Raw genomic sequence first — 115,343 nt, 5'->3', positions numbered from 1 at the left:
TGAGCGCACCAATATCTCCTCCGGCGGCGCCTACGAGGCTATCTTCGGATATTCCCGCGCCGTCCGTGCCGGCGACGACGTACATGTTTCCGGCACGTGTGCACCGGTGGCGCACGAAAAGAGCAACGCCTACGCGCAGGCGCGCGCAGCACTGGAGATCATTGAAAAGGCTTTGGGCGAGGCCGGTGCCGGCCTGCAGGACGTCGTTCGTACCGTCGTCTACCTCCGCGACATCAACGATGCCGAAGATGTCGCCCGCGCCCACCTCGAATCTTTTGACAAGGTTCGCCCCGCGAGCACCCTTGTGCAGGTGACCTCCATGCTGCGCCCGTGGCAGAAGGTCGAGATCGAGGCCTATGCGAAGCTTGCCTCCGAGGCGTGAGCGGCAACCCAGTTCAATCAAGCACTGACGCCGGGCCATGGCAGTTTGGCGAGCGCATCCTCGCCGGCGACGTCCCCGGTTGCAGAGCGCGCCGGCACGTCCACGAAGACGAAAGCAACGCACGCAGCCCAAGTTGGCCGCATGGGAATTCGGTTGTGGATACGAGGGGCAGGCGCCGGGACAGCGTCGTCCGCGTCGTTACTATCGCATAGCTGAAGAATCGTGGCGACGCACCGTGCTGCGCGCTCGCTCGTGCGGAATGGGGGCGCCGTCGTGTCTGAGACACTCGATCTTGTGGACGCATCGGACGATGTCCCCGACGCTCACTCTCCGCGGGACGCGGCAACAGGGGGCGACGACATCGATTGGTGGGGAATGCTCACCGATCCGGGTTTTCTCAGCAATCCCTATCCCGACCTCGCGCGGATCCGCGAGATGGGAGCCGTTCATCTCGATCCTGTCTCCGGCATCTACTTCGTCACCCGCTCGCGCGAATTCAGCGCGATGGCCAAAACGCCGGACATGGGCCGCGATACGCGATTCTGGGCCGACGGCTGGAACAGCCCGCGAAACCGGCAACGCGATCCCGACACTTATGAGCTGTTCAAGGAATTCCAGCCGCAGATGATCAACGCCAATGCGCCGGACCACCGGCGCACGCGGTCGGTCTACGATAAGGCGTTCCGTCCCGGCGACATGACACGATATCTGCCGATGATGGAGGACGAATGCCGGAAATTGCTGGATGCGCTGCCTGAGGGCGAACCGTTCGACTTCATGACCGCGCTTGCCAATCCGCTGCCGCATCGCATTTCGCTCAGGCTTTTCGACATTCCGGCGGAGATGGACGAGACGATCGCCAAGTGGATCGCCGCATTGAGCTGGGTCGGCAATATCGTCATGACGCCGGAGCAGAAGCGGGAAGCGGCAAGCGCGCAGCGTGACTTCAAGGCCTGGGTGCGGGGCCATCTCGCGGAGCGCAGTGCGGACCCGGGCAACGGACTTATCGCCATCTCACTCGCGGCGGCCGCGACCGGCGCGATGAACGAGGACGAGACCCTCAACAACGTGGCGATGCTTATCTCGGGAAGCCGGACGACCTTGACGCTGCTGGGTAACGGGATGCTGACGCTGCTCAGGAACCCGGCTCAATTCGAGAAGCTGCGGGCGAATCGGGGGCTCATGCGAACCGCGATCGAGGAGATGCTGCGCTATGAACCGGGCAGCAGCATCATTCCCCGCGCGGCGGTCAACGATTTCCAGTGTGGCGCGACCCGGATTCCGGCCGGCGCACTGGCCATCGGCCTGGTCGGTGCGATCAATCGGGACCCCGAACGCTTCGACAATCCTGATGTGTTCGACATCACGCGGAACCCGAACCATCATTCCGCGTTCGGCGGCGGCCCGCATATCTGCATCGGCAAAGCGCTCGCTCGCATGGCCACGCAGATCGCGTTCAACATGCTGATGGACCGACCGAAGCGATCAACGCGGGCTCGAGCGGCTGCCGTTGCGGCTGGGACGCGCGTGATGGCGCAAGTCGCGCTCGCCGCAGCGCCCGAGATCAACTGGTGGGGGATGCTCACCGATCCCGCGTATCTCGCGAACCCGCATGCGGAGCTGAGGCGCATCCGCGAGCTCGGACCCGTTCATCGCGACGAATTTACGGGCATCTATTTCGTGCTCGGTCACAGCGAGTTCCGTCAGATGGCCATGGCGCCGGAAATGGGGCGCGATACGCGACTTTGGACCAATGGCTGGAGCAGGCCAGGAAGCCAGGAGAGCGATCCGGTCAGCTACTGCCTGTTCAGCGAATTCCATCGCCAGATGGTCAACGCCGATCCGCCGGATCACCGCCGGATGCGGGACGTGTACGAAAAGGCGTTTCGTCCGGGCCAGATGGCGCAACTGGTCCCCATGATCCAGGCTGAGTGCCAGCAACTGGTGGACGCCCTGCCCGTCGATGCTCCGGTCGACTTCATGACCGCGTTTGCCAATCATCTGCCGCTGCGCGTGTCGCGGAACCTGTTCGGGATTCCCGCGGACATGGACGAGCAACTTGCGATCTGGAATGCCGCGCTCATCAAAATCGGCGACATCATGATGCCGTCCGAGCAGAAGCGCGACGCGCTGGACGCTCTGCGCGCCTACAAGGCGTATCTCAAGGGGCACCTCGAGTCGTGCCGCGACCGGGCGGGCGACAGCTTCATCGGTTTGGCGGCCGCTGCGCTGGCGGACGGCACCATGGACGAAGAGGAGACCCTCAACAATCTCCTCGGCCTCGTGTCGGGGAATGAAACGACCGTCACGCTGCTCGGCAACGGACTGCTGGCCCTGCTACGAAATCCTGCAGAACTCCACAAGTTGCGGTCCAACCCCGATCTGATGCGCCCGGCCATCGAGGAGATGTTGCGTTACGAGCCGAGCATCAACTTCATCCTTCGGGTGGCAATTCAGGACTACCGGTGTGGCGACGTCGTCATTCCGGCTGGATCGCTGGCCATCGGGCTGGTCGGCGCGATTAACCGGGATCCGGCGCGTTTCCAGGGTCCCGACGTGTTCGACATCGCACGCCAGCCCAATGCCCAGTCGATCTTCGGCGGCGGACCGCACGTTTGCATCGGTGCGGCGCTCGCGCGCCTCGAGGCCCAGACCGCCTTTGCCGCTCTCTTGGAGCGCTTTCCCCGCATTGAACTGGCCGGCGAGCCTGTCTGGTGGGCGGATCGGACCAACCAACGGGGACTTGAGACGTTGCCGCTCAAGTTCGGCTGAGGCAGCGTGCATCCGACTGAGCCCGCTATGCGTAGACAGAAAATTTTCAGTATGAGATGTTTTTTCTAGCGATTCGGGAGGCGGGGCTCCCGATGGCGTCGCCGCTGGCGTTCCCTTGTGCAATCTCAACGCTACTTGGAGGTCCGCATGTCGGAGCGCATTGAAAAGGCGAACGCCTTGATCCGCCGCTATTCCTATTGGTCGGCTGGCTTCGGGCTCATTCCGGTGCCCGTGGTCGATCTCGCGGCCATCACCGGAACGCAGATCAAGATGGTGCACGCGCTGTCGGGTCTCTACGGCCGCGAATTTTCCGAGGATCGTGTCCGCGCCGCGATCGGCGCGCTGGCCGGCGCCGCGGTGCCGATCGCTGTCGGGGCCGGAACGGTGTCGGCGCTCAAGACGGTCCCCGTGCTCGGCCAGATCGCCGGGACGCTGGCCCTGCCGGCGTTGGCCATGGCGGCCACGGTCGCCGTCGGCCGGGTGTTCGTGCATCATTTCGAGGCCGGCGGCACGCTTCTGGATTTCGATCCCGAGAAGATGAAGGCTTACTTCGAAGCCGAATTCAACAGGGCGAAAGACGGCTCGGGCGCCGATGCGCCGACGTCCGCCGCGGCCAGCGAAACCCAATCGGCGGCCTAATCCGGCGGGTAAAATTTCACCTACGTGAGAGGCTGGCCGGCTAACGCGGCGGTGTTTGGTGCTGACGCGCGCATCCTTGCCCTCGGCTCAATAAATTACGGCTTTGCGCCAGCGGCTTATCCTCTCCTTTGTGGGTGGCTCCGCTGGCGGCTGCCCACCGAATCAGAGACGGTTGGCGCTGCGGGGCGCAGATCGACGCGCCAGCCGCGGGGGGTGGCATGGTCATCGGTTTATACATCCTGTTTGCGGTGCTGGTGGGCTTCTTTGCGATCGGTCGCAGCGGAGGCTTCTTTCTCTATTTCCTGCTGTCCATCATTCTCACCCCGATCGTGGCGCTCATCATCCTGATCATGGCGACGCCGGTGGTGGTGGATACGCGGGGCGTGGTCGTGAAGAAGCCGTGGCGGAAGCGCCCGCTCGCCAATGTCTGAAGTTCTCGTCTCTCAGCCGCTGCATGTGGCGGCCCTGTCGTCCGGGCGCAACTGGTTCTTGCGCCAACGCCGCACGCTGATGCTGGCGCTGCTGGTCGCGATGTTCATCATCACCGCTCTTGCGCCGCGGATCTTCATCACCATTCCATCCGGCCATGGCGGCATCCTCTGGCTGCGCTTCTTCGGAGGCACGCAGGCGAGCCAGCAGGCGCTCGGCGAGGGACTGCATGTCATCCCGCCTTGGGATCACATCTTCATCTACGACATGCGCGTGCAGGAGCATGATCAGGCCTACGAGGTCATCGCCCGAGAGGGTCTGCAAGTGACCGTGCGCAGCTCTTTCCGCTGGCACCTCAATCCGGCAACGCTGCCACGCCTGCACAAGACGATCGGCCCGAACTATCTCAACGTGCTTCTGGTGCCGGAAGTCGGGTCCGTCTTGCGCGAGCGGATCTCGCAGTACGAAATCGAGGAGCTGTTCTCGTCGCGCCGGACGCAGATCCAGGGCGAAATCCTGCAGGCGGTCGCGAGGGAAATGCCCGGCGAGTCCGTGAACAGGATCGGCATCAATGTCGACGACCACGACGGAGAAGACTTCGTGATCATGACCGACATCCTGCTGAAGGATGTCACGCTGCCGTTCCGGCTACGGTCCGCCATAGAGCGTAAGCTCGAGCAGGCGCAGATCTCACAGGAGTACGGCTTCAGAATTCAGCGCGAGCGACTGGAGAGCGAGCGCAAGCAGATCGAGGCGCAGGGCATCCAGGCATTCCAGCAGACGGTTCAAGCTGGGATCTCGGAAGCGTATTTGAAATGGCGCGGGATCGAGGCCACGCTGCAGCTTGCGGCCTCTCCGAACGCCAAGGTGGTCATTGTGGGCGGTGGGTCCCAGGGGCTGCCGCTGATCCTCAACACCGGCGACACGCCATCGCTACCGGCGGCGCCGCCGGCGGCTCCGGCGACGCCACATCCCGCGAAGCATAAGGCCGACGTCGACGCCGAAAGCGCAGGGCGTATCTCGGGCTCGATCGACATGTCGCCGCCGCAGTCCAATTCACCCTTCGAAACGCTCGCAAACCCACACAGCACGGCCGAAGAAGACGAGATCGAAGCGGAAGCTGTGGCCGTTGAAAAAGCGACTGACGCGTGGTCGAAATCCGGAGTGGCAGCGGCGCCAGCCGCCCCTGCTGCGCGTGCGCTGGATGACGAACCCGGCGCCGATGCGCCGCCCTACATCCTGCGCTCCTTCGCCGACGCCTTCGGCTATCGCCTGAAGCCGATCACGCCGCCGGCATCCGCATCCGCCGATATCGGACCCAAGCCGAGCCCGCGTTGATCCGCGGCGCTCGCGTCGTGAGGCGATGCGGCGATGGCGGACAAGTCCGCTGCGAGCGCCCCGATCAGGGCGTCGCGTTCGTCCTGCAGATAGAAGTGGCCGCCTGAAAACAGCTTCGGTGCGTGGGGCTGCTCGGTGAGCGGTAGCCAGCCGGCGATGTTGTCCGGCGTCATCTGAGGATCGTCGCGGCCTCCATAGATGAAGAACGGCGCGGCCAGCGGCGGCTCATGCCGGTACGTATAGGTTTCGATGGCTTCGATGTCGGCGCGCATAATCGGCAGCAGCATGCGCATCATGTCCGGCTGTTCGAGGATGATCTGCGGGATGCCGTTGTAGCGGGCGCACATCGCGTCCACGAAATCCGCGTCGGACAGCGTATGGATGGGCGTATCCTGTTCGGGAACGGCCGGCGCACGGCGGCCGGACAACAGCAAAGCCCGGGGCGCGGGAGCGCCGAGCCGGCGCAGGTTGCGGGCGGTTTCGAAGGCGATGAGCGCGCCCATGCTGTGTCCGAAAAATGCATAGGGGCGGTCCGTCAGCCGCAGAATTTCGCGGGCGAGGCAGTCGGCGATGGTCGCGATCCGGGGTATCGGCTGCTCCGTTCGCCGTCCTTCGCGGCCGGGGAGCTGGACGGCGCGGAGTTCGATCCAGCCCGGCATGACGGCGCGCCACGGAAAGAAGAGGGATGCGCCGCGCCCTGCGTGCGGTATGCAGTACAAGGTCAGGCGTGCGGATGGCCGCTGATGGGCGATAAGCCAGGGAGAGGTCATCTGCTTCTCGGGATGCTGACGAAAAAGGTTACGTGCAACGCGGCCGCTCCATTTTCGGCTTGGGATTGGAATAGTAGAGTCGGGCTGTGACCGTACCAGACCTTCCCGGCCTCCATTTGCCCATTTCCACAACGGCCGTCCGCGTCCGCTGGCTGGCGCTCGACGCCGTGGCGCCGGAGATGTGGGCGGAGCTCGCGGCGCTGCTCGACGACGCGGAGCGCGTTCGGGCGGCTCGCTTCCACTTCGACCGGGACCGCCAGGCCTACATCGCGGCGCATGCGCTCGCGCGGACTCTGCTCTCCGCTGAAGCGCCGCGAGCGCCCGCGACGTGGCGCTTCACCGAGGGCGTCCATGGCAAGCCGGAGGTCGTGCGTGAGCCGGGCGTTCCGCCGCTGCGTTTCAACTTGTCCCACACGCACGGCCTGGTCGCCGTGGCAGTGACGCTTGCGCACGATATTGGCATCGACGTGGAAGCCATCGATCCCAAGCGTGCCGGTATCGAGTTCGCGGAGCGGGTGTTTGCGCCGGCCGAGGTCGCGGTGCTGCACGCGGCGCCGCGCGAGGTGCTGCCCGAGACGCTGTTTGCGATCTGGACGCTCAAGGAGGCCTGCATCAAAGCGCTGGGTGGCGGGCTCTCCGTGCCGCTCGACGCCTTTTCGGTGTCGTTGGACCCGCTCGCGGTTCACTTCTCCGATGCGCTGGGCGAGGATCCGGAGCACTGGCGTCTGTGGCGGATGGGGCCAACGCCCGCGCATGCCCTCGCGCTGGCCTTGCGCCATCCTGAACCCGCAGCCGTGCGCGTCGATGCGATTGGAGTTCGTGCGCAAGACATTTTGACCTCGGCGGCTCATGCGGCGTCGGACGCGGGCCAGATGGGCCGAAGATAGGCGGCCATACCGAGGCGCGGGTCCCACTGTGGCGGATATCCGAACGACACTTCCTCGAAGCGCGTGGCGTCCCGCCAATCCGTGCGGCGCACATGCAGATGTCCGCTGACCGCGACGCGCACGTTGAAGCGGACGTGCCAATCCTCCGTCAGCACGGTGCCGCACCACGGCGCAAAGCGCGGTATGCGCGGGATGTAAACGAGATCTCGCCGAAGCGGGTAGTGGTTGATGATGATCTTGGGGACATCGGCCCCGAGCGCTGCGAGCCGCAGCTCTGTTTCGCGGCACCGATGGTGACACCACTCGGATATCGACGCGAACGGCGAGGGATCGAGCAGCATCTCGTCGCCAGCAACCGAGCGCTCTTCGCGTGCCCAGGTGATGACGGACGCGAGCGGGACGTCCGGTGGGCGGAAGCTGTAGTCATAGAGAAGCATCGCCGGCACGATTGCGCAGGGCTCGCCGCCGCCCGGCCAGATCAGGTAGGGGTCCTCAGGCGTGACGACGCCGAGTTTGCGGGCGATTTCGACAAGAGCCTCATATTTGCGCACGCCCCTGCCGGATGGGCCGGGAACCGTCCACAGATCGTGGTTGCCCGGCACCCAGATCACCTTGGCAAAGCGTTCGCGAAGCAGGACCAATCCCTCCTCGAATCGCTCGAAGCCCTCGGCGACATCGCCGGCTACGATCAGCCAGTCGTCTGGGAATGCAGGCATTTCCAGGAGCGCCTGCATATTCGCGGTGCTGCTGAGATGCAGGTCGCTGATGGCCAGCAGCTTCAAGTGGGTCTACCCCATTGCAATGAGATGGTCATACGCCGGGACATGAAGGCCTCGCCGTCTTCCGTACGCGACGGAATCGACGTACCCAAGAAAGTACGTTCCGTCAAAGCGCTATCGCGCTCTGCATCCAAGTCCGCCGTGATTGGCCGTCTGCACAAACAAGGGGTGATCCCATATGGTCCTCTCCACAGCGACCCTGCCGGATGGGCGCAGCGTCCAATGCGTCAATGCCTACGAGGTCGACTTTTCGTGGCATGAGATTTTCGCGGACGATCTCACAGCGCACGGACTTTCTCTCCCGCGGGACGGCGTCTACGTCGACGTCGGCGCTAATATTGGGCTCTTCGCCCTGCATCTCAATGACCTCGCTCCCGATGCGCGCCTCATTGCCTATGAGCCGATGCCCGCGTCATTTGCGGCCCTCGAGCGGAACATCGACGTGATGGGCGGGCGGGCCCAGGCGTTCCAGATGGCGCTCGGAGCGGCGCAAGGCGAACTGGAGTTCGACTATTATCCGGGAATCAGCGCGCTTTCGACCGCGAACCCGGCAGCCGGCGAAGTGCTTTCAGGAGGGCTCAAGAACCTGCTGTTCAGCAACGGCGCGAGCGCCGACGTGCGTGCGATCCTCGACCGCAGTGGGGCCAGCGAGCGGATGGACGACGAGGAATTCATCGCCGAGCTTTTCCGGGTGGAACGCGTCCGCGCCGCGGTGGACACGCTGTCGAACCAGGCCAGCCTGCACGGCCTCGACCGGATCGACCTCGTGAAGATCGACACGGAAGGCGCGGAGAAGGATGTGCTGGCCGGCATTTCGGAAACGCTCTGGCCGCGCATCCGCCAGATGCTGGTCGAGGTGCATCTCGGCCGCGGCGAGACCGATGCCATTGCCGCCGATCTCGAGGCGCGCGGCTACAAGACGGTGATTGGAAACCATCCCCTCGCCGAGGGCGGCGCGCCGGTGTTTCACGTCTATGCCGCGCGGAGCGCGTAACGATGGTTTCACCAAGCCGTTCGGCGATTGCGCGCGAAGAGCCGGTGGCGGTCGACTGGTGGCGGATGCTGGCCGATCCGGCGTTTCTCGAAGATCCCTACCCGGAGCTTGCGCGGCTGCGCAACCTTGCGCCGGTCCATCATGATCCGGTGTCCGGGGTGTACTTCATTCTCGGGCATCGCGAGTTCGCGCGCGTCTCGAAGTCGTCCGCGATGGGCCGCGATACGCGCCTCTGGATGGGGGGCTGGTCGTCGCCCGAGTATGCCGCGGAGGATCCGGTCGGCTACCGGCTTTACAGTGCGTTTCAACCGCAGATGATCAACAGCGATCCGCCGGATCACGGCCGGATGCGTGGCGTCTACGAGCCTGCGTTCCATCCGCAGGCCGTCGCGGCGCTGGAACCGATGGTCCGGGCCGAGGCGGAGCGGTTGATGTCCGCCATGCCCGAAAGCGGCGTGGTTGAGATGATCGACGCTTTCGCCGGTCCGCTTCCTCTCAGGGTGTTGCGCAACCTGTTCGACATGCCGGAAGCGATGGACGAAGACATCGCCCGCTGGAGCGCGGCGCTCATCAAGATCGGCGACATCATGATGACGCCGGAGCAGAAGCAGGATGCGCTGGAGGCGCTCGATACCTTCAAGTCGGTCTTGCGCCGCCATCTTGCCGAGCGGCGCGGGTGCCCGCATGCGGGTCTCATTGGAAGCGTGCTCGCCGCGGAAGAGACCGGCGTGCTCGACGAGGAGGAGACGTTGACCAACCTCGTCTCCATGCTGGTCGCCGGCCACGAGACGACGGTCACGCTGATCGGCAATGGACTGCTGCTGCTGTTGCAGAACCCCGGCGAGATGGCGCGGCTGCGCGCCGATCGCGGGCTGATGCGAACGGCGGTGGAGGAGTTCCTGCGGGTCGAGCCGGGCGGCAACATGATCCTGCGCATCGCGCGGGAGGAGATGGACGTTGGCGGCTGGCGCATTCCCGCGGGCGCGCCGGTGGTCGGTCTGATCGGCGCGGTGAACCGCGATCCGTTGCGCTTCGCGCGGCCGGACGTGCTCGACATCGGGCGCACGGCGAACGCGCATGCCACCTTCGGCGGCGGCATCCATTTCTGCGTCGGCGCCCCCCTGGCGAGGCTCGAAGCGCAGATCGCCTTCGATGCGCTGCTCGACCGCTTTCCGCAGATGTCGCTCGCCGGCCGTCCCGAGTGGCGGCTCGACCGCATCAACGCGCGCGGCCTCGGGCGCCTGCCGGTGCAAGTCGGGGCGGCCTGATGTCATCCGTTGGACTTGAGGCGCTGGGCGTCTACGGCGGCGCGGCTTATGTCGACGTGCAGGAGCTGTGCGCGCATCGCGGGCTCGATATCCAGCGCTTCGAAAACCTGATGATGCGTGAAAAATCCGTGGCGCTTCCCTGCGAGGATCCGGTCAGCTTCGCGGTCAATGCCGCGCGCCCGCTCGTGGATCGGCTGACCGAGAGCGAGCGCGATCGCATCGAGATGATCGTGACATGCACGGAATCGGGCATCGACTTCGGTAAGTCGCTCAGCACGTACGTGCACGCGCATTTGGGTCTTCAGAAGGCGTGCCGATTGTTCGAGGTGAAGCAGGCTTGCTATTCGGGCACCGCGGGCCTGCAGATGGCGGTCAATTTCATTCTGTCGGGAACGTCGCCGGGCGCGAAGGCGCTCGTGATCGCGACGGACATTTCGCGATTTGCGTTGGCGGACAAGGGCGCCATCGAGGAGTGGGCCTATTCGGAGCCGAGTTCGGGCGCGGGCGCGGTGGCGATGTTCGTCAGCGACACGCCGCATCTGTTCCGCATCGACGCGGGCGCGCATGGCAATCACGCGTTCGAGGTCATGGACACCTGCAGGCCGGGACCGGATACGGAAGCGGGCGACGCCGACCTCTCGCTGATGGCGTACCTCGAATGCTGCGAGCACGCGTTCCGCGACTATGCCCGCCGGGTCGATGGCGCGGATTTTCGCGAAACGTTCCAGCACCTGGCGTTTCATACCCCGTTCGGCGGCATGGTGAAGGGGGCGCACCGCCACCTCATGCGCCGCCTTTGCAGAGCGCCCGTGAGCGAGGTCGAGGCCGACTTCACGCGCCGTATGGCGGCCAGCCTCGCGTACGGACAGCGCGTTGGAAATACGGCCGGGGCGTCGGTGTTTCTCGCGCTGGCCGGGATTATCGACACGGCAGGGATCAACACGCCGCAACGGGTCGGGCTCTTCTCGTACGGATCCGGCTGCTGCTCGGAATTCTTTTCCGGCGTGGTCCCGGCGGATGCGTCGACGCGGCTGAAGGACGCCGGGATCGCGGCGGGGCTCGATGCGCGCTACAAGCTGTCCATGGCGGAGTACGACGCCATCCTCGGCAGCACGGATACGGTGCGCTTCGGCACGCGCGACACGACGCTTGCACCGGATACGATGCCGGGCATCGGCAACAGCGAGGCGAGAACGCCGCGGTTGGTTCTCGAAGCCATCGCGGGCTATCATCGCAAGTACCGCTGGATCTAGCGGGCGTTTCACGTTTGGGGGAAGTCGTCATGGGGCCGGAGGCCGTTTTCGCCACGTTGCTGGTTCAGATCCGGGATGTGGTGCCGGAACTCGGCGGTCACGCGTTCGCGCGCACGGAGTCGATGGCCGATCTCGGCGTGAACTCGATCGAACGCAGCGAAGTGCTGCTGCTGACGCTCGATGCGCTCGGCCTCAAGATGTCGCCGGTGGCGTTCCATGGCGCGCGCAACATCGGAGAACTCTCCGATCTGATCCATGCCAAGCTCGCCGCTTGATCGCGCGGCTCCGGCCGTCACCGGCATCGGCGTTGCGACCGGGTTCGGTTACGGCAAGGATAGCCTGTTCGACGGGCTGTTCAGCGGGCGAAATCTGTTCGGGCCTCTCCTGCGGGCCGGCCGGCAGCTAACGCAAGGTGACGCGCGTTTTGTCGGCATCGAAGTTCCCGATCCGCCTGAGATTTTAACGCGACGCGTGGCGCGCACTGCGGGGTTTTCGGCGCGCGTGGCGGTGGCCGTGGTCGCGGAAGCCTGGGCCGAAGCGGGCCTCGATGCGCTCGATCCATCCCGGATCGGGCTCGTGCTCGGCGGATCGAACCTGCAGAGCCGCGAGCTGATGCTGGCACAGCGGGATGCCGCCGAGCGGCAACGACGTGTGTCGCCGCATCTCGGATACGCGTTTTTCGATGCCGACCTCGCTGCGCTCTGCGCGGAACGGTTCGGTATAAAAGGCCAGACGTATTCGGTTGGTGGTGCGTCGGCGAGCGGTGCGGTGGCCGTGATCCAAGCGGCCGAGCTGGTTGCGTCGGGCCGCCTCGAAGCCTGCATCGCGGTTGGCGCATTGCAGGATCTCAGCGCCTTCGAACTCGAGGCATTGTCGCTGATGGGCGCGCTCAGTGCAGGCGACCGCTGCCGTCCGTTCGACCGCGCGCGCGATGGCTTCGCGTTCGGGGAAAGCGCGGCGGCGCTCGTCATCCGGCGCGGCGATGCTGTTCCTCCGGGTGACGGCTACGGGCGTCTGTCCGGCTGGTCACACATCACCGACGGGAGGCGTGGTCCCGATCCCTCGCTGGACGGCGAGGTGCGCGCCATTCAATTGGCGCTCGAGGCGGCAGGGCTGGCGCCGGATCAGATCGACTACATCAATGCGCACGGCACCGGGACGCCGCTGGGTGACGATACGGAAGCCGCCGCTTATCGCGCCGCAGGACTGACGCACGCGCCGATCAACGCGACCAAGTCGATCATCGGCCATGGCATCGCGTCCGCGGGCGCGGTCGAGGTGGCGTCGGCGCTGCTCCAGATGCGCAAAGGTCTGCTTCATTCGACGCACGGTCTCGACGATCCGATCGATGCCGGGCTTCACTGGGTGCAACGGGAGCCTTTGCCCGCGACCGTGCGCAATGCGCTTAGTTTGTCGTTCGGGTTCGGAGGCGTGAATACGGCCATCGTGCTTTCGGCGCCTGAGGCAGGATAGGATCGGCCATGGGCTACGACACACTCGACGTTCGCTTCAAGGATGGGCTCTGCCGCGTGCGGCTCGATCGGGCGGACGCGGGCAATGCGCTCAACGCGCGCATGGTGGAGGAGCTATCCTCTGTGCTTGCCCTTTGTGCGACCGAGGATCGCGATCAGCCGGTCACGATCCTGGTTCTGGAGGGCGCGGCGAGCGTGTTCTGCAGCGGCGGCGACTTCGAAGCAACTGCCGGCGGCGCGGCGCTCGATCCCGCACCGCTCTACGATCTCTGGACGCACCTCGCGACGGGGCCGTTCATTTCGATTGCGCTGGTGCGAGGGCGCGCAAACGCCGGCGGCGTGGGGCTCGCGTGCTCGTGCGATCTCGTGCTGTGCGATCGCTCCGCCACGTTCTCGCTGTCGGAGCTGCTGTTCGGACTTTTTCCGGCGTGCGTGATGCCGTTTCTGGTCCGGCGGACCGGCCTGCAGAAGGCGCATCATATGGCGCTGATGACGCGTCCCATTCCGGCCGCGGAAGCCTTGGCGTCCGGCCTCGCCGATGCGGTGGGAGACGATGCCGAGGCGCTCCTCGCCAGCCACCTCCCGCGCCTGACGCGGCTCACCCGGCCGGCGATCGCACGCTACAAGTCGTTCATGGGCGACCTGACGGAGATTATCGATCGCGCCAAGCCGATGGCTTTGGCCGCCAATCGCGAGATGTTCGAGGATGCCACCGTTCGGCGCAATATCAGCCGCTACGTGACGGAGATGAAGCTGCCCTGGGAGGACTGATTGCGCGGTTGCGCGCGGCTCCTGTAGTCGGAGAAGGTCATGCGCGCGGGTACTATCGCAGGCAGCCGTTCGCGCGAGACGAACTGGCGATGCAGCAGCGCCAGCGACATCAGGAACATGAACGTCTGATTTTCCTTGGTGCTGATTTCAGACGCCGGGCGCGACAGGATCTTGTTCACCAACGCGGTTGCAAAACGCACGTCGAGATAGGGGAGCTTCGCCAGCTCCTGCTCGGAGCAGACGGCATCGAGCATGTCGGGCCGCATGCTCGCGAACGCCGCGCTGTCAGGCGCGCGATAGGGGAACTTCCGCTTGGTCGTAATGGCGGGCGGTAGCTGCTCGGCGAAGGCGTGGCGCAACAGGCGCTTTTCTTCGAAGCCGTCGTCGAAGCGAAGATTGACGGAGCTGGCGAGATCGACCACCGCCTTGTCGAGGAAGGGGCAGCGGTTCTCCACGCCATGCGCAAGGGCCATGCGATCTCCCTGCGTCGAGAGAAGGTAGCCGGGGAGCAGGGTCTGGAATTCGAGCCATTGGGCCTTCTGCACGGCCGTCAAAGCGCCGAAGCCGGGCGCCTCGGCGGCCAAGCCGGAAATGGCGGCAAAGGCGTCGCCCGGCGCACGCAACAGGCGTGTCGAGAAGCGGCCGTTCTGGAAGCGCAGCTCGTGTGAGAAGAGCCCCGCCATGTGCTCGCGTGAGAACTGGTGATAGAGGCCCGTTACGGCTGCGAGATCGCGCGGGCCGTAGTGATCGAGATGCGGGTAGAGCGAGGCGATCCGGTCGAGGCGTGTGGCGTCGTCGAGGCCGTCCCAGGCTGCGCGGAGCTGTGTTTCCTTGAACAGATCGTAGCCGAGGAACGCTTCGTCCGCGCCTTCGCCGGAGAGCACGACCTTGATGCCGGCTTCGCGCGTACGCTTCGACAGCAGATACATCGGCACGAAGGCGCTGCGGAACACCGGCACTTCGGCGTGGTAGAGCGCGGCTTCGAAGTTGGTGACGATGTCTGCGTGGCCGATGGTTAGCGTCGTGTGATCGGTGTGCAGGAAATCCGAGATCTCGCGCTGGGCGTCCGATTCATCCAAGGCGGCGTCTTCGAACGCGATTGAGAACGTGGCGACGGAGCGGTCGACTTCCTTGCTCGTCAGGAGGGCGATGATGGAGGAGTCGAGGCCGCCGCTCAGGTAGACGCCGACTTCGACGTCGCTGCGCAGGCGGAGGCGCACGCTGTCGGTCAAAGCGGCGCGGATTTGGGCGATGGCGTCGGCCTCGCTCGTGACGGCCGGGCCGCGATCGAAGGTGAGGTGCTCGTAGCACCGGCGCGTGAGCGTCCCGTCGCGGACCTCCAGCCATTCGGCAAGGCCGAGGCTGTCAATGCCGGTGAAACCGGTTTGATGCGGAAGCGGCGTCCATTGGCCCAGGATCGACGCGATCTGATCGGCGTTCTGCTCGAAGCGGAATCCCGGGTAGGCCAGGAATGCCTTCATCTCGGACGCGAACAACAGGCCGCCGTCGTGCCGCGCGAAATAAAGGGGGCGCTTGCCGAACCGGTCACGCGCCAGCGCCAGCGTGCGTGTGTCCCTGTCGTACACCGCAAACGCGAAGCCGCCATTCAGCTTGGGCAGGCACTTCGCGCCCCAGACAATCCAGGCTTCGAGGAGCACTTCGGTGTCGGAGCGCGTGCGGAAGATGCTGCCGCGGGCTTCGAGCTCGGCGCGCAGTTCGCGGTAGTTGTAGATTTCGCCGTTGTAGCAGATCCAGTAGCGGCCGCTCGCGTCCGACATGGGTTGCGCGCCTGCCGCCGGATCGATGATGGCGAGCCGGGCTGTGCCCATGGCGCATCGGTCGTCGGCAAATCCGCCGGCGGCGTCCGGGCCGCGATGGCCGATGCGGCCGAGCATGGCCGACAGGATGCCGTCGAAGGCGGCGCTATCCGCGTCTGGAAGCAGGAAGCCGACGATGCCGCACATGCAGGATTAGGCCCTTCGTGGCCACAGGCTTTGGCCATTCTGGCCAGCCGGGTTTCGACGCGAACGCGTGAGCAGGCCCCGCGATCAGGCCGAGAGCGCGTGCGGTTGAACGTTGTCCATTGATGCGCCGCGCTGGGCCATCTTGCGCAGGACGTGGACGCAAATCTGCGTGCAACTCACAAGCAACGCGTCCGTCAGCTCGGCTTCGGTGAACTTGATGCCGAATTCCCGCTCCAGAAAGCGGTGAAGCTGCACGTAACCGAAGGAGTCCATCACGCCTTCGCGAAACAGATCCGTGTCTTCGGGAAAGGTGGCGTCGAATTCGACAAGAAACTGCTGTTCGATGAACGCGCGAATTCTGTCTTCGACTTGCATCAGGCAGCCCCCCACCGTCTGAAGGAGATACTCCGTGGCAGGAGCCAAAGAGCGCGAATCCCCTCCAGGAATCTAGGGGATGGTCGGCATGCGTAGCAACGGAAATGTCACGCCAATTTGGCGTTTACGGATCTCATGGGGATAAGCGTGCACATCCCGGGCGGTCGCCTTGCGGTTCCGGTCCCCTTTCACTTAGCTGCCATCTGCAACGAAACGGCCGTCTGAGCGTCACCGGCGCCGAATGACGCTGACCACCGTCGGGGGGCGTGGAGCGTAAGATATGCATGTGCTGCGGCTACTCTCCATCGGATCGTTCGATACGTTCCGCAGCGGCCTGCTGGTGACCTGCATCGCCGGTCTCGGCAACGTCCTGCTGATCGGGCTGATCAATGCCGCCGCGGAGACGGCCGTGATCGGCGAGCCCGTCGGCATTCAACTGCTGGTCCTGTACATCATCGCGTTCGCGATCTTCTATGTGGCCGACCGCATTTCGCTCAGGGAAGCCAACCGCCTGCTGCAACGGCGCCTGGCCGACCTGCGGACGCGGGTGCTCGAGAAAATCCGCAATGCGGAGCTGAGGCCGCTCGAACACATCAGCCGCGGCGAGATCTACGCGACCGTCGTTCAGGAGACCAACCACCTCTCGCAGAGCTTTCCGCTGCTTGTCAGCGCGGCGCAGAGCGTGTGCCTGCTGGCGTTCTGCCTGCTCTACATCGCGTATCTTTCGGTTGCTTCGTTCGTCGTCGTTTCCGGCGTGACGCTGGTCGGCCTGCTCCAGTTCTGGCTGCGGCGGCGGCGGCTTTCCAAGGCCATGGCGACTGTGCATGCGCAGGAAGCCGCCATGCTCAACACGCTCGGTCATTTCACCGACGGCTTCCAGGAAATCCGCCTCAACGCCGACAAGAGCGACGCGCTGCAGCGGAATTTCGCGTCCATCGTGGAGGATCTCGAAACCAAGGTCGTCGGCATCGGCGGAACGTGGGTCGGGCTGTTGCTGTTCTCGAACGCGTTCCTCTACTTCCTCGTCGGCGTCGTAATCTTCGTGCTGCCGATGTTTTTCAGCGGCTACACCGACATCATCTACAAAATCGTGGCGGTCGCGATCTTCTGCGTCGGGCCGGTGATGGCCGTGACGTCGACCGCTCCGCTGTACGACAAGGCGAACGTCGGGCTCGCGCATGTGTTTGCGCTCGAACAGCGCCTCGATGCGGGTGCGGTTTCGCGCCCTGCGGCCACCGCCGATGCGCTCGCGCCGGATTTCAGGGCGTTCCGGGAGATCTCGGTCGATCGTCTGCTGTTCAACTACCGCAGCGAAACGGGGGCGAGCCTTTTCAAGGCGGGGCCCTGGGATTTTCGAATTGCCCGTGGAGAGATCATCTTCCTCATCGGCGGCAATGGCAGCGGCAAATCGACGGCGCTCAAGCTCATCTCCGGACTGTACCAGCCCGACAGCGGCGCGATCCGCGTCGACGGCGTCCCGGTGACGGATGCGACGCTGCAAAGCTATCGCGAGATGTTCTCGGCCATCTTCACGGACTTCCACCTCTTCGATCGCCTCTACGGCTTGGATACGGTCGACCGGGAGCAGGTCGACATGCTGCTTCAGTACATGGGGCTCGAAGACAAGGTCACCTTTGCCGACGGGCGGTTCTCGACGCAGGCCCTTTCGACGGGGCAACGCAAGCGGCTGGCGATGGTCGTGGCGCTGCTGGAGCAGCGCGAGGTCTACCTGTTCGACGAATGGGCGGCGGATCAGGACGCCTGGTTCCGCGATGTCTTCTACCGGGGCCTGCTGCCGGCATTGAAGCGCACCGGAAAGACGGTGATCGCGGTCACGCATGACGACCGGTACTGGGACTGCGCGGACCGGTGCATCGCGCTCGACGTCGGGGAGATCGTTCCTGAGCAGCGGCTGATCGCGGCGGGGGCAGACTGACGTGGTCATTCTGAACTTCATCCGAGGCGCCAGCGCCAATGACCTGAGGCGAATGCTGCTGTTGACGCTCGTGGCGGGCGTCGCCAATGCGCTGCTGGTGGTCGTCGTCAACGAGGTGGCGAACAAGGTGGCGCTCGGCGCGAGCCCGGCGTTCTGGCTCTGGCTGCTCTTCGCCGTGTCGTTCATGGTCTACTACCAGTGCAACAAAATCGCGCTCCTGCGCGCGAATATCGTGATCGAGCGGCTGCTCAGGGACCTGCGCGTGCGCGTCACGGACAAGCTGCGCATGTCGGAGCTGCCGGTGGTGGATGGCATCGGACGCAGCCAGCTTTACGGTCTGATCTCGCGTGAGACCACGCATCTCTCGGTGACGTTTCCCCTCATCGTCGACAGCTTCCAGCAAAGCGTGCTGCTCGTCGTCTCGCTGCTGTACCTCGCCTACCTGTCGCCGATGGCGCTGATCATCTTCATCGCGGCGGTCGCGATCGGCATCCTTGGCTACCGGCGGATCAACGACGACTTCCGCGATACGCTCGAGCGCGGGTTCGGCCACCAGTCCCGGATGCTCGATGCGACCGGCGACATCATCAACGGCTTCAAGGAACTGCGGCTGAATACGCTCCGGAGCGATGCGGCCATGGCCGCCTACGGCACCGCGTCGGCCGCTGCCGAGACGGCCGCTGTCGAGGCCGGCGAACACTGGGCGTCGCTCATTCTCCTGAGCAGCTTCGTGACCTACCTGATGCTCGGCGTCGTGGGGTTCATCCTGCCGCAGTATCTTACCGCGCACGGCGTCCTGGTGTTCCAGCTCATCCCGACGCTGCTGTTCTGCATGGGGCCGCTGGCCAAGATCGTGGCGCAGTCGCCGCTGTTCATTCAGGCGGACGTGGGCCTGAGGGCGATTGCCGACATCGAGCGGCAGCTGGATGCCGGTGGGGCGGTGTCGCCCGCCGAAGCGCGTGCGATGGGCGGGGCTTATCGCGGGTTCCGCGAGATCGCCTATCGCGGGCTCACGTTCACGCACGGGCGCGGCCACGACAGTGCGGGGTTCCATGTCGGTCCGCTGAACCTCGTCGTTCATGCCGGCGAAACGCTGTTCCTGGTCGGCGGCAACGGCAGCGGCAAGTCGACGACGTTGCGCTTGTTGACGGGGCTCTATCCGCCGGACGGGGGCGTCATCGAGATCGACGGGCGGCCGCTCGAAGAGCGCGCTGTCGCGGGGTTGCGGGAGCAGTTCAGCGCGGTGTTTGCTGATTTTCACCTGTTCGACCGGCTGTACGGGATCGAGGATGCGGATCCGGCCGAAGTGCAGCGGCTCATCGTCGAAATGGGCCTTGCGCACAAGGTTCGTTTTGAGAACGGCCGCTTCAGCCAGATCAGCCTGTCGACGGGACAGCGCAAGCGCCTGGCGCTGATCGCGGCGCTTCTAGAGGATCGCCCGATCTATGTCTTCGACGAGTGGTCCGCCGAGCAGGACATCCATTTCCGCAAATATTTCTACACCAAGATCCTCGCCGACCTGAAGGCCAAGGGCAAAACCGTCATCGCCGTCACGCATGACGAACGCTACTGGCATGTCGCCGACCGGGTCGTGCGGCTGGACCTCGGCACGGTGCTTTGGGAGCGTCCCGGCGCGGCATGGAGGGACGCATGAGGGCCTTCCTCTTTCCCGGCCAAGGCGCGCAGCGCGTCGGTATGGGCGCGGAGCTGTTCGGCGCCTTCCCGGATCTCGTTCGCCGCGCCGACGAGATTCTCGGACTTTCGCTTGCGGAGCTTTGCCTCGAAGGTCCCGCCGACCGTCTCATGCAGACGCGCTACACGCAGCCCGCGCTCTTTGCTGTCGGGGCGCTATCCTATCTCAGCCGGCGTGAAGCCCTGCCGCGGCCGGATTATCTGATGGGCCATTCGGTGGCCGAGTACGTCGCGCTGTTCGCCGCCGAGGCGCTGGACTTCGCGACCGGCCTTCGTCTCGTGAAGGCGCGCGGCGAACTGATGGGCGCGGTCGAGGGCGGCGGCATGGCGGCGGTGCTCGGCCTCGACGCGGATCACGTCGCGGATGTGCTTGCGCGCCATGGGGCAGGTGAGGTGTTTGCCGCCAACTACAACACGCCGCGCCAGATCGTGATCTCAGGGACGCGCGACGCCGTCGTCGCCCTGGAGGCTGCGTTCCATGACGCGGGGGCAACCTTCTTCAAGGTGCTGGACGTCAGCGGCGCGTTTCATACGCCTTTCATGGCGCCTGCGCGGGATGCGTTTCGTGAGGTCGTCGCCAAGGCGGCGTTCGCAGCGCCGCGCATTCCCGTCATCTCCAATGTGACCGCACGGCCGCATGACATGGCGAGCCTGCCCGAACGGATGGTGGAGCAGATCACGGCGCCGGTGCGCTGGGCGGACAGCATCCGCTACCTTTTCGCGCGCGGCTTGGCGCCCTCGGATTTCGACGAGATCGCGCCCAAGGGCGTGAGCGTCGTCAAGGCGATGGTGATGCGGACGTTGAGTGAGGGCGGGCCGGTCGATGCCGTGGCGCCCGAACCGGCGCCACAGGAGCCCATCCAACGCAGCAAGCCGAATGGCAAACTCAACGGCCACGCGCCTTTCAATGGCATCACCGTCGCGGTTCCTCCGCCCGCAGTGGCGATTGCGCCGCCGCCTGCCGCGTCGCGGAACGGCGGCTCGGGCTTCAGCATGGAGCGGCTCGGTTCGCGCGCGTTCTGCGCTGACTTCGGTGTTCGCTATCCGTATCTCGCCGGCGGCATGTATCAGGGCATCGCCTCCGTGGACGTTGTCGTCCGGATGGCGCAGGCCGGTCTCCTGGGCTTTCTGGGCGCGGGCGGACTGCGCCTTCCCGCCATCGAAGCGGCGATCCTCGAAATCCAGAGCCGGATCCCAGCCGGCGCGCCGTACGGGATCAACTTCATCGCCCACACGCACGCGCCGGAGCGCGAGGACGAGCTCGCCGATCTCCTCATGACGCATGGCGTGACGAGGATCGAAGCGTCCGCCTTCATGCAGGTGACGCCCGCGCTCGTGCGCTACCGGGCGAAGGGGCTGGTCAAGGACGGCAACCGCATTTGCGGGCGGCATAGGATCATCGCCAAGGTGTCCCGTCCGGACGTGGCCGAGCAGTTTCTGCTGCCGCCGCCGGAAGCAATGCTGACGAAGCTGCTCGCGAGCGGGGCGCTGACGCCGGACGAGGCCGCACTTGCGCGGGACGCGCCGGTGGCGGACGCGATCTGCGTTGAGGCCGACAGCGGCGGGCATACCGATCAGCGCATGCCGCTGACGCTGCTGCCCGCCATTCTCATGCTGCGGGACGACTGCGCGGCGCGAACGCCGCGGTTCGGGCGTGTGCATGTGGGCGCTGCGGGCGGCATCGGGACGCCGGAGGCGGCGGCCGCCATGTGGGTGATGGGCGCGGATTTCATCCTCACCGGGTCGATCAATCAATGCACCGTCGAGGCCGCAACGAGCGACGCGGTCAAGGACCTGCTCCAGGGCATGAACGTGCACGACACGGACTACGCGCCCTCCGGTGAACTGTTCGAGTTGGGCTCGCGCGTGCAGGTTCTGAAGAAGGGCATCTTCTTTCCGGCGCGGGCCACGAAGCTCGTGCAGCTCTACCGCCAGCACGAGTCGATCGATGAGATCGACGCGAAAACGCGCGGACTGATCGAGGAGCGCTATTTCAAACGCAGCTTCGAGACGGTGTTCGAGGAGATCAGCGCGCGATATCCAGGCCCCGAGGTTGACCGGGCGCGCCGTTCGCCGAAGCACCGCATGGCGCTGGTTTTCAAGGGCTACTTCCGGGACGCGACGCGCTGGGCGCTGGCTGGCGACCTTGCGCACAAAGTCGATTTCCAGGTGCAGTGCGGGCCGGCACAGGGCGCGTTCAATCAATGGGCAAAAGGGGCGGGACTTGCCACGTGGCGAGATCGGCATGTGGATGACATCGGGCTTCGGCTGATGGACGAAACGGCGAGCCTGCTCGGCCGCCGTTTTGCGGCGATGCAGTCAGGGGCGAAGCTGCCATGACAGGTCCCGTCGCCATCATCGGCGTTGGGCTGCGGCTGCCGGGCGCGGACAGCCTCGATGCGTTCTGGGCGCATCTGGCGGCGGGCCGCTCGCTCATCACCGAAGTGCCGCCGCGCCGTTGGAGCGCGCGCGAGTTCCGTGGCAACCCCGCGACCGGCAACAAGACGAACAGCATTTGGGGCGGGTTCGTCGCCGATGCGGATGCGTTCGATGCCGGCTTCTTCAATATTTCTCCGCGCGAGGCCGCGTGGATGGATCCGCAGCAGCGGTTCGCGCTCGAAATGGCGTGGCATGCAATCGAGGACGCGGGCATCAGAGCGAGCGCGCTCGCGGGGAGCCGCACCGGCGTCTATATGGGCGTCTGCCATTGGGACTACGCGGAGCTGATCCAGAAACATCTCGCGAGGGTCGACGCGCACACTCCGACCGGGATCGCGTTTTCGGTGATCGCGAACCGCGTCTCGCATGCGTTCGATTTCCGCGGGCCGAGCGTCACCAACGACACGGCGTGCGCCGCGTCGCTCGTCGCGATCAACGATGCCGTGTGGGATCTTGAGAACGGCGCATGCGATCTCGCGCTCGCGGGCGGGGTCAATCTGGCGTGGTCGCCGGACCATTTCATCGCCTTTGCCAAGAGCGGCATGCTATCGCGCGACGGGCTGGCGAAAGCCTTCGATGCGCGTGCCGACGGCTATGTGCGCGGCGAGGGCGGCGCGGTGCTGCTGTTGAAGCCGCTCGCACGCGCCGAGCAGGACGGAGATCCGATCCACGCGATCATCGCGGGCGTCGGCACAAACCACGGCGGACGCACCAGCTCGCTCACCGTCACCAATCCTAATGCGCAGGCCGATCTGATTGCGGACGTGCATCGCCGGGCAGGGGTTGGGCCGGAGAGCGTGAGCTATATCGAGGCGCATGGGCCTGGCACGCCGCTCGGCGATCCGATCGAGATCGCTGGCCTCAAGGCGGCGTTCCGCACGCGGGCTGCCGAAACGGGCGTGGAGCTCGAGGCGGATCGTTGCGGCATCGGGTCGGTCAAGACCAACATTGGCCATCTCGAGGGCGCGGCTGGCGTTGCGGGTGTCGTCAAGGTGCTCGCGGCCCTGCGTTATGAGGCTCTGCCGCCGAACGTCGGGTTCGAGACGCTCAACCCGCTGATCGATCTTGCGGGTACGCCGTTCCGCATCCAAAGCGAGATGACCGCGTGGCCGCGCGTTGATGGAAGCCCGAGGCGAGCCGGCGTCAGCTCGTTCGGGTTCGGCGGCACCAATGCGCATGCCGTGATCGTGGAGGCCGATGTTGGGCGGGAGGAAGCAACCAGCAACCATGGTTCGCTCGTGCTGCCCCTTTCGGCGCGGACCGACGACGCGCTCCGGCGCTATGCTGCGGACTTGCGAGATTTCATCGAGCGGAAGCCGCCTGCGGACCTTGCCGATCTCGTCATGACGTTCCAGAGCGGGCGCGAGGCAATGGCGCGGCGCGTGGCGTTCGTCGTCGAGGATGTGACTGCGCTCTCTGCGGCCTTGAACTCTTTCCTCGCGGGCGCGAGCGACGGGCGTGTTCGGACGCCCGACGGCGAAATCTCGGCAGAGGAGCCGTTGCGGACTGCCGACCTATGGGCCGCGGGCGGCGACGCCGTCGTCAATGTTCCGGAAGGCGCGCGAAGACTGCATGCGCCGCTCTATCCCTTCATGCGGGAGCGCCATTGGTTCGATACGGCATTCGGGGCCAAGGACTCGGCCGGCGTGCCGCATCCGTTTTTGCATCGCAACGTGTCGACGTTCGACGCGATCGCCTACCGGTCGCGCTTTATGGGATCGGAATTCTTCTTCGCCGAGCATTGCGTACAGGGCCGGAACATATTGCCCGGCGTCGTCGCGCTCGAAATGGCGCGGGCTGCATTTGCAAATGCTGAAGCTGGCGAACGGCCGCTGCGCTTAACCGATGTCGTCTGGCGGCGGGCCATCGTGGCTGGCGAGGACACGCCGGTCGACATCGACGTGCGGCTGGTCCGATCGGGCGACGGGGCGGCGGACTTCACCGTGGCTGCTCGCGACGGCGAGACTGAAGGCGCGACGTCGGTTCAAGGGCGCATCGCGGCGACAGATACTGTTTCCGCGACGCACGATCTCGTGGTGCTATCGCACGACCTCGCGGTGCTGAAATCGCGCGCTGTGGAGCGGATTGAGCCTGGGGTCTGCTACCAGCGGCTTGCCGCGCGTGGTGTCGTGCACGGCCCTGCCTTCCAAGCGCTCGCGGAGGTCCATCGTGGGGATGGCTTCGTGCTGGCCGAACTGCGTCTGCCGCGCCGGCTTGTCGGATCGCTGGGGGAGCTTCCTCTGCATCCTGTGCTACTGGACGCGGCGATCCAGGCGTGGGTCGCGCTCGATCCCGATGCGCCGAAGGGCGCTGGCGTTCCGTTCGCCTGTCGGGACGTGGTCGTCGCGGGCGCGTGTGAGGCGCGCATGTGGGCCTACGTGAGGCCGAGGCGTGGCGCCGGGGCGTCCGGCGCCGTGCTGCATCTCGACATCGATCTCACCGATCGGGACGGCAACGTTCGCGTCGCCTTCAACGATCTTGCGCTGCGCCTCGTGGCGGATGGGCCGGAACAGGTGACCTCCATCGAGGCGCCGACCCCGCATGAACGAGACGGCGCCGCGCTCGTGCTCGCGCGTGGAGTTTGGCAGGAACAGCCGTCCGCACGCGCTCGAACGTCCAGTGAGAGGACTTGCGATCTCTTTCTCGCAGGCGACATCGCGGGTCTCGGGACTGCGCTCGCCGCGCGAACGGGTTTGACCGTTCACCCGTTGCCGCGCGATGAAAGTGACGAGGCTGCCACCGCCGGGCTCTGGTGGCGTTCCATCCACGCCCATCTCGCGGACGTGATGGCCTCGCGGCCGAAGTCGCCGCGGAAGGTCATCGTTCTCGTTCCGGATGCGATGCCGGCGTATCTCTCGGCGCCGCTCGTTGGGCTGCTCAGAACCGCGACGCTTGAAAATCCGAAATTGTCCGGCGTTGTCATGCGCGTCGGCGGAGCGTTGGATGCGGATCGTTTTGCCGCGATCGTCGCGGCTGAGGGGTCGTGCGCCGATACGTTCGTTGAGGTTCGCTACGATCAGAACACTCAAAGACGCGTCTGGCGGGCGGTGCCGTGGGGCGCTGGGGTGGGTGAAGGACCGCCGCCGCACCTCGACCGCGATGGCGCCTATTGGATCACTGGCGGTCTCGGCGGCCTCGGCCTTCTATTCGCGGAGGCGCTCGTTGCGGGAGGCGCGCGCCGCATCGTGCTCAGTGGGCGCAATGGCGCGGCGACGGCCGAACAAGCGGCCCGCCTTAACACGCTGAGACAGGGCGGAGCCGACATCCGGGTCATGCCGTGCGACGTGCGCAGCCGCGCAGACGTTGTGGAGCTCGTTGCAAGGGTCGAAGATGCATTCGCGCCGCTGCGCGGCATCATCCATGCCGCGGGCGTGCTGGACGATGCATTCATCTTCGGCGGCGACGCGGCCCGTGGAGATCCTGTGCTGCGGCCGAAGATTGACGGCACACTCAACATCGATGCGGCGACGGCGCATCTCGATCTTCAATTCCTGGTTCTCTGCTCGTCGGTCGCGTCGGTGTTCGGCAATGCCGGGCAGGGGGCCTATGCGGCTGCCAACGCGTTCCTGGATGCTTTCGCCGAGCATCGCGCCGAGGCCGTTGCGCGCGGCGAACGGCGTGGCGTGACGCGGGCCGTGGCCTGGCCGTTGTGGGCCGAGGGCGGCATGTCGGTCGCGCCTCCGTTTGCCGAGGCCTTGCGCCGCCGCTTCGGCACGGAGCCGCTGCCCACCGGTCTCGGGATTGCCGCGCTGTGGCGTCTGCTGGCCGCTCCCGATGCCGCGCGCTCGCTTGTTCTTTATGGTGATCGCACGCGCATCGATGTGCTGCTGGGGGAGACCGGCGCATCTGGGCCGGCTTCGGACGATGTGGATCCGCCGCCGCTTGTCGATGCGGATCTAACCGCGCGGACCGTTGCGCATCTCAAGGAGCTGTTGTCCGAGGCGACAGAAGTCGATGCGGCTCGCATCCGCGCCGATACGGCCCTGGTCGAATACGGTCTCGACTCCATCATCATCGTCGATGTCACGGCGCGGCTGGAGGGTTTGCTGGGTCCGCTGTCGAAGACGCTGTTCTTCGAGCATGTCACGCTCGCAAGCCTCGCGGCGCATCTGGTGGAGGAGCATGGCGCGGCGCTCGCGCGTGCGCTGCCGGGTCCGGCCGCGCCGATGAGGGCGGCTCCTCTTGAGGCGCGGGCCGATGTGCGGCGCGAGGACGCTCCGATCCCTGCCGCACCGTCGCCCGTCAGCGACGACACGCACGATATCGCGATCATCGGTCTTTCGCTTCGCGTCGCGAAGGCGGCGGATCAGGACGCGTTCTGGGAGATGCTCTCGAAGGGTCTCCATGGCGTCGGGCCGGTTCCGCGCACGCGGTGGGATCATGATGCCATCTACCACCCCGAGCGCGACGTGCTCGGCAAAACGGTCGTAAAAACGGGCGCGTTCCTCGACGATATCGACAAGTTCGATCCGCGCTATTTCCGCATCTCGCAGGCAGAAGCCGAACTGATGAGCCCGGAGGTGCGGCTGTTCCTCGAAGCCAGCGTCGAGGCCTTCGAAGATGCGGGTTATTCGCGTGAGACGTTGCAGCAGGAGCTCGGCGGCGACGTTGCCGTGCTCGTTGGGTCCATGACCAACGAGTACGACTATTTCGGCTTCGAAAGCATGCTGGCGGGCGGCGCGCGGGCGAGCGGCAGCTACACCGGCACCGTGCCCAACATGGTCTCGTATTTCTACGGTCTGACCGGGCCGTCCTATTTTCTCGACACGATGTGCTCGGCCGCTGCGACCTGTATGCACGAGGCGGTCCACATGCTGCGCTCGGGGCGCTGCAAGATGGCGCTCGCGGGCGGCGTCAGCCTGCTGCTGCATCCGCAGAAGCTGATTGCAGTCTCGCAGGAACATTTCACGAGCAAAACCGCCGATGTCGTGCGCGGCTATGGTGTCGGCGCCGACGGCACGATCCTCGGCGAGGGTGTCGGCGCCGTGGTGCTGAAGCGGCGTGCCGACGCGATCCGCGACGGCGATCATATCTACGGCGTGATCACGGGCACGGCCGTCACCAACGCGGGCGTGCGCAACGGCTTCACGGTGCCAAGTCCGGCGCAGCAGGCCGCCGCCGTTGCCAATGCGATCGCCGATGCCGGCATCGACCCGCGTACCATCGGGTATGTCGAAGGGCATGGATCGGGTACGGCGCTTGGCGACCCCATCGAGATCCGGGCGCTGACTCAGGCGTACCGCGCGCAGACCGCCGACACCCAGTTTTGCCCCATTGGCACCGTGAAATCGAATGTCGCGCATCTGCTCGCCGCGGCGGCGCTGGCAGGCGTGGCGAAAGTTCTGATGCAGATGAAGCATGGCCAACTCGCGCCGTCTCTGCATGCGGAAACGCTCAATCCAGACATCCCGTTTGCGACAACGCCGTTCTACGTGCAGCGCACGCTCGAGCCGTGGCGGCGCGCGATCGGCGGCGATGGCCATGAGCTGCCCCGCCGCGCCGGGGTGACCTCGATTGGCGCGGGCGGCATGAACGCGCATCTCATCATCGAAGAGCACATGCCCGAGCCTCGCGCGCCTCATCCGGGCGGGCCCGAGGTTTGCGTGTTTTCAGCCATGAACGTCGAGGCGCTCGTGCGGCTCATCACGCGACTGCGCGATCACGTCACGTCGCATCCGGAACTCGCGCTTGCCGACATCGCCTACACGCTGCAGGCCGGGCGAACGGCGTTGCCGTGCCGTCTCGCGGTGGTGGCCGGCAGCCGTGACGACCTCCTTGCCAAGCTCGCCGCGTTTATCGCGAAGCCCGCAAGCGGAGAGGGGATCTGGTTCACGCCGAGCACGCTCGATTGCGACCCGCGTGTCGATGCGGCGCGCATCGCGGCGGATACGGCTGCCCGCGCGCTCGATCGGGTGTCGGCGGCCTGGGCTGACGGGGTTGCCATCGATTGGGATGCTCTCCACGCGGGCCGGCGGCCGTACCGCGTTTCTCTGCCTGCGTATCCTTTCGAGCGGGTCAGGTGCTGGTATCCGGAAACTGCGGATGCGCCGTCGGTCGTCCGGCCGCTCCGTGCGCGTGCGGCGTCCGTCGATACTCTGCGCGCGACAAGCGCGGCCTTGCCGTCCAAGCCATTGCAGCCGCCTAACGACGCGCGGCTGCGGGACGGGCTGACGGCGCTTGCGGCTGGCCTCCTCAAGTTCGATGGCGCGACGCTCGCCCCGCGCGCGTCGTTCTACGATCTCGGTTTCGATTCCATTTCGCTGACACGCTTCGCGGCCTTGATCGGCGAGCGTTTTGGGGTGCCGGTGTCGCCCGCGATCTTCTTCGAATGCGAGCACATCGATGCGCTGGCGCAGCACCTGTCGGCGCGCAACGCCTCGGCCGCAGGTGATGCGCCCTCGGTTACGGATCTGGCGTCGTTGTCAGCCGTGGGCCGTACGCGGCAACGCGACGTTGGACGCATGAAGATCGCCATCGTTGGCGCGGCCGCGCGGCTGCCGGGCGCGGATAACGTCGATGACTTCGTCAACCGGCTGATGGGAGGTGAAGATCTTACGAGCGCGTTTCCGTTCCATCGCTATGCAGGCCCATACGCGGAGCGCCTGAAACAAGCCGGTTTCGCCAAGCGCGGCGGGTTCCTGACGGACGTCGACCGGTTCGACGCCGCGTTCTTCCGGATTTCGCCGGTGGAAGCCGAACGCATGGATCCGCAGCAGCGCCTCATGCTCGAGACCGCGTGGCGGGCGCTTGAACGGGCGGGATACCGGCCGCAGGATCTTCCTCGCGATACGGCGGTGTTCGTCGGCGTGTCGGGCCGCGACTATGCGAGCCTGCTCGAAGCGCACAACGTTCCGCACGACGGGTTTGCCGCGACGGGCAATTCGCTGGCCATGGTCGCCAACCGCATCTCGTATTCTCTCGACGTGCGGGGCCCGAGCGAGGCGATCGATACGGCGTGTTCCAGCTCGCTCGTGGCGCTGGTGCGCGCAGCGGATGCAATCGCGGCCGGACGCTGCGCGATGGCGCTCGTGGGCGGCGTCAACCTCGCGCTCGCGGTCGAAGGCTTCGAGGGACCGCATCTCGCTGGCATGCTCAGTCCGGACGGCCGCTGCAAGACGTTCTCGGCACATGCTGACGGCTATGGGCGCGGTGAAGGCGTGGTGGCGCTGCTGCTGAAGCCGCTGGCGGATGCGGAGGCTGACGGCGACAACATCCTGGGCGTGCTGATCGGCGGCGCCGTCAATCACGGGGGACGCGCGGGTGCCTTGACCGCACCCAACGCGAGGGCTCAGGCCGAACTTATCGAACAGGCCATGACGGGCCTCGATCCCGCGAGCATCGGGTTCATCGAGACCCACGGCACAGGCACGGCGCTCGGCGATCCCGTGGAGATTGCCGCGCTCGGTCTCGCCTATGGAAAGCTCGCCGTTGACCGGGCGGCGCTCCCGACGATCGGGCTTGGGGCGGTGAAATCAAGCATTGGGCACCTTGAGGCCGCTGCAGGTCTTGCAGGCCTTGTGAAGGTGCTTGGCGCGATGGAGCGCGGGATGATCCCGTCGACGCTGCATTGTGGCGAGATCAATCCGCATATCGAACTCAGCGGCACGCCGTTCACTCTTGTTCGCGACCGTACGCCGTGGCCGCGCCGAACCGACGCGGCGGGTGCCGAGCATCCGCGCCGCGCGGGTGTTTCAAGTTTCGGGTTCGGCGGCGTCAACGCACATGTCGTGATCGAGGAGTATCTGGACGGCGGCAACCGGCGCCCGCCGCTGCCCGCGCGCGCGTTCGCCGATACGCGTTTCTGGATTCCGGGTCAGGCGGCGGTTGCCGTCAAGCCCACCGATGAGACGGTGCTGCATGTTCCGCGATGGACGGAGGTGGAATTGCCTCGTTCCGCAGTTGTGGCGCGCCGGCGTCGCCTCGTTCTTGCTTGCGGGATCGGTGTGCCAGCGACGGTGGACCGGCGTGTCGTCGAATGCTCTTCGGCTACGGGGTCACTTGGTGACCGCTACGCTGCGGTGGCCGGAGCTGTGCTCTTAGCCTTGCAGTCGGAGCTGCGGCGCAGCGATACCGAGGCCATTCTCGTGCAACTCGTGCATCCGCTGGAGGGTGACGGGCGGGCGTTCGCGGGCCTCGGCGCGCTTCTCGATACGGCCGCCGCGGAATGCGCTCATCTCACGCGGCAAGTGATCGGTGTTCCGGCGGGGCTCGCTCCCGGCGCAGTGGAGGCACTGCTCGATGCGGAGGCGCGCCATCCGCTGCATCGCCATGTTCGCCTGGAGCAGACACGCCGATTGGTGCGGACGTGGGTGCCGACGCAACAGGTGCCACTCGCGCGGCCCGCATGGCGCGACGGAGGCGTCTACCTCGTCACCGGCGGCATGGGTGGACTTGGGCGTCTGCTGGCGCGCGATATCGCGGCCAACGCGAAAGCGCCGGTGCTGGTGCTGACCGGTTCATCGCCGCTCAATCCGCAGCGCCAATCTGTTCTCGACAGCTTGCATCGCGCCGGCGCGCGGGCTCGCTATCAGCAGGTCGACGTGAGCGATGCGGCGGCCGTCGCAGGCCTCGTGGCGGAGATCGTGCGCCGTGACGGCGCGCTCAACGGCGTGTTCCATTGCGCGGGCGCCCTGCGAGATCGCACGCTCCTGAACAAGACGCGCGCCGACCTCGACGCCGTTCTGGCGCCGAAGGTGCACGGAGCGCTTGCCCTTGCGGATGCGTGCAAGGGGCTCACGCTCGACTGCTTTGTGTTCTTTTCATCGCTTGCGGGCGCCGTCGGCAACGCGGGGCAGGGCGACTACGCCGCCGCCAACGGTTTCCTGGATGCCTTCGCTGAGACATTGCGAGGCACGCTACCTGCCGTTTCGGTGAATTGGCCACTGTGGCGTGACGGCGGGATGCGGATCGATGCGGCTGGGCAAGAGGCGCTGTTCGACACCATGGGGCAACGCCCGCTTGCGACGGCTGCGGGGCTCGCGGCATTAGGCGCGGCGATTGTCGCCGGTGAGCCGCAGGTGGCGGTCGTTGCGGGCGATGGGCCGCGCATTCGCTCCTACTTCGCTGCGGCTGCGACCAACTTTATTCCCGCCGCCAATGTGGCGGTAATGACGTCGTCCATGCCGGTTTCGCATCGGCTGTTGGAGCGCACAACCGAAGCGCTGCGTCATCTGCTGTCACGGGTCAGCGGTGTGACCGCCGCGGTGATCGAAGCAGATACGCCGCTCGATACGTACGGCATCGATTCCCTGATGATCACGCGGCTCAACCGCGAACTGGGCGATGTGTTCGGGCCGTTGTCGGCGGCATTGCTGTTCGAGCACCGCACGCTTGCGGCGCTCGCGCGTCACCTCACCGAGCGACATCCGGACGGATGCCGCCGGCTGACCGGCGAGGATGCGCCGGAGACATCCGCACCGGAAAACGACGCGCGGCCGGTTCAACCGATCCGCGAGGTTCGTCCGATGCCGCCTACGACGGAACGCGAACCCATCGCCATCATCGGCATGAGCGGGCGTTACCCAGGGGCCGAAGATCTCGCTGCCTTTTGGAACAATCTCGCGGCGGGGCGCGATCTCGTCGGAGAGGTGCCGCCGGATCGCTGGCCGCTCGTGGACTTCTTCGAACCGGACGTCGAAGCGGCCGTCGCGGGTGGACGGAGCTATGCTAAATGGGGCGGCTTCCTGGACGGCTTCGCCGAGTTCGATCCGCTGCTGTTCAAGATCTCGCCGCGCGAAGCGGCGGCGATGGATCCGCAGGAGCGCCTGTTTCTGATGGCGGCCTGGACGGCGTGCGAGGATGGCGGCTACGGCCGGGCGCGTCTCGCGTCGCGACACGCCTCGCGCGTCGGCGTCTACGTGGGCGTGACCAAAACCGGCTACGCCCTGCACGGGCCTTTCACCGGTGCGGGCGGTGCGCTGGTTCGGCCCACGACGTCGTTCGCAGGCATCGCCAATCGCGTCTCGCATGTGCTCGATCTCAACGGGCCGAGCATGCCGGTCGACACGATGTGCTCATCGTCGCTCACCGCCATTCACTCGGCGTGCGAGGCCTTGCGCGCAGATGCGTGCGCGATGGCGCTCGCGGGCGGCGTGAACCTCTACCTGCATCCCTCGAATTTCGCGGAGCTCTCGGCGGCACGCATGCTGAGCCCAGAGGGGCGCTGCAAAAGCTTCGGTGCGGGAGCTAATGGTTTCGTCCCGGGCGAGGGCGTCGGCTGCTTGCTGCTGAAGCCGCTTTCGCGTGCGCTTGCCGACGGCGACCGCATCCATGCAGTCATCCGCGGATCCGCGGTCAATCACGGCGGGCGAACGAATGGCTACACGGTGCCGAACCCGTCCGCGCAACGCGACGTGATCCGCGCCGCGCTCGATGCGGCCGGGCTCGACGCGCGGTCGGTCACCTGCATCGAAGCGCATGGCACGGGGACGGATCTCGGCGATCCCATCGAGGTGGCGGCGCTTGCCCAAGCGTTCCAGGTTGATACGACGGATCGCGGGTTCTGCGCGCTCGGATCGGTGAAATCCAACATCGGCCATCTCGAAGCCGCAGCGGGCATTGCGGGGCTCACGAAGGTCGTACTGCAGATGAAGCACGGGCAGATCGCGCCGACGCTGCACGCTTCAGAGCCCAATCCCAAGTTTGACCTCGACGCGACGCCGTTCCGGCTGCAGACGTCACTTACGCCCTGGGATGGACCGCGCATTGCGGGCATTTCGTCGTTCGGGGCGGGTGGCGCCAATGCGCATGTGCTGTTGGAAGAGTGGCGACCGGATGAGCGCGTGCAGGACGCCGGAGACGCAAGGCGTTATCCCATTCTGCTGTCGGCGCGCGATCCTGAGCGGCTGCGCGCTTCTGCCGTGCGTCTGCTGGACGTTGTCGAAAAAAGTCTCGCGGCCCACGGCGACAATTTCGAAAGCGGCGGCGTTGCGGCTCCGTCCGGATCGGCTCTGGGCGCAAAGCTCGCGGAGCTGCTGGATGTGTCAGCGGCCGAGATCGACGACGCGGAGACGTTCGACGTTCTGGGGGTCGATCGCGTGCATCGCGTCGCGCTCGCGTCGTGGCTTGAGGGTGCGTTCCACTTAAGCGACGCTCAGCGGATCGTTGGCGACGCGCAGACGCTTGCGCAATTGATTGCGGGGCTCGGCCGGGATCGGCCGGAGACGCCCTCTCGCGGCGATGCGGCTGCGCTCAGGATTGCAGACATCGCCTGGACGCTCCAGGTCGGGCGTGAGCCCATGGATGCGCGGCTCGCGCTTGAAGCGGCCGATCTCGACATGCTTGTGGCCGGCTTGAGGGCCTTCCTCGACGGGCGAACGGATCATCCAGGCCTTCATGCGGGTAGGGCCGAGGATCACCGCGCGCTCATCTCCGTTCTGTCAGGCGATGACGAGACGCGCGCGCTGACCGCGAACTGGATGGCGCGGGGCAGTCTCGGCCGGTTGCTCGCGCTCTGGGTGCAGGGGCTCGACATCGATTGGGAAGGGATTGCAGCACCGGGCGCCGCGCGGATTGTTTCGCTGCCATGCTATCCGTTCGCGCGTGAGCGCTATTGGCTTCCTGAGACGGATCCGGTGACGACGGACGTATCGGCCGAGCCCGAGGTCACGTGCCTTGCGGCGCTGTTGTCAGATGCCGAGGCGCTGGACGCCGCGATCGCGCCGCTCGTGCGCGCCCTCGTCGCCGGTGTGCGGGGCGCGACACTGCCGCATCCTTATGATCGTTGGCTCGACGCGCTCGACGCGCTTCTTCCTGTCTCCGAGGTCGTGCCGCAGGATGCCGCGTGGGCAGCGTGGGAACGCTTCAAGGCGCGGGCGTCGCCGTCTCTCGCAGCGCAGATCGCGCTTGCCGAAACGATGCTGAGGGCGCTGCCGGACATTCTGGCAGGCCGAAGCGCCGCACCCGCCGCCATGTTCCCCGGCGGAAAACTCGATCTCGTCGAGGGCGTCTACACGGCGAATCCCGTGGCTGTCCGCTTCAGCGCGGGTCTCGCGCGTGCTGCGGCCGATTGGGTGGCCGCTCGGTTGAAGGTTGCGCCGGATTCTCCGATCAGGGTCCTGGAGATCGGGGCGGGCACGGGCGCCACGAGCGCGTATGTGTTTTCCGCGCTGGCGCCTTTCGGTGCGGCCGTTGCCGAATACCGGTACACCGACGTCTCGCGCGCGTTTCTCATCAAGGCGGAGCAGCGCTTCAAGGATCGGGCTCCGTCGCTGTCCACCGCGCTGTTCGATGTGGAGAAGCCTCCCGCGACGCAGGGCATCGCCACGGATCGCTACGATCTCGTCATCGCGGCCAACGTGCTGCATGCGACGGCCGACATTTCGCGCACCCTACGGCATGTGCGGGATACGCTGGTGCCCGGCGGCGCGCTGCTGCTGAACGAGACCAGCAGGGCGACGCTGTTTACCCACGTCACGTTCGGACTTCTCGACGGGTGGTGGCGTTTCACCGATCCGGAGCGGCGCATTCCTGGGACGCCTTCGCTGTCGCCCGCCGGCTGGCGGACGGCGCTCGACGACGCAGGTTTCTCCTGGCGCTCCGGTACGCCTGAAAGCGAGCTGGCGCTTGGCCAGCAAATCATCGTGGCCGAACGGCCGGCAGTAGTGGCGGCCCAGCGTCTTGCGGCTCCCTCCGCGGGGCTGCGCGACACCCTTCGCCGCGCCGTGGCCGAGACTTTGAACATGCCGGTCACCGCGGTCGCCGTGGAGAAGCCCTTCGCCGACTACGGGCTCGATTCCATTCTCGGTGCGGAGCTGGTCGAGCGACTGCGGGGCGCTCTCGGCATCCGGCTGGAACAGACGCGTCTTTACGATTTTGGGAGCGTGGTTCGCCTCGAAGGGTACATCGCCAGCAGCTTTCCGGAGGCCGCCGCGCAAGACGTGGAGGTTCCGAACGCGAAAGGCGCGGCCTGTGAACCCGCCGCGCACACGGCGGATACGCAGGAGCGGGTGGGCACGCAGGACCTTGAGTCGCCGATGCCTGTCGCCGTGAGACGTGACCGTCGCGAGCCGATCGCGGTCGTCGGCATCAGCGGACGGTTCGCACGATCGCCCGATGTCGACGCACTGTGGGCGCACCTGCTCGCCGGGCGCGATCTCGTCGCGCCCGCCACGCGTTTCAAAGGTGCGAACGGGCGGCACGGAAGCTTTATCGAGACCTTCGATCGCTTCGATTCCGTGTTCTTCGGCATCTCGGGACTTGAAGCGACCTACATGGATCCGCAGCAGCGGATCTTCCTGGAAGAGGCGTGGAAGGCGCTGGAACATGCCGGGCACGCCGGGGCCGGCATTGAGGGCCGCCGCTGCGGGGTGTTCGTCGGCTGCAGCGCGGGCGACTATCAGGAGCTGTTCCGCAGTCAGCCGCCCGGGCAGGCCTTTTGGGGCAACACGTCGTCGCTGATCCCGGCGCGCATCGCCTATTGCCTCGATCTCAAGGGCCCGGCGATTGCGGTCGATACGGCTTGCTCGAGCTCGCTGGTCGCGCTCGATCTCGCGTGCCGCAGCCTGTGGAGCGGCGAGTGCGAAATGGCGCTTGCGGGCGGGGTGTTCGTGCACTGCACGGATCGCTTCTTCCGGTATGCCGAGGCGGCAGGCATGCTGTCGCCGTCCGGGCGGTGCGCCGCCTTCGGTGCGGATGCGGACGGCATCGTGCCCGGTGAGGCGGCTGCGGCAGTTCTCCTGCGCCCCCTCTCTCAAGCGTTGGCGGACGGTGACACGATCCACGGCTTGATTGTCGCCTCGGGCACCAACCAGGACGGCGCGACCAACGGCATCACGGCTCCGAGCGCGGTGTCTCAAGAGCGGCTGATGCGCGAGGTCTACGACGCCTTCGGCATCGATGCGGCAAAGATCGGCTATGTCGAAGCGCACGGCACGGGCACACGACTGGGCGATCCGATCGAATACGATGCGCTAGCGCGTGTCTATTCGGATGCCGGCTCTGCGCGTGGATCGTGCCTGCTGGGCTCCGTGAAAGCCAATCTCGGTCACGCCACGACGGCCGCCGGGATCACGAGCCTCGTCAAGGTCCTGGGTGCGCTCAAGGCCGGGATCGTTCCGCCCGCGCTGCACATTGCGCGCACCAATCCGGCCATTCGGTTTTCCGAGGGGCCATTCCGGATCAATCCAGAGATCGCGGCGTGGCCCGCCACGAGCGCACCGCGCCGCGCCGCAATCAGCTCGTTCGGATTCAGCGGCACCAATGCGCATGTCGTGGTCGAACAGGCGCCGTCCGTGGAGAGCATTGCCGACGAAGCGCGCCAACATCTGGTCGTGCTCTCAGGGCGCACGCCCGCTCAGCTTCGCCAGCAGACGGAGAGGCTCGTCGCGCATCTCGGATGCACAACCGGGCTCGCGCTGCGCGATGTCGCGTTCACGCTGCTCGCTGGGCGCCGTCATCTGCCGCATCGGCTGGCGCTGGTTGCCGCGGATATTGGCGGTGCGGTGGCGGCTCTCTCGGCGTGGCTGGCGGGCGTCCAAAGCGGGGTCAGGATCGCGGTGGTGGATGCCGCTGCCGGTTCACAGGGCGCTTCATCTCGCAATCGCTCCGACCTTTCGGCGCTGGCGGACGACTTCCTCGCCGGCGTGACGCTTGACGCGGACGCGATGTTTGCGGGAACGGGACGCCGCCGCGTGCCTCTGCCGGTCTATCCCTTCGCTGAAACCCGGTTTTGGGTCGATGAGGTGCCTCTTGCGAAAAATATCGTTCCTGCAGCATCTCCTGAGCAGCCCCTTCATGCGGTGCCCGTCGTGAGCACTCGACCGACCGGAGAACGGGTGAAGGTGAAGCTCGCGCCACTCGACGCCAGCTTGGCGCCGCCGCCAGCTCCTGTCTCGCAAGGTCCGATCCGAATCGCGCGGGAGATCTGGGGGGACGGCGTGTGCCGGCTCGCGCTTTGTCAGCCGTGGAGCGAGCAGGTCGACAGCGCACTCGCGGGTGCGCTGCTTGAACTCTCGGACCTGCAAGACGTGCGCGCAGTGTTGCTCGACGTGCGCGATGCGGGAGATCTGCCGGGCGCACCAGGGGTCACTGCGCGTTTCACGCAAGCGGCGCACGATTGCGCCGTTCCGGTCGTCGCGGGGCTTCCGGATGCGCGCACGGACTGCAACTCGTTAAGCGCCTGTGATTTCGCCGCGCCTCAGTCTCAAGCGGCTGAGTTGGCGCGCAACATCGCACGCGCGCCGCGGCTCGCTCTCGTGGAGCTGAAGCGTCATTTGCGGAGCGAGACTTCTCCAGCGGGCGCAGGTCTGGCGCCGGACACGCTCCGCGCGATCGCCGTGTCGGAGGCCGCGACCTTTACCGGAGCACCGCGCCGCATTGGGCTTGCTTCGAGAACAGTCACGCTCGACGCATTCGACGACGGTGTCGTCGTTCTCTGCATGGACGAGCGGACCGGCCGCAATACCTTCACGACGGCTCTCATGGACGGGCTCTGCGAAGCGTTCGCGGTGATCGGGCGTTCGCCTGGATTCAAGGCCGTCGTGCTGACCGGGTTCGAGAGCTATTTCGCGTGCGGCGGAACGGCCGAGGGATTGGAGAGCCTGCAGCGCGGCGAGACGCAGTTCACGGACCGGCGCATTTACAGCCTACCGCTCGAATGTCCGCTGCCGGTGATCGCGGCCATGCAAGGCCACGCCATCGGTGCCGGATGGGCGCTCGGCATGTTTTCCGACCTCGCGCTGTTCGCTGAGGAAAGCGTCTATCACAGCAACTATCTGGAACTCGGGTTCACGCCCGGAGCGGGGGCGACACTCGTCTTCCCGTACCGTCTCGGCGACCGCCTGGGACGCGAAGTTCTGTTTTCCGCCACGCCGTTCAAGGGGCGCGATCTCAAGGCGCGCGAGCCGTCGCTTGACGTGCGTCCGGCCATCGAGATTCTGCCCGCCGCGTTGCGGCTGGCGCATGGACTGGCGTGCCGCTCGCGCGAGGAGCTGATCGCGACGAAGGCCGGCGCGTCGGCTCCGCTCATTGAGGTGCTGCCGCGCTTTCTCGCGCGTGAGCTCGATATGCATCGACGGACGTTTATTGGCAACGAGGACGTGCTCGCTCGAATCCGCAGCGCGTTTTCGTCTTTGCCGTCTGCCGCTGAGACGCCCGCGCAGGAGCTGGTGCCGCCGCAAAGCCGTCGTCCCGAGGTGCGTGCGGCCGTCGTCGCGAGCCTCGCCGAAGAGTTGATGATCGACGCGGGCGATATCCGCGATGGATCGGGCTTCCTCGATCTCGGTCTCGATTCCATTCTCGCTGTGACATGGATCCGCCGTCTCAATACCGTTTTCGGCACCGAGCTTCCGGCGACCGCAGTTTATGCGAACCCGACGGTGGGCGCGCTGGTGGACCGTTTGGACCGTGAGGCACCGACGGCGGGGCCTGCGAGCCAGAGGCCGACAAGCGATGCGCCGCGGTCCGAACCCACCGTGCCGCGGACCGCGTCCGTGGCTGCCGCTGCGCCGGAAGTCGTTCCGCATTCCGCGCCAGCTCTCGTCCCGGTGCGCGGGGCGCGACAGTCGCATGATGCGCGGCATTCGAAGGATGATCGACATTCGAATGGTGAGCGGCGGGGCATTGCCGTCATCGGCATGTCGGGGCGCTTCCCGCAGGCGCCCGATCTCGGCGCCTTCTGGGACAACATCCGCACCAAGCGCGACTGCATCACAGAGGTGCCTCGCGAGCGCTGGGATATCGCGTCTCATTACGATCCGGATCCGCAAGCCCCGGGCAAGACCTATTGCAAGTGGATGGGTGCGATCGGTGGCGTGGATCGCTTCGATCCCGGCTTCTTCAACATCACGCCGCGCGAGGCGGAGCTGATGGATCCGCAGCAGCGCCTCTTCCTCCAACACGCCTGGCATGCGATCGAAGACGCGGCCATCGATCCGACATCGCTGGCCCGTTCTGCCTGCGGCGTGTTCGTCGGGGCGGGGCCGAGCGGTTATGCCGATCTCATTACGGAACGGAATGCATACAGTCTGCTCGGTTCGGCGGGATCGATCCTGGCGGCGCGCATCGCCTATCTGCTCGACCTGACCGGGCCCGCGGTCTCGCTCGATACGGCCTGCTCCAGTTCTCTCGTCGCGATCGCGCAAGCCTGCAACAGCCTCGTGCTCGGCGACAGCGATCTGGCGCTCGCGGGCGGTGCCTGTGTGCTGATCGGTCCGTCGATGTTCGTCGATACGTCCAAGGTAAGCATGCTGTCGCCGGGCGGTCGCTGCTTTACGTTCGATCAGCGTGCCAACGGCTTCGTGCCGGGCGAAGGCGTCGGCGTGATGCTGCTCAAGCGCCTCGACGATGCGCTTCGCGACGGCGATCCGGTCCGTGCGGTGATCCGCGGCTGGGGCGTCAATCAAGACGGCAAGACCAACGGCATTGCCGCGCCTAATCCTGAAGCCCAGGCTCGGCTCATGCGCGGCATTCACAGCCGCTTCGGCATCGCGCCCGAGAGCATCGGCTTGATCGAATGTCACGGCACGGGGACGGCGCTCGGCGATCCGATCGAGATCGAAGGGCTCGCGGGCGCGTTCGCCGGATGCGGCGCGCCGGACGCGTCCTGCGCAATCGGGTCGGTCAAAAGCAACATCGGGCACCTGCTGGCGTCCGCTGGCGTGGCCGGAGCCATGAAGGCGGTGCTGGCGCTCGAACATGCCGAGTTGCCGCCGACACTTCATGTCGAGACGCTCAATCCGCATCTCGCGCTCGCCGGGACGCCGTTCGTCGTCAACACGGAGGCGAGGGCTTGGCCGAAACCGGCAAGCGGTGTGCGGCGCGCTGGCGTGAGTGCGTTCGGCTTCAGCGGCACCAATGCGCATGTGGTTTTCGAGACAGCGCCGGAGGCTGGTTCTGCGGCGGCAGGGTGTGCGGGTCCGTGGGTGCTGCCGATTTCGGCCCGTTCGGCGGAACGTCTCTCGGCTTACGCCAAGGCGCTTTCTAATTTCGTTGCGGCTAAACCTGATCTCGACCTCGGCGCGCTCGCGGCGACGTTCCAGCACGGACGCACGGCGTTGCCGGTGCGCCGGGCGATCGTGTTCCAAAACCGCGCAGCGCTGTTGCATGCACTTAAAATTCTCGAAACGGATGCGAACTGCGTGCTGCCGGACGGTGGCGGCGCGCTCGACGCGCTGGGGCGGTCATGGTCGGCCGGCGCGCGCGTGGCATGGCCGGCAGGGGATGCGCGGCGCATCGCGGCCCCTGGCTACCCGTTCGCCGGCGAGCGGTGCTGGGTGGAGCCCATCATCCCGGCGGCGGAGACGCCCAAGGCGCCGGTGAAACTTCACAGACCGTCACCAAGGGATGCACGGGTGCCAAGCGAGGCAAGGGTCGCGATCATTGGCGGCGGGCCGACGGGAATCGGCATCGGGCGCGAGCTCAACGATGCCGGAATTGCATTTGACCTTTTTGAGGCGGAGGCCGATTTCGGCGGCGTGTGGAACAGCGGCAACGCGTGCGGGCGGACCTACCATTCGCTGCATCTCATTTCGCCGAAGTTCAACACGCAGGTGCAGGACTTCCCGATGCCGGAGGATTATCCGGTTTATCCGAGCCATGCGCAGATGCTCACCTACATCCGCTCCTATGCGCGTGCGTCAGGTCTTTATGAGCGGACGCGTTTCAACGCGCCGGTGACGCGGATGTCGCCGGAAGGCGGGGGGTGGCGGATCGCGAGCGGCGATGGCTTCAGCCGGTCCTATCACCTCGCGGTGGTGGCGAACGGCCTGCAGCGCGTACCGCTGTATCCCGACCCGGCCTATCCAGGTTCGTTCGATGGCGAGACGCTGCATACGCGCGACTACAAATCCCCGGATCAGATTCGCGGACGGCGCGTGCTCGTCATCGGCGGCGGCAACTCGGGCTGCGATGTGGCGGCTGAGGCTGTGCATCATGCGGCGGCCGTGTTCCACAGCACGCGGCGCGGCTATCACTATCAGCCGAAGTTCATCGCCGGAAAGCCGACTCCACAATGGATGATGGAGCTTGGCGGAAAGTTCGCCACCAAGGCGGAGACGATGGCCTATATCGCGGAGGTCTTCCGGCTTGCGGGTTATGACGGCACCGACTACGGCCTGCCCGCACCGGACCATGCGCTCGACGGCGCGCATCCGGTCATGAACTCGCAAGTGCTCTATCACATCGGCCATGGCGACCTCGCGCCGAAGGGCGACGTGGAACGCTTCGCGGGACGCACCGTTCACTTTCGCGACGGATCGGCGGAAGAGATCGATACCGTCATCTACGCCACCGGCTATCGGCGCGACTTCCCGTTCCTCGACGCGTCTTTGTTGGATTGGAAGGCCGGGATTCCCGATCTCTTTCTGCATTCCGTGCCGCGCAACCATGACAATCTCTTGTTCATGGGCTTCATCAACGCGGCGGGCGGCCTCGGAGACGGCCTCAAGACGCAGGGACTGTTCGTGCGCGACTACGCCCGCGCATACTTCGCCCGGACGCGGGGGCTCGATGCGTTTCTCGGCGCCAAGCGGGTCGATGTGCCGGATCTCGGACAGGACCAGTTCGTTCAGTCCTATCGCCATCTGTGGGAGGCGGATCTCTGGAAGCTGCTTGCTGAAATGCGAAAGTACCGCGGCATGCTGACGGACGATCGCGCCGCCGACATGGATGCCGCGCAATGACCCGAGACCTCAGCGGCGACATGCGCGATCTGATCGAGCGGGAGTTGCGCGCGCGCGCAAATGTGCGGGGTGGGGACGATCTCGTTGCGCCTATCAAAGACGTGCCGGGTCCGGCTGCAGCTTCGCCCGGCGACAGCCTCGAGCACGACGTGTTGCGCCTTGCTGCGGACGCGCTGCGCTTGCCGGCCGAGGGGATCGATCCGGAAGAAAATCTTGCCAGCTACGGTGTCGATTCGATTGCCATTACGGAGGTCATGGCGGCGATCTCGCGCTTCTTCGGTGTGTCGGTCGCGCCGACGACGTTCTTTGAAGCGCGCCATCTCAACGATCTCGCGCAGATCCTGCGCGCACGCTACGGCGCGGCCATCGCGGCTCACTACGCGAAGACGGAGACGTCGAAGTCGCGCACCACAAAGCCGAGCGCATCGAAGCGAGCGGACGCGCGGCAAGTGGTCGTGAAACCGGCGGCTTTGCCACGCGGGCCTGACCGCAGCGAGATCCATCCGGCTCCCGCCCCGCGTCGCGGGCAATTCACCACCGCGGAGCCGGTGGCGATCATCGGCATGGAGGGGATGTTCCCGCAGAGCCCAGATCTCGCGGCGTTCGAAGCGCATCTGGCGGCCGGCGACGACTGCATCGAAGAAATTCCGCCGGAGCGCTGGGACTGGCGCGCGGTTGACGGCGACCCCAAGCGCGGGCCGTTTTCCAACGTCCGGCACGGCGGCTTCGTGCCGGGGCATGACCTCTTCGACGCGACGTTCTTCAAGATTCCGCCGAACGAAGCCGAGCTGATGGATCCGCAGCATCGGCTGTTCCTCACGTGTGTGTGGAAGCTGATCGAGGGCGCGGGGCATGCGCCAAGTTCGCTGGCGGGCCGCAAAGTGGGCCTGTTTCTCGGCATCAACCTCCAGGACTACGCCGATCTCGCCAACCGCGTTGGTGCGGTCGACCCCGCGCAACTGACGGGGCTCGGGCACGCGTTCTGCGCCAACCGGCTGTCGTTTTTGCTCGACATCCACGGCCCCAGCCAGGTGATCGACACGGCGTGCTCAAGCTCGCTCGTGGCGTTGCATCGCGCGGTGCAGTGCATCCGCCACGAGGGCTGCGAGATGGCCATTGCGGGCGGCTCCAATCTCATGCTCACGCCGACGCAGCACATCCTGTTCTCGCGCGTCGGGATGCTGGCGCCGGATGGCCGATGCAAAACCTTTTCGCGCGCCGCAAACGGATATGCGCGGGCGGAGGGCGTGGGGGCTGTGCTGCTCAAGCGCCTCGATCTCGCGGAGCGCGACGGCGACACCATTCTTGGCGTGGTGCGCGGTTCCGCGGAAAACCATGGCGGTCAGGCGTCGTCACTGACGGCGCCGAACCCGCGCGCGCAGGCCCGGCTGATCGTCGAGGCGCACGAGCAGGCAGGTATCGATCCGCGTTCGATCGGTTATATCGAGTGTCATGGGACCGGCACGCCGCTCGGAGATCCGGTCGAGATCGAAGGCTTGAAGGCGGCCTTCGCGAAGCTTTACGCGGAGCACGGGCTCGTGCCGCCGCGGGAGGCGTTCTGCGGTCTCGGATCGGTCAAGTCGAACATCGGCCATACGGAGACGGCCGCTGGCATCGCGGGCGTCATCAAGGTGCTGCTCGGGCTTCGCGCGGGGCGGCTCTGGAAAACGCTGCACTGCAAGGATCCGAATCCGCTGATCGATCTGCGCGGTACGCCCTTCTACCTGGTGGATACGGCTCGGCATTGGGGTCGCTCCGTGATCGACGGGCGCGAGACGCCACGCCGCGCGGCCGTTAGCTCGTTTGGTGCGGGCGGGGCGAACGCGCATGTCGTGATCGAGGAGTACGCGGCTGCACCGCACGGTCCGGCAAACGGCGGACCGCAGCTGATTGTACTCTCGGCCCGCAGCGAGCGCGCGCTGCGTGACGCGGCTGCGCGTCTGGCGGCCCATCTCGACAGTGACGCGGGTAGTGCGCAGAACCACGGAGACATTGCCTTTACGCTGCAAACCGGGCGTGACGGGATGCGCGTGCGGCTCGCGTGCGTGGCGCACGACAAGGAAAAATTGCGTTCGCGCTTGGAAGCGTTTGCCGAGCACGGCGCGGCGGCCGGGATCGTGACGGGAACGGTTGCGCGCAAAGGGGCGCTGGATGGCGGCACAACCGAGTCCATAGCTGCAGAACCCGGCAACGACCTCGCGCGTGTCGCGGGCCACTGGGTCGCGGGCGGCTCGGTTGCGTGGGACGCGTTGCATGGCGGGGGGGCCAGGCGGCGCGTTCGGTTGCCGACCTATCCGTTCCAGGGCAGGCGGTACTGGCTGCCGAATGGCGGGGAGTCGGTTGCGGAGACGCGTTCCCCGGAACGTGGACTTTCGAGAGTTGCGAGCCACCTGTTGGATCTGACTGAGACGGCAGCCGGGCGGTTCAAGCTGCGGCTCTCGCCCGACGCGTTCTTTCTGCGGGACCATGTGATCGGCGGCGTTCCGACGCTGCCGGGCGTCGTTTACCTGGAGCTGATGCGTCGCGCGGCGCAGGCCGCCGGACTGGACGGCGCGCTCGGGCAGATCGTCTGGCTGAAGCCGCTCCATGTGATTCAGCCGGTCGAGATTGAAGCTGTCATTGATCGCGAGGTGGAGTCGCGGCAGCGCATTGAGGTCGTGCGGATCGAGGCGGACGGGACGCGGCACGTGCATGCCGAGGCGCGTCTGTTGCCGCGTTCAGAAACTCCGGTGCCGCGCGCGAATTACTCAGCGCTCGAGGCGTCGTGTCCGCGCCGGTACAATGCCGAGCAGGTGTATGCAATCTTCGACGGTATGGGGCTCACCTACGGCCCGGCGCATCGCGTGATCGCCTCGCTCGGCTGTGGTCGCGGCAGAGATGGCGATCCGCATGTCTGCGGCCGCCTGCACCTTCCGCTCGCTGCGGGCGATGTTACGGATTTCGTGCTCCATCCGAGCCTGATGGATGGCGCTTTCCAATGCGCGATCGGGATGGCGCTGGACGAGAGCGGCGCGGCTGCCGAGGGCGCGGCGCTGCCGTTCGCGCTCGATCGCATCGATATTTTCGCGCCGTGTACTTCGGATATGACGGTCGCGATCCGCTCAAGCCGCACGAGCGGTCAATCGCGCCGCGTTCAGACATTGGACTTCGATCTGATGGACGCGGACGGCGCGGTGTGTGTCCGCATGACGGGTTTCGCGACGCGAAGACTGGCGCGTAGCGAGCCGGTGGTGGAGCGGGGCTCCCGCGAGACCTTGCTTTTCGCACCGGACTGGCAGCCGTTGGCGCTGGAGGTGGACGAGCGCTTGACGCCTGGCGGACAGCGCGAGGTCTTTCTTTGCGGGTGGCCCACCGCATTTTCTCAGGACGTTGCCGCTGCGCTGCCAGGTTGGTCCTGCCGTGGCTTCGAAGGTGACCGCACGGCGCTCGATGGCGGCTTCGCGGCGTACGCCCAGGTGCTGCTTTCGCGCGTGCAAGCGCTGAGCCGCACAGGAAAGCCTGCCGTGCTGCAGGCCGTCGTCGCGAACGATGCACCGTGGCTTGCGGGTTTGTCCGGTCTCCTTAAAAGCGCGGAGAGCGAAGTTCCGGGCCTTGCGTGCCGGTTGCTGACCGCCGAGGCCGCGGTTGGGCCGGATGAGCTGGCTCGACAGATTGAAGCGCTCTCGTTGGCGCGTGGCGTCGCTCATGCGCGCGCGAACGGGGGCGGAGTTCTCGCCTCCGGCTGGCGCGAACTTGCGCTTCCCGCGACGCCGTCGCCTCATCCGTGGCGCGACGGCGGGGTCTATCTCATCACCGGCGGCGCCGGCGGGCTCGGACAGCTCTTCGCGCGCGAGATCGCCAATCGCGCGGCGGATGTGACGCTCGTTCTCGCGAGCCGTCGGGCCGGAATGCTGCCGACAGAACTTGCCCTCGGCGGTGCGCGTGTGGAGCATGTGACGCTCGATGTCGCCGACGCCGCGTCCGTTGCGGCGCTCGTGGCCGATATCCGCGCCCGTCACGGCCGCCTGGATGGCGTGCTGCATGCGGCCGGGTTGCTCGACGATGGCGCTGTTGCAAAGAAGTCGACGGAGAGCTTCCGTGCCGTTCTCGCGCCGAAGGTTTCGGGCACCTGCCATCTCGATTGCGCCCTCGGCGCGGAGCCGCTCGATCTCTTTCTGCTGTTTGCGTCGCTCTCGGGTGCACTCGGTAATCCCGGGCAGACGGACTATGCCGCCGCCAATGCTTTCCTTGATGCCTTCGCGGCCGATCGTGAGGCGCGCCGCAACGCTGGGCTCTGTCAGGGGCGCACGCTTGCGATCGATTGGCCGGTCTGGCGCGATGGCGGCATGCGTCTTGCGCCGGACGCGGAAAAGCTGATGACGCGTACGACGGGGCTCACGCCGCTTGAGACCGGGGACGCGTTCGCTGCTCTCTACGATGCCCTGGTGACGGCGGAGCCTCAGGTGCTGGTGGCGGCTGGAGACCGCGGGCAGATCGAGGATCGGCTTGGAGTGGCGTCCTCCAAGGACCGCTCGAAACCTGTGCTAGCTGTCGTGACATCGACGGCTACAGTGGATCCTGCGGATCTTGAGCGCGCCATCCTTCCCGGGCTGATGCGGATCGTGTCGGCTCAGCTCAAGGTCGCATTGGACGATCTCGCACCGGACCTGGAATTGACGGAGTATGGCTTCGATTCCATTTCGTTTACGCAGTTTGCCAACGCGCTGAACGACCGCTTCGGCTTGGCGCTGACGCCGACGGTCTTCTTCGAGCATGCGACGCTGGGTGAACTGGCATCGCATTTCGCTCGCGACCATGCGGCGGCGTTTGCATCGGTGCTCGGCGTTGCGCCGCGGGCCGCGCCAGCCTTCACAGTGGCTGCTCCACAGCCGTCTCAACGCGCGCATCCGGCGCCGAATTCCGTTTCTCCGCCTTCCGTTTCTCCGCGTCCCGCGGAACGGGACACGTCCGAACGGAATACGTCGGGCCGTGGGCCGATTGCGATCGTCGGCATGAGTGGCGTGTTCCCTGGGGCGTCAGACCCCGACGAACTGTTGCGAAACCTTCTTGCCGGTCACGACGCCACACGCGAAGCGCCTCTCGACCGTTGGACCCGGCAGCCACGCGGCAGGCCCGTGCGTGGCGGCTTCATCGACGGCATCGGTGAATTCGATGCGGCCTTCTTCGGTCTTTCGGCGCTCGAGGCGCGTGTCATCGACCCGCAACAGCGGCTGTTGCTGACGCAGACATGGCGTCTGCTCGAGAACGCAGGTTACGCACCCCGTGCGCTATCCGGTGCGAACATCGGCGTCTTCGTCGGCATTGCGGACACCGGTTATGGGCGGTTGGTGGCCGAGGCGGGCGGCCCGACCGAAGGCTTTGCGATGACGGGCTTAGCGCCTTCGGTCGGTCCGAACCGCGTCAGTTTCCATTTCAACTTCACGGGACCGAGCGTCGCGATCGAAACGGCGTGCTCCAGCGCGCTGATCGCCATCCACCGGGCGGCCGAAGCGATCCATTCGGGAGACTGTGAGGCGGCCATCGCGGGCGGCGTCAACGCGCTGCTGTCGCCGGATACGTTCGATGGTTTCGCGCGCGCAGGCATGCTCGCGGCCGATGGGCGCTGCAAGACCTTCTCGGCGGACGCAGACGGCTACGGACGCGGGGAAGGCATCGGCCTCGCCTTTCTGAAGCGTCTTGCGGATGCTGAACGGGACGGTGACCGCATCCTCGCGGTGCTGCGCGCGAGCGCCGAAAATCACGGCGGGCGCGCCAGCTCGCTGACGGCACCGAACCCCAAGGCACAAGCTGCGCTGCTGAAGCAGGCCTACATGCGGGCTGGGTTCGACCCGCGCACCGTGACCTATATCGAAGCCCACGGCACTGGGACGCCACTGGGCGATCCCATCGAGGTGGAAGCGCTGAGCTCTGCGTTCGCCGCGCTGTCGTCGGAGGCAGAGACACGGTTTGGGCCCGCCCCGCGGATGTCCTGCGGCATCGGGGCCGTGAAATCCAACATCGGGCATCTGGAGCTTGCCGCGGGGGCGGCCGGTCTCATCAAGGTGCTGCTCATGATGCGGGCGGGTATGCTTGCGCGTTCGCTCAATTGCGAGACGCTCAACCCGTATCTCAAGCTGCAGGATGGCGCCTTCCGCGTCGTGCGCGAGACGGAAGCGTGGACCCGCGTACGCGATGCGGAGGGCCGCGAGGTGCCGCGCCGCGCGGGTGTCAGCAGTTTCGGTTTCGGCGGCAGCAACGCGCATCTCGTGCTGGAAGAGTATGTGCCCGTCGAGGAGCGCGTTCCGGCCGACGCGCGAGCTGGGCCGGTTGCGATCGTGCTTTCCGCCCGCTCGGAGTCGCAGTTGACGGAGAGTGCGCGGCTGCTTCATGCGGCGCTGGACCGGTATTCCGATGCCGATCTCGCGAGCATCGCTTTTACGCTGCAAACCTGCCGGGACGCGATGGAGCACCGGCTTGCGTTTCCCGCTTCGAGCCTCAGCGATGTCCGCCGCCGCCTGGCGTCGTTTTTGGACGGTCAGGCGGACGGCGAGGTTCGCACCGGCCGCGTGAAGACGAGCCGCACCATGGTGGGACTGCTCGACAGTGATGGCGGGGTGCGGCGCGCCTTGCAGGGCTTGCCGGAGCGCGGACGGCAGGATCTCCTGCTCGACCTCTGGGCGCACGGTTTCCCGTTCGATTGGTCGGCGCTCTATGGATCGGAGCGGCCGCGTCGCGCGACGTTGCCCGGCTATCCCTTCGCGCGGACGGTCCATTGGGTTCGTCCCGTGGCTGTGTTGAGCGATCCGCCTTCAGGCAGCCCCGCGGCGCAGGAGACGATTGGCGCGTCCTCCGCCCCTCCGGCGCCGGCATCGCCGCCGGACTCTGCTACCGCCGATTGTTCGGATGACGATCGGGAGGCGGCGGTGCGCGTTCTACTCGAACGGCTGACGCGCATTGCCGCGCGGCTGCTCGAAACCGACATCGAGGCTCTGGAGCCGGATACGGAACTTGGAGAGTTCGGCTTCGACTCGATCACGATGACGACCTTTGCGACGAAGGTGAACGACGATCTTGGATTGTCGCTGACGCCGGCCGACTTCTTCGAGTTCGCCACGCTCACGCGTCTCGCGGAGCACATCGCCCGCATCGAACCGCGTCTGGATGTGCCCGAGGGACGCGTCAATGCGGCATCTGCCGGTGCGCAGGATGTCATCAATGCTGTCCCTGCGCCGGCCGCCGCGCCCGCGCCGCAGCCCGAGGACGATCCGGTCGTCATTGTCGGTGTGAGCTGCCGTTTCCCTGGCGCGGCGGACGCTGACGCTTTCTGGGACAATCTCTCCGCCGGGGTGGACTCAATCCGGGAAATTCCGTCCGATCGCTGGGATTGGCGCGCGTTTGACGGCGATCCGAAGGTCGAAGACCGCAAGACCGACATCAGGTTCGGCGGCTTCATCGACGGCGTGTTCGAATTCGATCCGCTGCTCTTCGGCATTTCGCCGCGCGAGGCGAAGCTGATGGATCCGCAGCAGCGCCTCATGATGACGCATGCGTGGAAAGCGCTCGAGGATGCCGGCCACAATCCGCGAAGTCTGGCGGGCCGATCGGTCGGGCTGTTCGTGGGGACCGCATCGAGCGGGTTCGCCGACGTCGCGGGCGAAGTCGACACCGGCGCGCAGAGCTATACGGCGACCGGTGCTGCGTCCTCGATCGGGCCGAACCGCATCAGCTACTTCCTCGACTGGCATGGGCCCAGCGAGCCGGTGGAGACCGCTTGCTCGAGTTCCCTCGTCGCGCTCCATCGCGCCGTGCAGGCGATGAGCAGCGGCGATTGCGACATGGCGATTGTCGGCGGCGTCAACACGATCGTGACGCCCGAGGCGCACATCAATTTCGCCAAGGCCGGAATGCTTTCGCGGGAGGGCGCCTGCAACACGTTCTCGATCAACGCCAACGGCTACGTGCGCGGCGAGGGCGTGGGCATGATTGTTCTGAAGCGCTTGTCGGAGGCGCTTCGCGACGGGGATTCGGTCTACGCGGTTGTGCGCGGCACGGCGATCAATCACGGGGGACGTGCGAATTCTCTGACTGCGCCGAACACGGCCGCGCAGGCGGATGTGATTGCACGCGCCTATGCGCGTGCCGGTGTCGACCCGTCAACGGTCGGATACATCGAGGCGCATGGTACCGGCACACCGCTCGGCGATCCCGTGGAGGTCAATGCGCTGAAACAGGTGTTCGGCGGGCGAGACCAACGGGGCGCGCTTTGCGGTCTGGGCTCGGTCAAGACCAATATCGGACATCTGGAACTCGCGGCGGGGATCGCGGGTATCATCAAAGTTGTGATGCAATTTCGCCATCGCATCTTGGCGCCCAGCCTCAAGAGCCAGCCGCTCAATCCGTACATCGACTTTACTGGTAGCCCGTTCTTCGTCGTGCAGGAGCGGCAGACGTGGCGGGCGATGCGCGATGCCGAAGGCCAGGAGATACCGCGGCGGGCGGGCGTGAGCAGCTTCGGTTTTGGCGGCGTGAACGCGCATGTGGTGCTCGAGGAATTTGTCGACCGCCGCAGCCCGGGGCCAATCAGCAACGCGTTGGTCATCGTGCCGCTTTCGGCGCGCGACGCGCCGCGGCTTGCCGAGCAAGCGCGCCAGCTTCTCGATCATCTCACTGGGGATCGCGCGGGCGAGATCGCACTCGCCGATCTCGCGTTCACGCTTCAGGTCGGACGTGCGCCGATGGCCTGCCGAACGACATTCGTTGTCCGGTCGATCGATGAACTCAAGGAGGAGCTCGCCCGGTTTCTTGCCTTGGGTACGCCCGTGACGAAGGGTGCTCCGGCGGGCAGGATCAGCGGCGTCGGGCTTGGGCCGGACGCAACGCTGCAGGACATCGGGGATCATTGGTCCGCTGGCGGTGAGGTCGACTGGAGCAGGCTTCACCCGATGCCGCGCCGCCGCCTGCATCTGCCGACATATCCCTTTGCACGCGACGTTTATGCGGGTGGACGCTCGGCAGTCAGCGGTAGCGCGGGTCAGGTCCCCTCCGAGGTGCGGCCGAACTCGCAAGCGGCAGAAGCGCAAATGTTTCCTCGCGATCCGGATGCCTTCTACTTCAGGGATCATCGCATCGCGGGAGCGCCCATTCTCCCAGGCGTCATGACGTTGGAACTGGCGCGCGTCGCATCCGGACGCGGGCTGCCGCTGTCGCTCGCAGATGTGGTTTGGCTGAAGCCGATGACCGCGCTCGCGGGTGCGTCGGCGCGCATTGTTTTTGATGCAGGCGGTGTCTTCGGTGCAGACGATCAGGCGTTCCGTTTGCTTGCGAGCGAAGGCGGAGGCGAGGTTCTGCACGCACAGGGCAAGCTTCGTGCTGCGGTCGAGCCGGGCGGTTCTCTCGATCTTTCCGGCATTCGCGCGCGGTGCCATCGGTCGCGCACGGCAGATTGGCTCTATGCCGCTTATCGGTCGCTCGGGATGGACTATGGACCGGCGTTCCGGTCGGTGACGCAACTCGCGTGCGGGAGCGATGAGGTTCTGGTACGGCTGGTGATGCCGGCAGCCGCCGCGCGCGCGGGCGGCGACTTCGCCCTTCACCCCAGCGTCATGGATGGCGCGTTGCAGGCGTCCCTCGCGCTTTACGGCGAGGCGCAGGATGGTGCCACGGCCGTTCCGTTCGCTCTCGACAGGGTCGATATTCTGCGGCCGACCGCGCGTGAGATGTGGGCGCATGTCCGTCAGCGCCCGGCGTCGGGTCCAATCCGGAAGATCGACATCGATCTTGCGGACGACAGCGGGGCGGTTTGTGTCCGGCTCACGGGTTTTTCCGTCCGTCTTCTCCCGGGGGACGACCGCCCGCGCGGTTCCATCGACGCCCTTCGCAGTGCGGGCGCTCGTTTTCTCGCGGACGCCGTTGCCGCCGAGGCTGCGATTCCGGCGAGCCAGATCGAGCTGACCGCGTCTCTCGACGCCTACGGTATCGACTCCTTCATGATCGTCCGGCTGACGGACGAGTTGGAGAAGACGTTCGGTCCGCTGCCCAAGACGCTCTTTTTCGAACACCGATCGTTGCAGGCCGTGGTCGATTATTTCGTCGCCCACCACGCGGACCGCCTTGCGGAGGTGACGCGCAGAGGAAAGGCGACGGTACCGGTCCGTCGGTCCGAAGCAACCCTCCGCGAGACGGCCCTGCGAGACTCGCACCCGCGCGCCGTGGCGGATCTTGATGCGCCGGTCGCGGTCGTGGGGCTCGCCGGGCGCTATCCGGGCGCACGCGATCTCGATGCCTTCTGGGACAATCTTGCCGGCGGCCGGGACTGCATCACGGAAGTCCCGCTCGAGCGGTGGGACCGGACCCGGGTACCGGGCGTCGAGGGAAGCGGCGGCGCGGCCTGGGGCGGGTTCATCGACGGAATTGCGGAGTTCGATCCGCTTTTCTTCAACATCTCGCCCCGCGATGCGCCGTTCATGGATCCGCAGGAGCGGCTGTTCCTGCAATGCGCGCACGAGGCCATCGAGGATTCCGGCAACACGCGTGCGTCGCTTTCCCATGGCGGTGACGTCGGCGTGTTCGTCGGCGTCATGTGGGAGGAATACCAGCTCTATGGAGCCGAGCGGACGGCCGCCGGAGATCCTCTCGCGCTCTCGAGCAGCCCGGCCTCGATTGCCAATCGCGTGTCGTCGGTATGCGACTTCCACGGGCCGAGCATGGCCGTCGACAGCATGTGCTCGTCGTCGCTCTCGGCAATCCACCTGGCCTGCGAGAGCCTTCGGCTCGGCACATCCACGGCGGCCATCGCGGGCGGGGTCAATCTCTCGCTGCATCCCAACAAGTACCGGGCGCTGTCCCAAGGGCGGTTCATGTCCAGCTCCGGGCGCTGCGAAAGTTTCGGGGCCGGCGGCGATGGCTATGTTCCGAGCGAGGGTGTCGGCGCGGCGGTGTTGAAGCGCCTGGATCGCGCCATTGCCGATGGCGACCACATCTATGGCGTGATCCGCGGCTCGGCGTTGAATCACGGCGGCAAGACCAACGGATATACTGTGCCCAACCCGCAGGCGCAGTCGGCGGTTATCCGGCGCGCACTGGAGAAGGCGGGCGTCGCGCCGCGCGAGATCAGCTATGTGGAGGCGCATGGCACCGGCACCAAGCTCGGGGATCCCATCGAGATCGCTGCGCTCTCGGCCGCCTACCGCGCGGATACCGACGCGAACGGCTTTTGCCGCATCGGCTCCGTGAAGTCCAACATCGGGCATTGCGAGAGCGCGGCCGGTATCGCGGGGCTGACCAAGGTGCTGCTGCAGATGCGGCACCAGCGGTTCGTGCCGTCGCTGCATGCCGACGTGCTGAACCCAGGGATCGATTTCGGCGCGTCGCCTTTCGTCGTTCAGCGGCAGCTCGAAACGTGGGAGCGTCCGGCAGGTGGCGGTGCGCGGCTCGCCGGGTTGTCCTCTTTCGGGGCCGGCGGCTCGAACGCGCATGTCGTTTTGGAGGCCTATGAAGCGCCACCGAGCGTCGCGGCGAACGCGGGTCCGTTCGTTTTCCCGCTGTCGGCGCGCGACGACGGCGCGCTCAGCAATATGTTGCGGCGGTTCCTTGCGGCGCTCGACGGCCTCGGGAACGCCGATCTCGCGTCGGCGGCTTATGTGCTTCAGCACGGACGCGAGGCGTTCGAGGTGCGTGTCGCCGTCGTCGCAGCAGACGGTGATGAGTTGCGGGATCGTCTGAGGGGAGCCTTGGCGGGCGACACCTTGCACATCTATAGAGGCACCGGACGATCCGGTGATCTCGTCGGCACCGTGCTCGATAGCGGCGATCCCGCGAGTGTCGCGCGCGCCTGGGCCAACGGCGCGGTCATCGATTGGCGGCAATATTGGCGTGGACCGCCACCGCGAAAGATCAGCCTTCCGACCTATCCTTTTGCGCGCGAGATCTATTGGGTTCCGGGCCTCCCTCCGCCCGTTGCGTCGGGTTCTGATGCGAGGACACCGAAGGAGCCGGTCAAAAAGCCGGACGCGTCTCTGCCGCTGCTGCTGAAGCCGCACTGGCAGCCACGCCAGGCTGCGCTCCAGGCGTCTGGCACCTTCGCGCGCAGGCTCGTGGTGTTCTGCGGCGTGCCGGCGTTACCCATTCCATCGGCGGAAATTCATTCAGTCAGCGCTCCGCCGGACGATCGGTTCGGGCAAACCGCCGAGTATGTGCTGCGGTTGCTCCAATCGTTGATGAAATCTCGTGCTGGTCCTGTGCTGGTGCAAGTCGTCGTTGCGCGTGACCGGGAGGGCGACGGGCTCGAAGGGATCGGCGGACTTCTGCGCACGGCGATGTACGAAGCGCCGGGCCTGCGGTGTCAGATCATTGCGGTCGATGCCGCCTCGCGCGATACGCTCGCCGCGCTCATCGATGCGGATGCGCGGGGCAGCGATACCGAGATCCGTTACGAGGCCGGTGTGCGCCGCGTGCGGCAGTGGCGCGAAGTGCCGGGCACCTTGGCCGCTTCGCCATGGAAAAATGGCGGCGTCTATCTCATCACAGGCGGTACCGGCGGGCTCGGCTTGTTGCTGGCCGAACGGATTGCGGCATCCGCACGCCGGCCGGTGCTGTGGCTCACCAGCCGCTCCGCGCCCTCGTGGGACGTGCAAGATCGCCTTTCCAAGCTCGATGCGACGGTGGTGCATCGTCGTGTGGATGTCGCGGACGCCGCGGCCGTTGCAGCTCTGGTTGTGGACATTCGCGGAGCGGCCGGACGGCTCGACGGCATCGTGCATGCGGCTGGCATCACGCGCGACAAGCTTCTTGTACACAAGAGCACTGGCGAGCTGCGCGACGTGCTGGCGCCGAAGGTGGCCGGGCTCGCCGCGCTCGATGCCGCGAGCGTGGACTGCGATCTCGATGTGATGCTGTTGTTCGCGTCGGCGGCCGGTGCGCTCGGGAACGCGGGCCAAGCGGACTATGCGGCGGCGAACGCGTACATGGATGCCTTCGCGGAGGAGCGAAACGCACGTGTCGCGCTGGGGCGGCGGCGCGGGCTCACGCTCGCGATCGACTGGCCTTATTGGCGCGACGGCGGCATGGCGATGCCGCAAGCCGCGATCGATGCGATGGAACGCTTTTCGGGTGCGCGTCCGCTTGAGACAGGCGCGGCCTTTGCGGCGCTCGACGCGGCCGTTGCCGCCGCACGGTCGGGCGGGCTGTCGCAGATCCTCGTGCTGGATGGGGATCGCGAGCGCTTGCGTGCTGCCCTACTTGGAGGGCCTTCCGCGACGGACGTGGCTGTCAGTCCGGCTTCGGCAGACGCGGTTCTCAGTGCTAATGTTAATGCCGATGCCGTACAGGCTTATCTGGCGGAGCGGATCGCGGCCATGCTTGGCGTATCCGTCCAGCGGCTCGACGCGCACGAGACCCTTGACCGGTACGGCCTCGATTCCGTTTCCGGACTGCAGATCGTCGAAGCGCTCGAAGCGTCGCTCGGCGCGCTTCCGAAGACGCTGCTGTTCGAGTATCCGACGCTTGCAAAACTCACGCGCGCGCTCATGGAGACGCACGGTCCGGCGCTGCGTGCCCTTGTCGGTTCGGGTTCGCGTCCAATGGATACCGTTGCTGAGGACATGCCATCCGCGCGCTTGTCGGCCGTGGCATCGGCGAACGACACCGAAAGCTCCGATATCGCCATTATAGCGGTGGCGGGGCGCTATCCGGGTGCCGATACGCCGGAAGCGTTTTGGGAGGCGCTCAGCGAGGGGCGCGATCTCGTCACCGAGGTTCCGCCTGACCGCTGGGACATTGAGGCGATTTATGCTGACGGCAAGGGCGTGCCCGGCAAAAGCTGCTGCCGATGGGGCGGATTTCTGGGCGATGTCGATCGCTTTGACGCGATCTTTTTCGGCATTTCGCCGCGCGATGCGCGACGGATGGACCCGCAGGAGCGGCTGCTTCTCGAGACGGCGTGGCATGTCCTCGAACGCGCCGGGTATCCGCCGCGCCGTGTGCGGGATGCGCATGGCCGGCGCGTCGGGGTGTTCGTCGGATCGATGTCGAACCAGTACCGCGCGCTCGAGTCCGATGATGGGGATCGCGCGACCTTGATGCTGGCGTCGCAGGCGTCGCTGGCCAATCGGATTTCGCATTTCTTCGATTTCAGCGGTCCAAGCGTAGCGGTCGACTCGATGTGCTCGTCGGGTCTCGAGGCAATCCACCTTGCCTGTCAGGCGCTACGGCGCGGTGAGTGCCAACTCGCGATTGCCGGGGCGGTGAACCTCACCTTGCATCCCGATAAGTACGTCGCGCTCAGCGAGGCCGGATTGGTCGGAAGTCATCGCGGCAGCCGCGCGTTTGCGGGCGGCGACGGCTACCTGCCGGCGGAAGGTGTCGGCGCAGTGCTGCTGAAGCCGCTCGCCGCGGCGCGCGCAAGCCGTGACATCGTGCTCGGCGTGATCAAGGGATCGGCCGTCAACCACTCCGGACGTTCCGCCGGGTACGGCGTGCCGAGCGCAGAGGCACAGCAGCAGCTGATCGAAGACAATTTCCGCACGACCGGCATCGACCCGCGTACGGTCGGCTGCATCGAGGCGGCGGCGAGCGGATCTGCGCTCGGCGATGCCATCGAGTTGCGGGCCCTGACGCGCGCGTTCCGCAGCTTCACGCCCGACGACGGTTTCTGCGCGCTCGGCTCGGTCAAAGCCAACATGGGACACGCGGAAGCCGCCTCGGGACTTGCGCAAGTGACCAAATGCCTGTTCCAGCTCCAGAGCCGCACGCTGGCGCCGCTCTCGATTGCTGACGTCGATCCGGAATTGCCTGTCGTTGGGTCGCCGTTCGTGATGACCCATGCGCGCGCGCCGTGGGAAAGAATGGCGCCGGATCAGCCGCTGCGGGCGGCGATCAGCTCGTTCGGCGCGGGCGGCACGAACGTCCATCTCATTCTCGAAGAGGCGCCAAAATATTCTGTGCCCGAGGCGCGCGGCACGACGGCTCCCTGGCGCTTCATTTTCTCGGCGGCGTGCGCGGAGAGCCTTGCCGCCGTCGTCGGGCAAATGGACCGCTATCTTGCCGCCAACCCGGATGTGCCGCTCGGCCGACTGGCCTGGACTCTCGATGCTTGCCGAGAGCGGCTGCCGTACGTGATGGAGATCGCGGCGTCCGATTGGCGCGAGCTTCGCGACAAGCTTGCCGCCTGGATGGGCGGCTCGCGCGAAACCGTGACGGAGACCGATGTTCAGCGTTGGACGGATGATGCCGGTCCGCCGCTCCAGCTGCCCGATTACCCTTTCCAGCGCACGCGCCATTGGATCGGGCCGCCCGCCGCGCGGCCACCGCACATCGAGACGGGACAACACGATGAAGCGGTGAAGCTGACGGCATCGCCGCGCCACCTCATCCTCGAGACGCTCGCTGAGCAGACGGGTTTGGAGGCAGAGGCAATTTCGGGGAGCGCCGCCTTCGGCGATCTTGGCGCAACGTCGATGTTCGCGCTGCGGCTGATCCGCAGATGCGCCGATGAACTCGACGTCAACGTCACGCATCGCGAGCTTGCGGCGCATGACAGCGTGGACGCGTTAACGGCGCTCATCGAGGGTCGCTTCGAAGACGAGGCGCGGATCTCCGTTGCCGCGTGTGTACCCGAAACGGAAGCCAAGGCGGAAGAGACCGGACTATCGGAAGCGCAACTCGGGCTCTGGGTGTTGCAAAAGCTTCACCCGGAGATGAGCGCCTACAATGTACCGCTTGCGTTTCGTCTTGCGCGACCGGACGCGCATGCGCTTCAGCGCGCCTTCACTGCGGTGACGACGCGTTACCCGATCCTGGGGCGGCGCGTGGACATCGTGGACGGTGAGCCGTGTGTCGCGGTCTCGCCCGAGTGCGTGGCCATGCAAACCATCGTGATGCCGCGAGATGCGGATGAGATGGACTTTCTTCGTGCGCGCGCGGCGCTGCCGTTCGATCTGTCCGTTGGACCGCCGATCCGTTTCGAATTTATTCGGAGTGCGGGCTCTGACGCGGCGGCGATCGTTCTCTTTGTCGTGCACCACATCGCCATCGACGGCCTCTCGGCGACCCTTCTCGCACGGGCGTTCTGGGACGCGTATGACTGTTTCGCCGAAGGGCGGGAGCTGTTGGCGCCCCCCAAGACAGCGGATTTTCTTGAGTTCGTTGCCTTCGAACGTGCGCATCTCGCGTCGGTGCGCGGTCAAGCGCAGCTCGCGTATTGGACGGAGCGGCTGGGGGACGCGCCACCGGTTCTCGACTTGCCGTCGGACAAGGCGGTCGATCCCACGCGTCACGTGATGCGAAGCGCCAGCCTGGAACGTGTCGTGGACGCGGATCTGCTGTCGGCGGCTAGTGTCACCGCGCGCGCTCTGGGCGCCAACCGGCCGGCATTTTTCCTCAGCGCGCTCGGTATTTTGCTGCATCGCTACACCGGCCAGGAGGACATCGCGGTCGGCATGCCTGCGATGGGCCGGCCGGCGCGACGCTTCGAGGACAGCGTAGGCTGTTTCGCAAACATGATCGTGCTGCGCACGGCGGTGACAGGCGCGACGGCCGCGGGCGATGTGATTGCTGAGGTGCAGGCGCGCATGACGGAGGGGCTCGATCATGCCGACGTTCCGTTTGCGGCGCTCGCGCGCGCGCTTGGGCGGACGCCACAGGATGGGCCGCTCTATCAGGTGAGCTTTGCCTACCAGAACTTCTTCGGCACGCAGCCCACTGGCGACATTGCGGAGCCGATCACCTCGCTTCGCCAGGAGGGCGGTGACGCGTTCGGACTTGAGATCTTCGAGGACGGGGACGTCCTCAGGCTGGTCGCGAACTACGATGCCGCGCGCTTCGATGCGTCCCGGATCGCGCGCATGCTCGAGCACTTCCTGAACATCGCGGCGGCGATGGCCCGCGCGCCCAACACGCCCGTGTCGGCTCTGAATTTGCTGTCGGATGAGGAGCGGGACCGCATCCTGGGACATCTCGCGACCGGCGGCACACTCGTGGGCACCGGGGGAGACGTGTCCAGCCGGATTGCCGCGTCGGCGGCGCAACGCCCCGACGCGACCGCGCTCGTCGTCGGGCGACGCTCTCTGTCGTTCCGCGACCTGATGGAGCGTGCCGAATGCCTGGCCTGTCATCTGGCTGACAACGGCGTCAAGGCTGGCGATCCGGTCGCGGTGCTGATGGAGCGCGGGGCGGATGCGATCATCGCTCTGCTCGGCGTGCTCCGTGCCGGAGCGGTCTATGTGCCGCTCGATGACGCGCAGCCCGACGCGCGGCTCGCGCTGGCGCTCGCCGACGTTGGCGCAAACGCCATCGTGGTCGACGCAAAGAACGCGGATCGCCTCAGTCGCGCGAAAATTACCGTTCCCTTGGTTCTCGATGCGGACCGGCGACAAGCCACCGCGCGCAGGCCGCTGGGTGCGGCCCGCCCGCCGCTCGATCAGCACCGCGCGGCCTACGTCATTTTCACGTCCGGCTCGACCGGGCGGCCGAAGGGCGTTTCGGTTTCGCGTGGTGCGCTGGCTCATCATTGCCAAGCCGTGATCGAGCGCTTCGGTTTCGACGAGCAGGACCGCGTGCTGCAGTTCTCGGCGCTCAGCGTCGATCCGGCGCTGGAGCAGATCCTGCCGGCGCTGATGTGCGGCGCGACCGTAGTGATGCGCGACAGCAGCCTCTGGACTCCGACGCAGCTTCGCCAGGTCATCGACCGCCACCGCGTGACAGTGGCCGACGTGCCGCCCGCTTATCTGACCGAGGTGCTCGCGGCCTGGGAGAAATCGGGTGAGGCTCCGCAGCGGACGCCGCGGCTCTTGATCTGCGGCGGCGAAGTTCTGAGCCCCGAAACAGTCCGTCTTTGGCGCGGCAGCGGCGTCGCGCGTGCGCGGTTGATCAATGCCTACGGCCCGACCGAGACGACCATCACGGCGACGACGCACGAGGTGGGTCCCGAGGACACGGAAGCCGTGCCGATCGGGCGTCCGCTGGCCGGCACGCAGGTCTACGTACTCGATGCGTATGGCCAGCCCGTTCCAGAGGGCGTGCCGGGTGAGCTTTATATCGGCGGGCCGCGGGTCGCGATCGGCTACATCGGGGATGAGGACACGACACGCGCGCGCTTTGTCGACAATCCCTTTGGGCCGGGCCGGCTTTACCGCACGGGCGATCGCGTCGCCTTCCTGCCGGGACGCGACGACAGCCTCGCATTCCTTGGACGCTTCGACAGCCAGGTGAAAATTCGCGGCTTCCGGATCGAGCTTGGCGAGATCGAGGCCGTGCTCGCGGCCTGCGGCAAGGGGCAAGCGGCAGCGGTTGTCTTCGATGGTACGCTAATGGCGTTCGTTGTGCAGGATGAGGCGCGGTTCGACGCAGCGGGGCTCGCGGCCGAGATGGCCGCGCGCCTGCCGAGCGCGATGTGTCCCCAGGCCTACGTTCGCGTGGACGCGTTGCCGACGACGCCGGCCGGCAAGATCGACCGGGCCGCGCTGGAAATTCAAGGACGCTCCGCCGGAGTAATCTCAGCTGCGCCTGGATCTGTCGTGCCTCCTGTGGGAGCGGCTGAAGAACGATTGGTCGATCTCTGGCGGGAGGTGCTCGGCGTTTCGGCGGAGCGTTTGCAGATTGGGCGCGACAGCGACTTTTTTGCCTGCGGCGGGCATTCCCTGCTGGCCGTGCGGCTGTTGTCGGCGCTTGAGCGGAGCTTCGGCCGGCGGCTCGGTATGGCGGATCTGCTGGCCGCGCCGACCGTCGCCGCGCAGGCCCGCCGGCTCGCAGCAGGGGATGCCAAGGTGCCAAGACCGGGAGAGCCAACCGTCGTTCTGCTCCGGCCGGGATCAGGCGTACCTCTGTTTCTCATGCATCCCGTGGGGGGAGGGGTGTCGTGTTATCTCCCGGTTGCGCGTCGACTTGAGACGACGGCGCCGATCTATGGCATCGAGGCTCCCGAGCAGACGGGCGAGAGCGCGTCGCCAGACCTCTCCGAACGGGCGGTGCGATATCTATCAGCTGTGCGCGCTGTTCAGCCTCATGGGCCGTATCGGCTTGCAGGCTGGTCGTTCGGCGGCATGCTGGCCTACGAGGTGGCGCGCCTCTTTCTGATGGCGGGTGAGGAGGTCACGTATCTCGGGCTCATCGATAGTTATGCGCCCGCTATTTTGGCAGCTATCGACGGAGATGCGAGCGACAGCACGGCCGACATTTTGAAGCTTTTCGCCCGCGATCTTGCGGGCGCTGCGAATATCCCGCTTCGTGCTGACGGCGCCGAGTTGGAGAGCGTCGAGGACCTTTATCGCGTGCCGGACCTAACCGGCATGCTGGAGGGACTCGACGAAGCGCGGTTGCGCAGTAGATTTGACGCTTTTCGCGCGCATGTGCTGATGGCGCGTGGATACCGGCCGGAGCCTTGCGCTGCCGTCGCCAGTGTCTATCTGGCCAAGGCTGGCCATCCCAACCGGTCGCGCGGATGGGGAGCGCTCGCCCGGGGTGGACTTTCGGTTCACGAGATTCCCGGTGACCACTATACGATCATGGCCGCGCCGGCGTTGGATCGCTTGGTCGTGGCGATGGATCGCGATCTGGACGGTGAGAGAAATGAGCTAGCGGTTGATGCGAAGGTGGAAAGCGTAGAGAAGCCGGAGAGTCTGGCAAAAAAGAAGCTCGGCAGCAGATCAGGTTAGCGCCGATAGTCCTGCAGTCTTGGAATGGCTTCCCCTGCCGCTCTTGCAGCCGCCCAGCCGGGTCCTATGTTTAGAGGTGTACCGGTCGCATCACCCTCAAACCGCGACGAACACGAGCAGTGCGAAGCCCAGGATTGCGAGAGGCAGAGCAGCGTCTCTGAGGATTGCAAACCGGCTCGCCCGCTGGCTCGCGATTGGGCGGCGGAAGCGGGACGTGTCGACGCTGATGCGAATGTCTTCAGCCATGTCTTATACTCCCAGCGGAACTGTCCTGTAGGAGTAAGCTCCGGTCTTTACCGTTTGTTCCCTTCGTTTCTTCGCAAGTGCGAAGAATCTTGCCGGGGCGGGCCTTCCGCACCGCGCAAGCGCGGTAACTCCGCAATTTTGCTAAGATAACGAGCGGAACCTTTCCCTTTCCTACCTGTTCAATTGCGGACTGGTCGAAGTGGGAAAACGATGACGAGTGGGAAAGTCGCGATCGCGAAGCTGGTCGACGAGCCCGCTCTGGCGCCCGAGTCTCTGGCTCGATTGCCGGAGCGTGTCGTAATTGCCAATGTCAGTCCCGAGTTGGACGGCGGCCGGTATCCGGTAAAAGCAACGGCCGGCGACGACCTGGCCGTCTCATGCGATCTCTTGACGGACGGGCACGACCGGGTGCGGGCCGTTGTGCGGCATAGGATCGACGGCGGCGCGTGGTCCGAAGCCCCGTTGGAGCTCGTCGGCAACGATCGCTGGTCGGCCAGCATCCGGCTCCTGAAGACGGGGCGCTTCCAGTTCACCATCGAAGCGTGGCGCGATCCCTTCGTGACCTGGAGCGAGGACGCCCGGGCGCGCGCGGCCGCCAATCAGGACATGACGGTCGAACTTCAGGTCGCGCGGTTGCTCGCTGAGCGGGCGGCGGATGACGCAAAAACCGAGAAGGATCGGAGCGGTTTTCTCGGGGTGATCGCAGCATTCGATGCGGCGGCTGGCGAAGGTGGCGAAGTTGCCTCCCGCCTGGCGCTGATGCAGTCGGATGCGACGCACCGTCTTTTTGCGTTGGCGGGACCGAGGCCTCATGCGGTGACCTACCAGCGTGTGCTCGACGTTCGCATCGAACGGCGCGCCGCCGCGTTCAGTGCCTGGTATGAGCTGACGCCGCGTTCGCAGTCCGGCGATGCCGCGCGCCACGGCACGTTCGCCGATGTCATCGGGCGTCTGCCCTACGTGCGCGACATGGGGTTCGATGTGCTCTATCTCACGCCGATCCATCCCATTGGAACGACCAATCGCAAGGGCCGCAACAACAGTCTCAGGGCCGAGCCCGGCGAGCCGGGCAGCCCTTACGCGATTGGGTCTGCAGAGGGCGGGCATGATGCGATCCATCCCGATCTCGGGTCTATGGAGGATTTCCGCACGCTCGTGGCCGCCGCACACGCGCACGGCCTCGAAATCGCGCTCGACTTCGCTATCCAATGTTCGCTGGATCATCCGTGGATCAAGGAGCATCCGGACTGGTTCGACTGGCGTCCGGACGGCTCGATCCGCTACGCCGAGAACCCGCCGAAGAGGTACGAGGACATCGTCAACGTGCACTTCTACGGGGACGCATTTCCTGGTCTCTGGATTGCGCTCCGGGATGTCGTGCTGTTCTGGGTCGCGCAGGGCGTCAAGATTTTCCGGGTCGACAACCCGCATACGAAGCCGTTCCCATTTTGGGAGTGGCTCATTCGGGAAGTGCAGGATGCCGATCCGGACGTCATTTTCCTGTCCGAGGCGTTTACGCGCCCGAAGATCATGCTGCATCTGGCGAAGATCGGCTTCACGCAGTCCTATTCCTATTTCACCTGGCGCAACACCAAGCAGGAGCTGACTGACTATCTCACCGAACTGATGCACGGGCCGGGGCGCCATTGCATGCGGCCGAACTTCTTCGTCAACACGCCCGACATCAATCCGTACTACTTGCAGACCGGCGGGCGTCCGGCTCACCGGGTGCGTCTCGTTCTTGCGGCGACGCTGGGCGGAAACTACGGCGTCAACAGCGGCTTCGAGCTGTGCGAAGCGACGGCGCTTCCCGGCAAAGAAGAGTACGCCGACTCCGAGAAGTACGAAATCAAGGCGTGGGATTGGGATCGCGCCGATCACATTCGCGACGATATCCGCTTCATCAACGGCCTGAGGCGCACGTCGCTTGCCCTCCAGCAGTTCGACAACGCCGTGTTCTACAACGCGTGGAACGACAACATTCTCTATTACGGGAAGGCGACGGCCGATAAAGGCGAGTTCCTGCTGTTTGCCGTCAACCTCGATCCGCACCACGCGCAAGAAGCGGATTTCGAAGTGCCGTTGTGGGAGTTGGGACTTCCGGACCATGCCTCGATCGAGGTTGAGGATGTCGCTTCCGGCAACCGGTTCACATGGACGGGTAAAGTCCAGCACATGCGGCTTGATCCCTACGAGCGGCCTTACGTGATCTGGCGGCTGCTGGCCGCGAGGAGAGCGGCATGACGAGCGTCCTGCTCCGCCATCATGTGCCCGTGCCGGACGACGCGCTTCTCAACGTCGTCGAGTTGCCCGCGCCCGTGATCGATCGCGCCGATACCGCTTGGTATAAGGATGCGATCATCTACCAGCTGCACATCAAAGCCTTCAAGGACGCGAACAACGACGGCGTCGGTGACTTCCGGGGGCTGATGTCGCAGCTCGACTACGTCCAGCAGCTCGGCGTAACGGCTATTTGGCTGTTGCCGTTCTACCCGTCGCCGCTGCGCGACGACGGATACGACATTTCGGACTACACGTCCGTGCATCCGTCCTACGGGACGATCGAGGACTTCAAGAACTTCGTCGATGCCGCCCACGAACGCGGAATTCGCGTCATCACGGAGCTGGTCATCAACCACACGTCGGATTCGCATCCGTGGTTTCAGCGCGCGCGAACGGCGCCCCCGGGCTCGCCAGAGCGGGACTTCTATGTCTGGAGCGATACGGACCAGCGCTATCAGGGCACGCGGATCATCTTCATCGACAGCGAGTCATCGAACTGGACGTGGGACCCGGTGGCCAAGGCCTATTTCTGGCACCGTTTCTATTCCCACCAGCCGGACTTGAACTTCGACAATCCGCTGGTGTTTGATGAAATCGTTCGCGCCATGCGGTTCTGGCTCGATCTCGGCGTCGATGGCCTGCGCCTCGATGCGGTGCCCTATCTTTGCGAGCGCGACGGCACCAACAACGAAAACCTGCCCGAGACGCATGCCGTGCTGAAGCGGATCCGCGCGGAAATCGAGGAGCGGTATCCGGACCGCATGCTGCTGGCGGAAGCCAACCAATGGCCGGAGGACACGCGGCCCTACTTCGGCGACGGCGACGAATGCCACATGGCGTTCCACTTCCCGCTCATGCCGCGCATGTACATGGCGCTGGCGCAGGAAGACCGGCATCCGATTACCGACATCATGCGGCAGACGCCGGAAGTGCCCGAGGGGTGCCAATGGGCGTTGTTCCTGCGCAACCACGACGAGTTGACGCTCGAGATGGTGACGGCCGAAGAACGCGACTATCTCTGGAAGACCTATGCCGTCGATCCCCGCGCGCGGATCAATCTCGGCATCCGGCGCCGTCTCGCGACGTTGATGGAGAACGACCGCCGCAAGATCGAGCTGATGAACGTTCTGCTGATGTCGCTGCCGGGAACGCCGGTCGTCTATTACGGCGACGAGATCGGCATGGGCGACAATTACTATCTTGGCGATCGCGACGGCGTTCGCACGCCCATGCAATGGTCGCTCGACCGCAATTCGGGTTTTTCGCGCGCCGATCCGCAACGGCTCTACCTGCCGGTGCTGATGGACCCGATCTATGGCTATCAGACGGTCAACGTCGAAGGGCAGCAGGGCCACGCGTCGTCGCTGTTGAACTGGATGCGCCGCATCATCGCGGTACGGAAGCGGCATCGGGCGTTCGGGCGCGGAAGTCTTGAGTTCATCTATCCCAGCAATCGTCGCGTCATCGCGTTCATGCGCGAGTGCGAGGGCGAGCGTCTCCTATGCGTCGCCAATCTCAGCCGCAGCGCGCAGGCCGTCGAACTGGATCTTTCCGCCTATCGCGGCCTTGTGCCGATTGAGCTGACCGATGGCACGAGCTTTCCGCCGATCGGGCAGGTTCCTTATGTGCTGACGATGCCCGCCTACGGGCACTTCTGGTTCGCTCTCGCGGAAGCCAGCGCGCTGCCGCGCTGGCACATGCCGGCTCCGCAGCCGTTGCCTGCCCTGGTGACGCTCGTCGCCGGCGATCATTGGAAGAGCCTGCTGACGGACCGGGAAGGGAGCCATCTCGGCCGGAACGTGCTTCCGGACTATCTGCCGCGGCAGCGCTGGTTCACGGCGAAAAATGAAAGGATCGAAACCGTAACGGTCACTCCGCTCGCGGCTTTGACGGGCACCGACGGCAATCAGGTTCTGGCAACGCTGCGAGTCGATTTCGAGAGCGGCGCGCATCAGACGTATGCCCTGCCCATGCTGATGAACTGGACGTCGCATGGCGACCTGACGGCATCGCAGCGCGGCTACGCGATGGCCAAGGTAAGGCGCGGGCCGCGCGTCGGCACGCTGCTCGACGCCGCCACGGAAGAGCCGTTCTTCGCAACGCTGGTCGAAAAGCTGCGCGCGGGCGACGTCATTGCTGCCGAGCACGGCGAGATCCGGTTTTCCGGCACTGCGCTGTTGGCCGAGATGCCCGTCAGTGAGGCGTCGAAGGTTCTGCAGATCGAACAAAGCAACGCTTCGGGCGTCGTGGGCGACAACGTGCTCGTCAAATTCTACCGGCGGCTCGAGTCCGGACTGCAGCCCGAGATCGAGATGGCGCAGTTCCTCAGCGAACACGCGGTCTACGCCCACACGCCGAAATTCCTGGGCGCGATTGAGCACGTTACAGGGAGCGAAAGGACGGCGCTCGCGGGTGCGTTCGAGTTCATTCACAACCAAGGCGATGCCTGGCACGTCGTGACATCTGCGCTCGAACGCATGCTGGAGGAGTACGGCCTGGGCGGCGATGTGACGGAGCTGCCGGAGCTGGCCTTTCCGCTCGATATCGGCGGGATGCTGGGGCGGCGCACGGCGGAACTTCATCTCGCCCTCGCGACGCCGACCGACGATCAGGCGTTCGCCGCCGAGCAGGTGATGGCCGACGACATCGAACGGTGGGCCGTCGACAGCCGCGCCGAGGCGGACCGCACGTTCGCCGCGCTCGATGTGGCGCTCGCGGGCCAGATCCCCGACAGCGGTCTCGAGTGCATCTCGCTGCTTCAATCGCACAGGGGACGGATCGAGAAGCTGCTCGACGCCTGCCGCAAGCTCAAGCCGTCCGGGCAAAAGATCCGCCACCATGGCGATTTTCACCTCGGCCAGGTTCTGATCGTGAAGGACGATCTCATGATCGTCGATTTCGAAGGCGAGCCGACGCGGACTTTGGAGGAGCGCCGCCGCAAGACGTCCCCCCTCCGCGATCTCGCCGGCATGCTGCGATCCCTCGACTATGCGGCCTGGGCGGCGCTCGATCGCGTGACGGCGCTCGGAGTCACATCGCCCGAGCAGATGCGCGCGCTGGCATTCGCGTGGCGGGACCGCGCGGTCGAGGACTGCGTGGCGGAGTACATCAAGACGGCCGCAGGCAGCGGCATCTACCCGGACCACAAAGAGACGGCGGCCGGGCTCCTCTATGTCTTCCTGCTGCGCAAGGCGCTCTACGAAGTGCGTTACGAGGTCGGCAGCCGGCCGGATTGGCTGTCGATCCCCGTGCGCGGCATCGTCAATCTTCTCGACAGCATTGGGACAGACACATGACGCCGCGAGCTGAAACTGTCCGGGCTGCCGAATGGGCCCCGGACCGGAGAGACATCGATGCCATCGTCGCGGGAAAGCACGGCGATCCGTTCGCGGTGCTCGGGCCGCATACGGCGCCGGGCGGGGCGGCGACGATCAGTGTGTTTCATCCCGAAGCCGCGACGGTTGACGTCGTCGATGCAGAGAGCGGACAGGTCCTCGCAAGCTTGGAAAAGATCCATCAGGGCGGTTTCTTTTTCGGGCGTCTGCCGGGGCCTGCGCAGCGCTACCGTCTGAAGATGGCGCAAGGGGCGCATCGCTGGGAGATGGAGGACGCCTACGCGTTTCCATCGGCGCTTGGCGATCTCGACATCTACCTGCTTGCCGAAGGGACCCACACGCGCGCCTACGACAAGCTCGGGGCGCATCCTGCCGTCGTCGACGGCATGCCGGGGGTGGCGTTTTCCGTCTGGGCGCCCAACGCGCGGCGCGTCAGCGTCGTCGGATCGTTCAACGGCTGGGACGGACGGCGCAACCCGATGCGCAAGCATCCCGGTGCGGGGATCTGGGACATTTTCATCCCCCGTGCCGCGGCCGGCGATCTCTATAAATACGAACTTATCGACGCGACGGGGCATCTTTTACCCGCCAAGGCCGATCCGTTCGGACAAGCGCACGAGCTGCCGCCGAGCACCGCCTCGCGCGTGCCCGATGACGGCGATTACACTTGGCAAGACGCTGACTGGATGGCGCGCCGGGCGGCGGCGCAGGATCGCTCCGCACCGATTTCCATTTACGAGGTGCATCTCGCGTCGTGGCGGCGAGGGGAGGGCGACAGTCTCCTCGACTATGATCGGATCGCCGACGAGCTGATCCCTTACATCACGGACCTCGGGTTTACGCATGTCGAGTTGATGCCGGTCGCGGAGCATCCGTTCGGCGGGTCGTGGGGCTATCAACCGATCGGGCTGTTCTCGCCGACTGCGCGGTTTGGACCTCCGGAAGCTTTCGCGCGGTTTGTCGATCGGCTGCATCAGGCGGGCATCGGCGTCCTCATCGACTGGGTACCGGCGCATTTTCCGAGCGACCCGCACGGTCTTGCGCGCTTCGACGGTACGGCGCTTTACGAGCACCAGGATCCGCGGCGCGGCTTCCACAAGGATTGGAACACGCTGATCTACAACTACGGCCGGCGAGAGGTTTCGAACTTCCTCGAAGCCAACGCGCACTTCTGGCTCGAGCGCTATCATGCGGATGGCCTGCGCGTGGATGCCGTCGCCTCGATGCTCTACCTCGACTACAGCCGCAACGAGGGCGAATGGGAGCCCAACCGCTATGGCGGGCGCGAAAACCTGGAAGCGATCGCCTTCATCCGGCGCATGAACACGACGGCGTACGGGGATTTTCCGGGGATCGTCACCATCGCCGAGGAATCGACAGCGTGGCCGCAAGTGTCCCGCCCCGTCGACGGCGGCGGTCTCGGCTTTGGCTATAAGTGGAACATGGGCTGGATGCACGACACGCTCAAATACATCGAGCAGGATCCGGTCCATCGCAAGCATCACCACGACAAGCTGACGTTCGGCCTGCTGTATGCCTGGGACGAGAATTTCATCTTGCCGATCAGTCATGACGAGGTCGTGCACGGGAAGGGATCGCTGATCGGCAAGATGCCGGGCGATACCTGGCAGAAGTTCGCGAACATGCGCGCCTATCTGGCGTTCATGTGGACACATCCCGGCAAGAAGCTCCTGTTCATGGGCTGCGAGTTCGCGCAGTACAACGAATGGTCGCATGATCATTCGCTGGACTGGCATCTGCTGGACGATCCGGCGCACAAAGGCGTGCAAAGCCTCGTGCGGGACCTCAACGCGCTCTACCGCGGCGTGCCGGCCTTGCACGAGCTCGATTGCGAGAGCAGCGGGTTCGCCTGGGTCGACGGCGGCAATGCCGATGACAGCGTGCTCGCGTATCTGCGCAAGGGGCGGGACGGCACGGCGCCGGCGCTCGTCATCTGCAATTTCACGCCGGTCGTGCGCACGGACTACCGTATCGGAGTGCCCAGCCTCGGGGCGTGGCGGCTGCGGTTGACTACGGATGCCGAGCATTACGGCGGTTCGGGTGTCACGCCGGGAGCCTCGATCGACGCCGAGAATAAGCCTTGGCATGGGCAGCCGCATTCCATCTCCGTCACGCTGCCGCCGCTCTCGGTCCTCGTATTCACACCACAGAATGGCGTCTTCACGCCGCGCGATGGCGGCCGATGAGTCGCGCCCGCCATCGCGTGTCTGAGGGGACGCCCTTCCAACTCGGCGCGAAGGCGGACGGATCGGGCGTGAACTTCGCGATCTTTTCGAGCAACGCGACCAAGGTCGAGCTTTGCCTATTCGATCCAGACGGAAAAATGGAAACCGCCCGGATCGCGCTTCCCGAGTATACCGACGAGGTTTGGCACGGATATATCCCGGGGCTCGAAGCGGGCCAACTTTACGGATACCGCGTGCATGGCCCCTACGCGCCAGCCGAGGGGCATCGCTTCAATGCCAACAAGCTGCTGCTCGATCCTTACGCCACGCTGCTCGAAGGCGGTTTTAGCTGGAACGAGGCGCACCTCGGATATGTGGTGGGCGACGAGGACGATGCGACGGCCAGCGTGACGGACAGCGCGGCTTTCACCCCCAAATGCGTCGTCACGGCGCCGCGCGCGAGTTGGCGCAAGCGTCTCGCGATGCTCAAGGGCAGGCGCGCGCCGCGGGCCTGGAGCGAGACGGTCATCTACGAGGCGCACGTCAAGGGTCTGACGCAGCTTTCGCCCGATGTGACCAAGGCCAAGCGCGGCACGTTTGCCGGTCTCGCCAATCCGAAGGTTATTGAGCATCTTGCGAACCTCGGCGTGACGGCGATCGAGCTTCTTCCGGTGCAGGCGTTCTGCCACGACAGGCATCTGATCGAAAATGGTCTCAAGAACTATTGGGGCTACAGTCCGATCGGCTACTTCGCGCCGGCGCGGTACTACCTCTCCGGCGACGACATCGACGAGATCCGCGTGGCGGTTGCGCGCCTGCACGAAGCCGGCATCGAGGTGCTGCTCGACGTCGTCTACAACCACACCGCCGAGGGCAATCATCTCGGCCCGACATTGTCTTTTCGCGGCATCGACAATGCCGTCTACTACAAGCTCGCCGACGATCCGCGTTTCTATTTCGACAGCACCGGCTGCGGCAACACGCTCGATCTCGACCACGCACGCGTGCTGCAGCTCGTGACGGATTCGCTGCGCTATTGGGTCGAGGAGTTCGGCATCGACGGCTTCCGCTTCGATCTCGCGAGCACGGTGGCGCGCAAGGACCGCGCTTTCAGCGTCGACAGCCCGTTCCTCACGGTGCTGCGACAGGACCCCGTGCTGTCGCGGACGAAGCTGATCGCGGAACCCTGGGATCTGGGCGAGGACGGTTATCAGGTCGGCAATTTCCCGCCGGGCTGGGCGGAGTGGAACGATCGCTTTCGCGACGACACGCGCGGCTTCTGGCGCGGTGACGACGGCACCTTGCCAGCGATCTCGGCCGCGCTCATGGGCAGTGCGGCGCAATTCGACAAAAAGGGCCGGCGGGCCTGGTCGAGCGTGAACTTCGTCGCGGCGCACGATGGGTTCACGCTGGCAGATGTCTACGCCTACAACGACAAGCACAACGAGGCGAACGGCGAGGAGAACAGAGACGGGCACAACGACAACCGCAGCTGGAACTGCGGTGTCGAAGGAGAGACAGACGATCCAAAGGTGCTCGCGCTGCGGGATTGCATGCGGCGCAACCTGATGGCGACGCTCTTGCTCTCCCAGGGTACGCCGATGATGCTCATGGGCGACGAGCAGGGCCATTCGCAGCACGGCAACAACAATGCCTATTGCCAGGACACTGAGCTGACGTGGCTGCGCCGGACCGGTATCGCCGCGCGCGATCTGGCCTTCCGGGAGTTTACGCGTGGTCTGCTCGAGATCCGGCGCACGCGGCCGCTTCTGCGTCAATCGCGCTTCCTCCATGGCGCCGACGTGGCGAAGGGCATCAAGGACGTCACGTGGCTGCGAGCCGATGGCGTGGAGATGACGCCTGCCGATTGGTCGAACGACCTCAACCGAAGCGTTGCGCTGCTGCTCGCGGACGCGACGAGCGCCTTATGGCTTGTCATCAACTCCTATCACGAGGGCGTCGCGTTCAAGGTGCCGGAGCCGCCCCACGGCGGACGATGGCGCCTGCTCGTTGACACCGAGCGGGGGCTTGTTCTTCCGAACGACGTGATGCTGCCGCGCGGCAAGGAGCACATCGTGGCGGGCCGTTCGCTCACGCTCTACGAGAGGGTGGGAAAATGATGTCGTTTGCGTTCGACACGCGGTGGGGGGCGAACACGCTTCCCGGCGGTGGCGCACGATTTCGCCTGCGCGCGAACAGCGTGCTGTTCGAACTCGACGAGGCCCGCGCATGAGCGAGGATCTCGATCGGCTTGCCGAGACGCACGGCATCGAGCTCTCATACATCAGCGAGACGGGCGCACATCGTGCCATCGGTGATGAGACGAAGCGTGCTTTGCTCGAGTGCCTCGGCGCGGCCCACGGGCCCGTGCCGGTCGATAGCGCCCGCGCGCCGTCGCAGCGTTGCTATCTGCCGGATTGGCTTCAGGATGGCCGCGGTTGGGGTGTCTCGGTCCAACTCTATGGGGTGCCATCGCGCCGCAATCACGGCATCGGCGATTTCGAGGATGCGGCGCGGCTCGCGGAAATGATCGGTCCGCTTGGTGCGGACTTCCTCGGCATCAATCCCATCCACGCCCTGTTTTTTGCGGACCCATCGCGGTCGAGCCCCTATTTTCCCTCGTCGCGGCAGTTTCTCAATCCGCTCTACATCGCGCTCGATTGTCTGCCTGGCGCCGATGCGCTGATCGCGTCCTTGCCGGCCGAGGACATCGCTGCGCTGCGCGCCGATACGCACGTCGACTATCCGCGCGTCGCGGCTCTCAAGCGCCGCGTGCTTGAGGACGTGTTCGCCAACCATCCCGACGACGCGGAGTTCGTGGCCTTCCGTGAACGGGAAAGCATTGCGCTCGAACGCTTTGCGACATTCGAAGCCCTCAGCGAAGTCTTCGTCAGACAGGGGTTCGGGTCCGGTTGGCACGGATGGCCGGAAGACTATCGCTCGCCGGACGCGGCTGACGTGCGGGCGTTTCGCGAGGCAAACGCGTCTCGCATTCTGTTCCATCAATGGCTGCAATGGATCGCGACGCGTCAACTCGCCGATGCGCAGCGGCGCGCGCGCGCGGCGGGCCTGCGCATCGGTCTCTATCTCGATCTTGCAGTCGGTGTCGCGCCGGATGGCGCCGCGACATGGTGCGATCCGGATGCCTACGCGGCCGGTGTGCGCATTGGGGCACCTCCGGACCTGTTCAATAACGCCGGGCAGGATTGGGGACTTGCCCCGCTCAAGCCCGCGTCTCTCGCCGTTGCCGACGGCGGCCCATTCGCGCGTGATCTCGCTGCGGCGATGCGTTCTGCGGGCGCCGTTCGCATCGATCACGCGATGGGCCTCAAGCGGCTATACTGGATTCCGGCCGGCTTCGATGCTGCCGGTGGCGGCTACATCCGCTATCCGTTCGGTGCGATTGTCGACGGGCTCGCCGCGCTGTCGCAGACGGCGCGCGCGGTCGTGATCGGCGAGGATCTCGGAACGGTGCCGCCCGGCTTTCGCGAGTCCATGCGCGAGGCCGGGCTGCTCGGCTACCGCGTCTTCTATTTCGAGCATGACAGCGAGGGTCGCTTCAAGCCGCCCGGTGCCTACACGGACCTCGCGCTTGCCTGCCTCTCGACGCACGATCTGGCTCCCATTTCCGGGTGGTGGGCCGGGCGCGACCTCGACGTACGCGAGGCGGTCGGCAAGTTTTTGGACGGTCAGGCGGGCGCGGCCCGCACGGATCGCGAGCGTAGCCGGTCGCGGCTCGTGGATGCGCTGGCGAGGGAGAGGCTCGTCGCGGCCGTCGAGGTGGGTCGTCCGCAGGATCTGGCGGTAGATCACTTCGTCGCTTTGCATCTGTTTCTGGCGCGAACGCCGTGCCGCCTGCTCGCGATTCAACTGGAAGATCTGGCTGGCGCCATCGAGCAGGTCAACATGCCCGGCACTCAGGACGAGTACCGAAACTGGGCGCTCAAGCTTCCCATCGGGCTCGAAGATCTGATGGATCGCCCGCGTTTGCGCCGCACGCTGGCGGCCGTTGCGGCCGAACGGCCGCGAGCGGGGCCGTCATGAGCATTCCGCGCGCCACGTCTCGCTTCGCCGTTTATCCGTCCGCCGGAATTGAACATTTCCGGCCTGCGCAGCGTTCTTTTACAATCCATCATTCCTGTTTCTCATGGCCGCATCGAAGCCGGCCGCGCCATGGCCCCTGGTCCTGTCGCCATCCTGACCAGCGGCATTGTGTGACACCCTTATCGAGGAGCATCGGATCATCATGCTTTTGAACCGAAAAAAGGCCGGCCCTGCCGACGCGATCGCAGCGGAGCTGCTGGTTCAGCTCAACCGCAATGTCGGTGTCTCGGAAGCCGACGCGACCCCGCGCGATTGGCTGCGCGCCACGTCGCTGGCGGTGCGCGGTCATCTGATCGACGGCTATCATGCGATGAACGCGCAAGCGCAGAAGAGCGGCAAGAAGCAGGTTGCCTTCCTCTCGATGGAATTCCTGATGGCGCGCCAGCTCGAAAGCGCGCTCATGGCGACCGGCCAGCGCGAGGTCTATGTCGAGGCGCTGTCGCGCTTCGGGACGACGCTGGACGATCTTCTGGAACTTGAGCCTGATCCGGCGCTTGGAAACGGCGGTCTCGGGCGGCTTGCGGCGTGCTTCCTCGAGTCGATGGCGAGCACCGGCGTGCATGGCTACGGGTATGGCATCCGCTACGAGTACGGCATGTTCCGCCAAGAGATCGCGGACGGCTGGCAGGTCGAACGGCCGGACGACTGGCTTTCTAATTCCAACCCGTGGGAATTCGAGCGGGCAGAGCCCGCGTTTCCGATCGGCATCGGCGGCCATGTCGAACACCGTGATCACCGCGCCATTTGGCATCCCGCCGAAACCATCATCGCTATCGCGCACGACATCCTCGTGCCGGGCATGGGCGGATCGACGGTCAACACGCTGCGCCTCTGGGGCGCAAAACCCGTCAACGCCTTCGATATCGCGAGTTTCAACCGCGGGCATTTTCTGGAGGCGCTGGCGCCGAAAATCAGATCGAAGGCCGTGACGCGGCTGCTCTATCCGGACGACAGCACGCCGGAAGGGCGGGAGCTGCGGTTGCGGCAGGAGCATTTCTTCGCGTCCGCTTCCGTGCAGGATCTGTTGCGGCGTTTCCTCAAGGATCACGGCGATTGGTCGCTGCTGCCCAGCAAGGTTGCGATCCATCTCAACGACACGCACCCCGCGCTCGCCCCGGCCGAACTGATGCGGCTGCTGGTCGACGTGCACGAACTGCCGTGGGAGCGGGCGCTCGAACTCGCGGGCGAAGTCTTTTCCTACACCAACCATACCCTCATGCCGGAAGCTCTCGAAGTCTGGCAGGCCGATCTGCTGCGCCGCATCGCGCCGCGCCATCTGGAGATCATCGAGGAAATCAACCGGCGTTTCATCAATACGACGCGGCAGCGTGCACCAAGCATCCCGCTGGACCGGGTCGCGGTCGTGTCGGGAGACGATCAGGCGCGCAGCGTCAACATGGGCCGCTTCTCGGTGCTGATGAGCCGCCGGGTCAACGGCGTTTCGGCCCTGCACAGCGGGCTCGTGCAGGAGCGCCTGTTTCCGGAATTCGCCGAGCTGTTCCCGGGGCGGTTCCTCAACGTCACGAATGGAATCTCGCCGCGTCTGTGGCTGTTCCAGACCAATCCCGGCCTCTGCAATCTGATCGACCGGCATATCGGACGGGAGTGGCGCGACGCTTTCGATCTCAGCGCCATCGCGGCCAAGGCTTCTCGCGACGACGTGCTGGCGGAACTGCGCGCCGTGAAACTCGCCAATAAGCGCAAGCTCGTCTCCGTGATCGCCCAGAGGACCGGCATCGAGGTCGATCCGCATTCCATGTTTGATATGCAGATCAAGCGCATTCACGAGTACAAGCGGCAGCTGCTCAACATTCTCGGCGTCGTCGCACGCTGGAATGCCATCAAGGCCAATCCCGAGCAGGAGTGGGCGCCACGCACGGTCGTGCTGGCCGGCAAGGCGGCGTCGAGCTATTGGCTCGCCAAGCTGATCATCAAGCTCGCGCATGACGTCGCGCGCCGCATCAACAGCGACCGGGAAACCGCGCATCTTTTGAAACTGGTGTTTCTGCCCAACTACAACGTCTCGCTTGCCGAGCGCATCATTCCCGCCGCGGATCTCTCGCAGCAAATTTCACTGGCGGGCACCGAAGCTTCGGGCACGGGCAATATGAAACTTGCGCTGAACGGCGCATTGACGCTCGGCACGCGGGACGGCGCTAACATCGAGATCGCGGAGGCCGTCGGCGGTGACCTGGTGTTCTCGTTCGGGATGACCGTGGACGAGGTCAGGGATTTGAAGCGCGAAGGTTATGTGCCGATCGACGTTTGCAATGCCGATGCACGATTGCGGACCGTGCTCGAGCAGGTTGCGCGCGGCGATTTTTCGCCCGACGATCCCCACCGGTTCGAGCCGGTCGTGAAGTCGCTGCTGAGTGACGGCGATCGCTTCATGGTGCTGGCAGATTTCGCCGACTACTGGCGGGCGCAGCGCGAGGTGGACGATCTGTGGTTCGATCAGCGGGAGTGGTCGCGCCGGGCGCTGCTCAATATTGCGCAAATGGGCAGCTTCTCGGCCGATCGCTCGATCAAGAGCTACGCAGCCGATATCTGGCGCTGCTCATGATGACGCCGGGTCCGGCTTCGGAGAGAAAATTTTGCCAATTGATGGTCGGGTGAGAAAATTTCGGCACTTTTCTGATCCCTTGCGCGTTTAAGCGCGTACCTCGTCCGAAGGGATCTGCCTATGTCCAGTCAACTCTCCACTCGTGCGCTGCCGCGCACCTCCTCGCCTCGGCCTCTCGGGGAGCGGCTGTTCGAGACGAGGCGTCTCAGCCTGGATCTCGCGCAGCCGTTGTCGGCCGAAGATATGGTCGTTCAGGCCATGGACGACGCGAGCCCCACGAAGTGGCACCTGGCGCACGTCACGTGGTTCTTCGAAACCTTCATTCTCGCGAAATTCGTGCACGGCTACCGTGCGTTCGATGAGCGCTTCAACTTCTGCTTCAACTCCTATTACGAGAGCCAGGGCGCGCGCCATCCGCGAGCCAAGCGGGGGCTGCTGACACGGCCCAGCATCGAGGACGTGTTCGCCTATCGCGCCCATGTCGACGAGGCGCTTCGAAATTTGTTCGCGCAAAGCGAACCCGAGGGTGAGATCGCCCGCCTCGTCGAGATCGGCATTAACCACGAGCAGCAACATCAGGAATTGCTGCTGACGGACATTCTGGCGCTGTTCGCGTCGAGCCCTCTGCGACCCGCCTACCTGTCACCGAAGCCGGCTCCGGTCTCAACTCTGGGCGAACCGGACCTCGGCTGGATTTCCTATGCCGGTGGCATTCATCAGCTCGGCCACGATGGCGAAGGCTTCTCCTGGGACAACGAGGGGCCGCGCCACGCCGCACTCATCCACCCATTTAAGCTGGCCGACCGGCTCGTCACGAATGGCGAGTGGTTGGCGTTCATCGAGGATGGCGGATATCGCACGGCTGCCCTCTGGCTCGCCGACGGGTGGGTGACCGTCAATCGGGAGGGTTGGCGGGCGCCGCTCTACTGGGACGACGGCGATGGCCCGTGGATGGCGATGTCGCTCGAAGGGCGCCGCCCGCTGGACTTGGCCGCGCCGGTCAGCAACGTGAGCTATTTCGAGGCGGATGCCTTTGCGCGCTGGAGCGGGAAGCGGCTCCCGACGGAATTCGAATGGGAAGTGGCCGCGGCGTCCGTGCCGATCGCCGGGAACGACCTCGGGTCTGGCGCTTTCAAGCCGCTGCCGGCCGCAAAGGCTGCGCCCGGGCCCCCACGTCAGCTCTTCGGCGATGTCTGGGAGTGGACGCAGAGTGCCTACCTTCCCTATCCTGGCTACCGCCCGCCCGAGGGCGCCATCGGCGAATACAACGGCAAGTTCATGGTGAGCCAGCAGGTTTTGCGTGGCGCCTCCTGCGTCACACCCCACGGTCACACCCGAGCGACCTATCGCAACTTTTTCTATCCCCATCAGCGCTGGCAGTTCGTCGGCCTTCGCTTGGCCGCGGATGGTGCATGATGCTCGGACATTCACAACTCGCAGGCCTCGGCCCAAGAGCGCGCGTGCTCGACGAGGCCTTCGTCGGTGCTGTATTGGACGGCTTGTCTATGGCCCAGAAGACATTGCCGTGCCGCTATTTCTACGATGCGCGCGGCAGCGATCTTTTCGAGCAGATTACCGAGCTTGAAGAGTACTACCCGATGCGGACGGAGGCTTCGATCCTGAAGGCGCATGCGGCCGCGCTGATGGGCGGCGCGACTTCGGACAGCGTGCTTGTCGAATTCGGATCGGGATCGAGCCGCAAGACGGAGTTTCTGCTCGCCGAGTTGCCTCCCGGCGCGGCGTACGTGCCGATCGACGTCTCGCCCGACGCCCTCGCCCAGGCCCGCGTCCGTCTGGCCCGGCGCTATCCTGCGCTCGATATCCGTCCGGTGGTTGGAGATTTTTCCGACGCAGTGCGGTTTCCACAGGGTTTGCGGGGCCGGCCGCGTGTGGGCTTTTTCCCGGGATCGACCATCGGCAACCTGCATCGTCCCGATGCCGCAAAGCTGCTCTCGCGCTTCAAGACGCTGCTGGGGGGTAGTGGTCGCCTGATCATCGGCGTGGATCTCAAGAAGGACAAGACGATCCTTGAAAACGCCTACAACGATCGCTTGGGTGTGACGGCGGAGTTCAATCTCAATCTGCTGGCGCGGATCAATCGCGAGATCGAACCGGCGTTTGATCTCGAAGCCTTCACGCACACTGCGCTCTACAACGATTTAGAAGGCCGGATCGAGATGCATCTCGTGAGCCAGTTGGATCAGGCATTCGAAATCCGCGGGCGCCCGTTCAGGATGCGGGCCGGCGAGAGCATCCACACCGAAAACTCCTACAAGTATGCCGCCTCAGAATTCCAGGCGCTGGCCGAGCGTGCGGGCTGGTCGCCGGCGTCCGTCAGGACCGACCCCCGCGGCCTGTTCAGCGTGCATGTTCTGACGTGACGACGGTGGCCGGGTAGCGTTGCATCTCGACGCTATTCGCGCGTTTGCCGGACGGCTTCGTTTTCATCCTCGCGCTCGTCGTCCGAGTCGCCGCTGGCGTCTGCGTCCGGGTCGTCGTTGTCGTCCGTGTCGACAGGCTCCGTCGGCACCAAGCCTTGATTGTGCTCGACATCGGCGTCGAGCGCAGCATTTTCGAGGTCGGATTTCCGTTTCGGTGGCATGTCGATCGTCCTTCTTGGTGGCCGGCATTCGATTTGGGTACCGGGCTTTCGGGTGCCGGCCCTCTACAACGCGTGGCGCCCGCCGTTGTTTCACGCGTCGTTCTGTTTCACGCGCGTTGAGGTGGCGCGCATTTTTGACAGGTTGCAGTTCCTATAGTGGCCATGCCGCACTAGCGAAATATCGCGACGCACATTGAGATGGACCGTGCTCAACAGCACGGAGCCTTCCGATGTCCAAGACCAAGGTAAGCTTCTACGTGTACGGCGCCCCCGTCAGTTTTCTGGTGGAATGTTTCCGCTACCGGATGGCGCGCCGGGTCCTCTCGCTGTCGCTCCCGACCGGGCACAGCGCGGAGGTGATCCAGCTCTCGGAGTGGCGCGCGTCGCGAGCGCTGCCTAACTAGCGTGCAGCGCCACGCGGGGGCCGGGTTTTCCACATGCCGATTACGGCTGTGGATAGCCGGGAACCCGTTTCGGCTCACCCTACTTGATCGGATAGGCGTTATCCGAGGGTGAGCGATGGCACACGACGATCCTTTGCACGCGGCGTTTTCTCCGCGAGGGGTGAATTCGCTTGATCTCAAACATGACGTGCCGATGTCCATGTCGCTTCGGCTTCAGCGCCTCAGGCTTGCAGAGACTCTGCGCGCGGAGCGAGCCGCGATAACGCGCGCCGGCGAAGACGTCCGCCGCGCGTTGAGCGATTTCGGGAAGCGCCTCCAGCCGCCGCTCTATCCGACGCCTTTGGGGGGACCGCTAAACGCGGATCAACTGCCGACGGCATCTAGCCGTAACCCTTGACAACGCTTACATGATTGGATGTGGGATCACGGGGCTTCGCGTTCCGTCGTCCGTGCTTCAGCCTGGGCGGCATGGAAACATGAGCAACAACGGCGGCAAAGCGCACGACCCGCGCGACCCGGAAATGCGCGACTGGACGGACTCGATCTCGTCTGTCATCGCCGCCGATGGGACCGTGCGGGCCGACGATATTCTCGGCCGCGTCGTCGACGAGGCGCGACGCAGCGGCGCGGCGTTGCCGTTTGCCTCCAGCACCGCCTACCTCAACACCATTCCGGCTTGGGAAGAGCCCAGCCATCCGGGCGACCGGGAGTTGGAACACCGCATCGCAGCGGCCATCCGCTGGAACGCAGCGGCGCTGGTGCTCAAGGCGAACAAGGAGTCGTCCGAGCTCGGCGGGCACATCGCGAGCTTCCAATCCGGCGCGACGCTCTACGAGACCGGGTTCAACCATTTCTGGCGCGCGCCGTCGGAGGGGCATGGCGGCGATATCGTCATGATCCAGGGCCACTCGTCGCCCGGCATCTATGCGCGGGCGTTTTTGGAGGGACGGCTTACCGAGGATCAGCTCCTCAAGTTTCGCCAGGAAGTCGGCGGCGGCGGGCTGTCGTCCTATCCCCATCCCTGGCTGATGCCGGACTTCTGGCAGTTTCCGACCGTATCGATGGGGCTCGGCCCTCTGATGGCGATCTATCAGGCGCGATTCCTCAAATATCTGCATGCGCGCGGGCTCGCCAATACGGAGGGCCGGAAGGTCTGGGTGTTCTGCGGCGACGGAGAGATGGACGAGCCCGAGAGCCTCGGCGCGATCTCGCTCGCGGGCCGTGAAAAGCTCGACAATCTCATCTTCGTGATCAACTGCAATCTGCAACGCCTCGACGGGCCCGTGCGCGGCAACGGCAAGATCATCCAGGAGCTGGAGCGGAATTTTCGCGGCGCGGGCTGGAACGTCATCAAGGTCGTCTGGGGCTCGCAGTGGGACGAGTTGCTGGCGCGCGACACGACGGGCAGGCTGCGCCAGCTCATGGAGGAATGCGTCGACGGCGAGTACCAGGATTTCAAGTCGCGCAACGGCGCCTACATCCGCGAGAAGTTCTTCGGCCGCTATCCCGAAACGGCGGCGATGGTCGCGGACTGGAGCGACGACAGGATCTGGAAACTGACGCGCGGCGGGCACGACCCGAGCAAAGTTTACGCGGCCTACGATGCAGCCGTGCGCAAGACGGATCAGCCGAGCTGCATCCTCGCCAAGACCATCAAGGGTTATGGGATGGGCGCGGGCAGCGAGGCGACGATGCTCGCCCATCAAATGAAGAAGATGGACTCCGAGGCGCTCCGGCATTTCCGCGATCGCTTCAAAATCGACGTGCCGGATTCAGCGCTGACCGAAGTGCCGTTCATACGGCTGCCGGAAGGCTCGGACGAAGAGCGCTATCTGCACGAGCGCCGCCGTGAGCTTGGCGGATACCTGCCGCAGCGCCGCCGCACGTCAACGCCGATCGAGGCGCCGCCGCTGGCCAGCTTCGGGACGCAGCTCAAAGGATCGGACGGGCGCGAGATCTCCACCACCATGGCGTTCGTGCGCATGTTGACGGGTTTGATGCGCGACAAGGATTTCGGCCGGCGCATCGTGCCGATCGTGCCCGACGAAGCCCGCACCTTCGGCATGGAGGGCATGTTCCGGCAGTTCGGCATCTTCAGCCAGGTGGGGCAGCTCTACATCCCGCAGGATGCGGATCAGCTCATGTTCTACAAGGAGGACAAGTCCGGCCAGATGCTTCAGGAGGGCATCAACGAGGCCGGGGCGATGGCGTCGTGGATCGCGGCGGCGACGAGCTATTCCACCTCCGATACGCCGATGGTGCCGTTCTACATTTTTTATTCGATGTTCGGCTTCCAGCGTGTCGGCGATCTCGCCTGGGCGGCGGGCGATATCCGCGCGCGCGGGTTCCTGCTCGGCGGAACGTCGGGGCGCACGACCCTCAACGGCGAGGGTCTGCAGCACGAGGACGGCCACAGCCACATCCTGTCGGCAACCGTGCCGACCTGCATCTCCTACGATCCGACCTTCAATTACGAAGTCGCCGTGATCCTTCAGAACGGCCTCAAGCGGATGCTGACCGACCAGGAGGACGTGTACTTCTATCTCACGCTGCTGAACGAAAACTATGAGCATCCGCCGATGCCGGACGGGGCCGAGGCCGGGATCGTCAAGGGGATGTATCTGTTTCGTGCCGCGCCGGAAGGTGCGCAGGGACATCGGGTGCAGCTGCTCGGTTCCGGCGCGATCCTGCGCGAGGTGATCGCGGCCGCGGAGTTGCTCGAAAAGGACTGGGGTGTCGCGTCGGACGTGTGGAGCGTCACGAGTTTTACGGAGCTGGCCCGCGAGGCGCACGATGCGGAACGGTGGAACCTCCTGCATCCGCTCGAAACGCCGCGCGTGCCTTACGTGACGCAGCAGCTCATCGCGCGGGGTGACGGGCCCGTTATTGCGTCGACCGATTACATGAAACTCTATGCCGATCAGGTGCGCCCGTTCGTGCCGTCGCGGTATGCCGTGCTCGGGACCGATGGCTTCGGGCGCTCGGATTACCGGCGCGCGTTGCGCTCGTTCTTCGAAGTCGATCGCCATTTCGTCACCATCGCCGCGCTCAAGGCGCTTGCGGACGAGAACAAGATTCCCTCGATCAAGGTCGCTGAGGCGATCAAGGCGTATGGGATCGATCCCGAAAAGCCCAATCCAGCTCGAACGTGACGGCAGGGTCTGATGGCGTTGATGGATATCAAAGTTCCGAACATCGGCGACTTCAAGGACGTGCCGATCATCGAGATCATGGTGAAGCCGGGCGACGAGGTGAAGCCAGACGATCCGCTGCTGACGCTCGAAAGCGACAAGGCGGCGATGGAGGTTCCGGCACCTGCCGCGGGCCGGATCGCGGAGGTGCTGGTCGGGGTCGGCGACAAGGTGAGCGAGGGCACTGCGATCCTTCGTCTCGAGACTGGATCGAGCGGAAAAGACGACGACGCCAAGGGTGACAGCGGCGACAGGCGGGACTCCGCACCGCCGAAGACGCCTGCGAAACGTGGCGCCGTTGCCGAGCAAGCGGCGAAACCGGACGAGGGCGATCCGGACGACGTTGAGGCGTCGTCGTCGTCACACTCGGCATCGTCATACACAACGTCGTCTCATAAGGCGTCGCGTTTCCCGGGCCTCGATACGGCGCCCGGCAACGTCCATGCGAGCCCCGCCGTGCGCCGCATCGCGCGGGAGCTGGACGTGGACCTGACCAAGGTTACGGGGAGCGGAGAGAAAGGCCGGATCACCAAGGATGACGTGAAACGCCAGATCGCGCGGGAGGCCGGTGGCGGCGGCGGCGCGGGCATTCCGGAGATTCCGCCACAGGATTTCGCCAAGTTCGGCCCCATCGAAGTCGCGCCGATGTCGCGCCTGAAGAGGCTGTCGGGCCCGCATCTGCATCGCGCGTGGCTCAACGTGCCCCACGTCACGCAGGCGGACGAGGCGGACATCACTGATCTCGAAGCCTACCGGAAGGAGTTGGACGGCGACGCCCGCGAGAAGGGCTACCGGGTGACCCTGCTGGCGTTCCTGATGAAGGCGTCGGTTTCGGCGCTCAAGGCGCATCCGGAGCTGAACGCGTCACTGTCGCCCGCCAAGGATGCGCTGATCCTCAAGCGATACTTCAATCTCGGCGTGGCGGTCGATACGCCTGATGGACTGGTCGTGCCCGTGATCAAGGATGTCGACCGCAAAGGCATTCTCGAACTCAGCCAGGAACTCGGGGCGGTGTCTCAGCGGATGCGCGAGGGCCGCATCACGCCGGCCGACATCCAGGGCGGGACGTTTTCCATTTCGAGCCTCGGCGGTATCGGCGGTGTCATGTTCACGCCGATCATCAATGCGCCGGAGGTGGCAATTCTCGGCGCGTCGCGCGCCGCCATGAAGCCGGTGTGGGACGGCGCGGAGTTTCGGCCGCGGCTGATGTTGCCAGTGTGCGTCTCCTACGATCATCGGGCTGTCGATGGCGCGCTGGGTGCGCGTTTTCTCCGCAAGATCTGCGACGCGCTGACCGATGTGCGTCAGCTCGTGCTCTAGAGTCGTTGCGCGTTTGGTGGTATCAAGGAACGACTCTAGGTCTTTGTTTTATCGTGCTTCTAATCGGAAAACCGGTTCCCACTTTTCCGGGAGCACTCTACGTCCCTCCAAACGCAACCGAAGGCTGATCCATGGCCGCGCCGTCCGCCGTTTCCTCCGATCTCGCTTGCGACGTGCTCGTGCTGGGCGCGGGTCCGGGTGGATACTCGGCCGCGTTCCGGGCCGCCGACCTCGGCTTGAAGACGGTGCTGGTCGAGCGATTTCCCGTGCTGGGGGGCGTGTGCCTCAATGTCGGATGCATTCCCTCGAAAGCACTGCTGCACACCGCGTCGGTGATGGAGGAAGCGGTGGCGCTGGCTGCGCACGGCGTGACGTTCGGCGCCCCGCGGATCGATCTCGCACAGCTCCGCGCGCACAAGGACAAGGTCGTTGGACGGCTCACGACTGGGCTTTCAGGCTTGGCCAAGGCGCGGAACGTCGAAGTAGTGCGGGGCAGCGGGCGGTTTCTCGACGCGCATCGCGTGGAAGTCGAGACCGGCGACCGTCGTCAGGTCGTCAGCTTCAAGTCGGCCATCATCGCCGCGGGCTCGGAGGCGATCCGGCTGCCGTTCCTGCCGGACGATCCGCGCGTCGTCTCGTCGACGGGAGCGCTGGCGTTGCGTAGTATCCCCGATCGGATGCTGGTCATCGGCGGCGGCATCATCGGGCTGGAGATGGCGACCGTCTATTCGGCGCTGGGCGCGCGGATCGATGTCGTCGAGATGCGGGACGTGCTGATGCCAGGTGCGGATCGCGATCTGGTGGCGGTCTGGCAGAAGAAGAACGCATCGCGTTTCGATGCGGTGATGCTCAAGACAAAGGCCGTCGCAGCCGAAGCAAAGGCGGATGGCATTCACGTTGGCTTCGAGGGCGAGAGCGCGCCCAAAGGCGTGCAGCGCTACGACATGGTGCTGGTGGCTGTCGGCCGCACGCCGAACGGGAAGCGGATCGGCGCGGAGCGCGCGGGCGTGGAGGTCGGCGACGACGGCTTCATCCGCACCGACAAGCAGATGCGCACCAACGTGGCGCATATCTTCGCCATCGGGGACATCGCGGGTGAACCGATGCTGGCGCATAAGGCCGTGCACGAAGGTCATGTGGCGGCGGAAGCGGCGGCCGGAAAGCCTGCGTACTTCGATGCGCTGCAGGTTCCGTCGGTCGCCTATACCGATCCCGAGATCGCATGGGCCGGAGTGACGGAGGACGACGCGCGGGCGCAAGGCCGCAAAGTGACCAAGGCGGTTTTCCCGTGGGCGGCATCGGGCCGCGCCATCGCCAACGGGCGTGACGAGGGCTTCACCAAGCTCCTGTTCGACGACGAGACGCACCGCATCGTCGGGGGCGGCATTGTCGGGACGCATGCGGGGGATTTGATCGGGGAGGTGTGCCTGGCCATCGAGATGGGCGCGGATGGCGTCGATATCGGGAAGACGATCCATCCGCATCCGACCCTGTCCGAAAGCATCGGCATGGCGGCCGAGGTGTTCGAGGGCGTGTGCACGGATCTGCCGCCGAAACGGTCCCGCTAAGACCCTTGCCTGGGGAACCAGCCCCTGCCCGGTCACGTTTCGTTGGGTGGAAACAGGAAGCACCGCTTAACGGTGCCGGAGCAGGTGCAATGACAGGCAAGAAAAAGCAAGCCCGCGACCCCTTGTCGGCGACCGCGCGCGAAGTCGTCCGAGACGACGATGACTTCGTCAGCCGCGCCGTGACCGACAGGGAGGACGCGAAAGGTTCGCAGTCGATACTGCCGGGCCCCCCGATCCCGCCCGATGTTCAAGAAAAACTCAGAAAGCAAAAGAAGAACGACTAACCGGGAGACGACTAGCCCGGATTAGTCGAGGTCCGAAATCTCGGTCGCCGTGCCGCCCTTCATGCGCTGCGCCAGCGTCGCTTCGATAAAGGGATCGATGTCGCCGTCGAGCACGGAGTCGGGGCTCGAACTTTGAGCACCGGTACGCAGGTCCTTCACGAGCTGATACGGCTGGAGAACGTACGATCGGATCTGGTGGCCCCAGCCGATGTCGGTCTTCGCGGCCTGGTCGGCGGACGCCTTCTGCTCGCGCTTCTTCAGCTCCATCTCATAAATTCGAGCCTTGAGCCGCTTGTAGGCAATGTCCTTGTTCTGATGCTGGGAGCGCTGCTCCTGGGCAAAGATCACGATGCCCGTTGGCTTATGGACGAGGCGCACGGCCGATTCCGTACGGTTGACGTGCTGGCCGCCGGCGCCGCTCGATCGCGCGAAGCTCATCTCGACATCGGCCGGATTGATTTCGACGTCGATGGTGTCGTCGATGACGGGGTAGACCGTGACGGACGCGAAGCTCGTGTGGCGGCGCGCGTTCGAGTCGAATGGCGAGATGCGGACGAGCCGGTGCACGCCCGCTTCCGTCTTCAGCCAGCCGAACGCGTTCTCGCCGCTGATCTCGAGCGTCGCGGATTTGATGCCGGCTTCTTCACCGGGGCTCTCATCGATGAGCTTGACCTTGAAACCTCGCCGCTCGCCCCACCGCATGTACATGCGCGCGAGCATCGAGGCCCAGTCCTGGCTCTCGGTGCCGCCCGCGCCGGCGTGGACTTCGACGTAGGTGTCCATGCCATCGGCCTCGCCGGAGAGCATGACTTCGACGCTCTTGCGCTGGACCTCTTCGTCCAGGCGCTTCAGCGCAGTCTCGCCTTCGGCGACAATTGCGTCGTCATCCTCGGCTTCGCCGAGTTCGATGAGCGTGAGGTTGTCTTCGAATTCACGGACGACGCGCCGGAAATCGGCGAGGGACTGCTCGAGCGATTGGCGCTGGCGCATGGTTTTCTGCGCCTGTGCGGGGTCGTTCCACAGCGCGGGGTCTTCCGCGCGCCGGTTGAGATCTTCTAGGCGCGCTTCGGCTTGTTCCGGGTCAAAGATACCTCCTCAAGAGGGCCAGGGCCTCTTCGATCGAAGCCGCGACTTTTTGCGCTTCTGCGCGCATGACTGCCTCCCGGGGGGAATGAATTGTGAGTACGGCGAGACATATAGTCAGCGGCGCACTCAAAGTAAACGCGGCGCGATGACGGGATTAATGACCGGGAGCGGTTCTGCGGGTTCAGCCACTCGCCCGGCAGTGCCGCGCTACCACAGACCGCCGGGGCCGTTCTGCGGAGCGGCCTGGGGCGTGGATTGCCAGTTTCCTGGCGGAGGCGCGCCGCTGGCCGAGCTTTGCTGGGCGTAGGGGTCGGAGAAGCCGATGACCGAATAGGCGTCATCCGGCTCCTCGTTCGGCTTGAAGGCCTCGACGATGGCGGACGGGTCATCGGGTGCCGCGCGCAGGCCCGTGTGGACGTTGACGCGCACGAGCTTGATGCCGGGCGGAACGCGGAACGGGATGGCCGGCTGATCGGCCAGCGCTTCCTTCATGAAGGCGCCGAAGATCGGCGCAGCGACCATGCCGCCGGTGTTGCCCTTGCCCATCGGGCGCGGGTTGTCGTAGCCGACGAACACGCCGACGACGAGGTCAGGCGTGTAGCCGACGAACCAAGCGTCTTTTTCCTCATTGGTCGTGCCGGTCTTGCCCGCGAGCGGACGGTTCAACGACTTGAGGGACGTCGCCGTGCCGCGCTGGATCACGCCCTCCATGATGGAGGTCATCTGATAGGCCGTGTGCGGGTCGATGATTTCCTTGCGGTCGTCCGGAATGTCCGGCTCGGCCTGGCTGGCCCACTGGTCGGCCGTGCATCCCACGCACTCGCGCGCGTCGTGGCGCCAGACGGACTTGCCCCAGCGGTCCTGGATGCGGTCGATCAAGGTCGGCCGCACGGTCTTGCCGCCGTTCGCGATCATGCAATAGGCGGTCGCCATGCGCAGCAGCGTGGTCTCGCCCGCGCCGAGCGACATGGACAGCACCGGGAGGAGGTCGTCATAGATGCCGAAGCGCTTGGCGTATTCGGTGATGATCGGCATGCCCATGTCCTGGGCTAGGCGAACCGTCATCTGGTTGCGCGATTTCTCGACGCCGACGCGAAGCGTCGTCGGCCCGCCGGACTTATCCTTCTCGTAGTTCGAGGGCTTCCAGATGTCCTGGCCCGGGCCCTGCTCGATTTCGATCGGCGCATCGAGCACGATGGAGGTCGGCTTGTAGCCGTTGTCCATCGCAGCCGCGAATACGAACGGCTTGAAGGACGAACCAGGCTGACGCTTGGCCTGGAGGGCGCGGTCGAACTGGCTCATGGAGAACGAGAAGCCGCCGACCACCGCAAGCACGCGACCGGTGTGCGGGTCCATGGCGATCAGGCCGCCGGAGACCTCGGGGATCTGCACGAGCGACCAGGTGCCGGCGAGGTTCTTCTCGTCCTTCGGGGTGACGTAGATCACGTCACCGGGCGCCAGAATGTCGGCGATCTGCTTCGGCTCCGTGCGCTTGCCCGGAATCTTCGCCCACTTGATTTCATCAAGCGTGATTTCGACGGCGTGACGCTCCGGCGTGAGCGAGCCGTCCTGTTTGCGCGAGGGGCGCAGGCCCACGACGGCCTTGGTCTTCTCCATCGACAGCACGACGCCGAGCCGCCACGGGGCGATGTCCGTCGGGCTCTCGGCCGCGCCGAGCGGCACGCCCCAGTCGCCGGTGACGTCGATCTTGCTGACGGGGCCGCGCCAGCCTTGCTTGCGGTCGTATCCGACCAGTCCTTCGGTCAGCGCCTTGCGGCCGATCCTCTGAAGGTTCGGGTCGAGTGTCGTGCGCACCGACAGGCCGCCGGCGTAGAGCTTGGCCTCGCCGTATGCCGACATCAGCGAGCGGCGGACTTCCTCGGCGAAGTATTCGGCGGCAAAGATGTGCGCGCCGCCCGGTCGGATGTTGACGGTCAGGGGCTTGGCCTTCGCGGCCGCCTCTTCCTCCTCGGTGATGTAGCCGTTGTCGGCCATCTGGCCGATGATCCAGTCGCGGCGCTCGGTGGCGCGTTTGGTCTGGCGGAACGGGTGATAATTGTTCGGCGCTTTCGGCAGGGCGGCGAGGTAGGCGACCTCCTCAACCGTCAGATCCTTCAGTTCCTTGTTGAAGTAAGCCAAGCTCGCCGCAGCGACGCCATACGCGCCGATGCCGAGATAGATCTCGTTCAGGTAGAGCTCGAGGATCTTGTCCTTCGAGTAGGCGCGCTCGATGCGGATGGCGAGGATCGCCTCCTTGATCTTGCGCTCCATGGTGCGGTCGCTGGTCAAGAGGAAGTTCTTGGCAACCTGCTGGGTGATGGTCGAGGCGCCTTCCGTGCGGCGGTCGCCGCCCGTCGCCTTCGTCTCGATCGCCTTGAAGACGGCGCGCGCGATGCCCTGCATGTCGAGGCCGCCGTGCTCGTAGAAGCGCTTGTCCTCGGCGGACAGGAACGCCGCGACGACACGTTTCGGAATGGTGTTGATGGGCACGAAAATGCGCCGCTCGCGCGCGTACTCGGCGATCAGCGAGCCGTCGTGCGCATGGATGCGCGTCATGACGGGCGGTTCGTAGCGGGCAAGGCTTTCGTAGTCGGGCAGGTCCTTCGATGCCTGCCAGAGCACGAAGCCGGCACCCGCGGAGCCAACGAGGAACACCACGACGAATGCCGCGAAGCTCCAGCCGAGGAAACTCAGCAGCAAGCTCTTCTTGCGCCGGCCGCCTCGGCGGCGGGTCGGCTCAGGCTGGGGTGGTAGGGTCGGCACTCTCATTCAGGATCGGATCCGCTCGAGACGTCTCATGCTCGTCGTACTGGGGGTCATGCGAAGTCTGGCTTATCTTCGCTTTGTGTCTGGATTTGATCCAGCAACCAAATTGGGTCAGGAACGAAATGGCGATCGCGTGGCCGGCACTGAACGCATGGCCGGAGGAGACGCGCCGGGGCGCCGCCGCCTATTCTATTGCGGTGCAGCAACCCGATCGGACATTAACATGGAATGTGGCATCACGTCGTCCGGATTTCCGTCTTCCTAAACATATGTCTCTCAACGATATTCCGGTGACGGTTTTGACTGCGGCATTGCGCCTCCGGCGCATTATGACGGGGCGCCTCCGGCGTACTATGACGTGGCGCCTCCGGCGCACTAAGATGTTACGCCCCTCCGGCATCGTGACGGGTCTTCGGCCATCCGCCAGCGGACTGCTCGCTAGGGCACCGACGGGCCGGCGGTGCGCTTCGAAAAATACGTTTCGATGGCCGCGGCGATCGCCGTCGCTGTCTGCTTGTGCCAGGCTGGCGAGTTGAGCAGCTTTTCGTCTTCGGGGTGGCTCAGGTAGCCGAGTTCCACCAGCACGGACGGCGAATGGGTCTGCTTGAGCACCTTGAAAGCCGCCGCGCGCTGGGGCACCCGCGACAGCAGCACGGTGCGTTTCAACTGGCGAATGAGCACGTTGGAAAAATCGGTCGAGAAATTTGCGGTCTCGCGCTTCATCAGGTCGAACAGGATGCTTTTGACCTCGTCGTCTCCCTGGGACTTGCCGACGCTGAGGCCGGCGACCGCATCGGAGGCGTTTTCCTTTTCGGCCATGCGGCGGGCGTGGTCGTCGGAGGCGCGCTCGGACAAAGTGTAGACCGTCGCGCCGCGAATTCCGGACGCGCCGTTGACGTCGGCGAGCGAGTCCGCGTGGAGCGAGAGGAAGAGATCGACGTCGTTGCTGCTCGACAGGCCAAGTCTCTGATCCAACGATATGAAAACATCCGTTGAGCGAGTCAGGCGGACGTCGTACCGGCCGCTCGTGGACAGTTGGCGCGCCAGTTCCTTGCCGACAGCGAGGACGACGTTCTTCTCGAGGGTGTTCGACGCGCTCACAGCGCCGCCGTCGATGCCGCCGTGGCCGGGGTCGATCATGATGATCGGTTTGCCCGGATGTCTGGGCTTGGCGCCGCCCGGCTGCTCGGCGGCGGGCGCGGGCGCTTCGGCGGCCCGATCGGCGCCGGTGCCGAGACCGAAGCTTTCCGGGGCGGTTGTCACCATATCGAACGTGAAAATGATGCCCTTGTCGGCAGGCGCCGCTGTCATGGCCGCGCGCTCGATCCGGACAGGGCCCGTCGTGTCCAGGACAATGCGCGCCTTCTTGTCCGCGAACAGACCGTAGCGGAAGGTCTGGACGAGGCCGGTGCCGGTCTGCCCGGTGCCGTCGGGCAGGCGAAATGATACATCCGGCAGGTCAACGATGACCCGGTAGGGATTGGCCAGGGTGAAGATCTCGGCGGTGACGCCGGCCGTCATCTCGATGCGGAGCGTGGTGCGGGTTTTGTCACCGGACAGGGCGGCCTGGGTGGCGGCCGCGGCCGGGTCTGCATATGCATCCTGGGGCGTTGCGAAGGCCAATGCCAAAAGGGCCGTGAGGGCCAGCGCCGCTCGCAGCCCCCCGGCTCCGGTCATGGTTCCCCTGCGCGGTCGCACGCGTACCCTATCGCGATTGTTCGCAAAAAATGACGTAGGCGCTACAAGTTAGCTCATATTCGTCCGATTTGCGCAAGAGCCGCACCGATTCCGGGCCCGGCGGGGGCCCCGACTCGTAAACGGGCTTGCCACGCAGGCATCGAACCCGTACAAAATTAACCCGCATCATGTCGTGTTCGTCTGCTTCGCGCGGAAGTTTAGTTTTTTGCCGGATGCTCGGTCAGGTTTAGATCGGTTTTCCTCCGGCAGGGTTCGCACTCCAGAAGCATACGATGCGCATGGCTCGAAGGCAGCTTGGTGCGTGCTTCGCGAACGGCAAGTTGCGCCTGTTTCAGGCGCGGGGTCTGTTGATCCATCACTGCCAGAAGCGCCGCCTGCGATGCCGCGAACCACGCGTGGTCGCTGACACGATGCAGCTTGTCCGCCGGCACCAATGAAAGGGGTGTCGTGGGCAAGCAAGGCAAGCATCAGCGCGGGCTTTCCGTCCGGTTGTGGCTGAGGCTGTCATCAGTGGAAATCCGGCTCGGCTTAGGCGCTCGCGCAGCACCCTGCCGCCCATGTGCCTGAGCCTCACGACCACGTTCACGCTCCAGCGCCGCCTCACCGGGCAGCGCATCGGATGCGGCGTCAATCCAAGGACACTTCTTCTCACAAGATTATGCAGATCGAACGCACATCTCCTGAACAAGCCTTCGAGCCGATGACGGCTCACGGCGGATTGTGTCCGGACCTTCCGGCCGCAATCGAGATGTGCGCCCCACCCTTCGCCACATTCTTCATCAACCCCCACACAACAACAAAGGCGCGCGCCTCTACCTGGCCGCATGACGCCTCCGGCCGCCTGGCCGGACCCGGTGGTTCGGCCCACCGGCGCGCAAAGGATAAAAAAACATGGCACCGAACAAGATGCTTATCGACGCCACCCATCCCGAGGAGACTCGGGTCGTGGTGCTGCGCAATGGACGAGTAGAGGAATTCGACTACGAAAGCGCGGCCCGCAAACTTCTCCGCGGGAATATTTACCTCGCCAAGGTCACGCGCGTAGAGCCATCGTTGCAGGCGGCCTTCGTCGACTACGGCGGAAACCGCCACGGCTTCCTCGCCTTCAACGAAATCCATCCCGACTACTATCAGATCCCGATGGCGGATCGCCGGGCGCTGCTCGAGGAAGAGGCTGCGGCCGAAGCCGAGGAAGAAGCGGCGGCCGACGCGCGCGCCGAGCGCCTGGCGCGGCGCCGCCGGCCTGACGAGGGCCGCGGCAATCGCGGCGGATCCTCCGAGGATCGCGCTCCGCGCGACGAGGGGCATGACGATCACGCCCACGACGCGGACGAGCACGACGATCATGACGACGATCACGAGCATGATCACGCCGATAGCTCGCACCATGACGAAGGCGACGATCGCCCCCAGGTGATCGCGGAAGCGACCGCGCGCGACGAGATCCTCGCCGAAGATGCGCCGGAACCGGAAACGGCCGGCAACTTCCAGGGCGATCATGAAGCCGCTGCCGGCGACGACGAGCCGGATGCCGCTCGGAACGACATGGACGACGAAGACGACGGCGATCGGGAGCCGGATTCGGCTGCCGACAGCGCCGCCGCTTCCAGCGACGCAGCGGCGGAAGCCGGGGGCGACGCAGGCGGCGTGCAGGTGGTCGCCAGTGCCGCCGCCGAGCCCGAAGCGCTCGAGAGCGCTGGGTCCGAGGATGCGCTCGAGGAACTGCCGTCGCGTCCGCGCCGCCGGCCGCGCAGCTACAAGATCCAGGAAGTCATCAAGCGCCGCCAGGTCATTCTGGTGCAGGTCGTCAAGGAGGAGCGCGGCAACAAGGGTGCAGCGCTCACCACGTACCTGTCGCTGGCTGGCCGCTATACCGTGTTGATGCCCAACACCGCGCGCGGTGGCGGCATTTCCCGCAAGATCACGCAGCCGCAGGACCGCAAGCGTCTCAAGGCGATCGCGCAGGAGCTCGAAGTGCCGGAAGGCATGGGGCTGATCATTCGCACGGCGGGCGCATCGCGCACCAAGCAGGAGATCAAGCGCGACTTCGAATACCTGCTGCGCCTGTGGGAGAGCGTGCGTGACCTGACGCTCGAATCCACGGCGCCGAGCCTCGTCTACGAAGAAGGCAATCTGATCAAGCGTTCGATCCGCGACCTTTACAACAAGGACGTGGACGAGATCGTCGTCGCCGGCGATCACGCGCACAAGGACGCCAAGGACTTCATGCGCATGCTCATGCCGAGCCATGCGAAGAACGTCATTTCGCATGCCGACGCCGAGCCGCTGTTCACGAAGTACGGCATCGAGCGCCAGCTCAATGCGATGTTCAATCCGTACGTGACGCTCAAGTCCGGCGGCTACCTCGTCATCAACCAGACCGAGGCGCTGGTCGCCATCGACGTCAACTCCGGCAAATCGACCCGCGAGTTCTCGATCGAGGAGACCGCGCTCAACACCAATCTCGAAGCGTCCGACGAAATCGCGCGCCAGCTCAAGCTGCGCGACCTCGCGGGTCTGGTCGTCATCGACTACATCGACATGGAGGAGAAGCGCAACAACCGGGCCGTCGAGCGGCGGCTGAAGGATGCGCTTCGCTTCGATCGGGCTCGCATTCAGCTCGGCCGGATCAGCCACTTCGGCCTCATGGAAATGAGCCGACAGCGCCTGCGGTCGGGCGTGCTCGAGGGTTCGACCTCGCAGTGCCCGCATTGCCAGGGCACCGGCATCATCCGCTCCACGGAAAGCGTTGCGCTGGCCGTGCTGCGCGCGATCGAAGATGCACTCATGGCCGGCGCGCGCACGTCGCTCGTGGCCACGACGACGTCGGCTGTCGCGCTCTACATTCTCAACAACAAGCGCCACTTCATCAACGAGATGGAGACCCGCAACGGGGTGTTCGTCACGGTGCAGGCCAGCGACAAGCTGCAAGGCGCTAACTTCCTGATCGAGAAGGGCCAGGCCGCACCCGTCGCGGTGCGTCGTCCCGATCGGGCGGCCGTCAACATGGATTGGGGCTTCGAAGGCGAAGACGCACCGGCCGATGCTTCGGTTGAGGCCGACGTCGAAGCCGACGCCGAGGCCGACGAAGACAGCGCCGTTACGTCGTCAGGCGAAGGCCGTGGCCGGGAAGAAGGAGAAGGCGGCCGTCGCCGCCGTCGCCGGCGTGGCCGCCGCAACGGCTCCGATGGCGGCCGGGGCGAGCCTCGTGAAGCGAGCCGCGGCGATGGCGAGCAACCCTATGACGACGACGATGAGGCCCCCGCGCTTGAAGAAGCCGGCGGAGCCGCAGGCGGCGGCGAGGGTGACGGTTTCGAGGACGGCGACGCTCCCGCGCAAAGCGCGCGTGACGGCAACCGGCCTCCGCGTGAGGGTGGCGACCGGTCGGACGAGTCCGGTGGACGCCGGCGCCGGCGCGGCCGTCGCGGTGGCCGTCGCGGCCGTGACCGCAATCGCCGTCCGGGCGAAGGTGAACACGGCGATGCGGCGTTGAACGCGGCGGACGGCGAGGGTTCCGGCAGCGATGACGGCGCCGACGACCATGATTTCGTCGAAACGATTGCTCCGGAGCGGGCTGAAGACGTTGCGCCGGCCGGAGCGGTAGACGCCTCTGCCGGGGCGAACGAGCGCGCACCGACCCAGGGCCGCCGACCGAAGGCTGACGCCGCACCTCAAGCATCGAGCGGTCGCTCGCGCCGGAGCGAGACGCCGGCACGCGCGGCCGCGGCACCTGAAAGACCTGCAAAACCTTCCGCACCAGCGTCGGCTCCGGCCTCCGCTGGAGAGGATACGCTGCTCGCGCGCGTTCGCGCCCGTAACGGAGCCACGACGGCCGCCGCCGAGCCGAAGCTCGAGCGTGTCGTCGTCACACCGGAGCAGTCCGGCAGCACGTCCGAAGAGGCGGGCTCGGAGCCCGTGCGCCGCGGATGGTGGCAGCGCCGCCTCGGCGGCTGACTGCGCGGTCTGATGCGTTAAATCATCTCAGACGGGCCGGACGAGAGTCCGGCCCGTTTTTCTTGTAAATTCATCATCTTAGATAATGCCCGAGCTCGCGGAATACGCCGGTTCCGCAGGTGCCTGCGCATTCCGTCGCAGGGCGCCGTGGAGCCACATTTTGACCACGGCCGACTGGTCAGTGCGGGGACGTCATGTCGAGTAACCTTTGGGAACAGCCGAGGACAGAGGCCAATCGTGCCGGTCGTCCGGCAGATGATCCCAATGCGCTCACCATGCCTGCAGCCCAACGGCGAGGCATCATCGACATGATCTTTTGCGTTCCGGGGGGACTACTTCTCACTTCTCCCGATCTACTTTGTTTGGATCCCGGAACTTAGCAACGATCGAATAGGATTAAGAGGAGTTCTCCATGAGCAAGGGGATTTGTGCTGCGTTAGTGTGTCTGGGGCTCGGAGCCACCATGACTGCGCCGGCTCAAGCGGCAATCGACAACGGGCCGATCAGCTCGCTTTACGAACGGGATGGACGCAAGACCGCTCGCAAGGCGACGGCAAGCCACCGTCCGGCTGCGCGCCGCGCGGCTCAGAACGGTTCCTATCGCAACAAGAAGGTTTCCAATCGCGGCTCGTCTGCCGGGCGTGGACGCGCCGGCCGGCTGGCCTCGCGCTCCGTGACCCACCGCGGCGGCGGTGGCGGAGCAAGCGCATCGCGCAGCTGCCTGCAGGCTTCGGCCGCAGCGTTGCTCGCTCGTGTCGAGGCGCAGTTCGGTCCGGTCAACGTGATCTCCACGTGCCGTCCGGGCGCACGTATCGCCGGTAGCGGGAAGCCCTCCAAGCATGGCTTCGGCCTCGCGGTCGATTTCGACGCCGGTTCGCGCAAGGGCGCGATCGTCAACTGGCTGAGGGCAAATCACCACGCCGGCGGCACCATGACCTACGCGGGCATGAGCCACATCCACATCGACATCGGTCCGCACTTCGTGTCGCTTGGCTCAGGCGGCGGACGCCGGCGGGGCTAAATTGCACGAGAGACCGGAACAGGGGGCGCGGGGCGCCCCCTTTTTCGTTGGCCTTTCGTTGACCCACTGCCCCGCGATCCGCTCCCCCCACGACGCCTTCCTTTGGCCGTATTGAAATTACCCACTAAAAGCCGAATGCATCGGTTTGCGTCGCACGGGGCGCAGTGTTTCCGTCGCGCGAAGCGCACTGCGCCAACGGCTGGGTTTTGCGCGCTCAACTCCGTGTCTTAGCGGTCTTGCCTTGATCCACGCCCTATGCCCATTTACCCGGCGTGAAACGGTGTCCGGTACCCGCAGTTACACTTGGGGCGGCTCACGCCGCCGTGCGATCCAACAGTCATGAGCCATTCGAACATGAGAAACGGTTTGCGCGCGATCCTCGGCACAGTGCTCGTGGCGGGAGTCCTGATGGGACTCTTTCCCGCCGCGTCGGCGCGCGCGCAGGGGTTGCCCCTGATCCGCGATACCGAGATCGAGCTGCTGCTGAACGACTACTCGCAGAGTATTTTCCGTGCGGCGGGCCTCGGAACCGGGCGCGTGACGGTTCGTATCGTCAACAACGAGGCGTTCAATGCGTTCGTCATCGACGGGCGCAATGTGTTCATGCACACCGGCACGCTGATGCAGGCCAACACACCCAACGAGGTGATCGGCGTGCTCGCGCACGAGGCGGGACACATCGCCGGTGGCCACATGGCCGCGCTCCGGTCGCGCATCGCGAAGGACCAGACCCGTGCGCTGCTTGTGCAGTTGCTCGGCATCGGCGCCATGATCGGCGGCGCGGTGTCCGGTGGCGACAGCGGGCGCGAAATCGGTAGCGCCGGCCAGGGCGTCATGATGGGTGGCAACGAACTCATCATGCGCGGCCTCACGGCCGAGCGCCGGTCACAGGAATCGGCGGCCGACCAGGCCGGGCTGCAGTATCTCAACGCAACCCAGCAGTCGGGCCGCGGCATGCTCGCCACGTTCGAGCGGTTCGCCGGCCAGGAGCTGTTTTCGGATGCGCACAAGGACGCTTTCGCCCGGACCCATCCCGTGGCGGTGGATCGCTTGGCGCGGTTGCGCCAGCTCGTCGAAACGAGCCCCTACTTCAAAAATACAGACCCGCCTGAACTTCAGTTTCGCCACGACATGATCCGGGCGAAGCTGTCGGGCTACATCGAGCCGCCGTCGGTCGTCTTCAACCGCTATCAAGCCTCGGACACCAGCATTCCGGCGCGCTATGCGCGCTCGATCGCGTCGTTCCGGCAGGGCGGCGGCGGACTGGAAACGGCTCTCGCGGGCATCGACGCGTTGATCCGCGATCGGCCCAACAATCCCTATTTCTGGGAGGTAAAGGGAGACTTCCTGCAGAAGGCCGGCCGCGCGCAGGAGGCCATCGCACCGCTCCGGAAGTCGCTGCAACTTCATAAAGGCGATGCGCCGCTCGTCGGGGTTCAGCTGGCGCAGTCGCTGCTGCAAACCAAGGATCCGCGGGTCGCGGACGAGGCCATCGGACTGCTTCGCAAAGCCGTGCTGAAAGAGCCGGACAATGCCACCGCCTACAACACGCTCGGGCAGGCCTATTACGACAAGGGGCTTATGCCGCAAGCCGAACTCGCGCGTGCGCAGGGCCTCTTCTATGCTGGCTCCTTAAAAATGTCGCAGGAGTTCGCGAAGCGCGCTCAGGCGGGCCTCAAGGCCGGATCACCGGATTGGGTCAAGGCGGACGATATCATCAACTACAAGCCCCAGACCTGATCGGGGCTTGATCGAAATTCATCGGAGCCGGCACGCCGGCTTCGTATCGCACTCATGGAGTTTCAATTGACACAGCTCGACAACGACAAAACACGCCGGCCTCCCGCAATCAGCATTGCTGCGGTCGTCGCCGCGCCGCTGCTCATTCTCGCCGGGCTGTGGTTCGTGCTGACCGGTGACGGCGGCCACGCCGAGCCGGGAGCGCCCGCGCAAGCGGCCGCCGGCACTACGACGACGTTCTCAGCCGATCAGAAGCTCGCGATCGAGGGGATCGTCAAAGACTACCTGATGAAAAATCCGGAGATCCTGCTCGAGGTGCAGACCGCGCTCGAAACCAAGGCGGCCGAGCAGGACGCTGCAAAGACGAAGGCGCTCGTCGCCGAGCACGCCAAGGACATCTATCGCTCGCCGAACGCGCCAGTGGCTGGAAATCCCGACGGCGACATCACCATCGTCGAGTTCTTCGACTACAACTGCGGCTATTGCCGCCGCGGCTTCAGCGAAATCCAGAAGCTGGTCGAGTCCGACAAGACTGTCCGCGTGGTGTTCGCCGAATTCCCAATTCTTGGCGACGACTCGGTCCACGCGTCTCGGGTCGCGCTGGCGGCCCGCAAGCAGGGTAAATACTGGGAGGTGCACAGCGGCATTCTCTCGAGCGGGGGCAAGGTCAACGAGGCCACCGCGCTCAAGGTTGCCGAGAAGGCCGGCCTCGATATGACCAAGCTCAAGGCGGACATGACTTCCCCCGACATCCAGGCCGAGCTCGACCGGGTCAAGGACTTGGCGCAGAAGCTCGCGATCAACGGCACGCCTCACTTTCTCATCGGAGACCGTGCGGTCCAGGGCGCCCCGGAAGACCTTTTCAACGTGCTCGAAGCCCATGTCGCGGACATGCGGAAAGCGGGCTGTAAATACTGCTGATGCAAGCCGGCCGGGTCAGGCTCGTCCCTTGGGGCGGGCCTCCCCGTAACGTTTGGCTTGGCGTCCCTTCGCGGGTGCGGTAAAGCTGCTCAGGACCTTGTCAGGCTTCCCCGGCGCCGGGAGAGCCTACGCTCGCGGATCGTGATTCGCGGGGCAAGGTCGCTCCCGACATCGTCAGCCCCCTCTCGTGTCAGCCCCGCTCGTGTCCATGGCCAAACCGGTATTTATTCTCAACGGCCCGAACCTCAACATGCTCGGCACGCGCGAGCCCGAAATCTATGGCCGCGACACGCTGGATGACGTGCGTGCGCGGGCCCAGGCGCGCGCCGGCCAGCTCGGGCTTTCGATCGATTTCCGGCAGACCAATCACGAGGGCGAGTTGATCGGGTGGATCCAGGACGCACGCGGCGCGGCCTCCGGGATCATCCTCAACGCCGGCTCGCTCACGCACACCTCGATCGGCGTGCTCGATGCCCTGTCGGCGGCCGAGCTGCCCGTGATCGAGGTCCATCTTTCGAACATCTTCCGCCGGGAGAGCTTCCGCCATCATTCCTATGTCTCCGCAGCCGCAAAAGGCGTTATTTGCGGATTCGGTGTTCAGGGCTATGAACTCGCCCTGGATGCGATGGCCGAGCTGGTGGCGGCATCGTGAAACAGAAATCGCAAGGCAACGACAAGAAACCGAAAGGGAAAGGGCTCGAGCGCATGACGGCCAAGCACGACGCCGACAAACCGAGTGGCGAGCAGCAGCTCATTCGCGAGCTTGCACAGCTTCTGAACGATACCGGGCTGTCCGAAATCGAAATCGAGAAGAGCGGGCTGAAGGTCCGGGTGGCCCGTACGGTCACCATTGCGGCCGCCGTGCCGCCGGCTCCGACGCCCTTCGCTCCTTCCGGTCCGGTCGCGGCACCGAGCGGTCCTGCCGCGGCTGCCGATCCGAGCAAGCATCCGGGCGCCGTCAAGTCGCCGATGGTCGGCACGGCCTACCGGTCGCCAGATCCCAAGGCGCCGCCGTTCGTGGAAGTGGGTACGCGCGTGCAGCAGGGCGATACCCTGCTCATCATCGAAGCCATGAAGACCATGAACCAGATTCCGGCACCCCGCTCGGGTACCGTGACGGCTGTTATGGTCGAAAACGGCCAGCCGGTGGAATTCGGCGAGCCTCTCGTGATCATTGAATAAGGGAGATGGGCAGCAGGCAACGGGCAACAGGCAACAGGATCGACATTTCGACCGCTGCCCGCTGCCGTTTGCCCGATGCCCAAACAAAGTATGTTCGATAAGGTTCTGATCGCTAACCGAGGCGAGATCGCGCTGCGCATCCAGCGGGCGTGCAAGGAACTCGGCATTGCCACCGTTGCGGTTCATTCCACCGCCGACGCCGACGCGATGCATGTGAGGCTTGCGGACGAGAGCGTCTGCATCGGGTCCCCTCCCGCCAGCGACAGCTACCTCAATATCCCGAGGCTGCTGGCGGCGTGCGAGATCACGGGCGCGGATGCGGTCCACCCCGGCTACGGTTTCCTGTCGGAGAATGCGCGCTTCGCAGAAATCCTCGAAGAGCATTCGATCACCTTCATCGGCCCGACCTCCGAGCACATCCGGATCATGGGCGACAAGATCACGGCAAAGGAGACCGCCCGGAAGCTCGGCATTCCTTGCGTCCCGGGCTCCGATGGCGAGGTTGCAACCGAAGCCGAGGCGATGAAGGTCGCCAAGGAGATGGGCTTTCCAGTTCTCATCAAGGCGACTGCGGGCGGCGGCGGACGCGGCATGAAGGTCGCCCACACGGCCGCTGACCTCGGGCTCGCGTGGTCGACGGCGCGTCAAGAAGCGAAGGCCGCGTTCGGCAACGATTCCGTCTACCTTGAGAAGTATCTCACCAAGCCCCGCCACATCGAAATCCAGGTGTTCGGCGACGGCCGCGGCAATGCCGTCCATCTCGGCGAGCGCGACTGTTCGCTGCAGCGCCGCCACCAGAAGATCCTCGAGGAAAGCCCGTCGCCTGCGCTCAATGCGGCATCGCGCAAGAAGATCGGCGAGGTCGTCGCCAACGCGATGAAGAAGATCAAGTACCGCGGCGCGGGAACGGTCGAGTTCCTCTTCGAGGACAACGAATTCTATTTCATCGAGATGAATACGCGGCTCCAGGTCGAGCATCCCGTGACCGAGGCAGTGACCGGCATCGATCTCGTGCTGGAGCAGATCCGCGTCGCATCGGGCGCCAACCTCAGTTTCACGCAGGAGGACGTCACGTTCTCCGGTCACGCCATCGAATGCCGCATCAACGCGGAAAACCCGCGGACCTTCCGTCCGTCGCCCGGGCAGATCACCTACTGGCATCCGCCGGGCGGGCTCGGCGTGCGCGTCGACAGCGGCGTTTACCAGGGCTACCGCATCCCGCCGTTCTACGACAGCTTGATCGGCAAGCTGATCGTGCACGGCAAGAACCGCAACGAATGCCTGATGCGGCTGAGGCGTGCGCTCTCCGAATTCGTTATCGACGGCATCGAGACGACCATTCCGCTGTTCAACGAGCTCATTCGACAGCCCGACATCGCGAACGGCCTTTACGACATCCACTGGCTCGAAAAGTACCTCGGCAAGACCAACGTCTAACCTGGGGCAGTTACGCCCGCCCGGTATTGAATTCCGCGTGGGCTGTGCGAACTTGTGATCCGTCTCCCGTGCGGAGGCTGGTTAAGCTCTCGCAAAATCGCGGGGGCGCCGCGTTTCGAGCGATCGGCTCAAGACCGTTACGTTTGGTGCGGCAAGGTGGGAGCTTCCGGTGATGGCGTCGCGCGACGACATCATGATCGAGATTACGCCGCAGGTCCTTCTCAAGGCCTATAGTTGCGGCATCTTTCCCATGGCCGAAAGCGCGGATGATCCGGCGCTCTATTGGATCGAGCCGCAGCATCGCGGGATTCTGCCGCTGACCACAATCCATGTGCCCCGGCGTTTGGCGCGGACGGTGCGCAACGAGACCTATCGCGTGTCCATCGACACGAACTACGACGGGGTGATCGAGGGATGCGCGGCGGAGCGGGCGGGGCGGCGCTCGACATGGATCAATTCGCGCATCCGGCTGCTCTACCAGGAGCTGTTCCGCCTCGGCCATTGCCATACCGTGGAAGTATGGGATGGGGAGCGGCTCGTCGGCGGGCTCTACGGTGTGGCGCTGGGAGGCGCGTTTTTCGGCGAGAGCATGTTCTCGTATGCGCGCGACGCGTCCAAGGTGGCGCTGGTGCATTTGGCCGGGCGGCTGCTGGCAGGCGGGTTCACGCTCCTCGATACGCAGTTCGTTACGGACCACCTGCGCCAGTTCGGAACGGTCGAGGTGGACCGGGATGAATTTCACCGTCAGCTCGATGGCGCGCTCAAGCACGCCGCCGATTTCTTGTTATTGCCGCGGGAGACGCCCGGCGCGGCGATCCTGGACATCGTCGAGCGGGCAAACCACCATCAGCCGGCGCGTTGAGGCGCGTTTCTCTTCAGATTATTCTCCCTTCAGATTTTTTGGGCACGGGACGCGCGCATGGCTTCGAACGCGGACAAGACGGCCGGGACAAGGGCCGCGGAACGGGCGAAACCGTTGCAGCGCATGGCTGGCCTGGAACTCATCCGCACGCCCGGACCATCGGACTACGCGCTGCTTGACAGCGGCGAGGGTCGCAAGCTCGAGCGCTTTGGCGCCGTCGTCGTCGATCGGCCGGAGCCACAGGCGTTGTGGAGCCGCCGCCTCGGTGCCAGCGACTGGGAAAAGGCACATGCCGTTTTCTCAGCCTCCGCCGACGACGACGAAAAGGGCAAGTGGCGTCATGACAAGCGCGTGCCGGAGAGCTGGCCCGTGCGCGTGGGGGATGTGACGGTGAGCTGCCGGCTCCAGGGCCTCTGGCACCTCGGTCTTTTTCCAGAACAGTTTCCGCATTGGACGTGGGCGCTCGACGAGATCCGCCCGATCACGGCGGAGCGTCCGCGCGTGCTCAACCTGTTTGCCTACACGGGTGCGGCCTCGCTGCTGGCGGCAAAGGCCGGCGCGGAGGTCACGCATGTCGATGCGTCCAAGAAGGCCGTGCAGTGGGCGAAGGACAATCAGGCGGATTCGGGTCTCGGAGCCGCGCCCATTCGCTGGATCGTGGACGATGCGGCAAAGTTCGTGGCGCGCGAGGTGCGGCGCGGCAAAACCTATCATGCGATCCTGATCGACCCGCCCAAGTTCGGACGCGGGCCGGACGGCGAAGTGTGGGATCTGTTCGAGGGCTTGCCGTCGCTGTTGCGGAACGCGGTGCAACTGTTGGCGCCGGAGCGGTCGGCGATGGTGCTGACGGTCTATGCGATCCGCGCGTCGGCGCTCGCATTCGAGCAACTGATGGCGGATGTGCTTGCGGATCGGGGCGGGCGGCTGTCAGCCGGTGAGCTGGCGATTGAAGCGCACGGCGGCGGAGCGTCGGTTCCGACGTCGCTCTTCGTGCGGTGGACCTCATGACAAGCCAGTCACCACGCGTCATCACGAGCTTGACGAACGACAGGGTGAAGGCCATCCGGGCGCTCGAGATGCGCAAGGAGCGCAAGGAGACGGGGCTTTTCGTGGTCGAGGGCGCATCGATCCTCGTCACGGCGCGCGAGGCGGGCTTCGAGCCCACCAGCCTCGTCTATCAGGCCGATGGGATCAACAGTCCGACGCCGCGGTCGCTGGTCGGCTGGGCGCTTGAGGCGGGCGCGGATGTGCTCGAAGTGTCGGAAGGCGTGCTTGCCAAGCTTTCGGCCAAGGACAATCCGCAGACGATGCTCGGTGTGTTCAAGCAGCGCTGGGCCAGCCTGCCGGCAACGGCCGGGAAGGACGACTGCTGGCTCGCGCTCGAAGAAGTCCGCGATCCCGGCAACCTCGGGACGATCATCCGCACGGTGGATGCGGTCGGCGCACAGGGCATTATCCTGATCGGCAATTCCTGCGATCCCTACTCGCGCGAGGCCGTGCGGGCGACGATGGGGTCGGTGTTCGCGGTGCCGCTCGTCCGGACGACGCGCGAAGAGTTCCTGGCGTGGCGCGCGAACTGGCGTGGGGACGTGGTCGGCACGCATCTCGAAGCCCGCGAGGATTTCCGCCGCGCGGTCTATCAGGGTCCGGTTCTCCTCATGATGGGCAGCGAAGGGCCGGGGCTTTCCGAGAGCCTGACGCGCTCGTGCTCGCGGCTCGTCAAGATCCCGATGGCGGGGCGGCTGGACAGTCTCAACCTCGCGGTCGCGACGGCACTGACGCTCTACCAGATCCGCGGTGGCGCGCTGAAGATGTGAGCGCTGCCGCTCACCCCACGCCGGATGCATGGCTCCGCCATGACCCTCTCCCCATTGAAGTGCAGACAATGGGGAGAGGGAGCCTAGAGCATTTTCCGATCACACGGCTTCGCGCTAGTCCGCTCAATGAGCATAGCTTGAGGCGTGACTGGGCCCTGACCTTCGTCAGGGTGACGGATTTATTGGTCGCTACGGACCGCTCATTCCCCACGTCATCCTGGCGGAGGCCAGGATCCAGTCACCTAAGTCCTCTTGCCGATTCCGTCAGATCGGAAATTGCTCTAGATGCAGCGGCCGCCGTCGACCTCGATGGCGACGCCGGTCACGAAGTGCGAGGCGGGGTCGGCGAGGAAGAGAGCCGCGTTGGCGATGTCGGACGGCTTCGACATGCGCCCGAGCGGGATGCCGGCCAGGAAGCGCGCCCGGTTCTCGGCCGTGTCCGGGGCGCCCATGAAGTCTTCCAGCATGCCGGTCTCGCCAATGACCGGATTGATGGCGTTGACGCGAATGTTGCGCGGGGCGAGCTCGACCGCCATCGACTTCGTCAGCGTGATGACCGCGCCTTTGCTGCCGTTGTACCAGGTGAGGCCGGGGCGCGGCCGCAGGCCGGCGGTGGACGCCGTGTTGATGATCGAGCCACCGCCTCGCTTCTCCATCTCCGGCACGACGGCCAGCGTGGTGAGGTAGATCGACTTCACGTTGACGGCGTAGATGCGATCGAATTCTTCTTCCGTCACCGTCATGAGCGACTGGTTCTTGTGCGTGGTGCCGGCATTGTTGACCAGGATGTCGATGCCGCCGAACGCGCTCATGGCGGCGCGCATCATCTGCTCGACATGCGATCTGACCGTCACGTCCACGGTGACGGGAACGGCCTGCGAGCCGATGCCCGCCGCAACCTCGGCTGCGCGCGTGGCGTGCACGTCGGCGACGATGACTTTGGCGCCTTCTTCCGCGAACGCCTCAGCGATGCCGCGTCCGAAGCCTGAACCGGCGCCCGTCACGATCGCAACTTTGCCGGCGAGCCTCATGAGCGGTCCTCAGCCGTGGTTGCCGTTCGTGCCGGTGGGAGGCGCCGCGGCCCGGGCCGCCTCCTCGCGGTAGGGGCTCGCCAGATAAGTGCCGAGGATGCGCAGTTCGGTCGAGAAGAACGACAGCTCCTCCAGCGCCAATTGCACGGACCGCTCGGCCGGGTGGCCTTGGATGTCGGCGTGGAACATGGTGGCGTTGAACGTGCCTTCGAGCTGGTAGCTCTCCAGTTTCATCATGTTGACGCCGTTGGTGGCGAATCCGCCGAGCGCCTTGTAGAGCGCGGCCGGCACGTTGCGCACGCGGAACAGGAATGTGGTGATGACGGGGCCGTCCTCGGGCTCGGCGTCGTCGGGGTCCTTGGCGAGCACGATGAAGCGCGTGGTGTTGTGCGCTTCGTCCTCGATGTCGGACCGCAGGATCTCGAGCCCGTAGATCTCAGCCGCGAGCGTGGACGCAATCGCCGCCAGGGCCGGGTCGCGGCTCTCGCTGACGATACGCGCGGAGCCGGCGGTGTCGGCTTCGGGCACGGGCGCGATGCCGAGATCGCGCAGCGTTTTGCGGCACTGGCCGAGCGCCTGCGTGTGGCTCAGCGCCTTTTTGATCGATTTGATGTCGGCGCCCTTGATGGCCATCAGCTGATGGCGCACGCGAAGGAAGTGTTCGCCGACGATGTAGAGGTTGGCGCCCGGCAGCAGGTGATGGATGTCGGCGACGCGGCCCGCGACCGAATTCTCGATCGGGATCATCGCGAAGTGCGTGTCGCCGGTCTTGACCGCCGCAAGCGCGTCCTCGAACGTCGGATAGGCCACGGCCTCCGCATCCGGGAAGGCTTCGGTGCAGGCGAGGTGCGAGTTTGCGCCCGGCTCTCCCTGATATGCGATGCGCGTGGCCGTGGGCGTGGTGGTCATGACGGTGCCGGGGTTCGAGATCACAGGACAGAGGGCGAGCGCGACGCCTGCCGGCCGCGACCGGGCTCATATAGGAACATTGCGCGACGGATGGGCGGTCAGAGCGAACTCGTCCGGCGCGCCTTTCTGATGAATTGGCGGGCCCGTTCGAGGTCGGCGGGAGTATCGACACCGAGGGGAACAGTGTCAACGACGACCACGTCGATGCGCATGCCGTCCTCCAGGGCGCGGAGTTGCTCCAGACGCTCGCGCGTTTCGAGGTACGACGCCTTGAGGGACACGAACCGCTCGAGGGCCGTGCGGCGGTAGGCGTAGAGGCCGATATGGTGAAACAGCGGACCGTCGCCGTGGGGTGCGGTGGCGCGCGTGAAATAGAGCGCGCGCAAACGGTCCGCCTGGGGCAGCGGCGTGCCGACGACCTTTACCACGTTGGGATTGGTGCGTTCGTCCGGGTCGCGAATTTCGGCGGCGAGGGTGCCGATGTCGGGGCCCTTGGTGGCCAGTACGGACGCGCATTCGCGGATGAGACTGGGCTCGATGGTCGGCAGGTCGCCTTGAAGGTTGACGACGATGTCGGCTTCGGCGTCGGGGTCGACCCGGTTCAAGGCCTCGAAAATGCGGTCGGAGCCGGAGACGTGATCAGGCCGGGTCATGAGGGCCTCGCCGCCGGCGGCGCGGACGGCGTGGCAGATCTCCTCCGCGTCGGCTGCAACGACAACACGGCCCATGCCCGCGTCATGAGCGCGGCGCCAGACGTGGACGATCATCGGTTCCCCCTCGATGTCCGCCATCGGCTTGTTGGGCAGGCGGGTCGAGGACATGCGGGCGGGAATGATGATCAGGGTTTTCGTCATACGTTTTCTTCTCTGTCGTAAACGGGAGCCGATGGGACGCGTCTTTGATCCGCCGCTTCCCGGGAGCGTAGAGATATCAATCTGTTGTCTGGCGAAACCCTTGGTTTAGCTACAGGCCCCGTGTTTCGCCGACACTTCTTAGCGGGGCTCTTCTTGTCGGAGCGGGGCGCTTCTTGGCGGGACACTTGTTGGCGGGACACTTGGCCCCATGTATCGGCCGAGCAGATTCACTATTCTCCGAAGGCGTTCCAGCCGGATGTTCGATGCGGTTTTCGCCTGCCAGAGCTGTAGACTGACGAGGTGTCTCGTTGCAAGGCCGAGCGGGTACTTGTAGGTGCCTGCCCGCCGGGCGTGCGTCGAGAGTCCGATCCGGGGGATTATCCCGCTCCGGACGGCGGGTTCCCGGCGGCACGCGCTGGTGGAGATTAGGGTCTGCTGCTAGGTAATTCGAGTCTTGGATTCGCGCGGCGGAGTGGGCCATCCGCGCATCAAGGGTGAAGAGATGATGGATTCGTTTGAATTGACCAAGGTTGCTGGCGGCGTGCTGGCGGCTCTCCTCCTAATTTTCGCTCCCAAGACTGCGATCGATATGGCGCGACAGAGCCATCACCACGCCGCAGAGTCCAAGGCCGGCTACACGCTTCCCGTCGCCGCCGAAACCGCCGCTCCCGCCGGTGAAGGCGCTCCCGCCGCCGCCGCATTCGACCCAGCCGCCGTGGTCGCCAAGCTGGCCACCGCGAAGCCCGAAGAGGCGCAGGGAACGTTCAAGAAGTGTCTGGCCTGTCATACGGCCGACGCCACGTCGGGGAACAAGGCCGGTCCGAACCTCTGGAACATCGTCGGCCGCGATCATGCCGGTAAAGACGATTTCCCTGGTTACTCCGAAGCGATGAAGGCCAAGAAGGGCACCCCCTGGGGTTACGCCGAGCTCGCGGCGTTCATCCATGGACCCAAGGCGGCCATCCCGGGCACCAAAATGCTGTTTGCCGGCGTTGCCGACCCGGACGAACTGGCCAACCTGATCGCTTTTCTCCGTACCCTGTCGGATTCGCCGAAGCCGCTGCCCTAGGTCTCCCTCTCAGCCGTTGAAGCTGAAGCGCTTTTCGCCGCCGGTTCCGCCGTCGCGGCGCGAGGGCGTTTGGGCGTCATACGATGCCCGTCGCACTGGCCCAGAGGCGTGCATCTTGCCGATCTTTAATCCGAAGGCGGCACAAGGCATGCTAGGACTTCGACTTTCGGCGCCGCCGCTTTTCCCGCGGTGGCCGTGCGCGGGCCATTCGTTTTCTGCTCGGCTCGCGATCAACTCAAATCGCACGGGACACACTTGATGATGGCAGCGGACTTCGCATTCCACCTTCGTTCGGCGCGCTTCGTAAACGTTCTGACGGCGGTGGCCGCAGCCACTCTGTTCTCCGGCGCGGTTCTCTCCGGCGCAGTGGCCCAGGATGCCGGCGCCCCGGCTGAGCCAGCCCCCGGCGCCGCCGCTCCAGAACCGCCCGCTGCCGCAGCTCCTCCTGCCCCCGCCGCTCCAGCGCCGGCCGCCGAGGCCCCGGCGGCGGCTCCAGCCGCGACCGCTCCCGTTCGTCATCATGCGCTTTCGCTGATCGGCGAGCCGCGCTTCGGCCCCGACTTCAAACATTTCGACTGGGTCAACCCGGATGCGCCGAAAGGCGGCGTCGTGCGCTTCTCGATCGAAGGCACTTTCGACTCGCTCAATCCGTTCTCGATCAAGGGCGTCACCGCAACCGGCGTCGGCATGATCTACGACTCGCTGATGGCCGGCAGCCCGGATGAGGAATCGACAGAATACGGACTCGTCGCGGAGTGGGTATCGTTCCCCGCCGATTTCTCGTCCGCGACGTTCGGGCTGCGCCCAGAGGCGCGCTTTCATGACGGCACGCCCATCACGGCCGACGACGTGATCTTCAGCCTCGATGCGCTGAAGAAGGCGCATCCGATGTACGCCCGTTATTACAAGAACGTCGTCAAGGCCGAGAAGTCCGGCGAGAACGAGGTCACCTTCACGTTCGATATCAAGGGCAATCGCGAGCTGCCGCAGATCCTCGGGCAGCTTCCCGTGCTGCCGAAGCATTTCTGGGAAGGCAAGGGCGCGAACGGAGAACCGCGCGACCTCACCAAGACGACGCTCGAAATTCCGGTTGGGTCCGGCCCTTACAAGGTCAAGAGCTTCGATCCCGGCAGCCGTATTTCGCTCGAGCGCGTGCCCGACTACTGGGCGAAGGATCTGCCGGTCTCGATCGGCAAGTGGAACTTCGGTGAACTCCGGTTCCAGTATTTCCGCGACCGGGTCGCGGCGTTCGAGGACTTCAAGTCGGGCCGCGCGGATTTCTGGCGCGAGAACACCGCGAGTGCGTGGGCGACGCAGTTCGGGTTCGACGCCATCAAGAAGGGCTGGGTGAAAAAGGAATCGCTGCCGACGAAGGGCGTCGCGCAGATGCAGGGCTTTATCTTCAACACGCGCCGGCCCAAGTTCCAGGATCCGCGCGTCCGGCAAGCCTTCAACTATGCCTTCAACTTCGAAGACCTCAACAAGAGCGTCCTGTTCGGCCAGTACACGCGCGTGGCGAGCTATTTCGACAACTCCGAGCTTGCCGCCAAGGGGCTGCCCGAGGGCCGCGAACTCGAGATCCTGAAGCCGTTCGAAAAGGACCTGCCGCCCGAGGTGTTCACCAAGGAGTGGAAGAACCCCGTCTTCGCCTCGCGTGAGGATACGCGCGCGAATCTTGCCGAAGCCATGCGCCTGATGAAGGAAGCGGGCTGGGAAGTGCGCCAGGAAATGGTGGACGATCCGTCGTGCGGCATGCTGTGCAAGGCCGGGCGCGCGATCGGGATCGGAGCGCCGAAAACGGAAACCGTGCTGCGCAACGACAAGGGCGAGCCGTTCACAGTCGAGTTCCTGATCGGCTCCGAGGCGTTCCAGCGGCACATCGCGCACTATGCGTCCAATCTCGCACTGATCGGCATCAAAGCCAGCACGCGCGTGGTCGACCCGGCGCAGTACGAGCGGCGCGAGATGAGCTTCGACTATGACATCGTCATCGACAGCTTCCCGCAATCGATGTCGCCGGGCAACGAGCAGCGCGACTTCTGGGGCTCGGCGGCGGCGGGCCAGGACGGCAGCCGCAACACCATCGGCATCAAGAGCCCGGTCGTCGACAAGCTGATCGAAGAACTCGTCGTCGCCAAGGATCGCGCCGAACTGGTGGCCACCACGCGCGCGTTGGACCGCGTGCTGCTGTGGGGGCATTATCTCGTGCCGCAGTGGTACAATCCGAACGAATGGATCGCGACGTGGGATATCTTCGGGCGTCCGGAAAAGCTGCCGTCGCAGACGTCGGCATTCACCCAGATCTGGTGGGTCGATCCGATGAAGCAGAAATCGCTTCAGTCCGTTCGCGGGAACTGAGCTCATGATGGCGCGCCGCTTTCTGCCGGCTGCAATCACGGGTTTCGGCCCGATGGCCCAGATGGCGATGGCGGCCGTTGTGGCTGCTGCCGCCTTCTCTTCCCCGTTAGCCGCCGAGCCGCGTCATGGGCTCTCGATTTTCGGCGATCTCAAGTATCCCGCCGACTTCCAGAACTTCGACTACGTCAACCCGCAAGCGCCGAAAGGCGGGCGCGTCTCGCAGATCGGCACGGCGGGGCTGACGAGCTTCGACAGCTTCAACGCCTACATCCTCAAGGGCGACGCCGCGCAGGGGATGAACCTCACGTTCGACAGCCTGATGGCGCGGGCGGAGGACGAGCCGGACGCAGTCTATGCGCTGGTGGCCGAAACGGCCGACGTCGCGGACGACAAGATGTCCGTCGTATTCAAGCTTCGGCCGGAGGCGAAATTCTCGGATGGAAGCGCGATCACCGCCGACGATGTCGTGTTCTCGTTCGAAACGCTGAAGGCCAAGGGGCATCCCGCGTTCGCCTTTCCGCTCCGCGACGTGAGCGCGGCGCAAGCGATCGACCCGCACACGGTCCGCTATACCTTCACCGGCACGCTGGTGCGCGATCTGCCGATCACTGTCGCGACGCTGCCGATCCTGTCGAAGGCCTATTACACGGCGCACGACTTCGACAAGACGTCTCTGGAAGCGCCGCTCGGCTCCGGGCCGTACAAGGTCGGCGCGTTCAAAGCGGGCACGTTCGTCAGCTATCTGCGTCGTGACGACTATTGGGGCCGCGACCTGCCGGTCAATCGCGGGCAGAACAATTTCGACGAAGTGCGTTTCGAGTACTACCGCGACCGGACGCTTGAGCTCGAAAACCTGCTGGCTGGCAATTTCGACCTGCGCGAGGAGTTCACGTCCAAGGATTGGGCGACCGGGTACGACAAGCAGCCCGTGAAAGATGGCCGCGTGCTTCTGCAGACGCTGCCGGACGAGCGGCCGTCGGGCGCGCAAGGCTTCTTCATCAATACGCGCCGCGAGAAGTTCAAGGACGTGCGCGTTCGCGAGGCGCTCGGCCTCGCGTTCGATTTCGAGTGGAGCAACAAGAACCTCTTCTTCGGCCTCTATGCGCGCACGGCGAGCTACTTCGAAAATTCGGACATGAAGGCCGAGGGGCCGCCGTCGCCCGAGGAACTGGCGTTGCTGGAGCCGTTCCGCGACAAGCTTCCACCGGCCGTGTTCGGGCCTGCCGTTTCGCCACCGGTCACGGACGGCAGCGGCAACATCCGGCCGCAGCTTCGGCAGGCGACCAAGCTGCTGACGGATGCCGGCTGGACGCAGACGCCCGCGGGCTGGAAAAACGCGAAAGGCGAAACGCTAACGGTTGAGATTCTGCTCGACAGTCCGAGTTTCGAGCGGATCATTGGGCCTTACCTCAAGAACCTGAAGGCGATCGGCATCGACGCTTCGATGCGCCGGGTGGACTCCGCGCAGTACGAACAGCGCATGAAGGAATTCGATTTCGACCTTACGACGCAGCGTTACGCCTTGCGGCTCACTCCGGGCGTCGAGCTCAAGACGTTCTGGGGCTCTCAGGCCGCGGCCACCAACGGCAGCTTCAACCTGGCCGGCATCGCCGATCCGGTGCTCGATGCGCTGATCGACAAGATCGTAGGCGCGAAGTCGCGCGATGAGCTTCGGGCGGCCACCCGGGCGGCGGACCGGCTGCTGCGGGCCGGACATTACTGGGTGCCGCAGTGGTACAAGGGCGCGCACAACCTGGCGTTCTGGAACAAGTTCGGCTGGCCGGACGTCAAACCCAAATATGCGCGGGGGGCGGTCGAAACGTGGTGGTATGACAGTGCGAAGGCGAAAGCGCTGTCGCAACGGTAGAACGAGCCTCGCGGCGGGCGTTTGAGGCGCTTGCGGCGCAACTTTCGGCGCTTGCAGCGTAAGGGGACGAGATCGAACAATGGCTGCCTATCTGCTGAAACGCATGCTGCTCATCATCCCGACCATGCTCGGGATCATGCTGATCAGCTTTGTCATCATCCAGTTCGCGCCGGGCGGCCCGGTCGAGCAGATGATCGCCAAGCTGACGGGCAGCGACGTCTCGACCTCGGAGCGGCTGGGTGGCGGCGGACGCGATACGCTCGGCGGCGGCAACCAGAGCCAGCTCGGCCAAGGCGCGGGCGACAGCATCACCTCGAAATATCGCGGCGCGCAGGGTCTGGATCCCGAGTTCATCAAGAGCCTCGAAAAGCAGTTCGGCTTCGACAAGCCGGCGCCCGAGCGCTTCCTGCTGATGATGAAAAACTACCTGACGTTCGATTTCGGCAAGAGCTATTTCCGCGACGTTTCCGTGATCGAGCTGATCAAGGAGAAGATGCCGGTTTCGATCTCGCTCGGGCTGTGGATGACGCTGATCACGTACTTCATCTCGATCCCGCTCGGCATCCGCAAGGCGGTGCGCGACGGCGAGCCGTTCGACACCTGGACGAGCACAATCCTGGTCATCGGTTATGCCGTGCCGGGCTTCCTGATCGCAGTGCTGCTGCTGATCGTTTTCGCGGGCTCGTCCTTCTTCCAGTGGTTTCCCTCACGCGGGCTGACATCGGACGACTTCGAGAGCCTTTCGCTGTTCGGCAAGGTGGTCGACTATTTCTGGCATTTGACGCTGCCGATCATCGCCATGGCGATCGGCTCGTTCACGACGATGGCGTTCCTGACCAAGAACAGCTTTCTCGACGAGATCCGCAAACAGTACGTCACGACCGCACGGTCGAAGGGGCTCGGCGAGCGGGAGGTGCTGTACGGGCACGTGTTCCGCAACGCGATGCTGATCATCATCGCCGGCTTTCCGGCAACGTTCATTGGGGCCTTCTTCTCGGGCTCGCTGCTGATCGAGACGATCTTCTCGCTCGACGGGTTGGGCCTGCTGGGCTTCGAATCCGCGATCAAGAGGGACTATGCCGTGGTGTTCGCCACGCTCTACATCTTTGCGCTGATGGGCCTGGTCGTGAACGTCATCACCGATTTCATCTACACGCTCGTCGATCCACGCATCGACTTCGAAAGCCGGGAGGTCTGAGCCGTGGATGCGCGACGCGACGACGTTCCGAACGATGGCGGTGCTCCGAAGGAAGGCGACGTGCCGGAAGTGGCCGTGACGGATGCGGTGCGGCCGCCGCTGTTTGCGCGGCTGCGGCCGAGCGTCACGCTGACACCCATCAACGAGCGGCGCTGGGCCAACTTCAAGGCCAACCGCCGCGGCTATTGGAGCTTCCTGATCTTTCTCGGGCTCTGCTTCGTGATGATGTTTGCAGAGCTGCTCGCCAACGACAGGCCGCTGATCGCCCACTACAAGGGCGAAACGCTCTACCCCGTGCTGGTCGATTATCCGGAATCGAAGTTCGGCGGCTTCCTGGCCGTCACCGACTATCGCGATCCCACGATCATCGACGAGATCGAGGCGAACGGCTGGATGCTGTGGCCGCCGATCCGGTATTCCTACGACACCATCAACAAAGACTATCCCAACCGCGCGGACGGCGAGGGCAACTGCACGATCCTTCGCGACGGCGTGCAGCACCAGGGCGGGCTCGGGTATCCGGCGCCCCCGCAATGGGCGGCCCAGGCCAAGCTCTGCGATGCGCCGCCCGATCAGCTCGCGCGCTACAATGCGATCGGAAACTGGAACTGGCTGGGGCTCGACAATCAGGGCCGGGACGTGCTCGCGCGCGTGATCTACGGGTTCCGAATATCGGTTCTGTTCGGTCTCATCCTGACGGTCCTTTCGAGCATCGTCGGCGTTGCGGCTGGCGCCGTGCAGGGCTACTACGGCGGCTGGCTCGATCTCGTCATGCAGCGCTTTCTCGAAATCTGGGGCAACATCCCGACGCTCTACGTGCTGATCATCATCGCGGCCGTGCTCGTGCCCGGGTTCTGGACGCTGCTGTTCGTTCTGCTCGCCTTCCAATGGACGTCGCTCGTCGGTGTCGTGCGCGCGGAATTCCTGCGTGCGCGCAACTTCGAGTACGTGCGCGCGGCGCGTGCCCTGGGCCTGCCGGACAGGACCATCATGCGAAAGCACGTGCTGCCGAACGCCATGGTGGCGGCGTTGACGTTCATGCCGTTCCAGCTCTCGAGCTCGATCACGACGCTGACCTCGCTCGACTTCCTCGGCCTCGGCCTGCCGCCCGGCTCGCCCTCGCTGGGTGAGCTGCTGCTGCAAGGTAAGGGCGATCTCGGTGCGCCGTGGCTCGGCATGTCGGCGTTCTTCTCGATCGCGATCATGCTGTCGCTGTTGATCTTCATCTTCGAAGCGGTGCGCGACGCGCTCGACCCGCGCAAGACCTTTGCGTGAGGAGCGCGGGACCGATGGCCAAAGAGGTGCTGATCAACGTCAAGAACCTGTCGGTCGCGTTCCGCTCCAGCGGTGTGACGACAACGGCGGTCAACGGCGTGTCGTTCAATATCAAAAAGGGTGAGACGGTCGCGCTGGTCGGCGAGTCGGGCAGCGGCAAGTCGGTGTCCGCGCTCTCGATCCTGCGCTTGCTGCCCTATCCGGCGGCATCGCATCCCAGCGGTCATATTTATCTCGACGGGAAGGATATTCTCAACGCTCCGGAGTCCGATCTCAAGCGCATCCGCGGCGAACGGATCGCGATGATTTTCCAGGAGCCGATGACGTCGCTCAACCCGCTGCACACGATCGAGCGGCAGGTGAGCGAGACGTTGATCCTTCATCGCGGTCTCAAGGGGCCCGCGGTGCGCCAGCGCGTCCTTGAGTTGCTGACCAAGGTCGGCATTCCCGAGCCGGAAAAGCGCCTCGAGGCGTTTCCCCATCAGCTGTCCGGCGGTCAGCGTCAGCGCGTGATGATCGCGATGGCGCTGGCGAACGAGCCGGATCTGCTGATTGCCGACGAGCCGACGACGGCACTCGACGTGACCATCCAGGCCCAGATCCTCGAACTTCTGCGCAACCTGCAGCGGGAAATGGGTATGGCGATGCTGCTCATCACGCACGATCTCGGCATCGTGCGGCGGATGGCGGAGCGCGTCTACGTGATGCAGAACGGCGCGATCGTCGAGGAGCAGCCGACGGAGCAGCTGTTCGAAGCGCCGAAGCATCCCTACACGCGCCACCTCATCGCCGCCGAGCCGAAAGGCGA

At 65.3% G+C, this 115,343-nt stretch carries 59 protein-coding genes (2 of these 59 running past the window's edge); 46 read left to right on the top strand and 13 right to left on the bottom strand.

Annotation, left to right across the window (positions count from 1 at the left end):
• The 5 genes from ACTIFK_RS06725 to ACTIFK_RS06705 all read left to right on the top strand — a co-directional run.
• Positions 1–382, top strand: partial view of a RidA family protein gene (locus ACTIFK_RS06725; protein WP_439542284.1) — the 3' portion only. The gene continues 41 nt to the left of window position 1, outside the view; the window shows 382 of its 423 coding nt (coding positions 42–423); its start codon lies off the left edge, out of view; the stop codon is at positions 380–382.
• Positions 383–655: 273 nt separating this feature from the next.
• Positions 656–3,154 (top strand): cytochrome P450, encoded by a 2,499-nt coding sequence (locus ACTIFK_RS06720; protein WP_439542283.1) that lies wholly within the window; start codon positions 656–658, stop codon positions 3,152–3,154.
• 147 nt (positions 3,155–3,301) lie between these two features.
• Positions 3,302–3,793, top strand: coding sequence for a YcjF family protein (locus ACTIFK_RS06715; protein WP_439542282.1), 492 nt, complete (start codon positions 3,302–3,304; stop codon positions 3,791–3,793).
• Positions 3,794–4,011: 218 nt separating this feature from the next.
• On the top strand, positions 4,012–4,224 hold the full coding sequence (locus ACTIFK_RS06710; RefSeq protein ID WP_439542281.1) for a hypothetical protein: 213 nt from the start codon (positions 4,012–4,014) through the stop codon (positions 4,222–4,224).
• On the top strand, positions 4,217–5,560 hold the full coding sequence (locus tag ACTIFK_RS06705) for a prohibitin family protein (protein WP_439542280.1): 1,344 nt from the start codon (positions 4,217–4,219) through the stop codon (positions 5,558–5,560). Before ACTIFK_RS06710 ends, ACTIFK_RS06705 begins: the two co-directional genes overlap by 8 nt.
• On the opposite strand, the gene ACTIFK_RS06700 is transcribed toward ACTIFK_RS06705, so the two are convergent.
• Positions 5,488–6,330, bottom strand: coding sequence for a thioesterase II family protein (locus ACTIFK_RS06700; protein ID WP_439542279.1), 843 nt, complete (start codon positions 6,328–6,330; stop codon positions 5,488–5,490). The genes ACTIFK_RS06705 and ACTIFK_RS06700 overlap by 73 nt on opposite strands.
• A gap of 86 nt (positions 6,331–6,416) precedes the next feature.
• Here ACTIFK_RS06700 and ACTIFK_RS06695 point away from each other — a divergent pair, with 86 nt between their 5' ends.
• Positions 6,417–7,217, top strand: coding sequence for a 4'-phosphopantetheinyl transferase family protein (locus ACTIFK_RS06695; RefSeq protein WP_439542278.1), 801 nt, complete (start codon positions 6,417–6,419; stop codon positions 7,215–7,217).
• On the opposite strand, the gene ACTIFK_RS06690 is transcribed toward ACTIFK_RS06695, so the two are convergent.
• The gene (locus tag ACTIFK_RS06690) at positions 7,178–7,999 is read right to left on the bottom strand and encodes a metallophosphoesterase family protein (protein ID WP_439542277.1); all 822 of its coding nucleotides are present in this window, start codon (positions 7,997–7,999) and stop codon (positions 7,178–7,180) included. The genes ACTIFK_RS06695 and ACTIFK_RS06690 overlap by 40 nt on opposite strands.
• A gap of 175 nt (positions 8,000–8,174) precedes the next feature.
• On the opposite strand from ACTIFK_RS06690, the gene ACTIFK_RS06685 reads away from it, so the two are divergent.
• The 6 genes from ACTIFK_RS06685 to ACTIFK_RS06660 are packed head-to-tail and all read left to right on the top strand — an operon-like array spanning position 8,175 to position 13,754.
• A complete protein-coding gene (locus tag ACTIFK_RS06685; protein ID WP_439542276.1) occupies positions 8,175–8,990 on the top strand; it encodes an FkbM family methyltransferase in 816 nt (271 codons plus the stop codon).
• Positions 8,991–8,992: 2 nt separating this feature from the next.
• A complete protein-coding gene (locus tag ACTIFK_RS06680; RefSeq protein WP_439542275.1) occupies positions 8,993–10,258 on the top strand; it encodes a cytochrome P450 in 1,266 nt (421 codons plus the stop codon).
• Positions 10,258–11,511 carry a hydroxymethylglutaryl-CoA synthase family protein gene (locus tag ACTIFK_RS06675; RefSeq protein WP_439542274.1) on the top strand — a complete coding sequence of 418 codons (1,254 nt, stop codon included), beginning with the start codon at positions 10,258–10,260 and terminating at the stop codon, positions 11,509–11,511. Before ACTIFK_RS06680 ends, ACTIFK_RS06675 begins: the two co-directional genes overlap by 1 nt.
• A gap of 29 nt (positions 11,512–11,540) precedes the next feature.
• Complete coding sequence (locus ACTIFK_RS06670) at positions 11,541–11,786, top strand: acyl carrier protein (RefSeq protein ID WP_439542273.1); 246 nt, start codon at positions 11,541–11,543, stop codon at positions 11,784–11,786.
• Positions 11,767–12,984 (top strand): beta-ketoacyl synthase N-terminal-like domain-containing protein, encoded by a 1,218-nt coding sequence (locus ACTIFK_RS06665; protein WP_439542272.1) that lies wholly within the window; start codon positions 11,767–11,769, stop codon positions 12,982–12,984. Before ACTIFK_RS06670 ends, ACTIFK_RS06665 begins: the two co-directional genes overlap by 20 nt.
• An 8-nt stretch (positions 12,985–12,992) precedes the next feature.
• Positions 12,993–13,754, top strand: a complete 762-nt coding sequence (locus ACTIFK_RS06660) for an enoyl-CoA hydratase/isomerase (RefSeq protein WP_439542271.1) — start codon at positions 12,993–12,995, stop codon at positions 13,752–13,754.
• Here the strand turns inward: ACTIFK_RS06660 and asnB are convergent.
• Positions 13,718–15,718, bottom strand: a complete 2,001-nt coding sequence (gene asnB / locus ACTIFK_RS06655; RefSeq protein ID WP_439542270.1) for an asparagine synthase (glutamine-hydrolyzing) — start codon at positions 15,716–15,718, stop codon at positions 13,718–13,720. The two genes, ACTIFK_RS06660 and asnB, sit on opposite strands and share 37 nt — an antisense overlap.
• 84 nt (positions 15,719–15,802) lie before the next feature.
• A complete protein-coding gene (locus tag ACTIFK_RS06650) occupies positions 15,803–16,093 on the bottom strand; it encodes an acyl carrier protein (RefSeq protein WP_439542269.1) in 291 nt (96 codons plus the stop codon).
• Between the two features lie 280 nt (positions 16,094–16,373).
• Here ACTIFK_RS06650 and ACTIFK_RS06645 point away from each other — a divergent pair, with 280 nt between their 5' ends.
• Genes ACTIFK_RS06645 through ACTIFK_RS06625 form a run of 5 tightly spaced genes read left to right on the top strand, consistent with a single transcriptional unit; the run spans position 16,374 to position 61,404 of the window.
• A complete protein-coding gene (locus ACTIFK_RS06645) occupies positions 16,374–18,029 on the top strand; it encodes a cyclic peptide export ABC transporter (protein WP_439542268.1) in 1,656 nt (551 codons plus the stop codon).
• Positions 18,030–18,081: 52 nt separating this feature from the next.
• Positions 18,082–19,683, top strand: a complete 1,602-nt coding sequence (locus ACTIFK_RS06640; protein ID WP_439542267.1) for a cyclic peptide export ABC transporter — start codon at positions 18,082–18,084, stop codon at positions 19,681–19,683.
• Positions 19,680–22,061, top strand: a complete 2,382-nt coding sequence (gene fabD / locus ACTIFK_RS06635) for an ACP S-malonyltransferase (protein ID WP_439542266.1) — start codon at positions 19,680–19,682, stop codon at positions 22,059–22,061. The genes ACTIFK_RS06640 and fabD overlap by 4 nt, the downstream gene beginning before the upstream one ends.
• Positions 22,058–41,779, top strand: a complete 19,722-nt coding sequence (locus ACTIFK_RS06630) for an SDR family NAD(P)-dependent oxidoreductase (protein ID WP_439542265.1) — start codon at positions 22,058–22,060, stop codon at positions 41,777–41,779. The genes fabD and ACTIFK_RS06630 overlap by 4 nt, the downstream gene beginning before the upstream one ends.
• A complete protein-coding gene (locus ACTIFK_RS06625; RefSeq protein WP_439542264.1) occupies positions 41,776–61,404 on the top strand; it encodes an amino acid adenylation domain-containing protein in 19,629 nt (6,542 codons plus the stop codon). The genes ACTIFK_RS06630 and ACTIFK_RS06625 overlap by 4 nt, the downstream gene beginning before the upstream one ends.
• Before the next feature lie 96 nt (positions 61,405–61,500).
• Here ACTIFK_RS06625 and ACTIFK_RS06620 read toward each other — a convergent pair whose 3' ends face one another.
• Positions 61,501–61,650 carry a hypothetical protein gene (locus tag ACTIFK_RS06620; RefSeq protein WP_439542263.1) on the bottom strand — a complete coding sequence of 50 codons (150 nt, stop codon included), beginning with the start codon at positions 61,648–61,650 and terminating at the stop codon, positions 61,501–61,503.
• 210 nt (positions 61,651–61,860) lie between these two features.
• Between ACTIFK_RS06620 and ACTIFK_RS06615 the strand changes: the two genes are divergently transcribed.
• The 8 genes from ACTIFK_RS06615 to egtD all read left to right on the top strand — a co-directional run bounded on the left by ACTIFK_RS06615 (position 61,861) and on the right by egtD (position 78,502).
• On the top strand, positions 61,861–63,894 hold the full coding sequence (locus ACTIFK_RS06615; RefSeq protein ID WP_439542262.1) for an alpha-1,4-glucan--maltose-1-phosphate maltosyltransferase: 2,034 nt from the start codon (positions 61,861–61,863) through the stop codon (positions 63,892–63,894).
• A gap of 74 nt (positions 63,895–63,968) precedes the next feature.
• Positions 63,969–67,229 (top strand): maltose alpha-D-glucosyltransferase, encoded by a 3,261-nt coding sequence (treS, locus tag ACTIFK_RS06610; RefSeq protein WP_439542453.1) that lies wholly within the window; start codon positions 63,969–63,971, stop codon positions 67,227–67,229.
• A complete protein-coding gene (gene glgB, locus ACTIFK_RS06605) occupies positions 67,226–69,475 on the top strand; it encodes a 1,4-alpha-glucan branching protein GlgB (RefSeq protein WP_439542261.1) in 2,250 nt (749 codons plus the stop codon). Before treS ends, glgB begins: the two co-directional genes overlap by 4 nt.
• Positions 69,472–71,574 (top strand): glycogen debranching protein GlgX, encoded by a 2,103-nt coding sequence (gene glgX / locus ACTIFK_RS06600; protein ID WP_439542260.1) that lies wholly within the window; start codon positions 69,472–69,474, stop codon positions 71,572–71,574. The genes glgB and glgX overlap by 4 nt, the downstream gene beginning before the upstream one ends.
• Before the next feature lie 109 nt (positions 71,575–71,683).
• Positions 71,684–73,498 (top strand): 4-alpha-glucanotransferase, encoded by a 1,815-nt coding sequence (gene malQ / locus ACTIFK_RS06595; RefSeq protein WP_439542259.1) that lies wholly within the window; start codon positions 71,684–71,686, stop codon positions 73,496–73,498.
• 202 nt (positions 73,499–73,700) lie between these two features.
• Entirely contained in the window at positions 73,701–76,121 is a 2,421-nt protein-coding gene (locus ACTIFK_RS06590) for a glycogen/starch/alpha-glucan phosphorylase (protein WP_439542258.1), read from the top strand.
• A 120-nt stretch (positions 76,122–76,241) separates the two neighbouring features.
• Positions 76,242–77,537 carry an ergothioneine biosynthesis protein EgtB gene (egtB, locus tag ACTIFK_RS06585; protein WP_439542257.1) on the top strand — a complete coding sequence of 432 codons (1,296 nt, stop codon included), beginning with the start codon at positions 76,242–76,244 and terminating at the stop codon, positions 77,535–77,537.
• Positions 77,534–78,502 (top strand): L-histidine N(alpha)-methyltransferase, encoded by a 969-nt coding sequence (gene egtD / locus ACTIFK_RS06580; protein ID WP_439542256.1) that lies wholly within the window; start codon positions 77,534–77,536, stop codon positions 78,500–78,502. The genes egtB and egtD overlap by 4 nt, the downstream gene beginning before the upstream one ends.
• Positions 78,503–78,534: 32 nt before the next feature.
• Here the strand turns inward: egtD and ACTIFK_RS06575 are convergent, their stop codons facing one another.
• The gene (locus ACTIFK_RS06575) at positions 78,535–78,723 is read right to left on the bottom strand and encodes a hypothetical protein (protein WP_439542255.1); all 189 of its coding nucleotides are present in this window, start codon (positions 78,721–78,723) and stop codon (positions 78,535–78,537) included.
• Positions 78,724–78,953: 230 nt separating this feature from the next.
• On the opposite strand from ACTIFK_RS06575, the gene ACTIFK_RS06570 reads away from it, so the two are divergent.
• The 5 genes from ACTIFK_RS06570 (at position 78,954) to ACTIFK_RS06550 (ending at position 85,490) form a co-directional block, all read left to right on the top strand.
• Positions 78,954–79,127: a hypothetical protein gene (locus ACTIFK_RS06570; RefSeq protein ID WP_439542254.1), complete on the top strand. Its 174-nt coding sequence runs from the start codon at positions 78,954–78,956 to the stop codon at positions 79,125–79,127.
• 476 nt (positions 79,128–79,603) lie between these two features.
• Positions 79,604–82,279, top strand: coding sequence for a pyruvate dehydrogenase (acetyl-transferring), homodimeric type (aceE, locus tag ACTIFK_RS06565; RefSeq protein WP_439542253.1), 2,676 nt, complete (start codon positions 79,604–79,606; stop codon positions 82,277–82,279).
• A gap of 12 nt (positions 82,280–82,291) precedes the next feature.
• Positions 82,292–83,638 (top strand): 2-oxo acid dehydrogenase subunit E2, encoded by a 1,347-nt coding sequence (locus tag ACTIFK_RS06560; protein WP_439542252.1) that lies wholly within the window; start codon positions 82,292–82,294, stop codon positions 83,636–83,638.
• 131 nt (positions 83,639–83,769) lie between these two features.
• Positions 83,770–85,206 carry a dihydrolipoyl dehydrogenase gene (gene lpdA / locus ACTIFK_RS06555; RefSeq protein WP_439542251.1) on the top strand — a complete coding sequence of 479 codons (1,437 nt, stop codon included), beginning with the start codon at positions 83,770–83,772 and terminating at the stop codon, positions 85,204–85,206.
• A gap of 89 nt (positions 85,207–85,295) precedes the next feature.
• Positions 85,296–85,490, top strand: coding sequence for a hypothetical protein (locus ACTIFK_RS06550; protein WP_439542250.1), 195 nt, complete (start codon positions 85,296–85,298; stop codon positions 85,488–85,490).
• A gap of 21 nt (positions 85,491–85,511) precedes the next feature.
• Here ACTIFK_RS06550 and prfB read toward each other — a convergent pair.
• The 4 genes from prfB to ACTIFK_RS06530 form a co-directional block, all read right to left on the bottom strand.
• A protein-coding gene (gene prfB / locus ACTIFK_RS06545) for a peptide chain release factor 2 (RefSeq protein ID WP_439542249.1) occupies positions 85,512–86,643 on the bottom strand; the annotation gives its coding sequence in 2 pieces (ribosomal slippage) (positions 85,512–86,573 and positions 86,575–86,643; 1,131 coding nt in all).
• Between the two features lie 140 nt (positions 86,644–86,783).
• The gene (locus tag ACTIFK_RS06540) at positions 86,784–89,345 is read right to left on the bottom strand and encodes a penicillin-binding protein 1A (protein WP_439542248.1); all 2,562 of its coding nucleotides are present in this window, start codon (positions 89,343–89,345) and stop codon (positions 86,784–86,786) included.
• Positions 89,346–89,780: 435 nt separating this feature from the next.
• Entirely contained in the window at positions 89,781–91,019 is a 1,239-nt protein-coding gene (locus ACTIFK_RS06535) for an N-acetylmuramoyl-L-alanine amidase (RefSeq protein ID WP_439542247.1), read from the bottom strand.
• A gap of 218 nt (positions 91,020–91,237) precedes the next feature.
• Positions 91,238–91,474: a hypothetical protein gene (locus ACTIFK_RS06530; RefSeq protein WP_439542246.1), complete on the bottom strand. Its 237-nt coding sequence runs from the start codon at positions 91,472–91,474 to the stop codon at positions 91,238–91,240.
• Positions 91,475–91,931: 457 nt separating this feature from the next.
• On the opposite strand from ACTIFK_RS06530, the gene ACTIFK_RS06525 reads away from it, so the two are divergent.
• From ACTIFK_RS06525 to ACTIFK_RS06480, 10 genes are all read left to right on the top strand, one after another.
• Complete coding sequence (locus ACTIFK_RS06525) at positions 91,932–94,994, top strand: Rne/Rng family ribonuclease (protein ID WP_439542245.1); 3,063 nt, start codon at positions 91,932–91,934, stop codon at positions 94,992–94,994.
• Positions 94,995–95,457: 463 nt separating this feature from the next.
• On the top strand, positions 95,458–96,015 hold the full coding sequence (locus ACTIFK_RS06520) for a hypothetical protein (RefSeq protein WP_439542244.1): 558 nt from the start codon (positions 95,458–95,460) through the stop codon (positions 96,013–96,015).
• Between the two features lie 354 nt (positions 96,016–96,369).
• Complete coding sequence (locus ACTIFK_RS06515; protein ID WP_439542243.1) at positions 96,370–97,755, top strand: M48 family metalloprotease; 1,386 nt, start codon at positions 96,370–96,372, stop codon at positions 97,753–97,755.
• A gap of 66 nt (positions 97,756–97,821) precedes the next feature.
• Entirely contained in the window at positions 97,822–98,676 is an 855-nt protein-coding gene (locus ACTIFK_RS06510) for a DsbA family protein (RefSeq protein ID WP_439542242.1), read from the top strand.
• 208 nt (positions 98,677–98,884) lie between these two features.
• Positions 98,885–99,328: a type II 3-dehydroquinate dehydratase gene (gene aroQ / locus ACTIFK_RS06505; RefSeq protein ID WP_439542241.1), complete on the top strand. Its 444-nt coding sequence runs from the start codon at positions 98,885–98,887 to the stop codon at positions 99,326–99,328.
• Positions 99,329–99,381: 53 nt separating this feature from the next.
• Entirely contained in the window at positions 99,382–99,858 is a 477-nt protein-coding gene (accB, locus tag ACTIFK_RS06500; protein ID WP_439542452.1) for an acetyl-CoA carboxylase biotin carboxyl carrier protein, read from the top strand.
• A gap of 90 nt (positions 99,859–99,948) precedes the next feature.
• Positions 99,949–101,295 (top strand): acetyl-CoA carboxylase biotin carboxylase subunit, encoded by a 1,347-nt coding sequence (gene accC / locus ACTIFK_RS06495; protein WP_439542240.1) that lies wholly within the window; start codon positions 99,949–99,951, stop codon positions 101,293–101,295.
• 172 nt (positions 101,296–101,467) lie between these two features.
• The gene (gene aat / locus ACTIFK_RS06490; protein ID WP_439542239.1) at positions 101,468–102,157 is read left to right on the top strand and encodes a leucyl/phenylalanyl-tRNA--protein transferase; all 690 of its coding nucleotides are present in this window, start codon (positions 101,468–101,470) and stop codon (positions 102,155–102,157) included.
• A gap of 57 nt (positions 102,158–102,214) precedes the next feature.
• Positions 102,215–103,165: a class I SAM-dependent methyltransferase gene (locus ACTIFK_RS06485; protein ID WP_439542238.1), complete on the top strand. Its 951-nt coding sequence runs from the start codon at positions 102,215–102,217 to the stop codon at positions 103,163–103,165.
• Complete coding sequence (locus ACTIFK_RS06480; RefSeq protein WP_439542237.1) at positions 103,162–103,974, top strand: TrmH family RNA methyltransferase; 813 nt, start codon at positions 103,162–103,164, stop codon at positions 103,972–103,974. The genes ACTIFK_RS06485 and ACTIFK_RS06480 overlap by 4 nt, the downstream gene beginning before the upstream one ends.
• A 281-nt stretch (positions 103,975–104,255) precedes the next feature.
• Here the strand turns inward: ACTIFK_RS06480 and ACTIFK_RS06475 are convergent, their stop codons facing one another.
• The 3 genes from ACTIFK_RS06475 to ACTIFK_RS06465 form a co-directional block, all read right to left on the bottom strand.
• The gene (locus ACTIFK_RS06475; protein ID WP_439542236.1) at positions 104,256–105,005 is read right to left on the bottom strand and encodes an SDR family oxidoreductase; all 750 of its coding nucleotides are present in this window, start codon (positions 105,003–105,005) and stop codon (positions 104,256–104,258) included.
• 9 nt (positions 105,006–105,014) lie between these two features.
• Positions 105,015–105,914 (bottom strand): prephenate dehydratase, encoded by a 900-nt coding sequence (locus ACTIFK_RS06470; RefSeq protein ID WP_439542235.1) that lies wholly within the window; start codon positions 105,912–105,914, stop codon positions 105,015–105,017.
• 98 nt (positions 105,915–106,012) lie between these two features.
• Positions 106,013–106,768: a 3-deoxy-manno-octulosonate cytidylyltransferase gene (locus ACTIFK_RS06465; RefSeq protein ID WP_439542234.1), complete on the bottom strand. Its 756-nt coding sequence runs from the start codon at positions 106,766–106,768 to the stop codon at positions 106,013–106,015.
• 454 nt (positions 106,769–107,222) lie between these two features.
• Between ACTIFK_RS06465 and ACTIFK_RS06460 the strand changes: the two genes are divergently transcribed.
• The 6 genes from ACTIFK_RS06460 to ACTIFK_RS06435 all read left to right on the top strand — a co-directional run.
• Complete coding sequence (locus ACTIFK_RS06460) at positions 107,223–107,837, top strand: c-type cytochrome (RefSeq protein WP_439542233.1); 615 nt, start codon at positions 107,223–107,225, stop codon at positions 107,835–107,837.
• A 258-nt stretch (positions 107,838–108,095) separates the two neighbouring features.
• Positions 108,096–110,195, top strand: a complete 2,100-nt coding sequence (locus tag ACTIFK_RS06455) for an extracellular solute-binding protein (protein WP_439542232.1) — start codon at positions 108,096–108,098, stop codon at positions 110,193–110,195.
• 4 nt (positions 110,196–110,199) lie between these two features.
• Positions 110,200–112,062 (top strand): extracellular solute-binding protein, encoded by a 1,863-nt coding sequence (locus tag ACTIFK_RS06450; RefSeq protein WP_439542231.1) that lies wholly within the window; start codon positions 110,200–110,202, stop codon positions 112,060–112,062.
• A gap of 79 nt (positions 112,063–112,141) precedes the next feature.
• Positions 112,142–113,260 carry a microcin C ABC transporter permease YejB gene (locus ACTIFK_RS06445; protein ID WP_439542230.1) on the top strand — a complete coding sequence of 373 codons (1,119 nt, stop codon included), beginning with the start codon at positions 112,142–112,144 and terminating at the stop codon, positions 113,258–113,260.
• 69 nt (positions 113,261–113,329) lie between these two features.
• Positions 113,330–114,535, top strand: coding sequence for an ABC transporter permease (locus ACTIFK_RS06440; RefSeq protein WP_439542451.1), 1,206 nt, complete (start codon positions 113,330–113,332; stop codon positions 114,533–114,535).
• A 14-nt stretch (positions 114,536–114,549) separates the two neighbouring features.
• Positions 114,550–115,343 carry the 5' end (the start) of an ABC transporter ATP-binding protein gene (locus tag ACTIFK_RS06435; RefSeq protein ID WP_439542229.1) on the top strand. The gene runs 838 nt beyond the window's last position, so the window shows 794 of its 1,632 coding nt (coding positions 1–794); its start codon is at positions 114,550–114,552; its stop codon lies beyond the right edge, outside the window.

The organism is Hyphomicrobium sp. (genome assembly GCF_051860585.1).
Lineage (GTDB): Bacteria > Pseudomonadota > Alphaproteobacteria > Rhizobiales > Hyphomicrobiaceae > Hyphomicrobium_C.
Note: the sequence above shows the minus strand (reverse complement) of the source record. Positions and strands in the feature narration are given on the sequence as shown.

Excerpts from the sequence above, each read along its gene's own strand:
- ACTIFK_RS06715 (WP_439542282.1), top strand. The coding sequence starts at position 3,302 with ATGTCGGAGCGCATTGAAAAGGCGAACGCCTTGATCCGCCGCTATTCC.
- ACTIFK_RS06710 (WP_439542281.1), top strand. The coding sequence starts at position 4,012 with ATGGTCATCGGTTTATACATCCTGTTTGCGGTGCTGGTGGGCTTCTTT.
- ACTIFK_RS06705 (WP_439542280.1), top strand. The coding sequence starts at position 4,217 with ATGTCTGAAGTTCTCGTCTCTCAGCCGCTGCATGTGGCGGCCCTGTCG.
- ACTIFK_RS06700 (WP_439542279.1), bottom strand. The coding sequence starts at position 6,330 with ATGACCTCTCCCTGGCTTATCGCCCATCAGCGGCCATCCGCACGCCTG.
- ACTIFK_RS06685 (WP_439542276.1), top strand. The coding sequence starts at position 8,175 with ATGGTCCTCTCCACAGCGACCCTGCCGGATGGGCGCAGCGTCCAATGC.
- ACTIFK_RS06680 (WP_439542275.1), top strand. The coding sequence starts at position 8,993 with ATGGTTTCACCAAGCCGTTCGGCGATTGCGCGCGAAGAGCCGGTGGCG.
- ACTIFK_RS06675 (WP_439542274.1), top strand. The coding sequence starts at position 10,258 with ATGTCATCCGTTGGACTTGAGGCGCTGGGCGTCTACGGCGGCGCGGCT.
- ACTIFK_RS06670 (WP_439542273.1), top strand. The coding sequence starts at position 11,541 with ATGGGGCCGGAGGCCGTTTTCGCCACGTTGCTGGTTCAGATCCGGGAT.
- ACTIFK_RS06665 (WP_439542272.1), top strand. The coding sequence starts at position 11,767 with ATGCCAAGCTCGCCGCTTGATCGCGCGGCTCCGGCCGTCACCGGCATC.
- ACTIFK_RS06660 (WP_439542271.1), top strand. The coding sequence starts at position 12,993 with ATGGGCTACGACACACTCGACGTTCGCTTCAAGGATGGGCTCTGCCGC.
- asnB (WP_439542270.1), bottom strand. The coding sequence starts at position 15,718 with ATGTGCGGCATCGTCGGCTTCCTGCTTCCAGACGCGGATAGCGCCGCC.
- ACTIFK_RS06650 (WP_439542269.1), bottom strand. The coding sequence starts at position 16,093 with ATGCAAGTCGAAGACAGAATTCGCGCGTTCATCGAACAGCAGTTTCTT.
- ACTIFK_RS06645 (WP_439542268.1), top strand. The coding sequence starts at position 16,374 with ATGCATGTGCTGCGGCTACTCTCCATCGGATCGTTCGATACGTTCCGC.
- ACTIFK_RS06640 (WP_439542267.1), top strand. The coding sequence starts at position 18,082 with ATGCTGCTGTTGACGCTCGTGGCGGGCGTCGCCAATGCGCTGCTGGTG.
- fabD (WP_439542266.1), top strand. The coding sequence starts at position 19,680 with ATGAGGGCCTTCCTCTTTCCCGGCCAAGGCGCGCAGCGCGTCGGTATG.
- ACTIFK_RS06630 (WP_439542265.1), top strand. The coding sequence starts at position 22,058 with ATGACAGGTCCCGTCGCCATCATCGGCGTTGGGCTGCGGCTGCCGGGC.
- ACTIFK_RS06625 (WP_439542264.1), top strand. The coding sequence starts at position 41,776 with ATGACCCGAGACCTCAGCGGCGACATGCGCGATCTGATCGAGCGGGAG.
- ACTIFK_RS06620 (WP_439542263.1), bottom strand. The coding sequence starts at position 61,650 with ATGGCTGAAGACATTCGCATCAGCGTCGACACGTCCCGCTTCCGCCGC.
- ACTIFK_RS06615 (WP_439542262.1), top strand. The coding sequence starts at position 61,861 with ATGACGAGTGGGAAAGTCGCGATCGCGAAGCTGGTCGACGAGCCCGCT.
- glgB (WP_439542261.1), top strand. The coding sequence starts at position 67,226 with ATGACGCCGCGAGCTGAAACTGTCCGGGCTGCCGAATGGGCCCCGGAC.
- glgX (WP_439542260.1), top strand. The coding sequence starts at position 69,472 with ATGAGTCGCGCCCGCCATCGCGTGTCTGAGGGGACGCCCTTCCAACTC.
- malQ (WP_439542259.1), top strand. The coding sequence starts at position 71,684 with ATGAGCGAGGATCTCGATCGGCTTGCCGAGACGCACGGCATCGAGCTC.
- ACTIFK_RS06590 (WP_439542258.1), top strand. The coding sequence starts at position 73,701 with ATGCTTTTGAACCGAAAAAAGGCCGGCCCTGCCGACGCGATCGCAGCG.
- egtB (WP_439542257.1), top strand. The coding sequence starts at position 76,242 with ATGTCCAGTCAACTCTCCACTCGTGCGCTGCCGCGCACCTCCTCGCCT.
- egtD (WP_439542256.1), top strand. The coding sequence starts at position 77,534 with ATGATGCTCGGACATTCACAACTCGCAGGCCTCGGCCCAAGAGCGCGC.
- ACTIFK_RS06575 (WP_439542255.1), bottom strand. The coding sequence starts at position 78,723 with ATGCCACCGAAACGGAAATCCGACCTCGAAAATGCTGCGCTCGACGCC.
- ACTIFK_RS06570 (WP_439542254.1), top strand. The coding sequence starts at position 78,954 with ATGTCCAAGACCAAGGTAAGCTTCTACGTGTACGGCGCCCCCGTCAGT.
- aceE (WP_439542253.1), top strand. The coding sequence starts at position 79,604 with ATGAGCAACAACGGCGGCAAAGCGCACGACCCGCGCGACCCGGAAATG.
- ACTIFK_RS06560 (WP_439542252.1), top strand. The coding sequence starts at position 82,292 with ATGGCGTTGATGGATATCAAAGTTCCGAACATCGGCGACTTCAAGGAC.
- lpdA (WP_439542251.1), top strand. The coding sequence starts at position 83,770 with ATGGCCGCGCCGTCCGCCGTTTCCTCCGATCTCGCTTGCGACGTGCTC.
- ACTIFK_RS06550 (WP_439542250.1), top strand. The coding sequence starts at position 85,296 with ATGACAGGCAAGAAAAAGCAAGCCCGCGACCCCTTGTCGGCGACCGCG.
- ACTIFK_RS06540 (WP_439542248.1), bottom strand. The coding sequence starts at position 89,345 with ATGAGAGTGCCGACCCTACCACCCCAGCCTGAGCCGACCCGCCGCCGA.
- ACTIFK_RS06535 (WP_439542247.1), bottom strand. The coding sequence starts at position 91,019 with ATGACCGGAGCCGGGGGGCTGCGAGCGGCGCTGGCCCTCACGGCCCTT.
- ACTIFK_RS06525 (WP_439542245.1), top strand. The coding sequence starts at position 91,932 with ATGGCACCGAACAAGATGCTTATCGACGCCACCCATCCCGAGGAGACT.
- ACTIFK_RS06520 (WP_439542244.1), top strand. The coding sequence starts at position 95,458 with ATGACTGCGCCGGCTCAAGCGGCAATCGACAACGGGCCGATCAGCTCG.
- ACTIFK_RS06515 (WP_439542243.1), top strand. The coding sequence starts at position 96,370 with ATGAGAAACGGTTTGCGCGCGATCCTCGGCACAGTGCTCGTGGCGGGA.
- aroQ (WP_439542241.1), top strand. The coding sequence starts at position 98,885 with ATGGCCAAACCGGTATTTATTCTCAACGGCCCGAACCTCAACATGCTC.
- accB (WP_439542452.1), top strand. The coding sequence starts at position 99,382 with ATGACGGCCAAGCACGACGCCGACAAACCGAGTGGCGAGCAGCAGCTC.
- accC (WP_439542240.1), top strand. The coding sequence starts at position 99,949 with ATGTTCGATAAGGTTCTGATCGCTAACCGAGGCGAGATCGCGCTGCGC.
- aat (WP_439542239.1), top strand. The coding sequence starts at position 101,468 with ATGGCGTCGCGCGACGACATCATGATCGAGATTACGCCGCAGGTCCTT.
- ACTIFK_RS06485 (WP_439542238.1), top strand. The coding sequence starts at position 102,215 with ATGGCTTCGAACGCGGACAAGACGGCCGGGACAAGGGCCGCGGAACGG.
- ACTIFK_RS06480 (WP_439542237.1), top strand. The coding sequence starts at position 103,162 with ATGACAAGCCAGTCACCACGCGTCATCACGAGCTTGACGAACGACAGG.
- ACTIFK_RS06475 (WP_439542236.1), bottom strand. The coding sequence starts at position 105,005 with ATGAGGCTCGCCGGCAAAGTTGCGATCGTGACGGGCGCCGGTTCAGGC.
- ACTIFK_RS06470 (WP_439542235.1), bottom strand. The coding sequence starts at position 105,914 with ATGACCACCACGCCCACGGCCACGCGCATCGCATATCAGGGAGAGCCG.
- ACTIFK_RS06465 (WP_439542234.1), bottom strand. The coding sequence starts at position 106,768 with ATGACGAAAACCCTGATCATCATTCCCGCCCGCATGTCCTCGACCCGC.
- ACTIFK_RS06455 (WP_439542232.1), top strand. The coding sequence starts at position 108,096 with ATGATGGCAGCGGACTTCGCATTCCACCTTCGTTCGGCGCGCTTCGTA.
- ACTIFK_RS06450 (WP_439542231.1), top strand. The coding sequence starts at position 110,200 with ATGATGGCGCGCCGCTTTCTGCCGGCTGCAATCACGGGTTTCGGCCCG.
- ACTIFK_RS06445 (WP_439542230.1), top strand. The coding sequence starts at position 112,142 with ATGGCTGCCTATCTGCTGAAACGCATGCTGCTCATCATCCCGACCATG.